This is a genomic window from Streptomyces sp. NRRL S-31 (genome assembly GCF_000718775.1).
In the GTDB taxonomy this organism is placed as follows: Bacteria; Actinomycetota; Actinomycetes; order Streptomycetales; family Streptomycetaceae; genus Streptomyces.
Window position 1 is genome coordinate 1 of the sequence record NZ_JOCB01000023.1, and the last position, 84,113, is coordinate 84,113.

The 84,113-nt window shown below is 70.9% G+C and carries 74 protein-coding genes, 2 tRNA genes, 8 pseudogenes and 1 riboswitch; of the genes and pseudogenes, 49 read left to right on the top strand and 35 right to left on the bottom strand.

What is annotated here, in order from left to right:
• Both IF37_RS0111740 and IF37_RS0111745 read left to right on the top strand, forming a co-directional pair.
• A partial coding sequence (locus IF37_RS0111740) for a PQQ-binding-like beta-propeller repeat protein (protein ID WP_030740284.1) occupies positions 1-1,219 on the top strand: 1,219 nt, incomplete at its 5' end.
• A 125-nt stretch (positions 1,220-1,344) separates the two neighbouring features.
• On the top strand, positions 1,345-1,956 hold the full coding sequence (locus IF37_RS0111745; RefSeq protein ID WP_253915740.1) for a hypothetical protein: 612 nt from the start codon (positions 1,345-1,347) through the stop codon (positions 1,954-1,956).
• A gap of 9 nt (positions 1,957-1,965) precedes the next feature.
• Here the strand turns inward: IF37_RS0111745 and IF37_RS0111750 are convergent.
• Positions 1,966-2,301 (bottom strand): annotated as a pseudogene (locus IF37_RS0111750) (enoyl-CoA hydratase/isomerase family protein); the annotation flags it as partial.
• On the opposite strand from IF37_RS0111750, the pseudogene IF37_RS45680 reads away from it, so the two are divergent.
• A pseudogene (locus tag IF37_RS45680) lies at positions 2,294-2,377 on the top strand (enoyl-CoA hydratase/isomerase family protein); the annotation flags it as partial. The pseudogenes IF37_RS0111750 and IF37_RS45680 overlap by 8 nt on opposite strands.
• Positions 2,370-2,768, top strand: a pseudogene (locus IF37_RS0111755) (fatty acid--CoA ligase family protein); the annotation flags it as partial. The pseudogenes IF37_RS45680 and IF37_RS0111755, both read left to right, overlap by 8 nt.
• 101 nt (positions 2,769-2,869) lie before the next feature.
• On the opposite strand, the gene IF37_RS0111760 reads toward IF37_RS0111755, so the two are convergent.
• A complete protein-coding gene (locus IF37_RS0111760; protein ID WP_030740296.1) occupies positions 2,870-3,064 on the bottom strand; it encodes a hypothetical protein in 195 nt (64 codons plus the stop codon).
• 217 nt (positions 3,065-3,281) lie between these two features.
• On the bottom strand, positions 3,282-6,245 hold the full coding sequence (locus IF37_RS0111765) for a BTAD domain-containing putative transcriptional regulator (protein WP_030740299.1): 2,964 nt from the start codon (positions 6,243-6,245) through the stop codon (positions 3,282-3,284).
• Between the two features lie 639 nt (positions 6,246-6,884).
• Between IF37_RS0111765 and IF37_RS39270 the strand changes: the two genes are divergently transcribed.
• The 4 genes from IF37_RS39270 to IF37_RS0111785 all read left to right on the top strand — a co-directional run bounded on the left by IF37_RS39270 (position 6,885) and on the right by IF37_RS0111785 (position 11,666).
• Complete coding sequence (locus tag IF37_RS39270) at positions 6,885-7,424, top strand: protease inhibitor I42 family protein (protein WP_158727329.1); 540 nt, start codon at positions 6,885-6,887, stop codon at positions 7,422-7,424.
• Between the two features lie 140 nt (positions 7,425-7,564).
• Positions 7,565-8,434 carry a TIGR03619 family F420-dependent LLM class oxidoreductase gene (locus tag IF37_RS0111775; RefSeq protein WP_030740305.1) on the top strand — a complete coding sequence of 290 codons (870 nt, stop codon included), beginning with the start codon at positions 7,565-7,567 and terminating at the stop codon, positions 8,432-8,434.
• A 24-nt stretch (positions 8,435-8,458) separates the two neighbouring features.
• On the top strand, positions 8,459-11,044 hold the full coding sequence (locus IF37_RS0111780; RefSeq protein ID WP_030740308.1) for a bifunctional FO biosynthesis protein CofGH: 2,586 nt from the start codon (positions 8,459-8,461) through the stop codon (positions 11,042-11,044).
• Between the two features lie 49 nt (positions 11,045-11,093).
• Positions 11,094-11,666, top strand: coding sequence for a hypothetical protein (locus tag IF37_RS0111785; RefSeq protein WP_173456778.1), 573 nt, complete (start codon positions 11,094-11,096; stop codon positions 11,664-11,666).
• On the opposite strand, the gene IF37_RS0111790 is transcribed toward IF37_RS0111785, so the two are convergent.
• The gene (locus IF37_RS0111790) at positions 11,659-12,165 is read right to left on the bottom strand and encodes a DUF2165 domain-containing protein (protein WP_030740315.1); all 507 of its coding nucleotides are present in this window, start codon (positions 12,163-12,165) and stop codon (positions 11,659-11,661) included. The two genes, IF37_RS0111785 and IF37_RS0111790, sit on opposite strands and share 8 nt — an antisense overlap.
• Before the next feature lie 225 nt (positions 12,166-12,390).
• Here IF37_RS0111790 and IF37_RS0111795 point away from each other — a divergent pair, with 225 nt between their 5' ends.
• A complete protein-coding gene (locus IF37_RS0111795) occupies positions 12,391-13,506 on the top strand; it encodes an ADP-ribosylglycohydrolase family protein (protein ID WP_030740317.1) in 1,116 nt (371 codons plus the stop codon).
• A gap of 8 nt (positions 13,507-13,514) precedes the next feature.
• Here the strand turns inward: IF37_RS0111795 and IF37_RS0111800 are convergent, their stop codons facing one another.
• Both IF37_RS0111800 and IF37_RS39275 read right to left on the bottom strand, forming a co-directional pair.
• Entirely contained in the window at positions 13,515-15,086 is a 1,572-nt protein-coding gene (locus IF37_RS0111800; protein ID WP_030740320.1) for a sodium:solute symporter family protein, read from the bottom strand.
• A gap of 127 nt (positions 15,087-15,213) precedes the next feature.
• Positions 15,214-16,002, bottom strand: a pseudogene (locus IF37_RS39275) (SDR family oxidoreductase).
• A gap of 9 nt (positions 16,003-16,011) precedes the next feature.
• Between IF37_RS39275 and IF37_RS0111810 the strand changes: the two are divergent.
• Positions 16,012-16,785: pseudogene (locus IF37_RS0111810) on the top strand (hypothetical protein); the annotation flags it as partial.
• A 3-nt stretch (positions 16,786-16,788) separates the two neighbouring features.
• Here the strand turns inward: IF37_RS0111810 and IF37_RS0111815 are convergent.
• A complete protein-coding gene (locus tag IF37_RS0111815) occupies positions 16,789-18,672 on the bottom strand; it encodes a hypothetical protein (RefSeq protein ID WP_030740326.1) in 1,884 nt (627 codons plus the stop codon).
• A 210-nt stretch (positions 18,673-18,882) separates the two neighbouring features.
• Positions 18,883-21,510, bottom strand: coding sequence for a D-alanyl-D-alanine carboxypeptidase (locus IF37_RS0111820; RefSeq protein ID WP_030740328.1), 2,628 nt, complete (start codon positions 21,508-21,510; stop codon positions 18,883-18,885).
• A 180-nt stretch (positions 21,511-21,690) separates the two neighbouring features.
• Here IF37_RS0111820 and IF37_RS0111825 point away from each other — a divergent pair, with 180 nt between their 5' ends.
• The 3 genes from IF37_RS0111825 to IF37_RS0111835 all read left to right on the top strand — a co-directional run bounded on the left by IF37_RS0111825 (position 21,691) and on the right by IF37_RS0111835 (position 23,905).
• Positions 21,691-22,446, top strand: a complete 756-nt coding sequence (locus tag IF37_RS0111825; RefSeq protein WP_030740331.1) for a GPP34 family phosphoprotein — start codon at positions 21,691-21,693, stop codon at positions 22,444-22,446.
• A 220-nt stretch (positions 22,447-22,666) separates the two neighbouring features.
• On the top strand, positions 22,667-23,524 hold the full coding sequence (locus IF37_RS0111830) for a helix-turn-helix transcriptional regulator (RefSeq protein ID WP_030740334.1): 858 nt from the start codon (positions 22,667-22,669) through the stop codon (positions 23,522-23,524).
• A 189-nt stretch (positions 23,525-23,713) separates the two neighbouring features.
• Positions 23,714-23,905, top strand: a complete 192-nt coding sequence (locus tag IF37_RS0111835) for a DUF397 domain-containing protein (RefSeq protein ID WP_030740337.1) — start codon at positions 23,714-23,716, stop codon at positions 23,903-23,905.
• Positions 23,906-24,007: 102 nt separating this feature from the next.
• Here the strand turns inward: IF37_RS0111835 and IF37_RS0111840 are convergent, their stop codons facing one another.
• Positions 24,008-24,511, bottom strand: coding sequence for a glutathione peroxidase (locus IF37_RS0111840; RefSeq protein ID WP_030740340.1), 504 nt, complete (start codon positions 24,509-24,511; stop codon positions 24,008-24,010).
• Positions 24,512-24,566: 55 nt separating this feature from the next.
• Positions 24,567-25,544: a helix-turn-helix transcriptional regulator gene (locus IF37_RS0111845; protein ID WP_030740342.1), complete on the bottom strand. Its 978-nt coding sequence runs from the start codon at positions 25,542-25,544 to the stop codon at positions 24,567-24,569.
• Positions 25,545-25,677: 133 nt separating this feature from the next.
• Here IF37_RS0111845 and IF37_RS0111850 point away from each other — a divergent pair, with 133 nt between their 5' ends.
• The 7 genes and pseudogenes from IF37_RS0111850 to IF37_RS45695 all read left to right on the top strand — a co-directional run.
• The gene (locus IF37_RS0111850; protein ID WP_030740344.1) at positions 25,678-26,868 is read left to right on the top strand and encodes a hypothetical protein; all 1,191 of its coding nucleotides are present in this window, start codon (positions 25,678-25,680) and stop codon (positions 26,866-26,868) included.
• Positions 26,869-27,037: 169 nt separating this feature from the next.
• Entirely contained in the window at positions 27,038-28,294 is a 1,257-nt protein-coding gene (locus IF37_RS0111855; protein ID WP_030740346.1) for a PD-(D/E)XK nuclease family protein, read from the top strand.
• Positions 28,291-29,043 (top strand): hypothetical protein, encoded by a 753-nt coding sequence (locus tag IF37_RS46350; protein WP_030740348.1) that lies wholly within the window; start codon positions 28,291-28,293, stop codon positions 29,041-29,043. The genes IF37_RS0111855 and IF37_RS46350 overlap by 4 nt, the downstream gene beginning before the upstream one ends.
• A gap of 149 nt (positions 29,044-29,192) precedes the next feature.
• A pseudogene (locus IF37_RS44850) lies at positions 29,193-29,498 on the top strand (MerR family transcriptional regulator); the annotation flags it as partial.
• A gap of 180 nt (positions 29,499-29,678) precedes the next feature.
• Positions 29,679-30,026, top strand: coding sequence for a type II toxin-antitoxin system RelE/ParE family toxin (locus tag IF37_RS0111865; RefSeq protein WP_253915743.1), 348 nt, complete (start codon positions 29,679-29,681; stop codon positions 30,024-30,026).
• 10 nt (positions 30,027-30,036) lie between these two features.
• The gene (locus IF37_RS0111870; protein ID WP_030740354.1) at positions 30,037-30,387 is read left to right on the top strand and encodes a helix-turn-helix domain-containing protein; all 351 of its coding nucleotides are present in this window, start codon (positions 30,037-30,039) and stop codon (positions 30,385-30,387) included.
• A gap of 311 nt (positions 30,388-30,698) precedes the next feature.
• Positions 30,699-30,976 (top strand): annotated as a pseudogene (locus IF37_RS45695) (tyrosine-type recombinase/integrase); the annotation flags it as partial.
• A 76-nt stretch (positions 30,977-31,052) separates the two neighbouring features.
• On the opposite strand, the gene IF37_RS44455 reads toward IF37_RS45695, so the two are convergent.
• A tRNA-Arg gene (locus IF37_RS44455) sits at positions 31,053-31,130 on the bottom strand.
• Positions 31,131-31,516: 386 nt separating this feature from the next.
• Between IF37_RS44455 and IF37_RS41930 the strand changes: the two genes are divergently transcribed.
• The gene (locus IF37_RS41930) at positions 31,517-33,781 is read left to right on the top strand and encodes a restriction endonuclease (RefSeq protein WP_079165689.1); all 2,265 of its coding nucleotides are present in this window, start codon (positions 31,517-31,519) and stop codon (positions 33,779-33,781) included.
• Between the two features lie 185 nt (positions 33,782-33,966).
• Here IF37_RS41930 and IF37_RS0111890 read toward each other — a convergent pair whose 3' ends face one another.
• The 3 genes from IF37_RS0111890 to IF37_RS0111900 are packed head-to-tail and all read right to left on the bottom strand — an operon-like array spanning position 33,967 to position 35,214.
• Positions 33,967-34,338: a hypothetical protein gene (locus IF37_RS0111890; RefSeq protein WP_030740360.1), complete on the bottom strand. Its 372-nt coding sequence runs from the start codon at positions 34,336-34,338 to the stop codon at positions 33,967-33,969.
• Positions 34,332-34,760, bottom strand: coding sequence for an ATP-binding protein (locus tag IF37_RS0111895; protein WP_030740364.1), 429 nt, complete (start codon positions 34,758-34,760; stop codon positions 34,332-34,334). Before IF37_RS0111895 ends, IF37_RS0111890 begins: the two co-directional genes overlap by 7 nt.
• 46 nt (positions 34,761-34,806) lie before the next feature.
• Complete coding sequence (locus tag IF37_RS0111900) at positions 34,807-35,214, bottom strand: NUDIX hydrolase (RefSeq protein WP_030740367.1); 408 nt, start codon at positions 35,212-35,214, stop codon at positions 34,807-34,809.
• Positions 35,215-35,321: 107 nt separating this feature from the next.
• On the opposite strand from IF37_RS0111900, the gene IF37_RS0111905 reads away from it, so the two are divergent.
• The 10 genes from IF37_RS0111905 (at position 35,322) to IF37_RS0111950 (ending at position 42,153) form a co-directional block, all read left to right on the top strand.
• On the top strand, positions 35,322-36,110 hold the full coding sequence (locus IF37_RS0111905; RefSeq protein ID WP_030740370.1) for a GntR family transcriptional regulator: 789 nt from the start codon (positions 35,322-35,324) through the stop codon (positions 36,108-36,110).
• 167 nt (positions 36,111-36,277) lie between these two features.
• A complete protein-coding gene (locus IF37_RS0111910; protein ID WP_030740373.1) occupies positions 36,278-36,634 on the top strand; it encodes a hypothetical protein in 357 nt (118 codons plus the stop codon).
• On the top strand, positions 36,634-38,010 hold the full coding sequence (locus IF37_RS0111915; RefSeq protein ID WP_030740376.1) for an FtsK/SpoIIIE domain-containing protein: 1,377 nt from the start codon (positions 36,634-36,636) through the stop codon (positions 38,008-38,010). Before IF37_RS0111910 ends, IF37_RS0111915 begins: the two co-directional genes overlap by 1 nt.
• Before the next feature lie 33 nt (positions 38,011-38,043).
• Positions 38,044-38,664 (top strand): DUF2637 domain-containing protein, encoded by a 621-nt coding sequence (locus IF37_RS0111920; RefSeq protein ID WP_030740379.1) that lies wholly within the window; start codon positions 38,044-38,046, stop codon positions 38,662-38,664.
• Positions 38,665-38,675: 11 nt separating this feature from the next.
• Complete coding sequence (locus IF37_RS0111925; protein ID WP_030740382.1) at positions 38,676-38,867, top strand: mobile element transfer protein; 192 nt, start codon at positions 38,676-38,678, stop codon at positions 38,865-38,867.
• A gap of 16 nt (positions 38,868-38,883) precedes the next feature.
• Complete coding sequence (locus IF37_RS0111930) at positions 38,884-39,078, top strand: hypothetical protein (protein ID WP_030740386.1); 195 nt, start codon at positions 38,884-38,886, stop codon at positions 39,076-39,078.
• A 25-nt stretch (positions 39,079-39,103) separates the two neighbouring features.
• Complete coding sequence (locus IF37_RS0111935; RefSeq protein ID WP_030740389.1) at positions 39,104-39,349, top strand: hypothetical protein; 246 nt, start codon at positions 39,104-39,106, stop codon at positions 39,347-39,349.
• Between the two features lie 140 nt (positions 39,350-39,489).
• On the top strand, positions 39,490-40,791 hold the full coding sequence (locus IF37_RS0111940; protein WP_030740393.1) for a replication initiator: 1,302 nt from the start codon (positions 39,490-39,492) through the stop codon (positions 40,789-40,791).
• Positions 40,784-40,996, top strand: coding sequence for an excisionase family DNA-binding protein (locus IF37_RS0111945; RefSeq protein ID WP_030740397.1), 213 nt, complete (start codon positions 40,784-40,786; stop codon positions 40,994-40,996). The genes IF37_RS0111940 and IF37_RS0111945 overlap by 8 nt, the downstream gene beginning before the upstream one ends.
• On the top strand, positions 40,996-42,153 hold the full coding sequence (locus IF37_RS0111950; protein WP_030740400.1) for a site-specific integrase: 1,158 nt from the start codon (positions 40,996-40,998) through the stop codon (positions 42,151-42,153). The genes IF37_RS0111945 and IF37_RS0111950 overlap by 1 nt, the downstream gene beginning before the upstream one ends.
• 301 nt (positions 42,154-42,454) lie before the next feature.
• Here IF37_RS0111950 and IF37_RS0111955 read toward each other — a convergent pair whose 3' ends face one another.
• The 4 genes from IF37_RS0111955 to tsaD all read right to left on the bottom strand — a co-directional run bounded on the left by IF37_RS0111955 (position 42,455) and on the right by tsaD (position 45,631).
• Positions 42,455-43,504, bottom strand: a complete 1,050-nt coding sequence (locus tag IF37_RS0111955; RefSeq protein ID WP_030740403.1) for a hypothetical protein — start codon at positions 43,502-43,504, stop codon at positions 42,455-42,457.
• 144 nt (positions 43,505-43,648) lie between these two features.
• On the bottom strand, positions 43,649-43,981 hold the full coding sequence (locus IF37_RS0111960) for an antibiotic biosynthesis monooxygenase (protein WP_030740406.1): 333 nt from the start codon (positions 43,979-43,981) through the stop codon (positions 43,649-43,651).
• A 28-nt stretch (positions 43,982-44,009) separates the two neighbouring features.
• Positions 44,010-44,582, bottom strand: coding sequence for a GNAT family N-acetyltransferase (locus tag IF37_RS0111965; RefSeq protein WP_030740409.1), 573 nt, complete (start codon positions 44,580-44,582; stop codon positions 44,010-44,012).
• Positions 44,582-45,631, bottom strand: coding sequence for a tRNA (adenosine(37)-N6)-threonylcarbamoyltransferase complex transferase subunit TsaD (gene tsaD / locus IF37_RS0111970; RefSeq protein ID WP_030740412.1), 1,050 nt, complete (start codon positions 45,629-45,631; stop codon positions 44,582-44,584). The genes IF37_RS0111965 and tsaD overlap by 1 nt, the downstream gene beginning before the upstream one ends.
• A 138-nt stretch (positions 45,632-45,769) precedes the next feature.
• Here tsaD and IF37_RS0111975 point away from each other — a divergent pair, with 138 nt between their 5' ends.
• The gene (locus IF37_RS0111975) at positions 45,770-47,059 is read left to right on the top strand and encodes a bifunctional cobalt-precorrin-7 (C(5))-methyltransferase/cobalt-precorrin-6B (C(15))-methyltransferase (RefSeq protein ID WP_030740415.1); all 1,290 of its coding nucleotides are present in this window, start codon (positions 45,770-45,772) and stop codon (positions 47,057-47,059) included.
• A complete protein-coding gene (cobM, locus tag IF37_RS0111980) occupies positions 47,056-47,802 on the top strand; it encodes a precorrin-4 C(11)-methyltransferase (protein WP_030740418.1) in 747 nt (248 codons plus the stop codon). Before IF37_RS0111975 ends, cobM begins: the two co-directional genes overlap by 4 nt.
• A 57-nt stretch (positions 47,803-47,859) precedes the next feature.
• Here the strand turns inward: cobM and IF37_RS41935 are convergent, their stop codons facing one another.
• Together IF37_RS41935 and IF37_RS0111985 are read right to left on the bottom strand one after the other, a co-directional pair.
• Positions 47,860-48,408, bottom strand: coding sequence for a GNAT family N-acetyltransferase (locus IF37_RS41935; protein ID WP_079165690.1), 549 nt, complete (start codon positions 48,406-48,408; stop codon positions 47,860-47,862).
• Positions 48,409-48,487: 79 nt separating this feature from the next.
• On the bottom strand, positions 48,488-49,612 hold the full coding sequence (locus IF37_RS0111985) for a cobalt-precorrin-5B (C(1))-methyltransferase (protein ID WP_030740420.1): 1,125 nt from the start codon (positions 49,610-49,612) through the stop codon (positions 48,488-48,490).
• A gap of 46 nt (positions 49,613-49,658) precedes the next feature.
• Here IF37_RS0111985 and IF37_RS0111990 point away from each other — a divergent pair, with 46 nt between their 5' ends.
• Together IF37_RS0111990 and IF37_RS0111995 are read left to right on the top strand one after the other, a co-directional pair.
• On the top strand, positions 49,659-50,426 hold the full coding sequence (locus IF37_RS0111990; RefSeq protein WP_030740423.1) for a cobalt-precorrin-6A reductase: 768 nt from the start codon (positions 49,659-49,661) through the stop codon (positions 50,424-50,426).
• Between the two features lie 197 nt (positions 50,427-50,623).
• Complete coding sequence (locus IF37_RS0111995) at positions 50,624-51,706, top strand: HoxN/HupN/NixA family nickel/cobalt transporter (protein WP_037856312.1); 1,083 nt, start codon at positions 50,624-50,626, stop codon at positions 51,704-51,706.
• 47 nt (positions 51,707-51,753) lie between these two features.
• On the opposite strand, the gene IF37_RS0112000 is transcribed toward IF37_RS0111995, so the two are convergent.
• From IF37_RS0112000 to IF37_RS0112010, 3 genes are read right to left on the bottom strand one after another with little or no spacing between them, the layout of a single operon-like run.
• Positions 51,754-53,241 carry a precorrin-2 C(20)-methyltransferase gene (locus IF37_RS0112000; RefSeq protein ID WP_030740428.1) on the bottom strand — a complete coding sequence of 496 codons (1,488 nt, stop codon included), beginning with the start codon at positions 53,239-53,241 and terminating at the stop codon, positions 51,754-51,756.
• A complete protein-coding gene (locus IF37_RS0112005; protein ID WP_030740430.1) occupies positions 53,238-53,879 on the bottom strand; it encodes a precorrin-8X methylmutase in 642 nt (213 codons plus the stop codon). The genes IF37_RS0112000 and IF37_RS0112005 overlap by 4 nt, the downstream gene beginning before the upstream one ends.
• A complete protein-coding gene (locus tag IF37_RS0112010; protein WP_030740431.1) occupies positions 53,872-55,152 on the bottom strand; it encodes a cobalamin biosynthesis protein CobG in 1,281 nt (426 codons plus the stop codon). Before IF37_RS0112010 ends, IF37_RS0112005 begins: the two co-directional genes overlap by 8 nt.
• A gap of 101 nt (positions 55,153-55,253) precedes the next feature.
• Positions 55,254-55,329: riboswitch (cobalamin riboswitch) on the top strand.
• Between the two features lie 51 nt (positions 55,330-55,380).
• Between IF37_RS0112010 and cobN the strand changes: the two genes are divergently transcribed.
• Entirely contained in the window at positions 55,381-59,004 is a 3,624-nt protein-coding gene (gene cobN, locus IF37_RS0112015) for a cobaltochelatase subunit CobN (protein WP_052845119.1), read from the top strand.
• 166 nt (positions 59,005-59,170) lie between these two features.
• Here cobN and IF37_RS39285 read toward each other — a convergent pair whose 3' ends face one another.
• Complete coding sequence (locus IF37_RS39285) at positions 59,171-59,617, bottom strand: Fur family transcriptional regulator (RefSeq protein WP_037856325.1); 447 nt, start codon at positions 59,615-59,617, stop codon at positions 59,171-59,173.
• 176 nt (positions 59,618-59,793) lie between these two features.
• On the opposite strand from IF37_RS39285, the gene IF37_RS0112025 reads away from it, so the two are divergent.
• Positions 59,794-60,441, top strand: coding sequence for a superoxide dismutase (locus IF37_RS0112025; protein WP_030740446.1), 648 nt, complete (start codon positions 59,794-59,796; stop codon positions 60,439-60,441).
• A gap of 291 nt (positions 60,442-60,732) precedes the next feature.
• Here IF37_RS0112025 and IF37_RS0112030 read toward each other — a convergent pair whose 3' ends face one another.
• The gene (locus IF37_RS0112030; protein WP_030740449.1) at positions 60,733-61,296 is read right to left on the bottom strand and encodes a peptide deformylase; all 564 of its coding nucleotides are present in this window, start codon (positions 61,294-61,296) and stop codon (positions 60,733-60,735) included.
• On the bottom strand, positions 61,289-62,275 hold the full coding sequence (locus IF37_RS0112035) for a helix-turn-helix transcriptional regulator (RefSeq protein ID WP_030740452.1): 987 nt from the start codon (positions 62,273-62,275) through the stop codon (positions 61,289-61,291). Before IF37_RS0112035 ends, IF37_RS0112030 begins: the two co-directional genes overlap by 8 nt.
• A 148-nt stretch (positions 62,276-62,423) precedes the next feature.
• Here IF37_RS0112035 and IF37_RS0112040 point away from each other — a divergent pair, with 148 nt between their 5' ends.
• The 5 genes from IF37_RS0112040 to IF37_RS0112060 are packed head-to-tail and all read left to right on the top strand — an operon-like array spanning position 62,424 to position 66,946.
• Complete coding sequence (locus tag IF37_RS0112040; protein WP_030740454.1) at positions 62,424-63,584, top strand: glycosyltransferase; 1,161 nt, start codon at positions 62,424-62,426, stop codon at positions 63,582-63,584.
• Complete coding sequence (locus tag IF37_RS0112045; protein WP_030740458.1) at positions 63,581-64,285, top strand: hypothetical protein; 705 nt, start codon at positions 63,581-63,583, stop codon at positions 64,283-64,285. Before IF37_RS0112040 ends, IF37_RS0112045 begins: the two co-directional genes overlap by 4 nt.
• Positions 64,282-65,517, top strand: a complete 1,236-nt coding sequence (locus IF37_RS0112050) for a glycosyltransferase (protein ID WP_030740459.1) — start codon at positions 64,282-64,284, stop codon at positions 65,515-65,517. Before IF37_RS0112045 ends, IF37_RS0112050 begins: the two co-directional genes overlap by 4 nt.
• Entirely contained in the window at positions 65,511-66,377 is an 867-nt protein-coding gene (locus IF37_RS0112055) for a glycosyltransferase family 2 protein (RefSeq protein ID WP_030740461.1), read from the top strand. The genes IF37_RS0112050 and IF37_RS0112055 overlap by 7 nt, the downstream gene beginning before the upstream one ends.
• Positions 66,378-66,427: 50 nt before the next feature.
• Entirely contained in the window at positions 66,428-66,946 is a 519-nt protein-coding gene (locus tag IF37_RS0112060) for an ATP-binding protein (protein WP_030740467.1), read from the top strand.
• A gap of 108 nt (positions 66,947-67,054) precedes the next feature.
• Here the strand turns inward: IF37_RS0112060 and IF37_RS0112065 are convergent, their stop codons facing one another.
• From IF37_RS0112065 to IF37_RS41940, 5 genes are all read right to left on the bottom strand, one after another.
• Positions 67,055-68,752 (bottom strand): mobilization protein, encoded by a 1,698-nt coding sequence (locus tag IF37_RS0112065; protein WP_079165691.1) that lies wholly within the window; start codon positions 68,750-68,752, stop codon positions 67,055-67,057.
• A complete protein-coding gene (gene mobC, locus IF37_RS0112070; protein ID WP_079165692.1) occupies positions 68,752-69,393 on the bottom strand; it encodes a plasmid mobilization relaxosome protein MobC in 642 nt (213 codons plus the stop codon). The genes IF37_RS0112065 and mobC overlap by 1 nt, the downstream gene beginning before the upstream one ends.
• A 131-nt stretch (positions 69,394-69,524) precedes the next feature.
• On the bottom strand, positions 69,525-70,382 hold the full coding sequence (locus IF37_RS0112075) for a DUF2637 domain-containing protein (protein WP_030740477.1): 858 nt from the start codon (positions 70,380-70,382) through the stop codon (positions 69,525-69,527).
• 218 nt (positions 70,383-70,600) lie between these two features.
• Entirely contained in the window at positions 70,601-71,860 is a 1,260-nt protein-coding gene (locus IF37_RS0112080) for a DUF3631 domain-containing protein (protein ID WP_037856316.1), read from the bottom strand.
• Between the two features lie 138 nt (positions 71,861-71,998).
• Entirely contained in the window at positions 71,999-72,241 is a 243-nt protein-coding gene (locus IF37_RS41940; RefSeq protein WP_030740482.1) for an AlpA family transcriptional regulator, read from the bottom strand.
• Between the two features lie 466 nt (positions 72,242-72,707).
• Between IF37_RS41940 and IF37_RS0112090 the strand changes: the two genes are divergently transcribed.
• On the top strand, positions 72,708-72,989 hold the full coding sequence (locus IF37_RS0112090) for a helix-turn-helix domain-containing protein (RefSeq protein ID WP_030740484.1): 282 nt from the start codon (positions 72,708-72,710) through the stop codon (positions 72,987-72,989).
• Positions 72,990-73,034: 45 nt separating this feature from the next.
• Positions 73,035-74,228: a site-specific integrase gene (locus IF37_RS0112095; RefSeq protein WP_253915741.1), complete on the top strand. Its 1,194-nt coding sequence runs from the start codon at positions 73,035-73,037 to the stop codon at positions 74,226-74,228.
• A gap of 73 nt (positions 74,229-74,301) precedes the next feature.
• Here IF37_RS0112095 and IF37_RS0112100 read toward each other — a convergent pair whose 3' ends face one another.
• The 3 genes from IF37_RS0112100 to IF37_RS0112110 all read right to left on the bottom strand — a co-directional run bounded on the left by IF37_RS0112100 (position 74,302) and on the right by IF37_RS0112110 (position 76,502).
• Positions 74,302-74,643, bottom strand: coding sequence for a hypothetical protein (locus IF37_RS0112100; RefSeq protein ID WP_030740491.1), 342 nt, complete (start codon positions 74,641-74,643; stop codon positions 74,302-74,304).
• 112 nt (positions 74,644-74,755) lie between these two features.
• Positions 74,756-74,828 (bottom strand) — tRNA-Arg (locus IF37_RS0112105).
• A 396-nt stretch (positions 74,829-75,224) separates the two neighbouring features.
• Positions 75,225-76,502, bottom strand: a complete 1,278-nt coding sequence (locus tag IF37_RS0112110; protein WP_030740494.1) for a M6 family metalloprotease domain-containing protein — start codon at positions 76,500-76,502, stop codon at positions 75,225-75,227.
• 388 nt (positions 76,503-76,890) lie between these two features.
• Here IF37_RS0112110 and IF37_RS0112115 point away from each other — a divergent pair, with 388 nt between their 5' ends.
• Together IF37_RS0112115 and IF37_RS0112120 are read left to right on the top strand one after the other, a co-directional pair.
• Positions 76,891-77,538 (top strand): TetR/AcrR family transcriptional regulator, encoded by a 648-nt coding sequence (locus IF37_RS0112115; protein WP_030740496.1) that lies wholly within the window; start codon positions 76,891-76,893, stop codon positions 77,536-77,538.
• Between the two features lie 370 nt (positions 77,539-77,908).
• Positions 77,909-79,447 (top strand): MFS transporter, encoded by a 1,539-nt coding sequence (locus IF37_RS0112120; protein ID WP_030740498.1) that lies wholly within the window; start codon positions 77,909-77,911, stop codon positions 79,445-79,447.
• Positions 79,448-79,498: 51 nt separating this feature from the next.
• Here IF37_RS0112120 and IF37_RS0112125 read toward each other — a convergent pair whose 3' ends face one another.
• Complete coding sequence (locus tag IF37_RS0112125) at positions 79,499-80,008, bottom strand: MarR family winged helix-turn-helix transcriptional regulator (protein WP_030740500.1); 510 nt, start codon at positions 80,006-80,008, stop codon at positions 79,499-79,501.
• 106 nt (positions 80,009-80,114) lie between these two features.
• Between IF37_RS0112125 and IF37_RS0112130 the strand changes: the two genes are divergently transcribed.
• From IF37_RS0112130 to IF37_RS46590, 3 genes and pseudogenes are all read left to right on the top strand, one after another.
• On the top strand, positions 80,115-80,903 hold the full coding sequence (locus IF37_RS0112130) for a dioxygenase (protein WP_030740502.1): 789 nt from the start codon (positions 80,115-80,117) through the stop codon (positions 80,901-80,903).
• 657 nt (positions 80,904-81,560) lie between these two features.
• The gene (locus tag IF37_RS0112135) at positions 81,561-82,550 is read left to right on the top strand and encodes an RNA polymerase sigma factor RpoD/SigA (protein ID WP_030740504.1); all 990 of its coding nucleotides are present in this window, start codon (positions 81,561-81,563) and stop codon (positions 82,548-82,550) included.
• Between the two features lie 584 nt (positions 82,551-83,134).
• Positions 83,135-83,557: pseudogene (locus IF37_RS46590) on the top strand (TetR/AcrR family transcriptional regulator); the annotation flags it as partial.
• Between the last annotated feature and the right edge of the window lie 556 nt (positions 83,558-84,113).

An 84,113-nucleotide genomic window follows, 5' to 3' on the forward strand; every position in this document is an offset into this window, starting at 1 on the left:
GGTGGCCGGCTGGTCCCGGCCGCGCCCCGGCCCGGCCGGCGCCGACCCCGCCGTACCGCCCGCGCCGCCGCAGCCCCCGGAGACGGCGGCCGGCTGGCGGCCCTGGCGGTTCCGCATGTCCAACGACGTGTGGGGCACCCCCGCCGTCGACGGCGACCTGGTCTACGTCACCTCCTTCGAGGTGCACGCCCTGGACGTGGGCAGCGGCCGCCGCCGCTTCAAGACCCGGGACGTCGCCTGGTCCATGGCGGTGGCGGACGGCCGCGTCCACGCCTCCGACGGCCCCACCCTGTTCGCCCTGGACGCCCGCGAGGGCACCGACCTGTGGCGGCTGTCCACGGACGCCTGGGTGTACTCGCTCAAGGCCGACCGCGGCACGGTCGTCACCGGCACCCGCGGCGGCGGCGTCCAGGCGTGGGAGGCGGCCGGCGGGCAGAAGCTGTGGGAGATCACCGGCTGCCAGACCGACTTCGAGTCCCCCGAGGCGGGCCCGGCCGTGCACGACGGCACCGTCTACGTCTGGCAGGACGCCCGGCTGCGCGCCCTTGAGGCCCGTACCGGCGAGGAGCGCTGGTCGTACCCCATCGGTGACGCGGCCTCCTGCGGCGGTGTCCCGGTCCGGCTCACCGCGGCCCCCGACGGCTGCGTCTACGTCAGCGCCGGCACCCGGGTGCTCGCCATCGAGGCGGTGAGCGGCATGGTCCGCTGGCACTTCGAGGCCCCGGCGGTCTTCCTGAGTCCGCCCGCCTTCGCCCCCGGCCCGGCCGTCACCGGCGGCGGCGTCTACCTCGCCGACTACCTCGGCACGGTCTACGCCCTGGACGCCGCCGACGGCCGCGACCGCTGGCGCATCGCCACCGAGGCCCGCTCCTCGGTCGATCCGGTGCTGGTCGCCGCCGGGCACGTGCACGTCGGCAGCGGCAAGGGCCTTTACACCCTGGACGCCGTCACCGGCACCCCCAAGTGGCGCTTCCAGGCGGGCGGTGACGTCGTGGGCGCGCCCGTCGTCGCGGAGGGCCGCATCCACTTCGGTTCCACCGACCACCTCCTCTACACCCTCAAGGCCGACGACGGCCGGCTGCGCTGGAAGCTCGCCACGGGCGGCGAGATCACCGGGTCCCCGGTGGTCAAGGACGGTGTGGTGTACGCGTGCAGCAAGGACCGGTGCGTGTACGCGCTGGACGCGGAGAAGGGCACCGGAACCGCGCGGACCGCGTGAGCCGCGCGACGGCCGTCGTACCGGGATTCTCACGGAAGGGCTCCAGACGGCGGCCGTCCACGGCTGACGCTACCCCGGGCGCACCGCACCCGCCAGGCGGTGCGGCCCGTGGCTAAGGTGGCGGCATGAACATGCCTACGGGGACACGCTCGCTGAGGTTCACGGCCGTACTGGCCCTGGTGGTACTCGCCCTGACCGGCTTCTCGACGGGCCGGCACCACAGCCGGGGGAGCGGCGGGGGCGGGGGCGGATGCAGCAGCTCGCACCAGGACCACGACGGTTCGTCGTCCACGTCGGGCGGATCGTCGGGCGGTTCGTACGGCTCCTCGGGCGGGTCCTCGTACGACTCCTCGGGCGGTTCGACGTACGGCTCGGACGACGACGGCTCCGGCACCGGCGGCGGCTCCTACCGGCGCACCCACCGGCCCACCGCCACCCCCTCCGGCAGCGGCGACGGCGGGGCGACCCGGGACGGCACGGCGAAGCTGATCAGCTGCGCGACCGCCGGCCGGCCGTACGCCACGGTGGAGGTCTCCAACCCGAACGACCGCAGGGCCACCTTCACCGTGGACGTGATGTTCCTGCCCGAGACCCCGCCCGCCATCGACTCCGGCCGCGCCGACGTCTCCGTACCCGCCAGGGGGACGAAGACGGTCCGCGTCCCGTTCACGCGCGAGGCCCACATCGACCTGCTCGACCACTGCGACGTGGACGGGACGGCCCGGCTCGCGCGCTGACGAAACCGCCTAGCGCACCCGGAACTCCCGCCGCCGGCCGGCGAACAGCTGCGTCTGCCGCCCGGCCGGCAGATTGCCCAGCGCGATGAGGTGCGGAGCCTGCGCGAACGCCTGCGCGCGCGCCGCCTCCCCGGCCGCCCACAGCGCCCGGACCGTCCCCTGCACGGCCTCCGTCGGGTAACCGGCGATCACGGTGGCGCAGCGCACGGCGCCCGCCGGCGCGCCGCCCTTCTCGGTGACCTCGGAGACCAGCCCCACCTCGTGGGCCCGCCGGGCGGACATCCGCTCGGCCGTGCCCATCAGCATCATCCGCGCGGCCTCCCCGTACGGCATCCGCCGCGCCAACGACCTGTGGAAGCCGGTCGTGGCCGCGGTGCGCGGGACGGCCTGCGGGGTCGCCTCATACCTGCTGGGCGAGTGCCGAGGCCGTCTCCCCGGACGGCCGGCTGCGCACGGGCGACGTGGGCGTCCTGGACCCGGACGGCAACCTCCGCGTCACGGACCGCCTGAAGGACATGTTCATCGTCGGCGGCTTCAACGCCTACCCCGCCGAGATAGAGCAACGGCTCGCCCCGCACCCGGAAGTGGCGGAGGTGGCGGTCGTCGGCGTACCGGACCCCCGCCTGGGCGAGGTCGCCAGGGCCTACGTCGTCGGCCGCCCGGGCTCGCTCCTGACCGCCGACGACCTGATCGCCTGGTCCCGCCGCGAGATGGCGAACCACAAGGTCCCGAGAACGGTCACGTTCCTGCCCCACCTGCCCCGCAACGCCACCGGCAAGGTGGCGAAGGGGGTGCTGCGGGGGCGGGATTGAGAGGCGAACTCCCCCAGAGGCGGGCTCCCCCCGGAAACGCATCGGCCGCGGCGGCTCCCCCTCCGCGCCGCCGCGGCCGATCCCCCCCGTCGTGGTGATGGCTACTTCGTGCCGTCCAGGTCCAGGGCGGGCGGGGCGGGCATGGCGTTGTTGAGCGTGGTGATCGTCTCGTCGGTGGCCGCCGGCTCGCCGGGCGTGGCGTTGTCCAGCGTGCCGACCGGCTCGTCCTTGGCCGGCGGCGTGGGCATCGCGTTGTTCATCTGGGCGACGGCCGTGTCCTTGTTCTGCTCGCTCATGGGCCTGGGTTCCTCTGCTGGGTGTGACGAGTGAGGAACACCCGTCCGGTAGCTCCCCCTAGCGCAGCCGGACGGGTGTTCGGAGCCGCACCTTAGCCGGTCGGGCTCCTGGTCGGACCGCCTGCCCCCCGACGCGACGGTCTTCCCACCAAGACCATGCCGGGTGGCGATAAACAAACGCTGAACGCCCGCCGAGCCGGTGCGGAGGGGAAGGCCGTCACCTGCCCGAAACGGCCGTGAGCAGCGGGCGTACGTCCTCGGCCTCCGGAGCGCCGCTCTGCTCGTAGAGATTCAGCGCCTCGCGCCAGCAGGCATGGGACCGGTCCACCTGTCCCAGTTCGCCGAGTGCCCGTCCCAGCAGGGTCAGGACGTTGCCCCGCATCCGGTCGCCCCCGATGCAGCCCAGGTTGAGGGCCTGTTCCGCGTGCTGGGCCGCGTGGGTCGGGTGGTGCATGGCGAGGTGCACCTGGGCGATCCGGAAGTGGGTCACCCCTTCCCACAGCCGCTGCCGGTGGTCGTGGAAGATGCGCATCGCGTCGGAGAACTCCTCCAGCGCCTCGGTGGGGGAGTCGGCCTGGGTCAGGGCCACCCCGAGGGCGAAGTGGCTGTTGGCCAGGCGGACGGACCGGCCGATCTCACTGTGCGCCGCGAGGCCGCGCCGCGCGATCTCGACCGCCTTGGCGGTCTCGCCCATGCCCAGGTAGGCGCGGGAGAGATTGCCGAGGACGGTGGCCTCGAAGGGCCGGTTCCCCGCGGCCCGCAGTCCTTCGAGGGCCTGGTCGAAGAAGGTCTTGCCGTCGGCGAAGCGGCCCTGGTGCAGGCAGATGAGCCCGCGGTTGTTGGCGACCCAGCTGACCGCGGTGGAGTCCCGCACGCCGCCGGCCAGTTCCATGGCGACGCGGGCCTCCTCGTCCGACTGCCGGATGCGGCCGGAGACCAGGAGCACATCGCTGAGGACCGTCCGCGCCCGGCCCTCCGCCCACACGTCGCCCAGGGCGCGGGTGGCCTCGCAGGTGGCCCGCGCCGTCATCTCGTACTGGTAGGAGCTGGCCCCCGACTCGGTCAGGTCCTTGGCCACCCAGAGCAGGTCGACGGCCCGCCGCAACCGCTCGGTCCCCGCGGCCTGCCGTACACAGGCCAGCAGCGAGGCCGCCTCCGTGTACAGCCAGTCGAGGGCCGCCGCCCCCTCGGTGAAGCGCAGCCCCGGGTACCGGGTCGGCTCCAGGTTGTCGATGAGCCGGTCCTCGGGCTGTTCGATCGCGTACACCCCGGCCGTGGTGGCCAGGTAGAAGTCCAGCAGGCGGGAGAGGGCCGCCTCACGCTCCGCCGTCGGTTCCTCGCCCCGTTCCGCGCACGACCTCGCGTACAGCCGGACCAGGTCGTGCAGCCGGTAGCGGCCCGGTGCCGCCGATTCCAGGAGGGAGGTGTCGACCAGGGACTCCAGCAGGTCCTCGGCGTCCTCCGCGGGCAGGTCCAGGACGGCCGCCGCCGCGGCCAGGGACATGTCGGGGCCGTCGGCCAGGCCCAGCAGGCGGAAGGCCCGGGCCTGGAGCGGTTCCAGCTGGCCGTAGCCCAGCTCGAAGGTGGCCTTGACCGCCAGGTCGCCGGCCTGGAGCTCGTCCAGCCGGCGGCGCTCGTCCGCCAGCTTCGCCGCCAGCACGGAGACCGTCCAGGTGCGGCGGGCCGCCAGGCGCGAGGCCGCGATGCGGATCGCCAGCGGCAGGAAGCCGCAGGCCGCGACCACGTCCAGGGCCGCCTCCCGCTCCGCCGCCACCCGCTCCTCGCCCACGATCTTCGTGAACAGGGCGAGGGCCTCCTCGGGGGACATCACGTCCAGGTCGACCAGATGGGCACCGGCCAGGTCCAGCATGCGGACCCGGGAGGTGACCAGGGCGGCGCAGCCCTCCGTGCCGGGCAGCAGCGGGCGCACCTGCGCCGCGTCCTTGGCGTTGTCCAGCAGGACCAGGACGCGGCGGCCGTCCAGGACCGAGCGGTAGAGCGCCGCCCGCTCCTCCAGGGAGTCCGGTATCGCCGTGTCCGCCGTGCCCAGGGCGCGCAGGAAGGAGCCCAGGACCGTCTCCGGATCCGCCGGGCGGGGGCCCGCGCCCTGGAGGTCCACGTACAGCTGGCCGTCGGGGAAGGCGGACCGCGCCTGGTGGGCCACGTGCACCGCCAGGGTGGTTTTGCCGACGCCGCCGATGCCCGCCAGCGCCGAGACCGCCATCACCCGGCCCTCCGCCTCGGACGCGGAGGACAGGACCGCGCTCAGTTCCGAGACGAAGGAGGCCCGCCCGGTGAAGTCGGGGACGGTGGCGGGGAGCTGGGCGGGCCGGACGGGCGGCGCCGGCGGCTCGGCGGCCGGGGCCGACGGTTCCGCCAGGGCCGGGTCCGCCCGCAGGATGCGCTGCTGGAGGTCGCTGAGGCCGGGGCGCGGGTCCACGCCCAGCTCCTCCGCCAGCAGGCGGCGGGTGTCCGCGTACACCGCCAGCGCCTCCGCCTGGCGGCCGCTGCGGTACAGCGCCAGCATCAGCAGTTCGCGCAGCCGCTCCCGCAGCGGGTGGGCGGCCGTCAGGGCCGTCAGTTCCGAGACCGCCTCGGCGTGGCAGCCCTGTTCCAGGTCCAGGTCGAGGCGGGTCTCCAGCAGGCCGAGGCGCCACTCCTCCAGCCGGGCCCGCTGCGCCTCGGCGTACGGGCCGGGGACGCCGGCCAGCGGTTCGCCGTCCCACAGGGCCAGGGCCTGGTTCAGCAGGGTCCGGGCCCGGCCGAGGTCACCCGTCGCCCGCGCCTTCTCCGCCTCCGCCGCCAGGTCCTGCGCGACCGACACGTCCAGGGCGCCCTCGCCGAGCCCGCGGACGGCGTAGCCCCCGGACTCGCTGACCAGCACCCCGGCGTCGAGGATCTTGCGCAGCCGGGACGCGTAGGTGCGGACCGCCGCGAGCGCCTGGGAGGGCGGCTCGGACCCCCAGAGGGCGTCGATCAGCTCCGCCGCCGTCGCCGTACGGCCCTCCCGCAGCAGCAGGGCGGCCAGCAGGGCGCGCTGCTGGGGAGAGCCCGTGCTGAGCGTCTGCGCGCCGCGCCAGGCCCGCACCGGACCGAGCACGCCGAAGCGCAGCGGGCCGGTCTCCGCGGTCCCCGCGGAGCCGGCGCGCCGCTGCTCGGGTACTCGCGGCCCACCGTCCATGCGTTCGTCCCCCTCGGCGTCACGAACAACTCCGTCAGTTTGCCTTGTTAGGGGCGGTTGCGTCAGCCGTGCGAGACGCCGATCACAGGGCGGGGGCCGCGGTCCACAAGCCCCTCACACGGTCTTCGCATCCCGGACGGCCGGACGGCACAGCTGACGGCCCGTCAGATCGGCGCTACGGTGAAGGACATGGAGACCACGGAGTTCCCGCACGGTTCCGCCGGTACGCGGCCGTGGAGCCCGCCAAGTGGGCGATCACCCCGCAGATCAACGAGGCCGGACCGCCGGGCGGGGCAGCCGTGCCGGGCGCGCTCGCGGTACGGCAGCCCGTCGGCGTCGTAGCCTGCGTCACCGGTCTCTCCTGGCGGGTGCCCCGCGGGAGCGCCGGAGCGGCGCCCTCGCGGGGCGGGTGGGGCCGCCCCGGGCGGTGCGGGTGACGGGTCGACGGCTGTACGGACGGCCCGTGTTAGCCTCCCCCGGACCTCGATCCGCCGCAACGGGGAGCCCATGGGGCGCGTCTGCGCACGGTCGCACGGCCGCACGGTCGCACGGTCGAGGTCCGGCGGGGCGGAGGCAGGCGGCGGTCGGCCGCCCGACGCCCGCGCCGCCGTGCACCCGCCCCGGACCGAGGGACCGACCATGACCCCACGCGCACCGCTCCTCGGCCCGGCCGCGCTGCTCTGCCTGCTCGCCCTCACCGGCTGCGGGCGGGGCGTCGGCACCGGCACCCCGGAGCCGACGGCCGCCTCCGGCGGGAGTGCCGCCACCGAGTACGGCATCGGGCACCAAGACGTCACCGCCGCACCGGGCGAACGGTTCTCCCTCACCGTCCCCTCGGCCCCGACCCTGGGCGAGCACTGGTACCTCGCCGACCCCCGGCCGGACTCCGCCGTGCTGTCGTACCGGGGCGAACGGGCGACCGGCGGCGGCGACGGTGCCCCCGGCGCCACCGGCTCCACCCGGTCCTTCGACTTCACCGCCCTGGCCCCGGGCAGGACCACGGTGCGGCTGCTGCACTGCCCGCTGTACACCTGCACCGGCCCCGGCCCCGGCGACCGGTCCACCCTGGGCCCCGGCGGTACGGCGTCCCCGTCCCCGTCCCCGTACCCCACCCTGACCACCGTCCCGCGTGCCCACACCGGCGCCGCCTTCCGCGTCTTCACGATCACCGTCTGCTGACGGTCCCGGAGAACCGGTGGCCGCCGTCGGTGCGCCCGGGCGTCCGCGCGGGGACGACTTCCGGCCACCGCTTCGCCGAGCCTCCGGGCGGTGGCCGCACGCGCTCCTGACGGGCGACCAACCAGTCGGTACGATGCCCCATGCGCATCGCCGTCACGATCTTCCTCACGGACGAGACCATCACCCCCGTCCAGCTCGCGCGGGAGCTGGAAGCGCGCGGCTTCGCCGGTCTCTACCTCCCCGAACACACCCACATCCCCGCCGAGCGGACGACCCCGTACCCGGCCGGCGGCGACCTGCCCCGCGAGTACGGCCGCACCCTCGACCCCTTCGTCGCCCTCGCCCAGGCGGCCACCGTCACCGAGCGCCTCGGCCTCGGCACCGGCATCACCCTCCTGGCCCAGCACGACCCCATCGCCCTCGCCAAGCAGGTCGCCACCCTGGACCACCTCTCCGGCGGACGCTTCACCCTCGGTCTCGGCTACGGCTGGAACGTGGAGGAGGCCGCCGACCACGGCGTCACCTGGCGCACCCGCCGCGACCTGGTCCGCGACCGGGTCCGGCTGATGCAGGCCCTGTGGGCCGACGAACCGACCGCGTACGACGGGGAGTTCGGGAGCGTACGGGCCAGCCACGCCCACCCCAAGCCGGTGCGGAAGCCGCGCGGCCGGGTCGTCGGCCCCCGTACGCTCGTCGGCGGGGCCGCCGGGCCGAAGCTGTTCGCGCACATCGCCGAGTACGCCGACGGCTGGCTGCCGATCGGCGGGCGCGGGCTCACCGAGTCCCTGCCCGTGCTGCGCTCGGTCTGGGCGGACGCGGGCCGCGACCCGGCCGACCTCCAGGTCGTCCCCTACGCCGTCCAGCCCACCCCCGGCAAGCTCGCCCACTACGCCGAACTGGGCATCGGCGAAGTGGTGGTGCAGCTGCCGCCGGCCGGCCGGACGGAGGTGCTGCGCGCGCTCGACGCCTACGCCCCGCTGCTGTCGTCGGGACGCACACCCCGGCCGTGATCAGTGCGTCCGTATCCTCGAAGGATGACGACTTCCGCGACCTCCGGAACCGGCCCGACCGAGAACTCCATGCGTCGCGCCCTCAAACGCGCCCGGGACGGCGTCGCCCTCGACGTCGCCGAGGCGGCGGTGCTGCTCCAGGCGCGCGGTGAGCACCTCACCGACCTGGCCGCGTCCGCCGCCCGGGTGCGGGACGCGGGGCTCGACGCGGCGGGCCGGCCCGGCGTCATCACGTACTCGAAGAGCGTCTTCATCCCCCTCACCCGGCTGTGCCGGGACAAGTGCCACTACTGCACGTTCGTCACCGTGCCCGGCAAGCTGCGCCGCGCCGGGCACGGGATGTTCATGTCCCCCGACGAGGTGCTGGACATCGCCCGCAAGGGCGCCGCCCTCGGCTGCAAGGAAGCCCTGATCACCCTCGGCGACAAGCCGGAGGACCGCTGGCCGGAGGCGCGCGAGTGGCTGGACGCGCACGGCTACGACGACACCATCGCCTACGTCCGCGCCGTCTCGGTCCGCATCCTGGAGGAGACGGGCCTGCTGCCGCACCTCAACCCCGGCGTCCTGACGTGGACGGACTTCCAGCGCCTGAAGCCGGTGGCCCCCTCCATGGGCATGATGCTGGAGACGACCGCGACCCGGCTCTGGTCCGAGCCCGGCGGCCCGCACTTCGGCTCCCCGGACAAGGAACCGGCGGTCCGGCTGCGGGTGCTGGAGGACGCCGGCCGTTCCTCCGTGCCCTTCACCTCCGGGCTGCTCATCGGCATCGGCGAGACCCACGAGGAGCGCGCCGAGTCCCTGTTCGCGCTGCGCAAGGTCGCCCGCGCCTACCACGGCATCCAGGAACTGATCATCCAGAACTTCCGCGCCAAGCCGGACACGGCGATGCGCGGCATGCCGGACGCCGACCTGGACGACCTGGTCGCCACGGTCGCCGTCGCCCGGCACATCATGGGCCCGGGCGCCTGCCTCCAGGCCCCGCCGAACCTGGTCGACGCCGAGTACGAGCGGCTGATCGGCGCCGGCATCGACGACTGGGGCGGGGTGTCGCCCCTGACCATCGACCACGTCAACCCCGAACGCCCCTGGCCGCGGCTGGAGGAACTCACCGAGCGGTCCCGGGCGGCCGGCTTCGAGCTGCGCGAACGCCTCTGCGTCTACCCGGAGTTCGTCCGGCGCGGCGAGCCCTGGCTGGACCCGCGGCTGCGCCCGCACGTGTCCGCCCTCGCCGACCCGGAGACGGGCCTCGCCCTGGCGGACGCGGAGGTCCGGGGCCGCCCCTGGCAGGAGCCGGAGGAGGTGTTCACCGCCTCCGGCCGCACAGATCTGCACACGGCCGTCGACACCGAGGGCCGCACGGGCGACCGGCGCGCCGACTTCGACGAGGTGTACGGCGACTGGGAGGCCCTGCGCGAGGCGGCGGCCCCCGGCATGGTCCCGGAACGGATCGACGCCGACGTGCGGGGCGCGCTGCGCACGGCGGCCGACGACCCGACCCGGCTGACCGACGCCGAGGCCCTGGCCCTGCTGCACGCCGACGGCCCGGCGCTGGACGCGCTGTGCCGGGTCGCCGACGACGTCCGCCGGTCGGCGGTGGGTGACGACGTCACCTACATCGTCACCCGCAACATCAACTTCACCAACGTCTGCTACACCGGCTGCCGGTTCTGCGCCTTCGCCCAGCGGCGCACGGACGCGGACGCGTACACGCTCTCGCTGGAGCAGGTGGCGGACCGGGCCCGGCAGGCGTGGGAGGTCGGCGCGGTCGAGGTGTGCATGCAGGGCGGCATCCACCCCGACCTGCCCGGCACGGCGTACTTCGACATCGCGAGGGCGGTGAAGGAACGCGTCCCCGGCATGCACGTGCACGCCTTCTCCCCGATGGAGGTGGTGAACGGCGCGACCCGCACCGGCATGCCGATCCGCGAGTGGCTGGCGGCCGCCAAGGAGGCGGGGCTGGACTCCGTCCCCGGCACGGCGGCGGAGATCCTGGACGACGAGGTCCGCTGGGTGCTGACCAAGGGCAAGCTGCCCACGGCCACCTGGACCGAGGTGATCAGGACCGCGCACGAACTGGGCATCCGCTCGTCCTCCACGATGATGTACGGCCATGTCGACCAGCCCCGCCACTGGCTCGGCCACCTGCGCACGCTGGCCGGCATCCAGCGGGAGACGGGCGGCTTCACCGAGTTCGTGACCCTGCCCTTCATCCACACCAACGCGCCGGTGTACCTGGCGGGGATCGCGCGGCCCGGCCCCACCATGCGGGACAACCGGGCGGTGACGGCGATGGCCCGGCTGCTCCTGCACCCCTGGATCCCCAACATCCAGACGAGCTGGGTCAAACTGGGCACGGAGGGGGCGGCGGAGATGCTTCGCTCCGGCGCGAACGACCTCGGCGGGACGCTGATGGAGGAGACGATCTCCCGCATGGCGGGCTCCTCCTACGGCTCGTACAAGTCGGTCCGCGACCTGGTCGCGGTGGCGGAGGCGGCCGGCCGACCCGCGAAGCCGCGCACCACGCTCTACGGCGAGGTCCCCGAGGAGCGGCAGCGGGCAGCCGAGGCGTCCGACGGGCACCTGCCGGATCTGCTGCCGGTCCTGGACTGAGTACGATGATCCGACCCCCGATCCTGGACGGGGACCCGTAGCGGAGGAGATGCGTCCCGTGGCTGCCCTACTGCCCTCCTGGGCCTGGGTCACCGGTCTGACGGCGGGGGCGACCGCGGTCGTCGTCGCCCTCGCCGTACAGGCGGACCACGCGCCGCATCCCACGGCGGCCGTGGCCAGGCCGGGCGCGTCCGCGTCGCCGAGCGCCCACGCGTCCGCGTCCCCGCGGCCGCCGCAGCCGCCCGCCCTGCCGGACGCGTCCGGCGAGGGCCGGCGGATCGTCTACTCGCTCGGCCGGGAGCGGGTGTGGCTGGTGGACGCGACCGGCAAGCCGGTCCGTACGTTCGCGGTGTGGCCGGGCACGGTGGACCCGCGGCCCGGCCGCTACTCGATCACCCTGCGCACCCAGTCCCTCAAGGGCTCGGACGGCGTGGAGATCGAGCACGTCATGTACTTCACCAAGACCGACGGCGTGAACGTGGCCTTCTCCAACGCGCTGGACGGTGCCTCCCCACCCCCCGCGAACGGCCAGAAGCTGGGCGGCATCCGCATGCACAAGGAGGACGGAGCCGCGCTGTGGTCCTTCGGCGACCAGGGCACGCTGGTGGCCGTCGTCAGCTAGCGTCCGGCTGCCGGGAGGGCAGCTGGTTGACGATCAGCGCCACCCCGCTGAGCAGGAAGATCCGCGTCGCCGCGTCCAGCCCGTTCCAGGTCTTCGACTGCCACATGGCGAACCACTCCCCGCCGATCGCGATGAACCCGGCGCCGAAGAGCGTCAGCAGCATCAGCAGCCCGTAGGTGGACCAGCGCCGCGCGCTGTCGTCCGCGCGCCGCGCCCACAGGTACGTCCCCAGGATCAGCAGCACGGCCGCCGCGGTCTCCCAGACGATGATGAGGACGTACGCGGTGTCCTCCAGGGCGGTGCTGGTGACGGCCCGCCACATCAGGTCGTCGTCCCGGAACGTCGTGTCCATCGCCAGTACGTGCCGGACGAACTGCTGGTTCGTGCCGAAGTCGGTGATGTTCCCGAGGGCGACGAGGGCTATGTAGAGGGCGAGTATGCCGGTGAGCACACCGGCGGCGAGCCGGAGGCCGCTGTGGCGGGCGGGGGTGGTGGTCATGCGGGGATTCTCTCCGACGAACACCGGCCCATTGCAAGGGCATTGGGCCACGGACGCCGTCATCGGGGCGCGAACCCGGCGGGGCCCGGCCGGCCGGACGGCGGAAAACCGCGGGGAAGCGGCGGTAATGCGCCGCCGGGGCGGTTTTGTCCCACTGAACGGGCGCTTCCCGGTCGATTACAGTGCCTTGCGTCGTACAGGCGGACGGTGGCGTGGGGAGGTCTGGTGGGTGCGACGTCCGGTGCCGTCTGGGGCCGTGCCGAACAGCAGGACTTCCGCGGCCGGGTGCGCGGCGCGCTGCTCGGTGTCGCGGTGGGCGACGCGCTGGGCGGGCCCGTCGACGCGCTGTCACTGGAGGAGATCCGGTCCGCGTACGGCGCCGAGGGGCTGCTGGACCTGGCCCCCGGGCACGGCCGGCGCGGCGCCGTCACCCATCACACCCAGCTGACCCTGTTCTCGGTGGACGGGCTGATACGCGCCCAGGTGCGCCGGGACACCGGGGCCTGGCACCCGCCGACCGATCTGCACCGGGCGTACTTGCGCTGGGCGGCCACCCAGCGGGACTGGGGGCCCGACGAACGGCGCGCGGACGACGGCTGGCTGGCCCGCGAGGAGTGGCTGTACGTCCGCCGCGACCCGGCCCGCGCCCTGCTCATCGGGTTCGGCGATACGACCATGGGCACGCTGGAGGCGCCGAAGAACCCGGAGGAGGCGGGCCCGGAGGCGGTGGCCCGCTCGGCGCCGTTCGGACTGCTCGTCGGCTGGGAGCCGCAGCTCGTCGTCCAGCTGGCCGTGGAGTGCGCGGCCCAGACCCACGGCCATCCGCTCGCCTATCTGTCGGCGGGCGCGTACGCCGTGATCGTGCACGCGCTGGCCCGCGGCGACAGCCTGGACGGGGCCGTGCAGCGGGCGCTCGCCCTGCTCGCCGCCCGCCCCGGCCACCAGCCGGTCTCCGACGCCCTCCGGCACGCCCTCGGCGCGGTGCGGCAGGGCATGCCGACCCCGGCCCGGGTGGCGGAGCTGGCCGGCGACGGCACGGCGGACGGGCTGCTGGCCGCGTCCGTGTACTGCGCGCTGGTGGGGGAGGACGTACGGCACGGGCTGTGCCTGGCGGTGAACCAGAGCGGGCCGTCGGCGGCGGCGGGCGCGCTGACGGGGGGCCTGCTGGGCGCCCTGCACGGCGAGACGGCCCTCCCGCCGGCCTGGCTGGCCGAGCTGGAGGGCCGCCCCACGATCCTGGAACTCGCCGACGACTTCGCGATGGAGATGACCCAGGGCCCCGCGCTGCACGGCCCGACCGGCGCGTCGCCGGGCTGGCTGGCCCGGTATCCGCGGGCCTGACCGGGAGGCTACAGCGGCCGGTTGGGCGATCCCAGGACGTCGTCGCCCGCCACGGCCGGCGCCGGTACCGCCGCGACCGCGTCCCCGTCCGTGTTGACCTTCTCGATGACGGCCAGCCGGGCCGGGGTGTCCTCCGGCTTCAGACGGCCGATCAGGATGTACAGGACCAGGGAGACCGCGAGCGGTATCGAGACCTGGTACTGGAGCGGCACACCGCCGTCGACGTGCCAGCTGACGGGGTAGTTGACGAGCCAGAAGGCCAGCAGGCCCGCCGCCCAGCTGGTGAGCGCCGCCGTCGGCCCGGAGCGGCGGAAGGCGCGGAGCAGACCGAGCATCATCGGGATCGCGATCGGGCCCATCAGCCCGGCCACCCACTTGATGACGACCGTGATGATGTCCTTGAAGGCGGGGGAGTTGACCTGGGTCGCGACCGCCATGGACAGGCCGAGGAAGACGACCGTCGTGACCCGGGCCGCGACCAGTCCGGACCGCTCGCCCCAGGCCCGTGCCCGCGCCGACAGCACCGGCGCGAGGTCCCGGGTGAAGACGGCCGCGATCGCGTTGGCGTCGGAGGAGCACATGGCCATGGTGTGGGAGAAGAAGCCGACGATGACCAGGCCCAGCAGGCCGTGCGGCAGCAGTTGTTCGGTCATCAGGGCGTAGGAGTCGGAGCCGTCCGGCTTCTGCGCGTGCACCAGCAGCGGGGACATCCACATCGGGAAGAACAGGATCACGGGCCAGACCAGCCACAGCACCGCCGACAGCCGGGCCGAGCGCTCGGCCTCGTAGGCGCTGCCGGTGGCCATGTAGCGCTGGGCCTGGTTGAGCATGCCGCCGTTGTACTCGAAGAGCTTGATGAACAGGAACGCCAGCAGGAACACCGTGCCGTACGGGCCGACCAGCGGTCTGCCATGGCCGTGCAGCGCGGGCTCGTCCCAGGCGCCGAGGAAGCCGATGTCCTTGTCGCTCAGCTTCATCACCACGGCGACGAACATCGACACGCCGGCCAGTAACTGGATGACGAACTGGCCGAGTTCGGTCAGCGCGTCCGCCCACAGGCCGCCGATGGTGCAGTAGACGGCGGTGATCGCGCCGGTGATGACGATGCCCTGGTTCAGCGAGACCCCGGTGAAGACCGAGAGCAGGGTGGCGATCGCCGCCCACTTGGCGCCCACGTCCACGATCTTCAGCAGCAGACCGGACCAGGCGAGCGCCTGCTGGGTCGGCAGGTTGTACCGGTTCTTCAGGTACTCCAGCGGGGAGGCCACATGGAGCCGGGAGCGCAGCCGGTTGACGCGCGGCGCGAACAGCTTCGACCCGATGGCGATGCCCAGGGCGATGGGGAAGGACCAGGTGATGAAGGAGGTGACGCCGTAGGTGTAGGCGATGCCCGCGTATCCGGTGAACATCACGGCGCTGTAGCCCGACATGTGGTGCGAGATGCCGGAGAGCCACCAGGGCATCTTGCCGCCGGCCGTGAAGAAGTCGGAGACGTTGTCCACGCGCTTGTGCGACCAGACGCCGATCGCGACCATCACACCGAAGTAGCCGATGAGCACGGCCCAGTCGAGACTGTTCATGTGCCCGATCGTGGGTCCGCCTGCGTGAACACGACAAGCAAGCGTAAGGTCAAGTCGCGGTAAAAAGGTTCGACTTGATGACCGACGTTCACAGACATGAACGATCGCGCAGGGTGGGACGACTCCGTCAGCGCATCAGCTCCCCCGCGTTGACCAGCGACGACTGCCCCGTGATCGCCCGCGCCCGGTCCGAGGCCAGGAACACCGCCGCGTCCGCCACGTCCCCGTCGGTGGCCAGGTCCGGCAGCGCCATCCGCTCGGTCAGCCGGCCCGGCACCTCCTCCTCCGCCACTCCCTCGGCCTGCGCCGTGAACCGGACGTACGCCCGCACCGGCGGCCCCCACATCCAGCCCGGCAGCACCGAGTTGACCCGGATCCGGTACGGCCCCAGCTCCCGCGCCAGCGAGTACATCGCACTGGTCAGCGCCCCCTTCGAGGCGGCGTACGCGGCCTGCCTGACCTGCGAGGGCGCCGCCACGGCCGACTGCGTGCCGATGAACACCACGGCGCCGCCCCCGCCCGCCCGCAGCCCCGGCAGGCACGCCCGGGCCATCCGCAGCGACCCCGGCAGGTTCACGTCGACGACCGCCGCCCAGGCCGCGAAGTCGGCGTCCGCCGGCCCGCCGAAGTACGAGTCTCAGGCGGCCACCTGCACCACCGCGTCGATCGCGCCGAACCGCTCCCGCGCCACCGCCGCCAGCGCCTCGCACTGCCCCTCGTCGGTGATGTCGGTCGCCCGGTACGCCGTGCGCGCGCCCTCCGGGTCGATCGCGGCCGCGCTCTCGGCGAGCCGGGCCCCGGTGCGCGCCCCCAGCACCGCGTTCCCGCCCTCCCGCACCACGGCCGAGGCGACCTGGTGGCCGAGCCCGGGTCCGGCCCCCGAGACGACGACGGTCCGTCCGGCGAGCAGTGACATGACGGCCTCCCCGGCCACGCCCTGATCACCATGGTCGAACCGCACCCCGGGCACGAGTACGCGTACAACCGCTGGTACGAGGACGACCACTACTACGCCGGCGCGATGGCCATGCCCTGGATGTACGCGGGCCGCCGCTGGGTCGCGACCCGGGAGCTGCGACTGCTGCACCGCCCGGCGGAGTCGGCGGTGGCCCGGCCGGTCACCGCCGGCTGCTACCTGTCCACCTACTGGATCACCGCGGGACGCTACGCCGAGCACATGAGGTGGACGGCCGCCATCAACCGGCGGCTGGGCCGGGACGCCCGGGTCTACCACGACCGCACCCACGTCTTCACGGCCTTCCAGGACCACGAGACGACCGTCTACCGGGACGGCGCGGCCGGGCCGCGCGACTTCCACGCCCTCGACCACCCGTACCCCGGCCTGGTGCTGGAGGTGATCGACGCGGAGTCGGCGGAGGGCCGGGCCGCACTGCTCCGGTGGCTGCGCACCCGCCACCTGCCGGAGCGGGTGGCGGGCTCGCCGGCCGCGCTGGTGACGGTCTTCCGGCCCACCCCGCTGCCCGGCGACCGCATGACCTACGTCAGGCAGGTCGAGGGCGTGGACACCCGGCTGACCCTGCTGTGGTTCCTGGAGCGGGACCCCCGGGAGTGCTGGGCGGAGCACTTCACCGGTCTCGAGGAGCAGGTGGCCGCGTCCGGCCTGGGCCGGGTGGAGCTGGTGGCGCCGTTCATCCCCACGGTGCCGGGCACCGACCGGTACGTCGACCAGCTCCGCTGACCGTCACGGCGCCGTCAGCTCGGTCGGACACGGCGTACCGCGCGGCAGCTGGTAGGGGGCGGCCAGCCGGTACGTCCCGGCCTTCGGCGCCAGCAGCACCGTCCACCGGTCCCCGTTCGCGTCCTCCTCCGTCTGCGTCAGGCACCCGTTGACGTTCCGGTACGTCTTCGGCGTGCCGGGGGACGCCTGCGGCGGCTTCAGGCTCTTGCCCTGCTCGTCGACGACGCTCAGCCACGGCGAGTACGGGATGCGCACCAGCACCCGGCCCGGCTTGCGCACCCGCAGCGTCATCTCCACCTCGTCGGCGCGGTCCACCACCGCGTTCGGCTCGGCGAGCGGCGTCGGATCGGTCACCTTGAACAGCTGCCAGTTGGCGTCGCCCCAGACCTGCGTCAGATACGGCATGCCGCGCCGCAGCAGCGCCCGCTCGCGCTCGCCGCCGGACCCGTCCGGGTTGTCCTTGGGCAGCACCACGTAGTGCACGGCCCACCGCTGGAGCCACTCGTGGTAGTTCGCCGAGTTGAGCGTGTCGTCGTAGAAGAGCGGGTTGCGCTCCATGTCGGCCTGCCGGTTCCAGCCGCGGGCCAGGTTGACGTACGGCGCGAGGGCGGAGGCCTCGCGGTGCGAGCGGGCCGGCACCACCTCGACGCGGCCCTTCTCGGCGCCGCCCTGCTGGAGCTCGTTGACCAGCGGGGCCAGCTCCCGCGCCCAGGACGCGGCCGGGGTGGTGTGGATGATGTCGTCCACCGTCTTGTAGCCGATCCAGCCGACGAAGCCGGCGAACGCCAGCACGGTCAGGTACCACTTGCGGGACTTCGGCACGGTGTACGGCAGGGCCGCGATCAGCGCGGCGCCCGCGAAGAGCATCGGCAGCCGGGAGATGTTGGACCCGATCTGCGAGCTGATCAGCCACACCAGGACGACAGCGACGCTGTAGACGGCGGCCGTCAGCCGGACGGTGATCCACTCCTTCGGCACCAGGAACAGGCAGAGCAGCCCGTACAGCAGCGGCAGGATCACCGAGCCGATGCCCATCGGCTGGGTGCCGGAGAACGGGAACAGCCAGGCCGACACCGCGACCACCGCCGACGGCGCGAGCCCCAGCGCCCAGGCGCCCGGCCGCCGCTTCTGGAGGAACAGGGCGACCGCGGCCAGGCCCACGAACAGCCCCGCGACCGGCGAGCCCATCGTGGCGAGCGCCGCCAGCGGGGCGGCGACCAGGGCCTTCGCCCAGCGTTTGAACCGCCACCGGTGCGGCCAGCAGAACACCGCCGCGACCGCGCCGAGCGCGAACATCATGCCGAGCCCGAAGGTCACCCGCCCGGAGATCGCGTTGCACAGCAGCGCGAAGATCCCGGCGAGCGAGGCCCCCAGCGGGTTCCTCACCGCCCGGCTGCGGATCAGCACCAGCGTCAGCAGGCCCGCCGACACCGTCCCGGCGACCATCATCGTCGTACGGACGCCGAGGACCGACATCAGGTACGGCGACACCACGCTGTACGACACCGGGTGCATGCCCCCGTACCAGGCGAGGTTGTACGCCGAGTCCGGGTGCCGGCCGACGAACTCCGCCCACGCGTCCTGCGCGGCGAGATCGCCACCGCTGTTCGCGAAGGTGAAGAACCAGATGATGTGCAGCACACCCGCGAGGACCGTCATCGACAGCACGGGGTGCCGCATCAGCCGCTGCCTGAGCGGTTCGAGCGCGGCGCGGGTCCGGGAGGCTCCGCCGGGACCGTCCGGCTCCGCCGCCGGGGCGTCCGCCGGTCCGCCCGGTGCCTCAGCGGCCGTGTCCGGCGTGGTGCCGGACGTGGGCACGCGTATTCGCGCGCCCGATCCCGGGCCCGGATCGGCGTCGTCGGCGCGTGTCGGCTCCGCTGTGGCCACCTGAAGGCACTCCCCGTGTCCCGTCTTCTGTTCGCGGCCGCTTCCCACGGAGTTCCCGGCCGTTTCCCGTCCAGTGCGCGGCCGTGTCCCGTCAACGTCGACCTGCCCCGATTCGTGACGCTAGCACGCACCCCGCCGCGAGGGCCCCGGGTGGGGCTTACGTCGACGGGGTGCGCGGGCGTGCCCCGGGCGGACCCGGGGCGGCGGCGGTCAGCCGAGGCGGGTGAGCTTGGCGCCGAGGCCGGGCTCGGCGAGATCCTGCCGGAGGGCCACCGGGACCTTCACCGCGCCGGCCGAGCCGTCACCCACGGTGAGCGTGCCGACCACGGTGCCCGCCTTCGCGGTGTGCGGGACCGTCCCGGGGGCGAAGGACAGCCTCACCTTCAGACCGGACCAGCCGGCCGCGGTGACGTCCCGGGTGACCGCGATCGGGGTCCGGCCGCCGAGCCCGTCGTCCACGTAGCCGACGACGTCGCCCTTCTTCAGGATCTTCGCCGAGGTCAGCGCGGACTGCGCGGCCAGCAGCGCGGTCTTGCTGACCTCGTTGACCGTCTTGAGGATCGTCGGCTTGTTCTGGCCGAGGATCGCGCCGACGAGGGTGACCGTCTGCCCGCCGACCTTCTTGCGGGAGGCGAAGAGCAGGTTGCCGCCGGCCGCGGTGGTACTGCCGGTCTTGATGCCGATCGCGCCGATGCGGTACGGCAGCTCGTTGTAGTTGGGCCAGTTGCGGCCGGAGGGGTCCGTCCAGCTGGCGGCGCTGGTGATGGCGACCAGGGCCGGGATGCGGACGGCGGCGCGGCCCAGCTTCACCTGGTCCCCGGCCGTGGAGACGGTGGTCTCCTTCAGGCCCGAGGGGTCGGTGTACGTCGTACCGGTCATGCCCAGCTGCCTGGCGGTGGCGTTCATCTTCTTGACGAACGCCGCCTCCGAGCCCGCGTCCCAGCGCGCGAGCAGCCGCGCGATGTTGTTGGCGGAGGGGATCATGACGGCCGACAGGGCCTCCTTCTCGGTGAGGGACTGGCCGGCCTTGACGGTGTTCAGCGTGGACTCGCCGTCCTTGTCGTAGCCGCCCTCCTTCTCCGCCTTGGCGTCGACCTTGATCTTCGGACCGTCCTGCCCCGCCTTCAGCGGGTGGTCGCGCAGGATGATGTACGCGGTCATGGTCTTGGCGACCGAGCCGATGGCCACCGGCTTCTGCTCGCCGAAGTGGCCCATCGAGCCGATGCCGTCCACGTCGATCCAGCCCTGCCCCTCACCTGGCCACGGCAGGCTCGTCGGGCCGCCCTCGAAGGTGTAGCCGTCCTTCGCGGTGAGCGCGAGCGAGGGGGACGGCAGCGGGCGCACCGCCTGCACGACCCCGAGGATCACCACCAGCAGCAGGACCAGGGGCGTCCAGATCTTGACCCGGCGCACGAGCGTGCGGACCGGGGTCTCCGGGGGCGGGGGCGTGTTCGTCAGCTCCGCCAGCAGGTCCAGCGGGGGCTTGGGCGGGAGCGGCTGCCGGGTGGTGCGCTCGGGGCCGATCCGGGGGACGGGGGTGGTGGCGTCCGCGGGGGTGGCCCTGGGCGCGGGCGCCTTGCCGGCGGGCGCCTTGCCGGCCGGGCGCATGTCGTCCTTGAGCGCGACGAACTTGCTGGTGCGCTCGGCGTCGGACTCCCGCGCGGGGCGGGGGGCCTTGGGCTCGCCGCCGAGCTTGAGCATGGTGGTCGGCTGGTCGACGGCCGGCTTCTTCGGCTGTACGGCCTTGAAGGCGGTGGTCGGCTGGTCCACGGCGTCCGCCTTGCCGGGGCGCTGGGCTCCGCCGGTGTCCGGGGTTCCGTCCGCTGCTCCGGCTTCGCCGTCGCCGGCGTCCGTCTTCCCACCCGCACCACCCGTGCGGCTCTCGTCGTCACCCGTGGGTGGCCCCTGCGGGTCGTCCCCGCCGTCGGCGACCGCGGGTCCGGCCGCGCCTTCGCCCGCGCCGCCCTTGGTGTCCTCGGTGTCCGCGTCGGCCTTGGCCTTGGCGTCGGTCTTGGCCTTGGCCTTGGTGCCGGTCTTCGCCTTGGCCTTGGTGTCGGTCTTCGCCTTGGTGTCGGTCTTGGCCTCGGTGTGCGTTTCGTCCGCGTCGCGCGTCTCGTCCCCGGCGTCCGCGTCCTTCTTCGCGTCCGCCTCCGCGTCGCTCTTCGCGTTCGCGTCGCTCTTCGCGTCCGGCTTGGCGTCCGTCTCGGGCTCGGCGTCCGCGTCGGGCTCGGCGTCCGCGTCGGACTTGGCCTCCGCGTCCTTCTCCGCGTCCGCCCCGCCGTCCGTCTCGTCCTCGGCGTGCGCGTCCGCGTCGGCCCCGCCGTCCGCACCGGCACCGGCACCGGCCTTGCCCACCTCGGCCTTCGTGGCGCCGGAGGCCGCGTCGGCTCCGGTGTCGGCGGCCTTCTCGGGCTTCTCGCCGTCCCCGTCGTCGTCCGCGTTCGCGCCCGACGGGCCCTCAGAGTCGGTCGGCTCCCCGGCCTTTACCCCCGTCTCCGGGGCCGCCGCGTCAGCCGCGTCCGTCTTCCCGGACTTTGCGGTCGCGTCGGTCTCCGGGTCGCGGACCCAGGCCGAGACCGCGGCGCGCAGAGCGGGGTCCTCGGGGGAATCGTCGGTGCCGGCGGGCTCCTTCGGCTCCTCGGGGGCCTCGGTCCGTACCGTCAGGACCTTCGTCGCCGTGTCCGTGCCCCCGGCCGAGGAATCCTTCTCGCGAGCCGCGGCGACCCGCGGATCACGTGCCTCGGGAACCGGACCCGTGCTCCGCGACGTCGGTTCCGCCGACGACTCGCGCTGCTCCGACCTGTCGGGGGACTCGCCCGCCACCGATGCCTCCTCCATGCGTCGCACGCCACGTGCGCGCCCTGTCCGAACCATGTACCAGTGTCCTGTGTGGGGGCTTGGCCCCTGTGGTAGACGAGAACGACATACCTACCGGTTCCCTTACGAACCGGTCACGCGCCCTCGACAGACCAATGTGAGAGGGGTCACCCTGTCATTCATCCACGCGGGGAGGCATGGATGGGCAGGAGCCGCAGAACACTTCCGGAAGAGCTTCTGCTGCTGGCACTGGACCCGGCCACGGGTACCACTGCGCAGCCGCAGTCGCTCGACCTCGGTCTGGCCGGTGCACAGCTTGTGGAGCTGGCGCTGGCCGGACGGATAGCCCCAGACGGGGATCGTATCGCCGTGGTGGTGCCACGGCCGACAGGAGATCCGACTCTGGACTGCGCGTTGGAGTTGCTGCGAAGGCGTGGCGCTCCGGTGCGTGCCGTCCACTGGATCGGCGGGCCCAGGCTGGGTCTCAGGCAGACCTACCTCTCGCATCTGGAGCGGTGCGGCATGGTCGCCGCCGTGGCCGGCCAGATGTGCGGGGTGCTGCCGACGACGCGGTACCAGGCGACGGACACCGCCATCAGCCGGGAGATCCGTTCCCGGCTGGACTCCGCGATCCGCACCGGCGTACCGCCGGACCCGCGGACCGCGGCGCTCGCCGCCCTGGCGCACGCCGTCGGGCTCGGCAAGCACCTGTATCCGGGGAACGAGGGGCGGTCGTCCCGGTCCCGGCTGCGGGATCTGATCCGGCACGACCCCATGGGCGGGCTTGTCGCCCACGCCGTCATGGACGTGCAGAACGGTGCGGCCGCCCAGCCGCGCCGTGGTCCGGCCCCGGCCGGCCGGCAGGCCGCGCCCGGAGCCAGGACCGCACCGGAACCCGCACGCGCGGTTCCGATGCAGCCGCGACACGGGTCCATGGCCCGTGCCGTGGCCCACTGAGCCGCGACTTCGGTCACCACAGGCCCGGTTCGGGAGCCGCAGGTCCGAGCGGGGCGGCGAGACCACTGGTCTCGCCGCCCCGCTCGGCTGTGTCCGGGGAGTGAGGGTGTGCCGCACATCTTCCGTTTCCCAGCGGTGGAAAGCGCCTTGGTGGCAGTCTGCTCAACAGCAGATACGGAAAGTGTTAAGTAGCAGGCAGGCAGCCGGAGGTGCGCGTCCCGTGGCGTCCAATGTCAATCCCACCGTCAGGCGGCGCCGGCTGGGCCAGGAGCTGCGCCGACTGCGCGAGCTCAAGGGCATGACGGCCGAGGAGGTGGCGGAGCGGCTGCTCGTGTCGCAGTCGAAGATCAGCCGCCTGGAGAACGGCCGCAGGAGCATCAGCCAGCGCGACGTACGCGATCTGTGCGGGGTCTACGAGGTCGAGGACCAGCGGATCGTCGACTCGCTGATGGAGATGGCCCGGGACTCGCGGCAGCAGGGCTGGTGGCACACCTTCGGCGACATCCCGTACAGCGTCTACATCGGGCTGGAGACCGACGCCGAGTCGTTGCGGGTCTACGAACCCCAGCTGGTGACCGGCCTGTTGCAGACCCGCGCGTACGCCGAGGCGCTGGTGCGGGGCGCGCTGCCGGAGACGTCCACGGCCGAGATCGAGAAGCGGGTCCAGGTGCGGATGCGCCGCCAGGAACGCATCACCGCCGAGCGCAACCCGCTCCGGCTGTGGGTGGTGCTGGACGAGGCCGCGCTGAAGCGGGTCGTGGGCAGCCGGCTGGTGATGCGGGAGCAGCTGGAGCACCTGATCGAGATGTCCCAGCTGCCGCACGTCACCGTGCAGGTGCTGCCCTTCGACGTGGGCGCGCACCCGGGCCTCAACGGTCAGTACGCGATCCTGGAGTTCGCCGACGCGGCCGACTCCAGCGTGGTGTACCTCGAGGGCGTCACCAGCGACCTCTACCTGGAGAAGGCGCAGGACGTGCAGAAGTACGCCGTGATGTACGAACATCTGCGGGCACAGTCCCTCAATGTGGAGGCATCCCGGCAATACATCGCGAGTGTGGCGAAAGGGTACGCCGACTGAGGAGTGGGGACAGGGGGCGCGGGATCGTACACCGCTGCTCGTCCTCGGTGGAAGACGCACCTGGAATCTGCCATCCGGTCGAGTGAACGGCCCCTCCGCGGGCGGCAGTTGACCGGTAGCGTCGATCACGCCAATCAGACGACATGGTTGGCGTGAACCGCACTAATGCAACTCGCAACAGGAGTGGACATGGCACTGATTCAGGGCGCGTCGGAGACGTGGATGAAGTCCTCCTATTCCGCGGGCAACGGCGCCTGCGTCGAGGTCAAGTCGCCCACCGCCGCCGCACTCGCCGTCCGCGACTCCAAGACCCCCGAGGGGCCGATCCTGGCCTTCCCGGCCGACGCGTGGAACGCCTTCGTGGCCTCCGTCAGGGCGTGAGCATCGCTCCCTGACCCTGCCCGCACAACCGCACAGCACCACCAGGAGAGCCCTCTCGTCCGGTCGCCGTCCTTGCCGAGAGGGCTCGTCCACGTCCGGTGCTCAGCCGAGCTGGGCCTCGATCGCGGCGACGACCTCCGCCGCCTCCGGCTCGGTCTGCGGGGAGAACCGCGCCACGACGTTCCCGTCCCGGCCGATCAGGAACTTCTCGAAGTTCCAGCGGATGTCCCCGCTGTGGCCCTCGGCGTCCGCGAAACCGACCAGCCGCTCGTACAGCGGATGCCGGCCCTCCCCGTTCACCTCGACCTTCTCGGTCAGCGGGAAGGACACGCCGTACGTGGCGGAGCAGAACAGCGCGATCTCCTCGGCGGTGCCGGGCTCCTGCCCGAGGAACTGGTTGCAGGGCACGCCCAGCACGGTGAAGCCCTGCCCGGCGTACCGCTCCTGGAGCTTCTCCAGCCCCGCGTACTGCGGCGTCAGACCGCACCGGGAGGCCACGTTCACGATGAGCACGGCCTTGCCCGCGAGCCCCGCCAGATCCGCGGAGCCGCCCTGGAGGGCCCCGATCCGGACGCCGAGCGGGGAGCCGTTGTCAGTAGTCGTCATGCCCGGATGCTAGCCCCGCCGGGCCACGCCCCTCCGGCCCGCCTCGACCGGCCCGTCACCGGCCGCCGTCCGCACCGGCCTCCACCAGCACGTCACCGGCCGCCGTCCGCTCGTACAGCACGCTGCGCCCGGCCCGCCGTCGCCGTACCAGCCCCGCCTCCCGCAGCACCTTCAGGTGGCGCCCCACCGAGCCGAGCCCCTGCCCCGTCACGGCGGTCAGCTGGGTGGTGCTCAACGGGGAGCCCAGGAGCACCAGCACCGCGGCCCGGCCGGACCCGAGCAGCGCGCCCAGACCGGCGGGCACGGCCCGGTCACCCGCCCCGGCGAGCACTCCGGAGCAGGGGTAGACCACCGCGTACCGCCGCCGCTCCTCCCAGGCGACCCAGCCCATCCGCTGCGGGGTCACCGGCACGAACACCAGCTCCGCACCGGAGATCTCGCGCGGCGGATACTCGTGCAGGTTCACCTGGAACCGGTTCTCCCCGAGCCATCGGGTGCCGCCCGGCCGCAGCGAGTCCAGCACACTCGCCCAGCCGCCCCGGCTCACCCGCGCCGTCCGCGCGCCCACATCCGCCTCCAGCACCTGCCGGCGCCGCTCCCAGGACGGCCGTACGGTCTCCTCCCACACCCGCTCCAGCAGCCCGGCCGCCCGCTCGGGCAGATCGTCCCGGTCCAGCGCGGCGGGCAGCGGCCCCGCCAGGGAGACGCGCAAGTGGGCCCGGGCCGCGTCGGGCGCCACCGAGCGGACCCGGACGACCTCGACCGCGAACGGCTCCCCGTCGCGCGGGGCCGGGGTCAGGAAGTCGGCGTTCCACTCCCGGCCGAGCCCGGCCCGTACCAGCCGTTCCGTCACCGGCTCGGCCGCCATCCACGCCCGGTAGGCCGGCAGATGGGCCCGCAGCCACTCGCGTTCACCCGGGTGCGCCGCGCTCCCCGTGTGCAGCAGCTTCAGACAGGCGAGGGTCTCGGCGAGCGGCGAGATGACGAACCGGCTGCGGGCCAGCGTGTCCGCGTTCAGCTGCCACCACCCCACGACGCCTCCCCCGCTCGCCTCGCCCGCCGGCCTTCCCCGCTCACCCTTCCCCGTAAGGCCGCCCCCCGTAAGGTCTTTCGCGCGACGGCGAAACAATAACGGGCCCGCCGGAGACCGCCCGAGACTCCGCGACATGCCCAGTTACCGGACCCTCTTCCGCACCCCGGAGTTCACCCCGCTCTTCCTCGCCTCGGCCGCGCAGACCGCCGCGCAGACCGTCGGCGGCCTCGCCCTCGGCACGCTCGTGTACCGGGCGACCGGCTCCCCGCTGCTCTCGGCGGTGAGCATGTTCGGCCCGTCGCTCGCCCAGGTGCTCGGCGCCACCTTCCTGCTGTCCGGTGCCGACCGGCTGCCCCCGCGCACCACCCTGTCCGCGATCGCGGTGGCCTTCGCGGCCGGTACGGCGGCGCAGGCGCTGCCCGGAATGCCGACCGGCGCGCTCTTCACCGTCGTCCTGCTGCTGGGTCTGGTCGCCTCGCTCGGCGGCGGGGTCCGCTGGGGCCTGCTGAACGAGATCCTCGCCAAGGACGGCTATCTGCCCGGGCGTTCGCTGTTCAACATGATGAGCGGGCTGACGCAGATCGCGGGATTCGCCACCGGCGGCGCCCTGCTGGCCACCCTCTCCCCGCGCCTCGGCCTGCTCCTCGCGGCGGCCCTGTACCTGGTGGCCGCGCTGGTCCTGCGCCTGGGCCTGTCCGAGCGCCCGCCCCGCGCCACCGGCCGCCCCTCGGCATCGGCGACCTGGCGCACCAACGCCGAGCTGTGGTCCTCCCGTCCGCGCCGGCTGACCTACCTGGGGCTGTGGCTGCCCAACGGCATGGTCGTCGGCTGCGAGTCGCTGTACGTGTCGTACGCCCCGCACGCCGCCGGCACGCTGTTCGCCTGCGGGGCGCTCGGCATGCTCGCCGGGGACGTGACCGTCGGGCGCCTGCTCCCCGCCGCCGTACGCGCCCGCCTGGCGACCCCGCTGCTGCTCCTGCTGGCGACGCCGTACCTGGTCTTCTGCGTCCGCCCGGGGGTGCCGTCGGCGGCGGTCTGCGTGACCGTGGCCTCCGTCGGCTTCGGGGCGAGCCTGATCCAGCAGGAGCGGCTGATGCGCCTGACCCTGGACACCATGGCCGGCCAGGCGCTGGGGCTGCACTCGGCGGGCATGCTGACCCTCCAGGGCCTGAGCGCCACGGCGGCGGGCACGCTGGCCCAGCTGACGTCGCCCGCCACGGCGATGACCGCGATGGCGGCGGGCTCGGTCTGCGTGACGCTCACGCTGGCCCTGGCGGACCGTTCCCCGTCCCCTCGGCCCTCGTCCCGGCCCTCCCCCTCCTGACCTCCGTGCCGGTCTTCCGCCCACTCCCCGGCGGACCGCGCCGACTGCCCCTATCCTCAGGGCGATACGGCCCGCGTCACGGCGCCGGACCCGTGGCTCCCACGGCTCCGTCGCTGCGGTGGCTTCGGTGGCCGCGGTGGCGCCGAGGCGAGGGGGAAGGGGAGGGACCGTGGACGTCGACTGGTCGGCAGCGGACGCGGAGGTCGCCCGGCTGAGGGCGGCGGAGCTGTGGAACCCGCCCGCCGGCACCGCCATGCAGGTCCTCGGGACACAGCGGCGGGAGATCCCGCACAGCCGCATGCTGGGCTGGCTGCTCGATCCCACGGCCTCGCACGGACTCGGCCTGCGGATGCTCACGGCGTTCCTGCGCCGGCTGGGCCACGGCGAACTCACGGACGGGCTGGGCGCGGAACACGTCCGCGTGGAGAGGGAACTGGTCCTGGAGGGCCATGAGGACCACCAGGACCGGCGCGCGGACATCGTCGTCCGGGCCGGCGGCACCCCGGTCGTCATCGAGCTGAAGGTCGACGCCGCGGAGGGCACCGACCAGACCCGGGACCTGGCGGGCCACTTCCGCCGCCTGCACCCCGCCCCGATCCTCGTCTTCCTCACCCTCGACGGCACGGACGCCGAAGAGCCCGCCTTCCTGTCGATGCGCCTGCGGGACGTCGCCCTCGACCTGCGGGCCGCTCTCGCCACGGCTCCCGAGCCGGCCGGCGCCGCCGGGACCGTGGGCCGCCGTACCGCCGCCGACTACCTGGAGACCCTCGGCACGCTGACGCGTACCAACGCCACGGCCCGCGCCGCGGCACGCTTCTGGCTGCGGCACGGCGACGACCGCGCCTACGCCGAGGCCCGGGCCGCGGCCTGGACCGTCCTCGGGGAACTGCCCGAACGCACGGCCCGGATACTGGGGGAGCGCTGCGCCACCGACGACCTCCGGGTCACCATCCGCACGGAAACGGTGCGGGGCCGGCGGCACCCCCGCCGGGACCGCGTGGTGCTGCTGAGCCGACGGCGCTGGCTGGACGAGCGCGGAGAGCCCACGGCCGGCATCGGCGTCGCCGTACGCCGCCACGACCACCCCGACGACGACCACTGGCTCCCGCGGAACATGCCGTACTACGGCGTATGGATCGCCGCACCGGTCCCGCGGCGGCCACTGCTCGCGCGGCCCCGCCACGACCAGCCCTGGGGCAACTGGGGAGTCGACTGGGACCACTTGCCCCTGTCCCTCGACGACACCGACCCGGCCGCCGACCCCGTGGACGTCTACGCCACCCGCGCCGCCGACCTCGTCCAGGCCCTGTGGGCCGCCCACTCGGCGGACATCGACGCCGTCGTCGCCACGTCGGCCGCCCGGGCCACCGCCCCCGTGCCGCGGGACCCCGGCACCGCGGGACACCCGGCGGCCCGGCCGTCATGAACACCGACGGGACACCGCCCGGCCCGGAGACCACACGGCGGCACCCCCGCGCGGAGCGGCCGCACCCGCCGCAGGGCCCCACCGGCACCGGCACGCCCGACCCCGCCCGGGTCACCGTCGAGGACGGACACCTGGGAGCGCCCTTCTCGCTCCTGCGCACCGACCAGGCGATCTCGTGGAAGGTCCACCTGCGTGCCGAGCACATCCTGCGCGGCACCTGCCCCGTCCCGCCCGAACTGGCCGACCGGGACCTGGCCGCCGCCGACATACGGGCGGATAGCGCGGAGGGGCTCCTCCTGATCACCCTGCGGGAGCTGGGCTACCTCGACGAGGACGGCCGCGCCCTGCTCCCGTGGCCGGCCCTGGTCCGCGGCACCGCCGAACGCGCGTCTCTCGCGGATCGCGCGGGAGCCGGCGAGGCATCGCCCCCGCGGATCGAGGACGCGATACGACGCCTGCTGGCACGCGGGCTCCTGACATGGGAGACCCGCGTCGAACTGCTCTGCCACACCCCCACGGTCCAGGAGGCGGAACCCGAGGAACCCGCGACCGCGTCCGCCCACGCCCCGGGCGCCCCGAGCGCCCACCGGGTGGCGGGACACCTGATGCGGATAGGCCACCTGGGCAAGGAGGCCGGCCCGGAGGCCCGGGCGGCGTACCGCGACGACCACCGGCGAGCCGGGCTGGCCGGCCCCCACGAGCTGCCCCACGGCTACACGTACGTCCGCGAACACGAGCGGGGGACGTAGGACGCGTCCGGACAGCGGGGGCCGCAGACGGCCCGCTGCGGGGACGTGCGCCGGGCCGGAGACGGCCCGCTGCTCGGGCGTGCGCCCGCCCGGCTCAGTGGCTCGCGGTGAGCCCGCCGCTCAGCGTGAGGTCGAACCGGACCAGCGGCGTGGACGGCACACACATGCAGATCGGCGAGGTCGCCGCGCGGACCGAACTCTCCCTGAGCGCCATCCGGCACCACGAGGAGGCCGGACTCGTCGTCTCTTCCGCCTGGTCGCAGGGTGGCTTCCGCCCGATGGCCATCCGCCGCACCGATCGCCTCGACTCCGGCGAGGACCTGGGCGCCGACGAGCGGGCGACATGTCCGGACCGGGTGCGCGGCCACGAACGGGCCGCCGCCGAACGCGCGGCGGACCTGCGCACCCAGCCGGCACGGGCCGAGGAGTTCGCGGCCACCCTGCGCGCCCGCCTCACCGGCCCCGCGCCCGAGCACGCCACCCTTCCTCGTCGCTCCACTCGCGGACGGTCGCAGTCACCATGGGCAGAACCCTACGGGCTCCGTCTGGAGAGGCACGCGATCGGCGCTTGCCGTCGCTTAAGGAAAACCTTAAGGTCGGTGTTGGTGTCGAAGGGAGTCGTCTTGAGCTGGACGATCAAGGTCACCGATGAGTACGCGGAGTGGTTCAGACTCCTGATCAAGGAGGATCTGGGCTCGGCCTCCCAGGTCGCGCAGGCTGTGGCCGCTCTGCGTGAGGCAGGACCGACTCTGGGGCGCCCCCTCGTGGACCGGTTAAAGGGCTCGGAACTGCATCATCTGAAGGAGCTGAGGCCGGGATCGGGTGGGCGCTCCGAAATGCGGATCATCTTCGCCTTCGATCCGACTCGCTCGGCCCTGCTGCTCCTGGGCGGTGACAAGGCCGGGAACTGGGAGCGCTGGTACCGCGACAACATTCCGCTGGCCGAGCAGCTCTACCACGACTACGCCGACGACGAGGAATGAGGGAGTAGCCATGCCCAAGAAGGCTGCGCAGGACTGGGAGACCCTGGAGCAGGAGCTGTACGCGGCCGGCGTGGAACCCGCCGAGGTCGAGGCAGGGTCTCGCCGGCTTCTCGCCGAGGCGCGCGGCCATCAGCTCGCCGAGGCGCGCAAGCAGTTGGGTTTGGCCCAGCGGGAGGTGGCGGCCCGGATGGGGGTCAGCGTCGCCCGGGTCTCCCAGATCGAACACGGCGAAGGGGCCACCCTGGACGTCATCGCACGCTATGTGGAGGCGCTCGGCGGGAGGCTGGACCTGGTCGCGGACTTCGGCGACCACACCCTGCGCATGCCGGCCAGCAGTAATCAGGACAGCGCGGCGGCGTAGCGTCGTCGGGCGGGGCCCTTCTCTCTGTGCCCCCGGCAGGATTCGAACCTGCGACACCCGCTTTAGGAGTGAGATGCGCCGCCGACTGCCAAGCAGCGCGTGGTCAGGTCTGGCCGAGGTCGATCTCCACTGGGAAGGGGGAGAGCGCCTCGGGCGATCTCGACGGTCATCTCGTCATCCGGGCCGAAAACCATGCACATGTCCTGGTGGAGTGGTTCGAGGGCCTGCCGCGCCTCGGCGGTCCGGCCCTGGGCGAGCAGCAGCATCCCGATGTCGTGCCGCCGCTCCACGGCTTCCTCGCTCACGTCGCTGGTCGGCCCGTCGAGCCGCGCAACCTCTATCGCTCCTTCACCCGCGTCTCCCAGTCCGCCGGCCTCCGCGTCATCCGACTCCACGACGCCCGGCACGGCACGGCACGGCCACCCTCCTCACGGCGGCCAGGGTCGCACCCCGCGTCGTGATGGAGGTCCTCGGGCACTCTCAGATCAGCATCACGATGGACGTGTACACCCACGTCGTCCGTGACGCGCAGCGCGAGGCCATGAGCCACATGGACCGGCTGCTCAGGAGGCGTCCTGGTCGTCGGTGACCGACTTCGTTGATGTCAGCTGTAGATGCCAGAGGGCCTTCACCTCCCAACGTTGGGAGGTGAAGGCCCTCTGAACTGGTGCCCCCGGCAGGATTCGAACCTGCGACACCCGCTTTAGGAGAGCGGAGGGGGCGCGGGGTCGCTGACCAGGGGCTTTGATACCTGGCCAGGCTGCCCAGAACTCGACCGTGAGACACCCCTGTTGACCGTGGCTGACCTCTGCATCTGGCACGGTAGTGGCACGAACCTCAGCCGACGAAAGTCAACGACGATGGTGGGCGCGCCGATCGACCAGGCGCGTGTGTGCCTCGCTGCACCCCCACCGACCTAAGCCACGCTGCCACGCCGTCGACTAGAGCACGCCGCGCCGGCCGAACCGTGACCTGTGCCCTCTGTGGGAGCGTCCTTCAAAGGCTACGCAGCGGACTTGGCAGGCGCTCTTGCCTTGAACGACACAGCGGGACTGAGTCGTTTCGGCGAAGTGTCCCGGCGGGAGCCGCAAGCGCATCATAATGAGAAGTATCGCTACCAGGAGGGGACATGGACAGCTTCGATCTTGCCAGACTGACCGATTTTGATTTTGAGGCTGTTTGTAAGGATATATTTGAGGCCGAGTACGGCCTGAGGCTAGAGCTATTTTCCCCAGGCGCTGACGCAGGAGTCGATCTTCGCTACTTCCATGCAGGTAAATCCGAGCTTATAGTTCAATGCAAGCACTGGGCGCGCTCATCGCGGGCTAAATTGATCGAATACGTCAGGAATGTTGAGCTTGCCAAAGTTCAAAGGTTGAAGCCGGATAGGTATATCCTCGCTACTTCCGTTGATCTCACCAAGAATTCCAAAGATAAGCTGTACGATCTACTGGCTCCATATGTCAAAACGCCAAGCGACATCCTTGGAGTCGACGAGATAAACGCACTCTTGCGTAAGCATGAACATATCGTCAGACGTCATCTTCGGCTCTGGCTAACTAGCACAGCGGTCCTTAGTTCCCTGCTTTCTAAGAGCATTGTGACGCGCTCTCAGCAGCTTGCCGATGCGCTGGATTCCACGCTTCGCACGTACGCCCCAAATGAGAGTTACGGGAGAGCTCTAGACCTTCTAGATAGTCGGCATTCGTGCGTTATTGCAGGAATCCCTGGCATCGGGAAGACGACACTGGCTCAAGTTATTTGTGCAGTGTACGTGAGTGAGGGGTTCGAACTGGTTGAGATATCAGCGGACCTTGAGGAGGCCAACACGCTATGGGACGATAACATCGCGCAGATTTTCTACTACGATGACTTCCTGGGGCAGTCCTCCTTGGCGGAGAAGCTCGGGAAAAATGAAGATAGTCGTCTGCTTGCCTTCATGGAAAGGGTTGAGCAAGCGCGCAACAAGAGGTTCGTCCTTACTACGCGCGAATACATTCTTGCTCAAGCGCGACAACGATATGAAAAGTTGGATAGGCATCGTTTCGAATTGCAGACGTGCGTGGTCGACATGGAGGACTATACCTACCGCGCCAGAGGGTCCATCCTTTACAATCACGTATATGCGTCCGACCTCAGTGGTGAGGTTAAGGCAAGATTTGCGAATCCTCGGGTTTATCGACCCATAATTCAGCATCCTAATTTTAACCCCCGGGTGGTGGCGGTCACGATCTCGGAAGCCGCCTTGTTCCCTTCAGCGGATGAAGATCTTGGCAATCGAATCGTGACGAACCTCAGTAATCCTCGGAGCGTATGGTCTCATATAGTTAATAATCAGCTGGAGGAATCCGATGTATATCTTCTGAGCCTGATTTACTCGTTTATTGGCGGTGTCTATCTAGGTGACATACAAGATCTGTGGGCTTCTCTGAATCGGAATGCGCGAGATCTCCGAAAGGCTATCAGTACACTCGAAGGTACGATGCTCGGGACTTATCTAAAGTCCGATAGGATCTTCCTGGCATTCCATAACCCGTCGGTTCGTGACTTCATGCGGGAATATCTCCTAGACGATCAGGCGAGCCTCCTAGAGCTAATCAAGTGTTTCTCTCATTTCGAACAAGTCGAGACGCTCTTGGTCATGGTCAATGAGCGAGAGGAGGTTCGGAAGTTCTGCGTACGCAACTTGAATGCCCTTGAGTGTGTAGCAGTGAAGGCATTCAATTCTCCAGGCCTTCGTAGCGACGGCGTAAATCCGAGCTTCGATCTCGCACATCGCGCCAAGGTCTACCTAGCGCTTGGGGAAACTCTAAACTCGGAGCCGATCCAAGCGTGCGCCTACGGGGTGCTTATCGAGGGTGACGCCGTCCTCAACGCTTATGATGCGCAGGATATTGTCGACATAATTCACTCCTTGCAGGAGTCGAAGAGGGAGTCACTGAGGGGAATCGTTGCGGATGTCGTTGAATTCGCAGTTGAGTGGGCGACGGCTGATCTTTCGACCTGGGAGTTGATTGAAGCAGCCAGGATTTTCCTCGAAAGTATATCGGACTTCGTTCCAGACTCTGATATGCAGAACCTTGAGGACGTGGCGATATGGTATGCCGAAGACGCGATTGAGGCTTGGGCGGAAGAGGGGCCTGGTTCGATGATTGACCATTCCGTTATGGAGAGAGTCTTGGCCTATGCTGGCAGTCTCGAAAACCCCGAAGAGACTTTTCCTGGCTACCGTGAAGGCGTAAATAAGATGCCAGACCTCGACTCGGATTATGACGTTAGGGAATACCGTGCGAACCGGGTGGAGGAATCCGGCTCGGGAGTGAGTCTGATTGAAGAAATGCAAGATGTCGCCCGCATGATGAAGACGCTGCGGGTGACTCGGGAGGATATTTGACAAAGCCGACCACCCCAGCTATGACGTAGCCCTTCACCGACGTCAGGCGGCTGATCGTCGTGCGCGTGGCACGGGCGCCGGCCGGGCTGGAGCGGGGCGGAGACAGGAGCGCAGGCCCGGCCGGGGGCCGGGCCGCGCGCGGTGAGCGGAGCGAGCCGCCTTGAACCAGTAGAGAAAGTTGTAACTCACTCTGTCGATCGGGGCTTGAACTCGTGCGCGCATGCGGGAAGTTCGGTGCCCTGGCGGTGAGCGAGAGGAAGGAAGAGCGCTGGTCGGATCGTCCATGTGATCCGGGTGTCGGCGTGGGTCACTGACACCGTGCACGGTTCCGCCCGTAACAGGGCTCGTCGGGTCTCGATGCGGCCCTCGTACAGCCACTCCCACGCTTCGTCCGAAGCGTCTGCGTCCAGGGCCGGGGAGATCGTCCGGAGCGCGACCGATACCCAACGGTCCGCCTGCGGTGCCGAGTAGGCGTCGAACGATGCCAGCAGTGCCGGCCGCTGCTGCTCGGCCAGGTCCTCGGTCCAGCACTCACACCAGAAGCCTCGTTTCAGCACGAGCGTCCTCCCAGTCGAGCGTCCGCGTACAGCTCCGCGGTGACCGTGTAGCCCTGGTCGCTGCTGTGGACGATCACTCGGTGAGCGATGAGGCTGACCATGCCCAGACCCCGGCCGTGCTCCGCGTCCTGGTCCTGGTGCTCGATCTTCGGGGCCGTGCCCGTACCGCCGTCGTCCGTGACCGAGACCGCGACGACCTGGGCTGAGACCGCGACGGCCAGGTGGAAGATGCCGGAGTCCAAGCCACTCGCCGTGTGGCGGATCGCGTTGGTGCTCAGCTCGCTCACGATGAGGGCGGCGTCGTCCGCCAAAGGTGATCCGCGCAGGATGTCACGGGTCCAGCGCCGGGCTCGGCTCACTTCTTCCGGGAATCCTGGGCAACTCAGCCCCCAGACCCGGGCTGTACTCGTATACTCGTGCATACAAGTTCCTTCATGCTGGTAGGCCGCCATGTGCAGCGGGTTCGGGCTAGACGAGTTTCACGCCGTCGTGGGCGCGGATGGCCGGCGGGGTCGTCGCGTCGAGTGCGTCCAGGACGCGGATCGCGTACGCCTCGTCGGCAAGCTCGGTGACCTCTTCACGAGTGGCCCAGCGCAGTGCGCGGGTCTCGTCACCGGTGGTGGGCGCACCGTCGGCGGCCTCGCAGCGGAAGACCAGCGAGACGATCAAGCCCTTCATGTTCTTGTAGACGCCGGTCAGGGTCGCCGGAAATGCGATCTTGATGCCGGTCTCTTCGAGGACTTCGCGCTGGAGGGCTTCCGGGATGGTCTCCTCCTTTTCGAGGACACCGCCCGGCGGCTCCCAGTGGCCGTTGTCCCGGCGCTGGATCAGGAGGGCCCGGCCTTGGTCGTCCACGACGACCCCGGCGACGCTCACGGAGTGCGGGCGTTCAGTGCTCACGTTCCTCGGCCCTCTCGGCTGGCTAGGCTCTCCACCGTAGCAACACCACTCGCCCACTCGTCTAGATACCTAAAGGAGTACTCGTGAGCCCTCTCCCTTCGGGCCTGCTCGGTGATCTCGACCCCACGAGCGATCGTGCGGTCTTCCGGCAGATCGCTGACCAGCTGCGCGAGGCCATCGACCGTGGGCGATTCCGCGAGGGTGAGAAGCTGCCCTCCGAAGCCGACCTTGTCGAGCACTTCGGCGTCTCCCGGATGACGGTCCGCAACGCCTTTTCCATCCTTCAGGGTGAGGGCCTGGTGCACGCCGAGCACGGCAGGGGGGTCTTCGTGCGACCACGACCGCCTGTGCGACGGCTGGCCTCGGACCGCTTTGCCCGGCGGCACCGGGAGCAGGGCAAGTCTGCGTTCATCGTGGAAGCCGACGCGGCCGGCAGCCACCCCCAGGTGGACAGCCTGGAGGTCAAGGAGGAGAAGGCCGGCCAGGACATCTCCACCCGGCTCGGGTCCGTGCGGCGGGTTCTCGCGCGTCGGCGCCGGTACCTGCTCGACGGGAAGCCGGTCGAGTTCGCCACCTCCTACCTCCCGCTCGACATCGCCCGCGGGACCCCCATCGCGGAACCCAACCCGGGCCCCGGTGGCATCTACGCCCGCCTCGAAGAGCTGGGCCACCACCTCGACCACTTCGAGGAGGAGATCCGTGCGCGGATGCCCTCCCCGACCGAGGTGAAGACGCTTCGGCTGGCGGCCGGCGTGCCGGTCATCCATCTCATCCGGACGGCCTTCGACACGGAGGGCCGGGCGGTCGAGGTCTGCGACACGGTGATGGCGGCGGACGCGTACGTGCTGTCGTACCAGCTTCCGGCGACCTGATCGTCACGATTTGCGGTGGTGCGCGGAGACGTTCTCCCGAACTCGTACACCCCAACACGCTTACTCGTATAGACGAGTGGGCGAGTGGTGTGGCAAGGTGAGTGTGTGATCCCGATCAAGGGGTTCGCATCACCCATCTTGTATAGACGAGTAGATAGGAGTGTGTCTTGCGCACCATCCGTGTGGAGACCTCGGCCGCGACGATCCTCCTTACCGAGGCTCCTGAGCCGAAGGTCCGCGACCGGCAGACGGGCGAGATCGCCAAGGACGCCAACAGCGGTGAGGCGCTGATGACCATCGGCGTCGTCTACATCGAGGACGGCGAGTCGTCGCTCATCAAGGTCACCGTTCCGGAAGGCGGCATCTCCGAGGGGCTGACTCTCGGGGCGCCGGTCTCGCTGCCGGGCCTCGTCGCCCGGCCGTGGGAGTCCGTCTTCAACGGCCAGCAGCGCCACGGCATCGCCTACCGCGCTGCCGCTGTCACTCCGGCTGCCTTCCCGGCCGCGACCGGGGCCGCTGCCTGATGTCCGACCTGACGACGCTTCTCGAAGTGGGTGGTCCTGTCGCCGCGCTCGGCGGCGGGGCCGCCTACGCCCGGGCCAAGCACCCGGCGGCGTACTGGTCCACGGTCGGCCTGCCGGTGTCCACGGTCCGGCTGCTCAGCTCGTACGGCTCGGTCATGGAGGCGTGCGGTCTGACCGTTGCTCCCTCACGGCTGCGGGTGCTCGCCGTGAAGGCCATGACACAGCGCGAGGTACGGCCCGTATCGCCGCGCCGGGGCCTCATCCGGCCCACCACGACCGGGTTGCGGATACGCCTCCGCCTGGTGCCAGGCCAGGAACCCGCCGACGTCGCCGCCTCCGCCGAACGGCTGCGGCACGCGTGGGGCGTTCATGCCGTGTACGTCACCCCGGTCAAGCCGGGGGTCGTCGAACTGCGGCTCGTCGGCTACGACGTCTTACGGCGGGTGCGTATGCCGCGCAAGGTCGCGGGCGGCTTCCTCAAGGTGCCGGTCGCACTGCGGGAGGACGCCATGCCGTTCGTACGCGACTACCGCACCATTCCCCACCAGCTCACCCTGGGCGCGACCCTGTCCGGCAAGTCCATGTACCTTCGCCACCTCATCGCCGGGCTCGCCCCTCAGCCGGTCGCCCTGGTCGGGATCGACTGCAAGCGGGGCGTCGAACTGGCCCCCTTCGCACCCCGGCTCTCCGCACTCGCCACCGACCCGCAACAGGCGGCCGAACTGCTGCCCGTACTGGTCAAGGAAATGGAGGACCGATACGACCTGGTCAAGGCCCGGCAGGGCATCGCCCCCGACACACCGGACGAGGAAATCACCTCCGACATCTGGGGCCTGCCCGAGCACGAGCGCCCCGTACCCGTAGTGCTGTTCGTAGACGAGGTGGCCGAACTCTTCATGATCGCCACCAGGAAGGACGAGGAACGGCGCGACGAGATGGTCACGCAGCTCATCCGCCTCGCCCAGCTGGGCCGCGCGGCCGGTATCTACCTGGAGGTGTGTGGCCAGCGCTTCGGCGCCGAACTCGGCAAGGGCGCCACCATGCTCCGCGCCCAGCTCACCGGCCGCGTCTGCCACCGCGTCAACGACGAAGCCTCGGCCAAGATGGCCCTCGGTGACATCGCCCCCGAAGCAGTCATGGCCGCCTGCTCCATCGCCCCCGAACGGCCCGGCCTGGCCGTGGCGGGCGACACCTCCGGCGGCTGGTCCCGCATCCGCACGCCGTACTTCTCCCTGGGCGATGCCGCCGAGACCTGCCGAAGGGCGGCGAACCTCGTGCCCGACCTCCCCGCGCTGAAGCCCTTCCGCCCCGACGTACCTGTGCGTCCGGTCGAGAGCGCGGCCCCGGTCGTCCTGCCCCACCCGGTAACCGACTGACCTTCCCCGCCCGCCTCCGGAAGGAGCCGCATCATGCGCGCCCACCTGGCCCGCGTCGACGCGGTGCTCGTCCAAGCGCTCATCGCCGCCGCGCTGTCCTTCGCCCACCTGCACGACGTCGCCGTGGCAGCCGGACAGGACGGATGGAAGGCGTGGGCCTACCCCGTCTCCGTCGACCTGCTGCTCGTCGCCGCCTGGCGCCGACTGCGCTCCGGTCACGGCAAAGCGGCGGCCTGGTGCTGGTTCGTCATCGCCCTCGCCGCCTCCCTTGGCGCCAACGTCGCCACCGCCGGCCTCCTCGACCTCGGCAATGTCCCGGCCTGGCTGCGCATCCTCGTCGCTGGCTGGCCCGCCGTCGCCTTCCTCGGCGGAACCCTCCTCGCTCACAGCAACCCCAGGCCGGACCCCGAACCGGATGTCATCGAGGACCAGGAGGACGAGCCCGAAACCACACCCGAACCACCCGCACAACCCGCCATCGAGGCGCCACCGCCGCACCCGCCCGTGCCCGTGCCCTCCGCCCTGGTCGCCCACGCCCGCAAGGTCGCTGCCGAGCACCACGCCCGTACCGGCACCCCCATCGACACCCCGACCCTCCGCGCCCGCCTCGGCGTCCCGGCCCCCATGGCCGAAGCCATCGCCGCCCACCTCTGAGAGGAGACCGCGTGTCCGCCAGTCGCAACTTCCGCAACGTCACCCGCATCGGCCCCGTCCAGGTCGGCACCGCCTACGACAACCGGGGCCGCGAGAAGCACACCGCCGCCTGCACCGCCCCGCGCTGCGGCTTCTCCGCCGACTACGACAGCCGTGCCGCCGCCGAACTGGCCGCCCGCACTCACCGCTGCCCCGTCCGCTGAAAGGACCCGGACCACCGTGACCGTCAGCCTGCCGCTCGTCGTCGTCCTCGGCTTCTTCGCCTGGGGAGCGATCAAGTTCCTCGGCGTCCGCCCCTGGATCGTCGTCCTCATCGCCCTGTTCGGCTTCTGGCTCTCGCACAGCTTCCTTGCCCCCGCCATCGAGTCCGGCACGCGCTCCGGAGTGGGCGTCGTAAACGGCTCACATGCCTAGACGAGTAGATAAGGAGAGACCAGCCGTGTTCCTGCCCAAGTACCCGGACAGCCCCACCCCGCCGCCTGCTCACACCCACGCCCCGACCGACCCGCCGCCCGTCCGGCGCGGCCTCCCGTCCCTCTCCGTCGATCAGACGACGGTCGTGGCGGTGCTCGTCGGTGGCGTCGTCCTCACCGCGCTCCTGGCGGCCGTCGCCATCACGGCCATTTCCGTGGCCGTCGCCGCTGTCGTCCTGCGCTCCCTGCTCCGCGACCAGCACCGGCACTGACAAGCCGACCGAACCCGGGGCGGCCACGACACGGCCAAGCATCCGGCCGCCCCGGGCCCATCCCTCCTGACCGATCCAGCCAGAAGGAGACCACCATTCTCACCCGCACCACCCCGCCCCCGCTCCCGGAACTCGCAAGGCTGGCCGAACACGGCACCCTGCCCGGTATCCTCCGGCAGCTCTCCGGGCTCGGCGGCTGCACCAACCCGATCCGCCTCGACGGCCACCGCACCGAGTACGACATCGACACCATCACTGGCGAGATCGGCCGCGTCCTCCACCACCTCCACTCGACCGCCCTCCCGGCCGGCCAACTCCTCGTCCGCTGCAACAACCGCCGCACCACCCGCTGCCCCGCCTGCGCCGAGGTCTACCGCCGCGACACCTTCCACCTGATCACCGCCGGACTGCGCGGCGGCAAGGGCACCCCGGAACTCGTCACCACCCACCCCCGCGTCTTCGCCACCTTCACCGCCCCCGGCTTCGGCCCAGTCCACAACCGTCGCACCGACGGCCGCCCCTGCCGCTGCGGCACCCACCACGACCAGGACGACGACGCCCTTGGCACCCCGCTCGACCCGGACACCTACGACTACGAGGCGGCCGTCCTCTGGAACGCCCATGCAGGGCAGCTCTGGCGGCGCTTCTCCGTCTACCTGCGCCGTGAGGTGGCCAAGCGGGCGGGCCTGTCACAGCGCCGGTTCCGCGACCACGCCCGCGTGTCTTTCGCCAAGGTCGCCGAATACCAAAAGCGCGGTGCTGTCCACTTCCACGCGGTCATCCGCCTCGACGGCCCCGGCGGCGGAGACACCACGCCCCCGCCCTGGGCAACAGCGGAACTCCTTACCGATGCCATCGAAGCCGCTGCCGCCAAGGTCCGCGTCGACGGCCCGGTCATCGACGGTCGCGGCCACACCTTCGCCTTCGGCCGCCAGCTCGACGTCCGCACCATCCGTTCCGCCGAGTTCAACGGCGGCCAGGAGCTGACCGAGCGGGCCGTAGCGGCGTACATCGCCAAGTACGCCACCAAGGGCGCCGAGACCGCCACGGGCGCCCTCGACCGCCCGCTCAAGTTCGCCGCCGAACTTGCCCAGCTCGACATCAGCGAACACGCCCGCCGCCTCATCCGCACCGCCTGGACCCTCGGCGCGCGCAAGGACCTCGAACACCTCCGCCTCCGCGCCTGGGCCCACATGCTCGGCTTCCGCGGCCACTTCTCCACCAAGTCCCGCCGCTACTCCACCACCCTCGGTGTCCTCCGTGACGCCCGCGCCGAATGGCGCCGAGCACAAGCGACAGCACCCAACGGCCCGGAGACCGAGACGACGTACGTCCTCGCCCACTGGGTCTTCGCCGGCACCGGCCTGTCCGACACCGAAGCCTGGCTTGCCGCATCCCTCGAACCCGCCCTCGGAACGGAAGGAGAACCCACCCATGGCTGATCGCTACCTGACCGTTGCGCAGGTGGCCGAACTCCTCGGCACTACGGAACGCTTCCCGCGTCGCCTGATCGCCGAGCGACGCATCGTGTTCGTCAAGATCGGCCGTCACGTCCGCATCCCGGAGAGTGCGCTGAACGCCTTCATCGACGCCAACACAGTGCATGCGATCGGCCATCGCCGCAGCTCCTTGCGGAGGGCTGCCTGATGGCCAACAAGAAAGGGAGGCGCCGGGACTTCGGTTCGGTCCGACAGCTTCCGTCCGGCCGTTGGCAGGTCCGCTACCGAGACCCGGAGACGGGGCAACTGCGTCCCGCTGGGAAGACGTATGCCACCAAGACCGACGCTCAGGTCGCCCTGACGCACATCGAGTCGGACATTGCGCGCGGGCAGTGGTCAGATCCGGACGCCGGGCAGGTGAACTTCGCCGAGTACGCCACCGCGTGGCTGCGGGACCGCAAGCTGGCTGACCGCACCCGCGAGCGGAACGAGTCGGTGATGCGGCTGCATATCCTGCCCACCTTCGGGGCCGGAACGGTGGCCGACGTGACGACCGCTCGCGTACGGAGTTGGCGCGGCAAGCTCCTGGCGGCCGACGTTGGTGAGCCGTCCGTCGTCAAGGCATACCAACTGCTGCGTGCCCTGATGAACACGGCCGTGGATGACGAGCTGATCCGGCGCAACCCGTGCCGCATCAAGGGCGCGGACCGTTACGACGTGCCCGAACGGCCAGTCCTCACGGTGGCGGAGGTCTTTGCCGTGGCCGACTCCATCGCGCCGCGCTACCGGCTGCTTGTCCTCCTGGCGGCCTTCACCACGCTACGGTTCGGGGAGCTGGCGGCCTTGCGGCGCCGGGACATCGACCTGGAGGCGCTGACTGTCACTGTGCGCCGCGCTCAGGCCGAGCTGCAGGACGGCCGGCTCGTCGACAAGGCGCCGAAGTCCGCGGCCGGGCTTCGCACCGTTTCCTTCCCGGCCGAACTGCTCGGCGACGTGACGTGCCACCTGGAGGACTTCGCTGCCCCGGGCCGCGACGGACACGTCTTCGTCGGCCCCCAGGGCGGGCAACTGCGGCGGAGCAACTTCCGGGACGACTGGGTCAAGGCCCGGAAGGCTGCGGGCGTGTCGGCCGAACTGCATTTCCATGATCTGCGGCACACCGGCAATACGCTCGCCTCAACGGCTGGGGCCAGCACCCGCGAGCTGATGACCCGCATGGGTCACAGCAGCTCGCGCGCCGCGCTGATCTACCAGCACATGACCAGCGACCGTGACCGGGCCATCGCCGACCGGCTTGGCGCCATGATCCGTGGTGGTGGGGGAGCGGCCTCGGGCGCCTCTGAGGAGGAACCCACAGGCCCGTAGTGGCACGCCTGTGGCACGACCCCTGAAACGCCGAAGGGCCAGCCTGGGAGGAAAACCCTCCTGAGCTGGCCCTTCTCTCTGTGCCCCCGGCAGGATTCGAACCTGCGACACCCGCTTTAGGAGTTTTCCCTGGGCAGGGCTGTGACCTGCGGAAACGCAGCCCACTTAGGGGCTGGCCTGGGAAAACACTCCTCCGTAGTTCTCACGTCTTCACGGGGTTTCCCGACCTCATGTGTGCTGGATCCGTTCTGGCAAGGCGCCCAGCGGCGTCGTTGCCCAGGTTCTGTCCGTACCGGAACTCCTACATGGACAGAGGCTTGGAGAGCAGTACCGGCCTCTGGCGCAGACCCTCCAGGACCAGGTGGGGGATCACTTCAAGGGCCGTGTCGAGGGCGTACTCCAAGGCTGCCGCGTCGGGGGACTTGTCGATGTCCAGGGCGTCCGTCCACTTGCGCGGCTGGTAGCGAGCCAGCATGGAGAAGCTGTAGAGGAGCAGCCACCAGGACATCAGCGGGGTGGGTGGTGCCTTGGTGGGTTCGAGGGCGGGGCGCAGGTAGCGGTCGTCGTTGAAGCGGTGGACGGGAGCCCGGATGTCGAAGAACTCCTCGATGTCCGCCTCCCGCATTCCGCTCTTGGGAGCCGGCCAGCACAGCTCGACGGAGAAGCGCCCAGGGCGGACCTCCTCGAATGCGTCGCCTTCTGCGTCCCAGAGTTGTGCACCCGAGAGGCCGTCGTACTTGGTGATGAGGTCCTCGAACCACGGCTTTCTGTCTGGCTGCGACGGCAGTTGCTCGTTTACCCAGATCGTCGCGCAGACGAACTCCGCAGGAGTGCTGGCGGCGCTGTTCGGCCAGTCGTCCGAGGTCTTGGCAGCCGGGTAGCGGCTTGCCAGGAGGTCGATTGCAGGAGCGGAGTCCGTTCCTTCAAGGGGCACCTCGGCCAGATCGGGAAGCGAGTTCCACACAGCGCCGAGGCTGACGGCATCGGTCGGATGTGGGGACCCGGTGGCGTCGGAGACCGCTTGGAAGGCGCCGGCGCCCTCGGGGCGGACTGTGATGTCAGGAATGCCGGACTTCATGTCGGGGATCTTCAGACCGTGCTTGTCGAAGGTCCACGTTCCCGCTGCGTGGGCGGCGGTCATCGCCAGGCCAGCCTGAACGAGGCCGTAGTACAGGTTGATGGGCCGTGTGGCGGGTGAGACGACTTCGGCCGCCTTCATCTGCTCCTCGAACTGGTGCAAGGCGGCGGAGAAGGTCCTCCTTCTGGAGGCCGAATCCTTGAGGTGCGTCTGATCCGTCAGGCTGGTGCGGCAGTGCCGCAGCCCCAGCCGTATTGCTGTGGTACCGGCCATGTATCCCTGCTTTCTTCCGTACGGGACAGTGTGGCCGGTGGTGGGGGAGGGTGTAGGGCAATCAGCGGAGAAGGTCGATTCGTGGTGTGTGCTCCGGTGCCGGACGGTCGGGGGCCGGCTCCGGCATTCGGGGCGAGGGCCGGTTCATCGGCGGTGCGCCGACGCCACCCGGAATAGGCGCGGCTGGACGTCGGTGGCGATGGTGGCCGCCTTGTCCATGTGGACCCGTGCTTCGGGGTTGGCGAGCATCGTCCGGTAGTGTTCCTCGCTCTCCCACTGGGCGTAATTGATGACGCGTTCGCCGTCGAGGGAGGCGTGGAAGTTGGCGCAGATGAAGCCGGGTTGCCGCTTCATCGTCTCCTCGGTCGCCTGGGCGAGCAGGTCGATCAGCTCGGCCTGACGGTCGGGGGAGACGGTGAAGACGTTGATGAGCGTCGCCACGGGGCGGGTGGTGTCGATGTGGGCCGTGACAGTCATGGCGCTGTTCCTCCTCTTGCTTCGGGGTTCAGAGAGGTGGGGCGGCTAGGGCGCGTGCTGGATGACGGGGGCCGAGGAAGACGGCGATGCCCTTGCCCTCGGCGGATGGGTGGGTGGCCTGTATCCAGCCTTGGCGGCGGTAGAAGGCCATGGCCCGGGAGGACCGGACCGAGGTGAGCAGCCAGGAGCGGCCTTCCGGGGCGTCCGCAGTGACCGCCTCCAGCAGTTCGGCGGCCACTCCGGTGCCGTGGGCCACGGGGCGAACGGCGAGTTCGTCGATCTCGCGGGCTCCGCACAGCCACTCCGTGGTGCGCTGGGAGCCCAGCCCCGCGGCTGCCTGGGGGTAGCAGCGGTCGTCGGGGAAGGGGGTCAGGGTGGTCCACGCGGTGGCGAAGCCGGAGATGTCTGGCCCTGAAAAGGCGACGGCTGCTGTGAATCCGGGGCGCTTGACGTCCTGCTCCAGTCGGCGGAGAAACGCGGTGGCCTTCTCCTCGTCCTCGTTCCAGGGCGGGGCGCAGAAGGCGTCGACGTAGACGGAGCGCAGGGCGTCGGAGTGCTCCAGCAGGTGATCGTCTTGGAAGACGCGGATGTCCGACGTCATCAGGCGGCCACTCCCGTCCTGGCCGTGGGATGAAGGGCGGCGTACTCCAGGGGCGCCGACGGGTCGATGGACACGTCCAGGGGGGCCGGTTCGGCTCCGGCCCGTACGAGGAGGTCACCGACGGCGGCGATCATCGCGCCGTTGTCCGTGCACAGCCACAGCGGCGGCACACGCAGCTCGATACCCGCGGCCCGGCACCTCTCCTCGGCCAGAGAGCGGACGCGCGAGTTCGCTGCGACTCCGCCGACCACGACCAGCGTGCCCACGCCGTACTCGACGCAGGCCGCGACTGCCTTACGGGTCAGCACATCAGCGACCGCTTCCTGAAGGGACGCGGCCCCGTCCTCGACCGGCAGTTCGGCGCCCGCGTGACTCTCGGCCCAGCGTGCCGCCGCCGTCTTCAGCCCGGAGAAGGAGAAGTCGTACGAGCCCGGCAGCGGGCGGGGGAAGGGGACGGCGCGCGGATCCCCGGCGCGTGCTGTCCGGTCGATGGCCGGGCCACCGGGGTACGGCAGCCCGAAGACCCGCGCGACCTTGTCGAAGCATTCGCCGGCGGCGTCGTCGAGGGTGTCGCCGAGATGGGTGATCGGGTCGCGGGCGAGGTCCCGGACGAGGAGTAGAGAGGTGTGGCCGCCGGAGACGATCAGCACCATGCAGGGGTTGGGCAGCGGGCCGTGTTCGAGGGTGTCGGCGGCGACGTGGCCGGCGAGGTGGTGGACGCCGTAGAGCGGGACGCCCAGTGCGTACGCCAGTGCCTTCGCCCCGGCCAGTCCGACCTGGAGCGCGCCGGACAGGCCCGGCCCGGTGGTCACCGCCACCGCCCCGATGTCGGTCAGCCGCAGTCCGGCCTCGTCCAGGGCGCGTTGGACTACCGGCCGGACCGCGTGGACGTGTGCCCGCGCCGCGATCTCCGGTACGACGCCGCCGTAGCGGGCGTGTTCGTCCATGCTCGACGCCACGGCGTAGCCGAGCAGCCGCCCGTCTCGGACGAGTCCCGCGCCGGTCTCGTCGCAGGACGACTCGATTCCGAGCACGACGGGAGAGCCCATGCTCACCCCTCTCTGCGATGCATAAGTTGTTGCGAGTAGTGTGCAATAAGGCTCCGTGTTGTGCACCTGGGCGCGAAGATGCTGGTCGGGGCCCAGTAGAGTGCGCCACCGGCCCTTTGACGAACGAGGTAGCAGGTAGTGAGCCCCGCGCATCCCGACGCTGATCGCCCCGATCCTGTACCGCCGGCCGCGTCCGTGGTCGGGATCGGGGCCGATGGGTGGGGCGGACTGCCCGAGACTTCGCGAGGCGTGCTCATCGATGCAGAGGTGCTCATCGGAGGCACCCGGCACCTCGCACTGCTGCCCGCCGAGTGCCAGGGTGAGCGGGTTCCTTGGCCCTCGCCGCTGCGGCCTGCGGTCCGTGGCCTCCTCGCTGCCCACGCCGGTCGCCGCGTCGCGGTCCTGGCCAGCGGCGATCCCCTGTTCTACGGCATCGGGCGGACCCTCATCGAGGAGCTGGGCGCCGGCGCGGTGCAGGTGCTGCCGCACCCCTCCTCCGTCTCCTATGCCTGCGCACGCCTCGGATGGCCCTTGGAAGACACCGAGGTCGTCACCCTCGTCGGCCGCCCGGGCGCGCGGCTCGCCGCCGCGCTCCACCACGGGCGCCGGCTCCTCGTCCTCAGCGCCGACGCGACCACGCCCGGCGAGGTCGCCGCCCTGCTGCGCGACCGAGGTTTCGGGCCGAGTCGGATGCGGGTGCTGGAACAGCTCGGCGGGGAGAAGGAACGTACGACGGCCGAGGGCACCGCCGACGACTGGCCGCACCCGCCCGGGGATCCCCTCAACATCGTCGCCGTCGAGGTCCGCCGCGCACCGGACACCGATCGACCCCGGCTCGGCGCCGTTCCAGGGCTGCCGGATGCCGCGTACGAGCACGACGGGCAGCTCACCAAACGTCACGTCCGAGCCGCCACGCTGGGCGTGCTCGCGCCCGCGCCGGGCGAACTGCTGTGGGACATCGGCGGGGGATCGGGGTCGATCGCGATCGAGTGGATGCGCACGCACCCGTCCTGCCGGGCAGTCACCGTCGAGCGGGACCCGGTGCGTGCGGAGCGGATCGCGCGAAACGCCGAGCGACTGGGCGTGCCCGGGCTCCGCGTCGTCACTGGTGCGGCACCTGACGTGCTGGCCGAACTCCCGCTGCCTAATGCAGTGTTCATCGGCGGCGGACTCACCGCGCCCGGTCTGCTCGATGCCTGCTGGGCCGCGCTGCCGGTCGGCGGCCGGCTGGTCGCCAACACCGTGACGCTGGAGTCCGAGGCACTGCTCACCGACGCCTACCGGCGATACGGCGGTGAGCTGGTGAAGCTCGCCGTGGCCCACGCCGTGCCCGTGGGTGGGTTCACCGGGTGGCGGCAGGCGATGCCGGTGACCCAGTGGGCCGTGGAGAAGACCCTCAACCCCCCTCTTCCAGGAGTGGACAGATGACCGTGTACTTCATCGGCGCCGGCCCCGGTGCCGCCGACCTGATCACGGTGCGCGGTGCCCGCACCCTCGCCGCCTGCCAGGTCTGCCTCTACGCGGGCAGCCTCGTCCCGCGCGAGCTGCTGGCCGAATGCCCTACGGACGCCCGTCTGGTGGACACCGCTCAGCTCAACCTGGACGAGATCACGGCCGAGTTGGTCCGGGCGCATCGGGAAGGTCATGACGTGGCACGGCTGCACTCGGGCGATCCCTCGGTGTTCAGCGCGGTCGCCGAGCAGATGCGAAGGCTGGACGCGGCCGGTGTGCCGTACGAGGTGGTGCCGGGAGTGCCCGCCTTCGCCGCGGCGGCTGCTTCCTTGAAGCGGGAGCTGACTGTGCCGACGGTCGGCCAGACCGTGATCCTGACCCGCGTGGCCAACCGCGCCACCGCGATGCCCGAGGGCGAGGATCTGGCCACCCTTGGCCGCAGCGGGGCGCTGATCGTGCTGCACCTGGCCGCCAAGTACGTGGACCGCGTGGTCGAGGAGCTGCTGCCGCACTACGGCGCCGACTGCCCCGCCGCCGTGGTCGCCTATGCCTCGCGCCCCGACGAGCTGATCCTGCGCGGCACCCTCGACGACATCGCCGCACAGGTGAAGGCCGCCGGTGTCCTGCGCACCGCCGTGATCATGGTGGGCCGCACGCTGGGCGCCGAGCAGTTTCGCGACAGCCACCTGTACTCACCGGAGCGCGAGCGGCACGCCTGAGATGCCTGGCCCGCAAGGCGTGCGGTGAGCTGATCCAGGCGACGCGCCCGGATGTCCTCAGGACCGGCCGGGGGGTGGCGCGTCGGTTGCCAGCCGTGCATGGAGTTCGACGTCGTAGCGGACACCGTCGTACTCCAGCTTCTGGCGTTGGATTCCTTCCGTGAGGAACCCAGCAGCCCTGGCCACACGGCAAGAGGCCGGGTTGTTGACCCGGTGGCCCAACTCCAGGCGGAAGAGCCCGGCTTCCTCAAAGGCCCAGCGACTCAGTGTGCGACAGGCGAGTGAGGCGACGCCTTGGCCCCGGGCCGCTGCTGTCGTCCAGTACGACACCCATCCCGTCCCGTGGCGACGGTCTGTCGCACTGACGGCGACATGACCCAGCACGGTGTCCGCGAGGTCGACTACCGCAAAGGCGAAACCTGATCCGCAGGCCCACTCCTCGTCCTTGGCGGCAAGCCACCGTTCCACCGCCGACACGGATGACATCGCCTCAGGGGCCTGCCAAGCCATCAAAGGATCGGCGAACGCCGTCAACACGGAGTGGACGTCTCTCGGTGACCACCGCCGCAACCAGAGGTCCGATGACGCTTGCAGACGATCACGCATTCCCTGAGTTTTTCGCACGGGCAGGTCGCCGGCGAGCTGTTTTCCCTGACGGCTGAAGGCGGCTGGTCTCCCCGTGGTCTCAGCGGACTGTGCTGCGCCCCACGATCGCCCCCGCCCGGTCGATGCAGATCACGTCGACCGCGACGGGAGCGCCCCGCAGCACGGACAGGGCCTCGTCACGGGCGGCGACCGCCACCAGGTCACCGAGCGGGACCCCGGCCGCCGTGCACGACTGGAGTGCGGCCAGGCCGGTGTTGGCGTTCGCGACCTCGGAGGCCAGGGACTCGTCAGCACCGCCCCGGCGGGCGAGCTCGGCGAGGAAGCCCTTGTCGACCTGGGAGCGGGCGGAGTGCAGGTCCAGGTGGCCGGCCGCCAGTTTCGACAGCTTGGCGAAGCCGCCGCAGATAGTGAGGCGGTCGACGGGATGCCGACGGACGTACTTCAGGACCGCGCCCGCGAAGTCGCCCATGTCGAGCAGGGCGTCCTCCGGCAGGCCGTACGCGGCCACGACGGTCTTCTCCGAGGTGGAGCCCGTACAGCCCGCCACGTGCGTACGGCCTGCCGCCCGCGCCACGTCCACGCCCCGGCGGATGGAGTCGATCCATGCCGAGCACGAGTACGGCACGACGATGCCGGTCGTGCCCAGGATGGACAGGCCGCCGACGATGCCGAGGCGTGGGTTCCAGGTGGAGCGGGCGATCTCCTCGCCGTTGTCGACGGAGACCGTGATCTCCACGTCGCCGCCGTCGCCGTGCTGCCGGGCGACGGCGGCGACGTGGTCGCGCATCATCTGCCGGGGGACGGGGTTGACGGCCGGTTCGCCGACCGGGAGCGGCAGTCCGGGGCGGGTGATGGTGCCGACGCCGGGCCCGGCCTTGAAGACCACGCCCGAGCCTGCGGGCAGTCGTCGCACGGTGGCCCTTACCAGCGCGCCGTGCGTGACGTCGGGGTCGTCGCCCGCGTCCTTGACGATGCCCGCCATGGCGGAGGAGCCGGTCAGCTCCTCGGCGGCGAGCGCGAACGCCGGGGTCTGTCCCTTGGGCAGGGTGATCGTCACCGGGTCGGGAAAGTCGCCGGTCAGCAGCGCGGTGTACGCGGCGGTGGCCGCGCCGGTCGCGCAGGCGCCGGTGGTCCAGCCGGGGCGCAGGCCGGTGTGCTTGAGTTGGGCGCTACGGCCGCCCTTCGCCTCGGTGCTGCTGCTCATGCCTCACTACTCGTAACGCAACGTTGATGAACGGGACGGAATCGTCGTGCACGTGCTGATCCTCGGAGGGACCACCGAGGCCCGCCGCCTGGCCGAGATGCTGGCCGCCGAAGCACCGGATCTGAAGGTGACGAACTCCCTGGCGGGGCGGGTGGCTGCCCCCAGGCTGCCACCGGGCGAGGTGCGGATCGGCGGTTTCGGCGGTGCCGAGGGCTTGGCCGAGTGGCTGGGCGCGCACGACGTGGACGTACTCATCGACGCCACCCACCCCTTCGCCGGAACGATCAGCTTCAACGCGGCCACGGCCGCCGCCATGGCCCATGTTCCCCTGCTCGCGCTGCGCCGCCCCGGCTGGGTCCCCGGCCAGGGGGACGTCTGGCACGAGACCGGTTCGCTGGAGGAGGCCGCCGGGCTGCTGCCCACGCTCGGGCGGCGTGTGTTCCTGACCACCGGACGCATGGGCCTGGCCGCCTTCGCGCACTTGGAGGACCTGTGGTTCCTCGTACGGTCCGTGGACGCACCCGAGCCTCCGCATCCGGCCCGCATGGAGGTCCTGCTCGACCGTGGCCCCTTCACCCTGGACGGGGAGCGTGAGGTGCTGCTCCGCCATGGCATCGATGTGGTCGTGACCAAGGACAGCGGGGGAGCGGCCACCGCGCCGAAGCTCACGGCCGCCCGCGAGGCGGGGCTGCCGGTGGTGGTGGTCCGTCGTCCACCGGTCCCCGAAGGCGTGCCATCAGTGGCCGATTCGCGCCAGGCGGCCGACTGGATCAGCGACCGCCTTGAGCAGGGGACTTTTCGCGCTGCTGACTGAACCCTTATCCCAGCTTTACTGCGGGCATCTTGTTGTTGCGACCTATTGGCAGAAACCTGGAAGGCGCGGCTGAAAACAGCCGCTCGCCGAGCAGTAAGGCCCGCGTCTTCATGACCACCGCTCCTGATTCCGCTTCTCCCCGCCCTGCCACCCCAGGCACCGGCCGCGGTATCTCGTGGCACCGCATACGCACGTCGATGACCCGCAAGGAATGGGCCAGTGTAGGCGGGATGGCCGCCTTCATCCTGGCGCTGCACGTCATCGGCTGGTTCACGCTGGTCGCAATCGTCGCTCCCGAGCACTACAGCCTGGGCACCAAGACCTTCGGCATCGGTATCGGCATCACCGCGTACACCCTGGGCATGCGGCACGCCTTCGACGCCGACCACATCGCCGCCATCGACAACACCACCCGGAAGCTGATGAACGAGGGACAGCGCCCGCTGTCGGTCGGCTTCTGGTTCTCCCTCGGTCACTCCTCCATCGTCTTCGCGCTGGCCTTCCTGCTTTCCCTCGGCGTCAAGTCGCTGGCGGGACCGGTCGAGAACGACAACTCCGAGCTGCACAGCATCACCGGCTGGATCGGTACGACCGTCTCCGGGACCTTCCTCTACGTCATCGCGATCATCAACCTGGTGATCATGGTCGGGATCTGGAAGGTCTTCCGGCAGATGCGCACCGGCCACTTCGACGAGGCGGCGCTGGAGGAGCAGCTCAACAACCGCGGCTTCATGAACCGGCTCCTCGGCCGCGTCATGAAGTCGATCACCAAGCCGTGGCAGATGTACCCGCTGGGCCTGCTCTTCGGCCTCGGCTTCGACACGGCGACCGAGATCGCCCTCCTCGTCCTCGCCGGCTCGGGCGCCGCCTCCGGCCTGCCCTGGTACGCGATCCTGTGCCTGCCGATCCTCTTCGCGGCCGGCATGTCCCTGCTGGACACCATCGACGGTTCGTTCATGAACTTCGCCTACGGCTGGGCGTTCTCCAAGCCGGTCCGCAAGGTCTACTACAACCTCACCATCACCGGTCTGTCCGTGGCCGTCGCCCTGATCATCGGCACAGTCGAACTCCTCGGTCTCATCGCTGAGAAGGCCGACCTGCACGGCGTCTTCTGGGACTGGGTCTCCGGGCTCGACCTCAACATCATCGGCTACGTCATCGTCGGCCTGTTCTTCGCCACCTGGGCCGTGGCCCTGCTGGTGTGGAAGGTCGGCCGTATCGAGGAGAAGTGGACGGCGGGCCTGGCCCAGCCGGCCCCGGCGGAGCAGACCGCCGAGTAGGAGCACTCGCGGCGCCGCCCCGCATGGGAGCGGCGCCGCACCCGCACTCACGCCTCCGGGTAGCGGCGGGGCGTCCAGACGACCTCCTCGCCGTTCCCTCGCCGCACCACCTGTGTCTGGGAGGAGCCGACCAGCAGGATCGTGCGCATGTCCACCTCGGCCGGATCAAGGTTGGCCAACCGCACGATCCGTATGCGCTCACCGGAGCCGCCCACGTCCCGCGCGACCACCACCGGAGTGTCCGGCGCCCGGTGCTCCAGCAGCAGCTCCCTGGCCTTGCCCACCTGCCAGGTACGGCTGCGCGAGCCCGGGTTGTACAGCGCCAGCACCAGATCCGCCGAGGCCGCCGCGCGCAGCCGGTCCGCGATGACGTCCCACGGCTTGAGCCGGTCGGAGAGGGAGATGGTCGCGTAGTCGTGACCGAGGGGCGCGCCGGCCCTCGCCGCGGCGGCGTTGGCGGCGGTCACCCCGGGCAGCACCCGCACCCGCACGTCCCGGTACTCCTCCTGCGAGGCGACCTCCAAGACGGCAGTGGCCATCGCGAAGATCCCCGGATCGCCCCCGGAGACCACCGCCACCCGCCGCCCCCGCTGGGCGAGCTGTAGGGCGAACTCGGCGCGCTCGGCCTCGACGCGATTGTCGGAGCCGTGGCGGCGCTGACCCGGTCGCACGGGCACGCGGTCCAGGTAGGTCGTATAGCCGACCAGGTCGTCTGCGGCGGCCAGCGCGCCCCGTGACTCGGGGGTCAGCCACAGCGGCCCGGCCGGGCCGGTGCCGACGACCACGACCTCACCCCACTCGCGTGCCGACGGCTCGGTGTCGACCTGGCTGGGCAGCACGGCGACCGAGAAGTACGGCACCGACTCCGCCTCGACGTCTGCCAGTTCGGCGAGCCGCTCTCCGGACATGGTGGCTCGTTCGACGTACCTCGCCTCGCCCAGCCGACCCGAACTTTCCAGCACCCGTCGCACCTTGGGGAAGGTCCGGCCCAGCTTCATGACCACTGCGGCGTCCGTCGAGGTGAGGCGAGCCGCCAGCTCCTCCTCGGGCAGCGTGCCCGGCAGGATCGTCAGCACCTCCTCGCCCTCCGCCAACGGGGCACCCAGCCGGGCCGCCGCAGCGCTCACGGACGTCACGCCCGGGATCACCTCGGTGTCGTACCGGTCGGCGAGCCGCTTGTGCATGTGCATGTAGGAGCCGTAGAAGAGCGGGTCGCCCTCGGCGAGGACGGCGACCGTACGGCCGGCGTCGAGATGCGCGGCGAGCCGCGTCGACGCCTCGGCGTAGAAGTCCTCCATCGCGCCCTTGTAGCCGCCCGGGTGGTCGGTGGTCTCCGTGGTGACCGGGTAGACCAGCGGCTCCTCGATGTGGCTTTCGCGGATGTGCTTGGCCGCGATGGACCGCGCGATCGACCGACCGTGCCGGGCACTGTGGTACGCGATCACGTCCGCCTCGGCGATGACCTCCACCGCGCGCACGGTCATCAGCGAAGGGTCTCCGGGGCCGAGCCCCACCCCGTACAGCTTGCCGCTCACTCTTCCTCGCTCGCGATCGCGTTGAGGGCTGCCGCCGCGATGGCGCTGCCGCCCCGGCGGCCACGGACCACCAAGTGCTCAAGGCCGGAGGGGTGTTCCGCGAGAGCATCCTTGGACTCGGCGGCACCCACAAAGCCCACGGGTACGCCGATGACGGCGGCCGGGCGGGGCGCGCCCTCCTCGATCATTTCCAGGAGGCGGAAGAGCGCGGTGGGCGCGTTGCCGACGGCGACGACCGCGCCCTCCAGACGATCCCGCCACAGCTCCAGCGCGGCGGCGCTGCGTGTGGTGCCCAGCTTCGCCGCCAGCTCCGGTACGGCCGGGTCGGAGAGCGTACAGATCACGTCGTTGCCGGCCGGCAGCCGTTTGCGGGTCACGCCGCTGGCCACCATCTGCACGTCGCAGAAGATGGGTGCCCCGGCGCGCAGGGCCTCGCGGGCCCGGGCCACGACGGCGGGCGTGTAGGCCAGGTCCCGCACGAGGTCGACCATTCCGCAGGCGTGGATCATCCGGACCGCGACCTGGCTGACGTCGGCGGGCAGGCCCGCGAGGTCCGCCTCGGCGCGGATGGTGGCAAAGGACTGGCGGTAGATGGCCGCGCCGTCCTTCTCGTACTCGAACACCGTGCTCCTAGTCATCCGTGTCGTCCGTGCGGGCCGCCGCCAGGGCGGCGGTGAGCTGCGAAGGGTCGTCGATCGTGGTGGCGGCGCCTGTGTGTCCGTCTCGTACGACGGAGATCCGGTAGCCGGTCTCGGTGGCGACGACGTCGACGTGGTCGCCACGTGGTCTGCCGCAGCGCCGCTCGCAGCCGGAGAAGTAGGCGGGGAGCCCGCCGCCCGCGTCGAGTGCCGCCGCTGCGTCCGCGCGGACGTCCGTGCGCGACTTGGCGCAGCCGGGCCGTCCGATGCAGGCGCCGACGCCCAGCCACCGGGATGCGGGATGAGTGATCAGGCCGGCGTCGGCGAGGTCGGCGAGCCGATCGGCGGAGACCTCGGGAAGGACCACTCCACGCCAGGGTGTCAGGCGCAGTTCGGACGACGCGGCAGCTGACAACTCCTGCCACTGGACTGCGGAAATGCGGCCGAGTGGGGCGAGGAGGGACAGGCTGGTACCACCGTCGGGATGCGCGATGATCCCCGGACGCGGCGGTGAGCCGACGGGCCACGACGGTGCTACCACGGCGCGGGCCCGTTTGAGTCGTCGCACGACTTCGCGGATCAAATGCTCTGCGCCTTCGGTCAGTTCGGCCACTCGCCACACCCGCCCCCGACCCGCCTGAAGGAAGGCTTCTGCGGCAAGGAGAGCTGCTGCGGGCGCGTCCTCCGCACCCACGCGTACGAGGTGGTCGCAGGCCCCGATGCGCAGAGCCGCGTCTCCGTCCGGCGTCGCCTGCACCGTCACATCGGCGTCGAGGCGGGCGACATCCCCCCGCCCGTCGTCGAGGGCGAAGAGGAACCGTCCGGACAGCCCGGCCGCCGTCTCGCTGGCGCAGATCAGATCGTCCAACGCCCGCAGCCACGGCCGTACGTCGGCGTGCCCTCGTCCGTCGAGCCCGGACAGCGGTGAGGCGACGATGTTGCGGACCCGCTCGTGCCGGTGGGACGGCAGCAGACCGGCCTCACCCAGCCGGTCCGCCAACTCCCCACCGCAGCCGGCGTCGAGACCTCGCAGCTGCACATTGCCCCGCGAGGTCAGATGCAGGTCTCCGTCCCCCAACTCGCGCGCCGCCAATCCGAGCGCCACAGCCTGATCGACCCGCAGCACGCCCCCTGGGATGCGCACGCGAGCCAGCGCGCCGTCATCCGCCGCATGCAGGCGCAGTGCACCCGGACAGGCGTCACCACGGTCCCGTGAGACCGCTGTGGTCTGCGGAGACGGAGGTACGGGAGCTGTGGACATGGCGGCGAGCATACCGACGATCAGACCAAACGTATGCCCCGCACTGTCCCAGTGCCCCTTACTATGCTGCTCGGTGGATCACCCGGTCCACCACCGCCAAGACGGCGACAGGGGAGGAAGCCCGGTGCGACTCCGGCGCGGTCCCGCCACTGTGAGCCCGCCCTTCGGGGCAGGGCGAGCCAGGAACTCCCGCCGTCCAACACCGCCCGGGGCGCGGACCCCGAGGAAGGCCGACGCCGCATGCTGCATTCTTCCGGGGGGCGACCCTCGTACCCCCGCATCCTGCTCCTGTCGACGTCCGACACCGACCTGCTCAGCGCCCGCGCGGCGGGCGGCCCGGTCGCCTATCGCTTCGCCAACCCGGCCCGCCTGACGCTCGACGACCTCCCGGCCCTCCTCGACGGCGTGGACCTGATCGTCGTCCGTCTCCTGGGCGGGCTGCGCGCCTGGCAGGACGGGCTCGACCTGCTGCTGGCCGACGGCCGCCCCGTCATCGTCCTCACCGGCGAACAGGCCCCGGACGCCCAGCTGATGGCGTCCTCCACGGTCCCCGTGGGCATCGCTGCCGAGGCGCATGCCTACCTTGCCCACGGCGGTCCCGCCAACCTGGAACAACTCGGCCGGTTCCTGTCGGACACGGTCCTGCTCACCGGCCATGGCTTCGAGGCGCCGGCACCGGCGCCGACCTGGGGCCCGCTGGAGCGCCGGTCCCAGCCTGCCGCCGGCCCGACCGTCGCCGTGCTCTACTACCGCGCCCACCACATGAGCGGCAACACCGCCTTCGTGCACGCCCTGTGCGACGCCGTCGAGGAAGCCGGCGGACGACCCCTTCCCCTGTACGTCGCCTCCCTCCGCGCCCCTGAGCCCGAACTGATCGAGGAACTCCGGGCCGCCGACGCGATCGTCACGACCGTGCTGGCGGCCGGCGGCACCAAGCCCGCCGAGGCGTTGGCCGGCGGGGACGACGAGTCCTGGGACGCGGGCGCGCTCACCGCGCTGGACGTCCCCATCCTCCAAGCCCTCTGCCTGACCGGCTCGCGCACCGCGTGGGAGGAGAACGACGAAGGAGTCTCCCCTCTCGACGCGGCCAGCCAGATCGCCGTCCCCGAATTCGACGGCCGCCTGATCACCGTGCCGTTCTCCTTCAAGGAGATCGACGCCGACGGCCTCCCGGCGTACGTCGCCGATCCGGAGCGAGCGGCCCGGGTCGCCGGAATCGCCGTACGCCACGCCCGCCTGCGGCACATCCCGGCCGCAGACAAGCGCTTGGCGCTCGTGCTGTCGGCGTACCCGACCAAGCACTCCCGGATCGGCAACGCGGTCGGCCTGGACACCCCCGCCAGCGCGATCGCCCTGCTGCGGCGTCTTCGTGAGGAGGGCTACGACTTCGGCTCCGGAGACGTCCCCGGGCTCGCCTCCGGCGACGGCGACGAGCTGATCCGCGCGCTCATCGAAGCCGGTGGACACGACCAGGACTGGCTCACCGAGGACCAGCTGGCCCGTAACCCGATCCGCATCCCTGCCGCCGACTACCGCCGCTGGTTCGCCACGCTCCCGAAGGAGCTGCGCACGGCGGTGGAGGAGCACTGGGGCCCGGCGCCCGGCGAGATGTTCGTCGACCACAGCCGCAACAAGGAGGGCGACATCGTCCTCGCGGCCCTGCGCTTCGGCAACCTGCTCATCCTCATCCAGCCCCCGCGCGGCTTCGGCGAGAACCCCATCGCCATCTACCACGACCCGGATCTCCCGCCCTCCCACCACTACCTGGCCGCCTACCGCTGGATCGCCACCTCTCAGTCGGACGGCGGCTTCGGCGCCGACGCGATGATCCACCTCGGCAAGCACGGCAACCTGGAATGGCTGCCCGGCAAGAACGCCGGCCTCTCCGCCGCCTGCGGCCCCGACGCCGCCCTCGGCGACCTACCCCTGATCTACCCGTTCCTGGTCAACGACCCCGGCGAGGGCACCCAGGCCAAGCGCCGCGTCCACGCCACCCTCGTCGACCACCTCGTCCCGCCCATGGCCCGCGCCGACTCCTACGGCGACATCGCCCGCCTGGAACAACTCCTGGACGAGTACGCCCAGATCTCCGCCATGGACCCGGCGAAGCTCCCGGCCATCCGCGCCCAGATCTGGACCCTCATCCAGGCCGCCCGCCTCGACCACGATCTCGGCCTAGACGACCGGCCCGACGACGATGGCTTCGACGACTTCCTCCTCCACGTCGACGGCTGGCTGTGCGAGGTCAAGGACGCCCAGATCCGCGACGGCCTCCACGTCCTCGGCACCCCGCCCACCGGCGCCGACCGCGTCAACCTCGTCCTCGCCATCCTCCGCGCCCGCCAGATCTGGGGCGGCACCACGGCCCTCCCCGGCCTGCGCGAAGCCCTCGGCCTGGACGAGTCCACCGCGACCCGCACCACGGCCGACGCCGCCGAGGAACAGGCCCGCGCTCTGGTGCAGGCGATGGAGGACGCCGACTGGGACCCGGCCGCTGTACCCACCGAGCACGGCGAACGGGTCGCCGCCATCCTTCAGTTCGCGGCCCGCGAGGTCGTCCCACGTCTGGCAGCCACCACGGCTGAACTCGACCACACCGTGCATGCGCTGGCCGGCGGCTTCGTCCCCGCAGGGCCGTCGGGTTCGCCCTTGCGCGGTCTGGTGAACGTCCTGCCGACCGGCCGGAACTTCTACTCCGTCGACCCCAAGGCCGTACCGTCCCGCCTGGCCTGGGAGACCGGCCAGGCCCTCGCCGAGTCATTGCTGGAGCGTTACCGCACGGACAACGGCGACTGGCCCACATCCGTCGGCCTCTCCCTCTGGGGCACCAGCGCCATGCGCACCGCCGGCGACGACGTGGCCGAGGCCCTCGCCCTGCTCGGCATCCGCCCGGTCTGGGACGACGCCTCCCGCCGCGTGACCGGCGTGGAGCCCATCCCGTACGAGGAGCTGGGCCGCCCCCGCATCGACGTCACCCTGCGCATCTCCGGCTTCTTCCGCGACGCCTTCCCGCACACCATCGGCCTCCTGGACGACGCCGTACGCCTGGCAGCCTCCCTGGACGAGCCCGCCGAGATGAACCACGTCCGGGCTCACGTCCAGGCCGACCTGGCCGCGCACGGCGACGAGCGCCGGGCCACCACCCGCATCTTCGGCTCCCGCCCGGGGACGTACGGAGCCGGCCTGCTCCAGCTCATCGACTCCCGCGACTGGCGCACCGACGCCGACCTCGCCGAGGTGTACACCGTCTGGGGCGGCTACGCCTACGGCCGCGCACTCGACGGCCGCCCGGCCCGCGAGGACATGGAGACGGCGTACAAGCGCATCGCCGTCGCGGCGAAGAACACCGACACCCGCGAGCACGACATCGCCGATTCCGACGACTACTTCCAGTACCACGGCGGCATGGTCGCCACCGTCCGCGCCCTGCGCGGCACGGCTCCCGAGGCGTACATCGGCGACTCCACCCGCCCGGAAACGGTCCGTACCCGCACCCTCGTGGAGGAGACCTCACGTGTCTTCCGCGCCCGTGTGGTCAACCCGAAGTGGATCGAGGCGATGCGCCGCCACGGCTACAAGGGCGCCTTCGAACTCGCCGCCACCGTGGACTACCTGTTCGGCTACGACGCCACGACCGGCGTGGTCGCCGACTGGATGTACGACAAGCTCACCGAAACCTACGTTCTGGACCCGACGAACCGGGAGTTCCTCCAGCAGGCGAACCCCTGGGCGCTGCACGGCATCGCCGAGAGGCTGTTGGAGGCAGAGTCGCGGGGAATGTGGGCGAAGCCCGACCCGGAGGTACTGGCCGAGCTGCGGCAGGTCTACCTGGAGACCGAGGGCGACCTTGAGGGCGACGGGTGACGCACCCGCTTATTGCGAGTAGTTCGCAATAAGCACTAGATTCGGGGAAGGTCGGCTGGCTGGGAGTGCTGAAGCGGTACTCCCGGCGTCGGCAGGGTGCGGGGCGTCATGCCTTTGACAGCGTCCGTTTCGACGGCGGCCTCCCGCACCCGTGACCGGAACTGACTTACTCGCTGCAGCGGGCGCATCGGCCGTAGAGCAGCAGCGAGCCCGACGTGCCGGCGCGCAGACCGGTCAGCTCCGTGATCCGCTCCATGGCCTCCCTCACGTGATCGATCGCCAGATCCCTCACTCGCCCGCACTCCTCGCACACTGTGTGGTGATGTGGCTCCGAACTGACGCCGTACCGCTTGAGCCCCGGGCCGTGGACGGCATGCGCCAGACCCACCTCCGTCAGGGTTTCCAAAGTCCGGTAGACGGTCGCCTGATCGAACGGCAGGCCCAGTTGTCGCAGTTCGGCGCACACTTCCGCAGAGGAGAGATGCTCGCCGGACGCGCACAGCAACCTCAGGGTGCACAGTCGGCTGGGGGTGCGGCGCAGGCCGTGGTGCCGCAGCAGCGCCGAGAGCTCCGGCACCGTCGCCGCGTCATCGTGAGCCGACGGCGGGGTCATGGTCACCTGCCTGCCTTTCCTGCCGCCATCGAGGAGCCCGGGTCGCGGACTGCCGTCACCTGACCGGCGCGACATGGGGGATGAAGTCCTAGGTCCAACGCCTGATCGCAAGGTACCGTTCTTGCTGTTAGCGTGCAGCTGCATAGACCTCGCAATAACGTCGGAGGACGTTGGACATGGCGCTTTACACGCTCCCTGAGCTTCCGTACGACTACTCGGCGCTCGCCCCGGTCATCAGCCCGGAGATCATCGAGCTGCACCACGACAAGCACCACGCGGCGTACGTGAAGGGTGCGAACGACACCCTGGAGCAGCTGGCCGAGGCGCGGGACAAGGAGTCGTGGGGCTCGATCAACGGCCTGGAGAAGAACCTGGCCTTTCACCTCTCCGGCCACATCCTGCATTCGATCTACTGGCAGAACATGACCGGCCCGAAGGACGGCGGCGGCGAGCCCCTCGCCCAGGACGGCGTCGGTGACCTGGCCGACGCCATCACGGAGTCCTTCGGCTCCTTCGCCGGCTTCAAGGCCCAGCTGTCCAAGGCCGCCGCCACCACGCAGGGTTCGGGGTGGGGTGTCCTCGCCTACGAGCCGCTGAGCGGGCGGCTGATCGTGGAGCAGGTCTACGACCACCAGGGCAACGTCGGCCAGGGATCCACGCCCATCCTGGTCTTCGACGCCTGGGAGCACGCCTTCTACCTGCAGTACAAGAACCAGAAGGTCGACTTCATCGAGGCCATGTGGCAGGTCGTCAACTGGCAGGACGTTGCCAAGCGCTACGCCGCCGCCAAGGAGCGCGGCGACAGCCTGCTCCTTCGCCCGTGACGGCGTAGAGCACCCGAACGTCCTGCCTCGTGATCGTCTTCTCACCCTTCACGTCGGCAGGCGGCACAACGGAAGGCTCCCCCGAGGAAGACCCTCGGGGGAGCCTTCCGGCATGTAACGCTACGCGTCCTACCTGAGGGATAGCTTGCGGAAGGCGTTGCGGACATCGGCCAGCGGGGCGCGGTCGCGGGTGTACCGGACGCCGGACGGCCTGGCTGGGACACCTGCCCGTGATCAGCTGAGGCAGGCCCTCATCGACGCGTTCTAGGCTCGCTGGCGAGCGGCAGAGACCTACTCGTACGCCCAGGCCCGGCCTGTCTGCCGATATTCCTCCACGGGGATGGGGCCGACCCCGGCTCGCATGCGCGCGGTGTACAGCAGGCCGTCGAGGTGGTCGATCTCGTGGTGGATGAGGCGGGCGAGCCCGCGCTCGTACACGGTGGTCGTGGTCTCGCCGGTCAGGGTGGTGGCCACCACCGTGATCTTCAGCGGGCGGGGGACAAGGCCGCGGACGTCGAAGAAGCTCAGGCAGCCCTCGTACTGCTCGTCCGTCTCCGCCGAATGCTCGGTGATCCGCGGGTTGAGAAGGATGACGGCCGGGGCGTCCTCAGGCGGAAGGACGACGGCCGCAGCGCGGGCGATGCCGATCTGCGGGGCGGCGATGCCCATGCCCTTGGCGAAGGGGTGGACCTGGCCGATGCGTTCGATCGCAGCGAACAGTTCGTCCACGATGCGTTCGGCCTCGTCGTGTTCGGCAGGCAGGTCGAAAGCGCGGGCCGGTTCGGTGAGGATGCCGGCGCCGTGCTGGACGACGCCGAGGTCTCGCATGCGCTGGCTGGGCCGCACCTCAATCACCTGAACTCCCTTGATCTGCTTCGCCTTCTGGCCGTGCTCGGAACCGCCATTCCAGACGGTACCGAGCGTGGAGGGCGGGTGTGGTCGTGATCCAGGTGAATTGCCGTAGCCCGGCATCGTCGCTGCGGACGGGTGGGGTACGCAGCGGGGAGGCTTCGGCGGTCATGGAGGTCTCCGTCCCCCACACGACGGGGTCGAGGTCGGCGGGGAAGGCGAGCTGGACTTCGAGTTGTTCGGTGGGCAGGCGGACGGCTCGCTGGAACCAGTTGCCCCACTTGTCGTCGCCGACGGTGTATGCGTACTCGATCCACACGCATTCGCCGGGGTAGAGCGGGAAGCGGCCGTGTTCGTTGTCGAACAGCAGCCAGACTTCCTTGAAGGCGTCGCGGTCGTGTTTGGCCTGCCAGCGCATCGTTTCGCCCCGGCAGGTGGCGGTGAGGGCGAGCTCGTCCCAGGTCAGCGGGTGGGCGCGGTAGTGGGCGTTGGAGCGCTCGGGGTCGCCGGGGTAGCGGTCGACGCTGATCCGGATCAGGTAGCGGGTCACCGGCTCGGTGCCGGTGTTTCTCAGCAGGCGGCGCATGGTGAGCCGGTAGCTGCGGCCGTCGTACTTCAGGCAGGCGGCGTCGTGTTCGACGATGAGGGCGGATCCGGTGGCATACGGCTGCTCGGGCCTGCGTGGAGCCGGCGGAGCCGATAGCGGACGCTTGGCACGCGCCTCACGGGTCTTGGCCTGCTCATAGTCGCCCCAGCGCCGCCAGATCGCCTTGCCGGCGTTCAGGGCCTCGTCGGCGAGACGGGCGAACTCCTCGGTGGGCTTGTGGCGGCCGGATTCCATGTGGCTGACATAGGACGGGTCGAAGCCCATGGCCTGCGCAAGCGCCCGCTTGGACATGCCGCGTACTTCCCGCCATCGCGCAAGTTCGGCCGCGAAGTTCTCGGCTGCCTGCTCGACGGTGATCTCCTCGTCCTGCGTGTCCATCGAAACCCCGCCCCGTGTCATCGTCAGTGACCATGAATGAACCGTGAGCGATCCCAGTTCATCATCCCGTCACGGGCCACGTCGCCGATTTCCTTCCCTCACCGACCCGGATCGACCTGTCCGGGCAGACGAGGGAGGCGACGCTGACATGCGCGTGCTGTACCTGCTGAACATCTCCAACCCCGACCGGCTGTCGGCGGATTCCGGGTGGATCTTCGCGGACCTGCTCGCCCCCGCGATGGCGGACGCGGGGGCACAGGTGACCGTGGCCGCCCCGGCTCCGGCCGGCGACGACCGATGCGGCTTCCACCAGACGAAGGTGCCGGGGACGAAGTACCGGGCCCGGTTCTCGGCGGACATCGACGAGCTGGTGGCGCTGATCCGGACCGAGCGGCCGGATGTGGTGGTGGCCAACCAGATCGAGGAGGCCCCGGCCGTCCGCACCGCCTTGCTGGAGGCCCGGTCCGATGCCCTGCTGGCCGGTTACTGCCACTACCTGCCGTTCTCCTTCAACGGCGGCGGCCAGCTCTTGCTGGACCCGTCCCTGAACGACGCGGGACTGGGCCGGCCGGTGCTGCTGGCGTTCGCCGCCGGCCTGGCCGCCTGCGATCGGGTGCTGGTCCACTCCTCCACAGCCGCCTCCTGGGTCTCGGCCGCCGCGGCCCGGATGACCGTGGACCTGGGCGAGAAGCTGCGGGTGGTGCCCGCACCCCGGGACGAGCGCTTGGTCCGCGACCCGGCCACCGCCACGAACGCCTCCGGCACGGGTGGGGCGATCGGCATCTACAACCACCGCCTGTACGCGCACTACGGCACCGAGCGCTTCGTCGCCCTGGCCCGCGAGCTGGTGGCCTCCGCCTCCGTCCGGCTGCGGGTGATGGACCTGTTCGGCCAGCGCCGCACCGAACGCACCGGCCTGGACGACAGCCCCGAAAAGATGCGCGACCAACTCGCCGCGCTGCCACACGTCCAGGTCGTCTCCGACCGAGGCGACCGCGTCCGCTACAAGAGCCTGCTGGCCGGCGCCCGCTTCGGCATCGCCCCGTTCCGGCCCGGCTGCCCGTGGTCGATGAGCGTGATCGACTGCCAGGGCATGGGGCTGCCCGTGATCTCGCCCCGGCTGGGCTGGCTGGCCGAGCACATCGATCCCGAGCTGTGCTTCACCACGACCGAGGAGGCGGTGGCCCTGGCCGAGCGCCTTGTCACGGATGACGAGTTCTATACCGTGCACGCCAAGCGCGCGCACGCCTCGACCGCCGACTTCGCCCCTGCCCTGGTTGCCGCCCGCTACCTGGAGGCCGTCGCGTGAGCCCGTTCGACGCCGTCTTCCTGTCGTACGACGAGCCGATGGCCAACTCCCTCTACGCCCGACTGCAGCGCACGCTGGGCGGCACGGTCAAGCGCCTCCACGGCGTGCAAGGGATGCGCCGGGCCTACCGGCTGTGCGCCGAGGCCGTCGACTGCGAGCAGTTCTTCCTCGCCGACGGCGACTTCGCCATCGACAACGGCTTCGACGCCTCCGTCATCGAGCCGCTGGAGGAGGGGGTGTCCATGCGGGTATGGCAGGCGGTCAACCCGGTCAACGGCCTGTCATACGGCTACGGCGGACTGAAGCTCATTCGCCGCAGCGCCCTGCGGCACATGGGCGAGGCCGTGGACGTGCTGGCCGCCCTGCCCGGCAAGATCGAGTTCGCCCAGCAGCGAGCCGGGGTCACCAGGTTTAACCAGAGCCCCTTCCATGCCTGGAAGGCGGGCTTCCGCGAGTGCGCGATGCTCGCTCGCGGCAGCGAGTACGGCATGACGGACAACGACGCCCACCAGCGGGTTCAGGCATGGACGAGCAGCCGCGACGGCGAGTTCGCCGCCTATGCCGCCGCCGGGGCTCGCGAAGGCGTCGCCTTCGCCCGCGAGGCCGCCCGGGAGGCCAAGCAGTTCGACCACCTCAACGACCCCGCGTGGCTGCGTGAGCGGTTCACTAGCGCTCACGGTGACCAGGCGGTGTCCGGATGACCGGCCCGCTCATCCTTATCGAACCCCGTGCTGACCGGCTGGGCGGCCACTCACATCGCACGCTGGCGGCCCTTGCCCAGGCCAGACCCGGCAGCCTGGTCATCGCGCCGCTCGGCATCGCACCCGAGGCGGTCGCCGCCCTGCGCGAAACCGGCGCGCGGCTGGTCAACACGCCGGCCGGATGCCGGGCGGCCGTTCTGCTGGCCGCTGCCCGAGCGGTGGCCGGGCTGTCAGCGGTCGGACAGCGGATCTTCCGCTCTCGCCGCTGGCCCCTCGGCCTGCGGCGGCTGCCCCATCAGGGCACGCTGGTGGCTCGCTGTCTGATCGAGGCATCAGCGCTGCGCACTGCCCGTCGTCTTCAGCCCGCTGCCGACGCCGTAGTGATCCTTACGGCGAGCGAAGCCCTGCACGGAGCTGCCGCCCTGCTTGGCGGCCAGCCGCATCTGCGATTCGTCCACGAACAGGTCACCACCGAGGACACCGTCGTGCGATGGCTGGGCTGGCTCGCGCGTCGAGGCGAGCATCAAGTGATCGCACTGGCACCCACACAGTCTGTCGGCGACCAGCTCGCCGCATCCTTTCCCAACCTGCCCGCGATGGTGGCCGCCTTCGCGGTTGACGACGGACGCCGCCTGACCGATGCCGAACGCGACGGGGGCCGCGCTGCGTTCGACATCCCCACCGTCGACGCTGTGGTCTGCCTGGTCGGCGGCTGGTGGCCCTACAAGGACATCGACACCATCGACGCCGCTCTGACCCGGCTCAAGGAACCGCTCCACTTGATCGTCACCGGCGACCCCCTCGACGAGCGGGTCCTTCAGCGGTGGCGGGACCTGCCTGGTCTGCGGCTGCATGCGGTGCCCGGCCCCGTCACGGACAGCGTGCTGCGGCTCGTCTACGCCGCCGCCGACGCCGCTCTGGTCGTCCGACGCCCCGGCGTGACCAAGGAATCCGGGCTGGTGATGGACGCCGCCCGCCTCGGCGTCCCCCTGATCGTCTCCGACCATGACCCCTCCCTGACTGCCCGCCTGCACGGCCAGCCCTGGGCCCTGCCCTTCCCCACCAGCGACCCGGATGCCCTCGTCTGCGCCTTGCACAGCGTCGTCTGCCAGCCGCCCGAACCGCCCGGCCCCGACGCCCCCGCACTGCTGGGCATGCGCTCGGCCGCCGAGCAGGCCGAACTCCTCACCCGCACCTTCGCCTCTCTCTCCACGAAGGAGTCCCGATGCTGAGCACGCCTCCCGCCCTGATCTCCGTCATCGGACCGGTCGAGCCACCGCTGCTGGCCGTCTGGATCGGCCACTACCGCAGGCTGGGCATCGAACGGTTCCTGATCGCCTTCCACTTCCCCGAACACGTCCCCGACGTCCGCCGGCACGAGCTCCAGGCCGCAGCCCGAGAGGCCGGCGTCGTCCCCGCCCACACCAGCACCGGCCCCTGGCACGAGCAGACCAACGGCGAACTGCGGGACGCGTTGCGGCACCGGGCCGGACCGGGCTGGCACCTGCTCGCCGACGCCGACGAGTTCCACCAGTACCCCGGCCCCCTGCAGCAGGTGATCAGCCGCGCCGAAAGGACCGGCCACCGCGTGGTGGGCGGCCTGATGCTCGACCGGGTCACCGCGAGCGGACGCCTGACCGGCTGGCGCCCGGAAGGCGGACTCGACCACGCCTATCCCCTCGGCGGCCATCTCACCCACCGGCTCCTGCGCGCCGACCCACGCAAGATCGTCCTCGCCCGCCACGACGTCACCGTGGCCTCTGGCAACCACCGGGCTCCCGGCAATCGTCCCGATGCGGACCACCTGTGCGCGGTGCACCACTTCAAGTGGCGCGACGGCGTACGACAGGACATCGAACGCAGGGCCGCCCACTCCGCGGACGGCACCTGGCAGACCGCCTCCCCGGCCCGGCTCGCCGAGGCCCGCCGCCTGCTGTCCCACCTCGGTGAACACGGCGGCAACATCAATACCAGCGATCCACGGTTCGCCTTCCGCCGCGTGAGCCTGGCCCGGATGCCCGCCAACTGGCTCGCCGAGGCCCGGGGCATCGTCACCGCCTGGCGACCGTACGCCTACAGCGGCCAGGATTGACCCACAATGGGCCATGCTCGCGGACAGCACCACGCGGAAGGGATCTTTAAGTGCCCCTCGCCGTTCTCCTCGCCGGCCTGACCGGCTCCGGCAAGACCACCGTCGCCCAGGCCCTGGCGGCACGCGGCTTCACCCGGCTGTCCGTGGACGAAGAGGTGCACCGCCTCCACGGCCGCTACGGCGTGGACTACCCCGAGCACACCTATTTCGAGCGGGAACGCCCCGTCGTCCAGGCGATCCGGCAGAGGTTCGTCAAGGAGCTTCAGGCCGGCAACGACGTTGTACTGGACCACGGACTGTGGCGCCGTAGCGAGCGTGACGATTGGCGACAGGCCGCCCGCGAGGCGGGCGGCCATCCCCTTGTTGTCTACCTCCCTGCCGACCGCGATGAGCTGCTGCGTCGCCTGGCCGAACGCAACCAACGGCAAGACGCCAACGCTCTCACCGTCACCCCCGAAGCCCTCGACGACTTCTTTGACCGCTTCGACATCCCGGCCGAGGACGAGGAAGTGATCGTCTACACCGGCAGCATCGACCGCCTGCTGGACACACTCATCAGGCAACAGTAGAGCTGACGGTTTTCGGCTCGAGCGGTGCCTCGGGACTCGTAAGGCGACGCGGTCGTTCATGAGGCCACGGTCACGGCTGGCCCATCTGAGGAGTCGTGCAGGTGCTCATCACAGGTGCCGTTTCGGCTGATGCAGGTGGGCTGGCCGCGCTGCTGGAGAGGGTGCGGGCGGCTCCCGCGTGTCTGTCACCGTGTGGGTCCCGGCAGGTGGCGCTCCACCGCCGGGGACAGGGCGTCGGGTGAGGCGTTGGATGCGCCAGGTCAGGGTGCGGGCTGGGGACCGGGTGTCGTCAAGGGTTCGTTGCTCGACTGCCTGTTTCAGGAGTGTGGCTGGTTTGTGCCCAGCCGCTTGAGCGTCGGCGAGGGCTGTGGCCAGGGCCGCCCAGGCGTGGTCGTCGAGGACTTGCTCGGCGTGAGCAGCTACGGCCTCGCGCACCAAGGCAACGAACCGTTCGACGGTGGGGGTCGGGGGCTTGCGGTGGGCGAGGACGGCCAGCGGTACTGCGGCTGCCTGGTCGTAGGCGGACTGTAGGTGGACAAGGGCTTGGTGCGCGGCGATGACCTGTTGGTCGTGCTGGCGGAGCTGGTGCCATCGTCTGGCTGCGATGACCGCGAGGACGGCGGCGTCGAGGAACATGGCCAGCAGGGCTCCGTCGCGTGGTGACGGCTGTGTACGCATGGCTCGGACGGCTCCACGCAGGGCGCGGGCGTGGGCGTGTTCGGCCCGGACGCGGGAGCGGGTTGCGCGTTCGAAGGCGGCGGCTGCTTGGCGGAGGTGGGGGCGGATCTCCTTGGCAGCGAGGAGGGGCAGGGCGTCGAGAGCTTCGCCGAAGGCTGCGATGTGTGCCTGTGCTGCCGCGTCGTCGCCACCTTCCAGATGGGCGGGGATGTGTTCGACGGCAGCGGTCGCCTCGGCCCACGGCGCGGACCGCTGCCGCTTCGTAGCCTCGGTGGGTTGCTCGATGGCGGTCAGGCGTTTGTGGATCTGGGGGAAGGACAGGTCGGGGGCCAGGGAGGAGCCCGAGTACCAGATGGGCTCGTCGGCGGTGTTCCTGTCGTCTTCGACAGCCACCTTGTAGCCGCGGATGTCGCCGGAGGAGAATCGCTGGACCTTGACCAACACGCTGTCGGTGGCGTCGAGGATGTGAAGGAACTCCTCGGGGCTGGTGGCAACCGAGACTGCGGTGCGAACCGTGATCCGCAGGCGCTCCCGAGCGGTCATCTTGTGGCCGGCGCGGCGGGCCTTCTCCTGCTCGGCGCGGGTAGGGCGCTTGGCGGCGGTGCGGTCGCCGCGCACGACTTGGTGCAGGCCGTACTCCTTCTCTATGACTGCGAGTGCACGGTCGGCGGTGAGGTAGTCGTTCCAGTGGCGTGCAGTGCGCAGGTCGCCGCGGACCTTGGTGGCGGCGATGTGGATGTGGTCGGGTGCGTGGCGGACTGCGACCCAGCGGCAGCCGTCCGGGTCGTCTTGTGGCGCGATGCCGGTGGCCGCAACAACGCGGCGGGCGATGTCGGCCCACTCCTCGTCGCTGAGGTGGCGGTCGGTTGTGGCGGCGCGGATAGAGCAGTGCCACACGTGCCGCTCGGGCGCGCGACCCAGTCGGCGGGCTTGCTTCACGCGCAGGTCAAGGTCGGCCACCAGGAGCTTCTTTGTTGCGGCGAAGTCGTTGCTGCGGCCCGGGTCGGGGGCGAAGCCGTCCCAGGAAGCGACAAGGTGCGGATCGGTGTGGTCTTTGGCCTTCTTGGTGTCGAACAGGTAGCGGATCAGGCCGGCGGTGTCCTTACCGCTGCTGATCTTGGCGATCATCAGGCCGCTTTCTTTGCGACGGCCTGGTTCGCTGCCGCCGCGATCTCACCGACGGCGGCACGGACTGCCGTCAGACTGCGCTCGGCCTGTGACAGGGCAGCACCGTCCCCAGGATGTGGATGACCGCCGGAGTTGAGCTTGCGGGCGATCTGGTTGATGTTGTTGCCGAGCTTGGCGACCTGCTCGCGTAGAGCGGTCAGCTCGTCGATGTAGTCGTCGAGCGGAGTGCGCTGGCCGGGCAGGGTGAGGTCACCGTGGATGTGCGCCATGACGACGGCGCCGACGTAGTGGGCGCCGGCGATGTTCAGCGCCCGGGCCCTGGCGAGGATCGCAGCCTTCTCCTCGACGCTGTAGCGCACATCGACGCGCTCCTTGCGCTGGGTGTCCTTGCGCTTGCGGCGGCGGGCGATGCGGTGCAGGGCGGCGGCTTCAGCGGCGCGCCGCAGCACGGCGTTCCCTGCGCCGGCGTGCTGCTTCTCCTCGGGCACCCCCTGGTGCCCGAGGGCCTCCGCCACCCCCGGGGCGGAGGGGTCCCCGTTGGACCGGCCCTTGGACGGTCCAACGGCATACCTTGCTGGCTGGGTGACGGTGCTGGTCACCTCCTGCTGACTGGCCGGGAGCTCATTGCGGGGGTCGGGCATCGAGCGGTTCTCCATGTTGGTGTTGCGGGTGCGATGGCTACGCGATTCGATGTGCGCTCGTCCCCGCAGCGGGCAGCGCGGGGACGAGCCGAGAAGTTGAGGGCCCAGGGTGATAGGCCCGGCTGGGAGCCTTAGAGGGCGTTGGCGGGTTCCTTGTCGGGCTCGGCCGAGCGCTGACGAGCGGCCTGGTCGAGTTCGGTCTGCACCCGATCCTTGATCTGGGTCAGGCGGTCCTTGCCGATAGGGAAGCCGGCGTCTCGGATCGCCGCCTCGATGTTGCGGCGTGACGCACGGCCTCCGCGGCCCAGTGGTGCGCTGCGTGCGATGGTGAGGAGTTCGTCAAGGGTGCCGTCGCGCTCGTGGCCCTCTGCCGTGGCGAGCGGTTTCCGAGCCTGCGGCACATTGACGGCGTCCCGCAGCACGTCGCTGGGGTGACCGGCCACATCGGGCATCCCTGCGTGCTCCGGCAGACCGGCGTCGCCCTCGGATGGGGGATTCGGCTCGGTGCTGTCGGTGTGGTTGTGGCCGTGGCCGGGGGCGTTGTGGCTCTTTGTGGCGGCGGCCTCTTCAACGTGGCGTGCAGGGTGGCGGCGGATGACCAGGTCGAGGTGGACGGCTCCGGCCAGTGCCAGCGGGGCGATGGCTGACAGGGCGCCGACGGTGACGTCGTCCAGGTGGAACCCGGCCGTGTGGGCCTGCTGGTTGAGGCGGACGGCGTGTAGGGCGTTCGCCCAGATACTGGTGATCGTGGCGATGCCGACGAGTGCCCAGACATACAGCCGGGAGCGCCAGGGTGCGGTGCGCAGGATGAGCAGGGCGGCGACACCGATGGCGATGAACCCGTCGATCACCAGGGGGAAGGCGTACGTGAGGACTCCGCGGACGTGGATGGCGACGGCCATCTGCCGCAGAGCGTCGTAGGAGAGGGCGAAGCCGATCGTGCCGACCAGGGCGACCCCAAGGCGGATCGCTGCGGTCAGTACCGACACGGGGGCTTGGGCGGTGCGTGAAGGCAAGCGGGGTACTCCAGGCGGGGAGCGGGTGCCATGGGCACAGGGTGAGGCTGGTGGGAGGGCGTGCGCACTCGTCGCACTCGTCGCGTGCCTGGTGAGGCAGGTACGGAAGGTCGGCGTGATACGAGTGGACTCGTCACAGCCACGACACTCGTCGCGCGGCTGACCTGCGACGCGACGAGTGCGACGGGTCTTTACGGGTGCAGGCCCGGACCGGGGGTGGGGTTCTCGTCGCCGCCCTCGGGCGTCGGCTCCTCGGGGCAGTAGCGAGCCCAGGCGTCGGCGAAGCGGAGGCGGGCGAAGCCCTTGGCCTGCCGACCCCCTTCGAAGCGGTGAGTGGCGGCCCTGATGTCGAAGTCCTTCAGGAGAATGCCCAGGTGGCGCGCGCTCAGGCCAGCGGTGCCGTACTCCGCCCACGGCGCCTCCTGGTCCTTGAGGAGTTCGTCCAGCAGGTCCCGGGTGCGCATGATGTCGGGATCACCGCAGCGTGCGAAGGCGCGCCGGATGTCCTGCAGCAGGCGTGTCTTTAGGTTCGACTCGTCGTCCTTGCCTGCCTCGGCCGCGCACATGGCCGCACACGCGGTACGGGCCTGCTCGGGCCAGGTGCCGCCTGCCAGTTCCGCGACGATGACGAGCGGTTCCCAGGTGTCTGCCGCCCGGTCCTGCACCGGCATCGGCGGTACCAGGTCTGCTGCGGTGTCCATCAGGGGGCGCAGCCAGGCGGTCAGCCGGTCGCGCAGCTGATGCAGGGAGGGGATGTCGCGGCGGGAGCGGAACTGCTCCACCCGCTCACCGTCCTTGCGGCGCTGCATGCGGATCACCACCGCACGGTCCATGACCGTGTCCGGCAGGTCCCCGATGCCGGCGAGTGCGGCCATGGCGAAGGTGGGGAACGCCTGCGGCTTGTGCTCGGGGCCGGAGATGCGCAGGGCGGGCCGGTTGCGCTGGTGGCCGGCGTTGAGCAGGCCACGCAGCTCCTCGTTCTTCTCGGCGGCCTTGATGCTGCCGAAGATGGTGTCGGCCTCGTCCACCAGCAGGGTGGGCGGGTCGTCACCGATGGCGCGGAAGACGACCGCCGGGCTGGTGTTGACCGTGATCAGCGGCTCGCGCACGGTCTCTGTGATCACATCCAGCAGGCGGGACTTGCCGCACCGTTTCGCCGGTCCGACCACCGCGAGACGGGGCGCGTGCTGGAGGGCGGGCTGGATGTGCGTGGCCGCGACCCACAGCGTGACGGCGGTCAGCGCCTCGCTGCCGGGCAGGATCACGTACCGGGCGATGGCTTCCCGCAGCTCGTCCAGCAGGGCGGCGCCCTCTGCGGCATGGCGCGGCTTCTCATCCCCGGCGGGCGAAGTTTCGGGCGTTGTGGAGGCTGCCTGGCCGGGGACGGTGACAGGCGGCCAGGTGGGCTTCGGGGATGCGGTGGGGGTGGTTGAGGACGTAGGTTCGTCCACAGGCGTTCCTCCCTGGTGGGCCGGACGGGCAAGGCCCGGCCCATCGGATCGGTCATTCACGGGTGATGAGGCAGGGACTGGTGCGGCTCTCGGCGGTGGCTGGCCGAGAGCCGTTTCGCTGTCTCTGAAGGGGTGGCGTCAGACCGCGAGGTCGTACGTGGCCTGGGCGTTCAGCCAGGCGTCCACCTCGTGCCAGCGGTAGCGCAGGTGACGGCCGACCTTGTGCACGTTGGGGCCGATGCCCCGGTACTTCCACTGGTAGAGCGTCTTCACCGGCACCCCGAGGTACGCGGCGACCTCCGCGGGTGTGGCCAGCGGGCCGCGCTGGGCAGCCGTAGCGGTGGCAGGGGCGTTGGAGTTACGGGGAGAGGTCTTCGGCACAGGGCTCCTTTTCGGTCTTGAACAACGGCCTGGACAACACAGTCACACGCCCCAGGGGAAAGTCCAGAGTTGGCTCTGAAACTCTGTACTAATTCTCTCGGTGCGGCTGGGGGAGACAAAGAGTAAGGGTGGATCCCCGGTTGTCGAAATCGCTCTTGAGAACCTGAAATTTTCTGCGGCGGCGCGACCGGGCGGAGGGGTCGGAATCTGATACCTCCGCAGCTCAGAGACGGCGCATAGCAGTCACGAGTGATGCGACCAGCGTGCTGGGCACTGCGGTTGGTACCTGCCCAAATCACCCATCTTGAAAATGCTTAGGGAAGATAGCACGGCCTCCCTGATGGAACGGCTCCTGATGTGCCGGAATTCGAACGAGACGAACGCCACTTCTCTCCCGGGAGACTTTTGTAGAGTTTAAGAGCCAACTCTTGCCATGGCGGCCGGATGCAAGTTACAGCTACCTGTCATGGCAACCCGACCTGTCGAAATAGGCCCCGCCGGCCTCCACACCGCCCGCGCCATCGAGCACCTACGCCTCCTGCGCGGCCTGACCCAGCACCAGCTCGCCGCCCGCTGCACCGCGCTGGGCCGCCCGATGTCCAACACCGCCCTCAGCCGCACCGAGCGCGCCCACCGGCGCTGCGACATCGACGACCTCGTCGCCATCGCCACCGCGCTCGGGGTTCCTCCCACGACCCTGCTCCTGCCGATCCCGTCGGTGTCCAGTGATGAGCGGAGGGGGTGCTAGTTGGCGCGGGTCTGGATTGAGGACCGCATAGGGCACGCGGCGTATGTGCGCGCCGCGACGGACGCCAAGCGGGCGGGCCGTACGCCACCGGGACGGTACCGCGTGCGCTGGTACGACCCCGATGGCAAGCCGAAGATGAAGACCTTCGCCCGTAAGGTCGACGCCGAGGCGGAGCGGACGAGAATGGAGTCCCGTCTCAACGACGGCTCCTACCGCGATCCTGCAGCCGCACGCGTGGAGTTCGCAGAGGTGGCGGAGTCCTGGCTGGCTGCGCAGATCCATCTCAAGCGTTCGACCCGGGGCCGCTACCGCGGTGTTCTCGACGTCCACGTGATCCCCAAGTGGGGCACTACCCCGCTGGACCGCATCCACTTCGAGGACATCGCGGAGTGGCTCGCGGATCTGCTGTCCGGCGAGGCGACCGGCGGCAGGAAGCTCAGCCCCCGGTCGGTCCGCAAGGCGTACGTCGTCCTCAGCCGCGTTCTCGGATACGCGGTCAAGGCCCGTCGCCTGGCGGTCAACCCGGCTGTCGGCGTGCCCCTGCCGAAGGCGATGCCTGCTGACCACGTGTACCTGGACGACATGCAGGTCGACGCGCTGGCCAATGCGTCAGGCGCCTACCGGGTGTTCATCCTGCTGCTGGCCTACACCGGACTGCGCTGGGGCGAGGCATCCGCGCTCAAGGTGGGCCGCGTCGACCTGGACGCCTGCCGGGCCCACATCGTGGAGGCGTACGCCGAGGACAACGGCAAGCTCTACCTCGATACCCCCAAGAACCACGAGCGCCGATCGGTGCCGATCCCGCGGTTCCTGGCAGAGGAAATGAAGCCCCACGTCCAGGGGCGAGGCGACGAGGAGTTGCTCTTCACCGCCCCGCAGGGCGGCCCGCTGCGAGCCCGGAACTTCCGACAGCGGTTCTTCGCGCCGGCGGTCGTGAAGGCCGGACTGGGGGACCTCAAGGTCACCCCGCACAAGCTGCGGCATACGGCGGCCTCGCTCGCCATCGCGAGCGGCGCGGACGTCAACGTCGTACAGACGATGCTGGGCCACAAGTCCGCGACGCTGACGTTGGACACGTACGGGCACCTCTTCCCGGATCGTCTGGACGAGGTCTCGAAGAAGATGCACAAGCGCCGTTCCAAGCAGTTGGCCAAGGCGAAGGCCAAGCTGGAGAAGGCGGAGAAGAAGGCCCGCAAGGCCGCCGAGGCGGTGGCCGCCCTGGAGGACGATGCCGCGTGATGAGTGCCTGAGCCGTGCCGGGGGGCTGTAGGCGAAGGGGGCGCGCCATCGTACGCACGATGGCGCGCCTCCTTCAGTTTGTCCGGTGAGCGGTTCGCCGAGCCCGGTCCATGGCTTCTGCCGTGGCATCCGCAGCCAGTTGCCTGATCTCCTGCGGCGGCTCTCGTTCGTCGAGGACGAACAGCCGGCCGCCGGTCAGATGCGTGGTCGTCTTCCAGCCGAGACGGCGGCCTGCTTCCCGTGCGGCACGCCGGACGTCCTTGAGTTCGCCCATCCCCGCGAGATCGTCGCCGCTCAGGATCAGCTGCCCGTAGAAGCCCTTGTACTGCGGTTTCAGGGCGGCCTGCATCATCGACTCAAGCTGGTCGACCAGCTTCTCGTACCGGCGCTGGGCCAGCTGGTCCTTGGCAGGCATCTCGCACAGCTCCCCACCTCTGCCCGCAGCCCATGTGTGCCAAATGTGTGCTGCGAGACCGAAGGCCCTCCCGTCCGTCGGACGAAAGGGCCTCTGACCAGGTGTTTCTCTGTGCCCCCGGCAGGATTCGAACCTGCGACACCCGCTTTAGGAGAGCGGTGCTCTATCCCCTGAGCTACGAAGGCGTGGTCCACAGGGTACCGGATCAGGGCTTGGGTGGGTGCTGGTGCGGGGGAGCCGGGCAGGGGGGCGCGTGGCGGGGCTTGTGGGGCCGCTTCGATCAGTTCGGGGGGACTGGAGCCGGCCTGCGGTCCGTTGCCGTACCGGTACGGGACCGGGCGGGCCGGTGATCGCCTTCCTGCACATCGCCACGCACGGGGCTCGCCCCACAGTGAGGTGGTGGCGGCAGGGGCACGGCTTGGGGCCACGCCTACGGCAGTCCCGGGGCCGGCGGCCAGCGGTCGGGTTGTCGGCGGTGATCCCCGGGCGGGCAGCCGGCCGTTTTTGGCCTGGTGGTCGGCTTGCGACCGGTGTCCGTGTGGGTCCCCGTCATCGGCGGACAGCCGTTGTCGGTCGCCCCGTCAGCCGCGGGTGATCCGTACCCGGTAGTTGCCGTCCTCGTCCGTCCCCGTCACCCGCACGCTGATCCCGTGCCGTGGGTCCTTGAAGGTCTCGCCGGGGGAGAAGGGGGCGTCGGAGAGTTCCGCGTGGACGTTGGGGCTGCGGGTGCAGCCACCGCTGTCGCGGTGGCTGTCGAAGACGGTGATCGGGCCGCGGCCGGTGTCGATCGCGGCGTCGATCCGGTAGATGAGGACGCCCGGGTGGCACACCGACTCGTCGTTGCCGCCTTGTGCGCGGACCTCAAGGGCGTAGGTGGTGCGCGCGGTGACCGGTATCAGGATCAGCTTTCCGCCGCCCTGCTGGTACAGGGGGGACAGGGTGTAGTCGACGCTGCCGGGTGCCGCCGCGCAGCCGACCTGGCCGCCGTCCAGCCAGCCCAGTTTCCACTTGTGCCAGCCGAGCAGGTCGTTGTTGGAGCCCCAGTCCTCGCTCATGATGTCCCAGTGCCCGACCGCGCCCCCGCCGTCCTGCGTGTACAGGTCGGGCAGGCCGAAGGTGTGGCCGTTCTCGTGCGGCAGTACCCGGTAGCCGGTGCGGTCGTAGGAGCCGGAGCCGTCGTCCTGGCGGGAGTAGACGAACGAGGCGTTGGATATGCGGACGCCGTCGGCGACCGGGGCGTCGTCGTTGCCGGCGAAGGTCACGGACAGCACGGTGTCCAGGGCGGAGGGGCCGGCGTTCGGGGTGACGAGCACGTTCAGCAGGTCGTAGCTGCGGAAGTCCACCGTCGGGTCGGCCGCGGCCACGATGTCCTGCACCAGGTTCCGGTAGCCGGGGTCGAAGGGGGCGCCGCGCTCTATGCCGTAGTCCTGGAAGCCTTTCGGCATGCGCAGCCAGGTGGTGACGGGGGCCTCGGCGCGGTAGTCGAGACGGCCGTACGACGCGGTGTGGAACCAGTCCTGGGTCTGCGGGAAGAACTCGTGGAAGCGGTCCATCGCGTTGCCCTGGCCGGGCGCGTCGGGGAAGTCGACCATCAGGGTCAGGGCGTGGACCGTGCCCGTGGAGCGGGAGTAGCCCGTCGGGGTGGGCAGGCCCTCGGTCATCTGCACGTCCAGGCCGCCATGGATCATGCAGGGGATGAGCGCGGCGGAGCGGGCCAGGCCGATGGGGCCGGCGGTGGTGGGCGCCGTCAGGTGTCCGGTCCCGGCCGAGGTGCTGACCCCGAGGGTCAGTGCGGTCACCAGGGAGAGGGCGGTCACCCGGCGCGGGCGTATGCGGCGGCGGGGCGGCTGCGGCTGCATGCAGGGACCTTTCGCGCCACGGCAGCCACCCGTGTCCGGCTGCACCCTTGCGCTCACCCTGTGCCGGAGGGGCGGTGACCGCTCGCTGGAGGGGACCGACGGTGGGAAAGCGGGTCCGCAACGGGGTGAATCCCGGCGACCGCTGATTGTGACTCAGGTCACAGGAATACATCCGCCGGCCGGGAAATAACCGGGGACGCTCTCCCCGTTTAGTCAGGTGTCCGGGTGAAACGGGGACCCGGTCCCCGGATCGCCACTCGTGGGTGAGGATCACTACGAGAAGATCACTTACGAGAAGATCACTACGAGAAGATCACTACGAGATCGTTCCGGGGCGGTCGTTCCGCTGCCGAACGTTCCGAGACCCGAGACCTACAGAGGAGTGCCCGTGTCCGCCGTAACCGCCCCCGCCGTGCGCAAGGTGTCCCGGCCGCGCGCCGACGCTCTGCGCAACCGGGAGCGGATCGTCACCGCCGCCCGGGAGATGTTCGTCGAGCACGGGCCGGACGTCCCGCTCGACGAGATCGCCCGCCGGGCCGGCGTCGGCAACGCCACGGTGTACCGCAACTTCCCCGACCGCGACGCCCTCGTCCGCGAGGTCGTCTGTTCCGTCATGGACCGCACGGCCGAGGCGGCCGAGCTGGCCCTCGCGGAGACCGGGGACGCCTTCACCGCCCTGGAGCACTTCGTGCACGCCGCCGCCGACGAGCGGATCAGCGCGCTGTGCCCCATGGTGTCCAGCACGTTCGACCAGCACCACCCCGACCTGGAGGCATCCCGTGAGCGCGTCGAGCGGCTCATCGAGGAGGTCATGGGCCGGGCCAAGGCGGCCGGTCAGCTCCGGCCGGACGTCGGAGTGGGTGATGTGATGATCGCCGCGGCCCAGCTGAGCCGGCCCCCGGCCGGTACGGACTGTCTGCGCGGTGACCGCTTCGTCCACCGCCATCTCCAGCTGTTCCTCGACGGCCTGCGGGCCCCGGCCCGTTCCGCCCTGCCGGGCGCGGCCGTGAGCATCAAGGAGTTGCGCGACTACTGACCGATCAGTTCAGCTCTCGCGCCCGGTCCACCGTGGGTACGGCGGCGCGTACGGCCGTTCCCGTCCTCGCCGGCCCTCCGGCCCCGATCTCCTGACACCGACCAACCGTCCTCCAGCCGTCAGCCGTCAGCCGTCAGCCGTCAGCCGTCAGCCGTCAGCCGTCAGCCGTCAGCCGTCAGCCGTCAGCCGTCAGCCGTCAGCCGGCCTCCGCACCGACGTCCTTCCTGCCTCCGCCTCCCGACGCGTCGTTCTCCTGATCTTCGTCTTTCCGTCTTCCGCCGTTTTCTGGCCATTTTTCGTCACGCACGTCCCTCACGCATCCCTCACGTCTTCCCTCACGACGTCCTGAAGTCCCGAAGTGGGTATCTCCATGTCCGAAACAGCCCTCAAGGCTCCCGGCATCACCGCGCCGAGCGGTGATGCCAACCGCTGGAAGGCGCTCGTCTTCATCGCGCTCGCCCAGCTGATGGTGGTCCTGGACGCCACCATCGTGAACATCGCCCTGCCCGCCGCCCAGCAGGACCTGGGCATATCCGACGGCAACAAGCAGTGGGTCATCACGGCCTACGCGCTCGCCTTCGGCGGTCTGCTGCTGTTCGGCGGCCGGATCGCCGACCTGTGGGGCCGCAAGCGCACCTTCGTGCTCGGCCTGGCCGGTTTCGCCGCCGCCTCCGCGCTGGGCGGTGCCGCCACCACCGGCACGCTGATGTTCGGCGCCCGCGCCCTCCAGGGCGTCTTCGGCGCGCTGCTCGCGCCGGCCGCGCTGTCCCTGCTGGCCGTCATGTTCACGGACGCCCGGGAGCGCGCCAAGGCGTTCGGCATCTACGGCGCCATCGCGGGCGGCGGCGGTGCCGTCGGCCTGATCCTCGGCGGCTTCCTCACCGAGTACCTGGACTGGCGCTGGACCTTCTACGTGAACGTCCCGTTCGCCGTGGTCGCCGCGGCCGGTGCCTACTTCGTCATCCGGGAGCCGGAGGGCGGCCGCAACCGCTCCCCGCTCGACATCCCCGGCGTGATCCTGTCCACCCTCGGCCTGGTCGCCCTGGTGTACGGCTTCACCCGCGCCGAGTCCGACGGCTGGGGCGACTCCCTGACCGTGTCGATGTTCGTCGCGTCCGTGGTGCTGCTCGTCGCCTTCGTGCTGGTCGAGGCCAAGGTCAAGGCGCCGCTGCTGCCGCTGCGCGTGGTGACCGACCGCAACCGCGGCGGCATCTACCTCTCCCTCGGCCTCGCGATCATCGGCATGTTCGGCCTGTTCCTCTTCCTGACCTACTACCTCCAGGTCGTGAAGGGCTACTCGCCGGTCAAGACCGGCTTCGCCTTCCTGCCGATGGTGGCCGGCATGATCACCGGCTCCACCCAGATCGGCACCCGGCTGATGACCCGCGTCCCGGCCCGGCTGCTGATGGGCCCGGGCTTCCTGGTCGCCGGCCTCGGCATGCTGCTGCTGACCCAGCTGGAGATCGACTCCTCGTACGCGGCCCTGCTGCTGCCCGCGATGCTGCTGCTCGGTCTGGGCATGGGTACGGCGTTCATGCCGGCGATGTCCCTGGCCACCCAGGGCGTCCAGCCCCGGGACGCCGGTGTCGCCTCCGCGATGGTCAACACCTCGCAGCAGGTGGGCGGCGCGATCGGCACCGCCCTGCTGAACACCATCGCCGCCTCGGCGACCACCTCGTACGTCAAGGACCACATCGCCGGGGCCACCGCCAAGCCGCAGCAGCAGCTGGTGCAGCTCCAGGGCATGGTGCACGGCTACAGCACCGCGATCTGGTTCGCCGTCGGCATCCTGGTGCTGGCGTCCCTGATCGCCTTCACCTTCGTCAACGCGGGCAAGCCGAACCCGACCGCCGTGATCACCGGTGACGGTGCCGGGGACGAGGTGCCGGTGCCGGTGGTGGCCCACTGAACGCCCGTACGGTGAGCCGCCCGGCCGTCCGGCGGTGAGCCGCCCCGCGGTCTAGCGGAGCCAGGGCAGGTCCGCACCCGCTTCCTCGGGCTGGAGGCCCTCGGCGACGATCTCCATGATCTCGCCGAGGGTCTTCTGCTGTTCCGGGGTCAGCCGCTCGAACAGCGCCTGCCGTACGGCGCTCACATGGCCGGGCGCGGTGCGCCGCAGCACCTCGAAGCCCTCGTCCGTGAGGACGGCGAACTGGCCGCGCTTGTCGGAGGGGCAGTCCTCGCGGCGGACCCAGCCGTTCTTCTCCAGGCGCGCGATGGCGTGCGAGAGCCGGGAGCGGGTGATCTTCGCCTGCATCGCCAGCTCCGTCATCCGCAGCCGGCGGCGCGGTGCCTCGGCGAGGCCGACGAGGAGGCCGTAGTAGACGTGCGGCATGCCCGCGTCGCGCTGGAGCTGCCGGTCGAGGTGGTCCTCCAGGAGGTAGGTGGCGTGCAGGTAGGCGCGCCAGACGCGCTGCTCCTCGTCGGTCAGCCAGCGGTGCCGGGCGGTGGAGTCGAGTGCCGTGTTCATGTGTCCACTTTACGAGACAGCTCCTTGAATATTGAACAAGTGGCCGGTAGGGTTTCCCCTGAAACTTGAGTTTTAAAGTATCTGGAGCCCACCGGGAGTCGCCGCGATGTCCGCCACCGCCCAGGAGCGCATGCCCGCGCTGTATCTCAGCCACGGCGCCCCTCCGCTCGCCGACGACCCGGTCTGGCCCGGCCAGCTCGCCGCCTGGTCCGCCGCACTGCCCCGGCCGCGGGCCATCCTCATGGTCTCCGCCCACTGGGAGGAGGCCCCGCTCGCCCTCGGCGCGGTCGAGACCGTCCCGCTCGTGTACGACTTCTGGGGCTTCCCCGAGCACTACTACCGGGTCCGGTACGCCGCCCCCGGCGCGCCCGCGCTCGCCGACGCCGTCCGCAAGCTGCTGCGCGCCCCCGGCCTCCCCGTCCAGGACATCCCCGACCGGGGCCTGGACCACGGCGCCTACGTCCCGCTCGTCGAGATGTACCCGGACGCCGACATCCCCGTCCTCCAGATCTCCCTGCCCACCCTCGACCCGGTCCGCCTCATGGACCTCGGCCGCAGGCTCGCCCCGCTGCGTGACGAGGGCGTGCTGATCGTCGGCTCCGGCTTCTTCACCCACAACCTCGCCGCCCTGCGGCACGCCGGGGGTGTGCCGAGCTGGTCCTCCGAGTTCGACGACTGGGGCCGGCGGGCCCTGGAGGCCGGCGACTGGGACGCCCTGCTCGACTTCCTGAACAAGGCCCCGGCGGGCCGCTACGCCCACCCGCGCACCGAGCACTTCGTCCCGCTCTTCGTCACCATGGGCGCTGCGGAGGCCGCCGGTGAGCCGGCCACGCAGCAATCGGTGATCGACGGCTTCTGGATGGGAATGGCGAAGCGGTCCGTGCAGTTCGGATGAGTCGCGGCGGTTGCTCGTACCGGGCCGCGTCCCCGGCCGTGTCCCCGGGCACGCTCCGGTAGCGGCCGGCCTCGCCGCCCGGCGTCCGGGATTGCGTGCAGCGAAGTCCATCGATGTCTCCATGGACGTCTCCGCGAACTGTCGTAGGCGGGCCTGGGCCGGTGCGGGCCGGTGCGGCCCGCCTGGGCTGGTGCAGGCCGGTGCGGACCCCCTGGGTCGGTACGGGCCGGACCTGGCGTGCCCCGGAATTTCCCGTGACCGCGCGTCCGCGGCAACCATCGGGCGGCGCGGGCCGTCTATCGGGTGGGAGAGCAGCCGGCGGCGGCGTTCCCGCGGAGTGAGAAGCGCGGTGTCGAATGTGACGGCCGTCTCACGCACGTAGTGGTCGTAGATCGTCGTGAGGGCCTTGAGGTCACCCTCGATTCCCCTTCTGACCTGCGCTTCGGCACGTTTCGACGGCATCTGGCCCGCCAGCGTGGCGGACAGGGTACTGCATGATCAGAAAAATCGCGGGGCGGGTTGGGAATTCTGTCCGGATTCCAGTCGTTGTTTCCCACGGATGCAGGGCACCCGGAGAGACCGGAGTTCCAAGACAGTACCCGCGTGCCGAGCGTTCGCCAGGACCACCCGCCAGCCCACCATCGAAAGGGAGCACGCATGGCAACCCGTGCCGTCGCCCGTCGTCAGTCCGCCACCGGCGAGACGGCCCGCAGTGTTCGCGCTCATGGCGGCGAGATCGCAGACCGCGACCTGGTCGGCATGTACCTCGACGAGATCGCGCGCACTCCGCTGCTCGACGCCGCGAAAGAGGTAGAGCTGTCCCAGACCATCGAGGCGGGCGTGTTCGCGCGGCAGGTCCTCGACGGCGAGGAGGAGTCCAAGTCGGACGCCACCCGCGCGGAACTGGAGGCACTGGTGGCCGCGGGCGAGCGGGCCAAGGACGTGTTCATCCGCTCCAACCTCCGTCTGGTCGTCGCGGTCGCCCGGCGATACCCGCGCAGCGGGCTGCCCCTGCTCGACCTGATCCAGGAGGGCAACGCCGGCCTGGTGCGCGCCGTGGAGAAGTTCGACTACCGCAAGGGCTTCAAGTTCTCCACGTACGCCACCTGGTGGATCCGTCAGGCCATCACCCGCTCCATCGCCGACCAGTCCCGCACGATCCGGCTCCCCGTCCACCTGGTGGAGGAGCTGGGCCGCATCCGCCGCGTCCAGCGCGAGTTCAACCGCGAGAACGGCCGCGACCCGGAGCCCGCGGAGATCGCCGCCGAGCTGGGCTCGACGCCGGAGCGCGTCATCGACGTCCTCGACTGGGCGCGTGACCCGGTCTCCCTGAACATGGCGGTGGACGACGAGGGTGAGACGCAGTTCGGCGACCTGCTGGAGGACACCTCTGCGGTCTCCCCGGAGCAGTCCGTCCTGACCCTGCTCCGCAGCGAGGAACTGGACGACCTGATCGGCCGCCTGGACCAGCGCACGGCCTCCATCATCAAGATGCGGTACGGCATCGAGGACGGCCGCGAGCGCACCCTGACCGAGGTGGGCAAGGAGCACGGCCTGACCCGTGAGCGCATCCGCCAGATCGAGAAGCACGCCCTCCTCGAACTGAAGAAGCTGGCCCGCGACACCGGCTTCGACGCGGCGGCGTGAGGTACGCGAGGTAGTGGGGTACGCGAGGTGCGCGGGGTAACCGGACGCACGGCGCACGCCCGGGGGCGAAAGACGGCGCAAACATGGCGCGGTCCCGTCGCTTCAACGGCCGGGCCCGAGGGAACAACCCTTCCGGGCCCGGAAGCGGGCCCGGGGCACGCACTCCCCACCCACACCCCCCACACCGCACGGCCCCGGCCGACGACCGATGCCGGCCGATCCATGTGAACCACGTCCCGACGCAATCCCCCCGGCGCCGGGACCTCCCGAGCCGGGCTTCGGCGCCTATCCCCCCCCCGGGCGCCGGAGTCCGGCCCTTTCGATGGCCGAGAGGCGTTCCCGCCGCTGCTTCCGGAGGCGCGTCCGCCGTGGCGGGCGGTGTCCGCCGTGGGGCTGACGGTCCGTCGGAGGTGCTGGAACGGCGGCCCACCCCGTACCTGAACCCCGGGGTGGACCGCCGGATGGCAGATTCTGCCACACGGGCATAGCCTGCCCGGATGAGCACGACCCCCAGCACCGCCCACCAGCCGTTTTCCGCCTCCGCGCCGGTGTCCCTCACCGAACGCCGGAAGGCCGAGACCCGGATGGAGATCGCCCGGGCGGCGGCGGCCCTCTTCGTCCGTCAGGGTCTGCGGGCGACCCGGGCCGAGGACATCGCCCGGGCCGCCGGCATCGCACCGCGCACGTTCTACCGCTACTTCGCCACCAAGGAGGAGGCGGTCGCCCCCCTCTACGCGGCCGGCGCCCAGCGCTGGATCGAGGCGGTCCGCACGGCCCCGGCCGACCTGTCTCCGCAGCAGGCCCTGGAACACGCCGTCCGGCACACCCTCACCCCGGGACTGGGTGTCTCGGCAGCGTCCTGGGAGTGGCTGCGCACCCTGATCCGCCTGGCCGACACCAGCCCGGCCCTGCGCAAGGTCTGGGCGGAGGTCTGCCAGGCGTCGGAGGGCGCGCTGGCGGAGATCCTGGCGGAACGCATGACCGGCACGGAGGACGACGGGGCGGCCGGGACGCCATCGGGGCCGGGGACGGAGGCGGCTGCGGGACCGGAGACGGGGCTGGAGAAGGACCGGGTTACGGGGGACGGGGCGGCTGAGACGCGGACGAGGACGCGGACGCGGACGAGGACGGGGGCCGGCCGGGAACCGGGGGGCCCGGAGGCCGTGACGCCTGATGGAGCTGAGGGCGGAGGCAGGGGCGGAGACGAGGCCGGCGGGCGCGGGGGCCCCGTGGCCCTGGCGCCCGCCGCGGCCGGGCGGGCGGACACGCGCGCCGTTTCCGCGCGTGCCGTTCCGGAGCTACGGTTCGCGGCGGCCGTGGCCGGTGCCGCCGTGCGCGTCGCCGTGGAGGGCTGGGCCGTCACGACGGCCCCGCCCGCCGGGCCCGGCGGCCCCGCGGCCCTGGCCGTGCGCAATCTGCGCGCGCTCCGGGACTTCGCGTGGAGCGGCGAGGAGTAGGCCGCGGCCCTAAGAACTCCTATCGCAATGACTTCAGGCGTCTCCAGCAGATGAGTGCGCATGCCAGGGTGAGGAAGCCTTCGTGGATGTCGTCGCGGATCTCCCA

What these genes read in the sequence shown, in the direction of transcription:
- IF37_RS0111965 (WP_030740409.1), bottom strand. Translation starts at nt 44,582, where the DNA reads ATGACGTCGGACATCCGCGTCTTCCAAGACGATCACCTGCTGGAGCAC.
- IF37_RS0111775 (WP_030740305.1), top strand. Translation starts at nt 7,565, where the DNA reads ATGCGCATCGCCGTCACGATCTTCCTCACGGACGAGACCATCACCCCC.
- IF37_RS0111945 (WP_030740397.1), top strand. Translation starts at nt 40,784, where the DNA reads ATGGCTGATCGCTACCTGACCGTTGCGCAGGTGGCCGAACTCCTCGGC.
- IF37_RS0112025 (WP_030740446.1), top strand. Translation starts at nt 59,794, where the DNA reads ATGGCGCTTTACACGCTCCCTGAGCTTCCGTACGACTACTCGGCGCTC.
- IF37_RS41935 (WP_079165690.1), bottom strand. Translation starts at nt 48,408, where the DNA reads ATGCGTGATCGTCTGCAAGCGTCATCGGACCTCTGGTTGCGGCGGTGG.
- cobN (WP_052845119.1), top strand. Translation starts at nt 55,381, where the DNA reads ATGCTGCATTCTTCCGGGGGGCGACCCTCGTACCCCCGCATCCTGCTC.
- IF37_RS0111785 (WP_173456778.1), top strand. Translation starts at nt 11,094, where the DNA reads ATGCGTCCCGTGGCTGCCCTACTGCCCTCCTGGGCCTGGGTCACCGGT.
- IF37_RS0112125 (WP_030740500.1), bottom strand. Translation starts at nt 80,008, where the DNA reads ATGAACACGGCACTCGACTCCACCGCCCGGCACCGCTGGCTGACCGAC.
- IF37_RS0111800 (WP_030740320.1), bottom strand. Translation starts at nt 15,086, where the DNA reads ATGAACAGTCTCGACTGGGCCGTGCTCATCGGCTACTTCGGTGTGATG.
- cobM (WP_030740418.1), top strand. Translation starts at nt 47,056, where the DNA reads ATGACCGTGTACTTCATCGGCGCCGGCCCCGGTGCCGCCGACCTGATC.
- IF37_RS0111955 (WP_030740403.1), bottom strand. Translation starts at nt 43,504, where the DNA reads ATGGCCGGTACCACAGCAATACGGCTGGGGCTGCGGCACTGCCGCACC.
- IF37_RS0112120 (WP_030740498.1), top strand. Translation starts at nt 77,909, where the DNA reads ATGTCCGAAACAGCCCTCAAGGCTCCCGGCATCACCGCGCCGAGCGGT.
- IF37_RS0111995 (WP_037856312.1), top strand. Translation starts at nt 50,624, where the DNA reads ATGACCCGCAAGGAATGGGCCAGTGTAGGCGGGATGGCCGCCTTCATC.
- IF37_RS0111790 (WP_030740315.1), bottom strand. Translation starts at nt 12,165, where the DNA reads ATGACCACCACCCCCGCCCGCCACAGCGGCCTCCGGCTCGCCGCCGGT.
- IF37_RS0111820 (WP_030740328.1), bottom strand. Translation starts at nt 21,510, where the DNA reads ATGGAGGAGGCATCGGTGGCGGGCGAGTCCCCCGACAGGTCGGAGCAG.
- IF37_RS0112065 (WP_079165691.1), bottom strand. Translation starts at nt 68,752, where the DNA reads ATGATCGCCAAGATCAGCAGCGGTAAGGACACCGCCGGCCTGATCCGC.
- IF37_RS0111960 (WP_030740406.1), bottom strand. Translation starts at nt 43,981, where the DNA reads ATGACTGTCACGGCCCACATCGACACCACCCGCCCCGTGGCGACGCTC.
- tsaD (WP_030740412.1), bottom strand. Translation starts at nt 45,631, where the DNA reads ATGGGCTCTCCCGTCGTGCTCGGAATCGAGTCGTCCTGCGACGAGACC.
- IF37_RS0111920 (WP_030740379.1), top strand. Translation starts at nt 38,044, where the DNA reads ATGCGCGCCCACCTGGCCCGCGTCGACGCGGTGCTCGTCCAAGCGCTC.
- IF37_RS0111895 (WP_030740364.1), bottom strand. Translation starts at nt 34,760, where the DNA reads ATGCACGAGTATACGAGTACAGCCCGGGTCTGGGGGCTGAGTTGCCCA.
- IF37_RS41930 (WP_079165689.1), top strand. Translation starts at nt 31,517, where the DNA reads ATGGACAGCTTCGATCTTGCCAGACTGACCGATTTTGATTTTGAGGCT.
- IF37_RS0112110 (WP_030740494.1), bottom strand. Translation starts at nt 76,502, where the DNA reads ATGCAGCCGCAGCCGCCCCGCCGCCGCATACGCCCGCGCCGGGTGACC.
- IF37_RS0112100 (WP_030740491.1), bottom strand. Translation starts at nt 74,643, where the DNA reads ATGCCTGCCAAGGACCAGCTGGCCCAGCGCCGGTACGAGAAGCTGGTC.
- IF37_RS0111870 (WP_030740354.1), top strand. Translation starts at nt 30,037, where the DNA reads ATGCCCAAGAAGGCTGCGCAGGACTGGGAGACCCTGGAGCAGGAGCTG.
- IF37_RS0111765 (WP_030740299.1), bottom strand. Translation starts at nt 6,245, where the DNA reads ATGGACGGTGGGCCGCGAGTACCCGAGCAGCGGCGCGCCGGCTCCGCG.
- IF37_RS0112090 (WP_030740484.1), top strand. Translation starts at nt 72,708, where the DNA reads ATGGCAACCCGACCTGTCGAAATAGGCCCCGCCGGCCTCCACACCGCC.
- IF37_RS0112010 (WP_030740431.1), bottom strand. Translation starts at nt 55,152, where the DNA reads ATGCTCGCCGCCATGTCCACAGCTCCCGTACCTCCGTCTCCGCAGACC.
- IF37_RS0112040 (WP_030740454.1), top strand. Translation starts at nt 62,424, where the DNA reads ATGCGCGTGCTGTACCTGCTGAACATCTCCAACCCCGACCGGCTGTCG.
- IF37_RS39285 (WP_037856325.1), bottom strand. Translation starts at nt 59,617, where the DNA reads ATGACCCCGCCGTCGGCTCACGATGACGCGGCGACGGTGCCGGAGCTC.
- IF37_RS0111835 (WP_030740337.1), top strand. Translation starts at nt 23,714, where the DNA reads ATGGCACTGATTCAGGGCGCGTCGGAGACGTGGATGAAGTCCTCCTAT.
- IF37_RS0111780 (WP_030740308.1), top strand. Translation starts at nt 8,459, where the DNA reads ATGACGACTTCCGCGACCTCCGGAACCGGCCCGACCGAGAACTCCATG.
- IF37_RS0112055 (WP_030740461.1), top strand. Translation starts at nt 65,511, where the DNA reads ATGCTGAGCACGCCTCCCGCCCTGATCTCCGTCATCGGACCGGTCGAG.
- IF37_RS0111950 (WP_030740400.1), top strand. Translation starts at nt 40,996, where the DNA reads ATGGCCAACAAGAAAGGGAGGCGCCGGGACTTCGGTTCGGTCCGACAG.
- IF37_RS0112050 (WP_030740459.1), top strand. Translation starts at nt 64,282, where the DNA reads ATGACCGGCCCGCTCATCCTTATCGAACCCCGTGCTGACCGGCTGGGC.
- IF37_RS0111825 (WP_030740331.1), top strand. Translation starts at nt 21,691, where the DNA reads ATGGGCAGGAGCCGCAGAACACTTCCGGAAGAGCTTCTGCTGCTGGCA.
- IF37_RS0112005 (WP_030740430.1), bottom strand. Translation starts at nt 53,879, where the DNA reads ATGACTAGGAGCACGGTGTTCGAGTACGAGAAGGACGGCGCGGCCATC.
- IF37_RS39270 (WP_158727329.1), top strand. Translation starts at nt 6,885, where the DNA reads ATGACCCCACGCGCACCGCTCCTCGGCCCGGCCGCGCTGCTCTGCCTG.
- IF37_RS0111915 (WP_030740376.1), top strand. Translation starts at nt 36,634, where the DNA reads ATGTCCGACCTGACGACGCTTCTCGAAGTGGGTGGTCCTGTCGCCGCG.
- IF37_RS0112135 (WP_030740504.1), top strand. Translation starts at nt 81,561, where the DNA reads ATGGCAACCCGTGCCGTCGCCCGTCGTCAGTCCGCCACCGGCGAGACG.
- IF37_RS0111745 (WP_253915740.1), top strand. Translation starts at nt 1,345, where the DNA reads ATGAACATGCCTACGGGGACACGCTCGCTGAGGTTCACGGCCGTACTG.
- IF37_RS0111985 (WP_030740420.1), bottom strand. Translation starts at nt 49,612, where the DNA reads ATGAGCAGCAGCACCGAGGCGAAGGGCGGCCGTAGCGCCCAACTCAAG.
- mobC (WP_079165692.1), bottom strand. Translation starts at nt 69,393, where the DNA reads ATGCCCGACCCCCGCAATGAGCTCCCGGCCAGTCAGCAGGAGGTGACC.
- IF37_RS0111840 (WP_030740340.1), bottom strand. Translation starts at nt 24,511, where the DNA reads ATGACGACTACTGACAACGGCTCCCCGCTCGGCGTCCGGATCGGGGCC.
- IF37_RS0111850 (WP_030740344.1), top strand. Translation starts at nt 25,678, where the DNA reads ATGCCCAGTTACCGGACCCTCTTCCGCACCCCGGAGTTCACCCCGCTC.
- IF37_RS46350 (WP_030740348.1), top strand. Translation starts at nt 28,291, where the DNA reads ATGAACACCGACGGGACACCGCCCGGCCCGGAGACCACACGGCGGCAC.
- IF37_RS0111760 (WP_030740296.1), bottom strand. Translation starts at nt 3,064, where the DNA reads ATGAGCGAGCAGAACAAGGACACGGCCGTCGCCCAGATGAACAACGCG.
- IF37_RS0112035 (WP_030740452.1), bottom strand. Translation starts at nt 62,275, where the DNA reads ATGGACACGCAGGACGAGGAGATCACCGTCGAGCAGGCAGCCGAGAAC.
- IF37_RS0112130 (WP_030740502.1), top strand. Translation starts at nt 80,115, where the DNA reads ATGTCCGCCACCGCCCAGGAGCGCATGCCCGCGCTGTATCTCAGCCAC.